Raw genomic sequence first — 115343 nt, forward strand, 5'->3', positions numbered from 1 at the left:
ATCAAGGGGGCTCATCGTCAACTCGTTAAGGCACTCAAAAAAGCCAGCTATGCGCTTGCCAACAATGAAGACGAGGGCGACTTAACGGTGCGACCCTTCATCGGCTTAGGGCGCAGAAATAACAAGCTCAATCGTCTGATAAAGCAGCTATTCGATATCACCGAGCAGGAATTGGTACTTTACACCCCTTATTTTAATTTCCCGACGCCTCTGTTACGCGCTTTGCGCAGACTTTTACGCCAAGGTAAGCAGATCACCATAGTCGTTGGCGATAAAACCGCCAATGATTTCTATATTCCACCCGAGGAGAAGTTTTCCAAGGTCGGGGCGCTGCCATACTTATACGAAACCATTTTGGCTAAATTTTTAAAAACGCAGCAGCGTTATGTAGAGGCCGGCAACCTGAATGTGTACTTGTGGAAGCACGATAATAACTCGTTTCACCTCAAGGGTATTTGTTCGGATAACCGCTATCATCTGCTGAGCGGCCATAACCTTAATCCCAGAGCCTGGGGGCTGGACATCGAAAATGGCATTTTTATCGATGATAAAAAAGGGCAAATCAGCGATGCGGTGGCGCAAGAAAAAGCGGCTATCATGGCGCATTGTACGCGCTTGCAAAGCTACACCGAGCTTGAGCAACTAAGCGATTACCCAGAGCCGGTGCAAAAGATATTGGGGCAGGCCAAACGGGTAAAGGTCGACTTTATTATTAAACGCTTTATTTAAAATAAAAAACCCGCCAATTGGCGGGTTTTTTGTGAACACTAATTATAAATTATAGTGTTTCAACGGCAGTGCGTGGGTCAACATATTCCATGTTGAACGCTTCTGCTACTTCTTTGTAAGTTACCTTACCCTTGATCACGTTCAAGCCTTCCAGGAAATGCTTGTCTTCAAGTAGCGCTTGCTTGTAGCCCTTGTTCGCTAGCTTGATGATGTAAGGCAATGTTGCGTTGTTAAGCGCGAACGTAGAAGTACGTGGCACAGCGCCTGGCATGTTAGCAACACAGTAGTGAACAACGTCATCAACGATGTAGGTAGGCTCATCGTGCGTAGTCGGCTTAGAAGTAGCGATACAACCACCTTGGTCGATTGCGACGTCAACGATAGCGGCACCTGGCTTCATCGCTTTGATGTGCTCGGCAGTCACTAGCTTAGGCGCGGCAGCACCAGGGATAAGTACGCCACCGATAACTAGGTCGGCATCAATAACGTGCTTCTCAAGCGCGTCAGCAGTCGAGTAAACAACTTTAGCCAGTGAACCGAACTGAGCGTTTAGGCTGCGTAGTACGTCGATGTTACGGTCAAGAATGGTTACGTCAGCACCTAGGCCTACAGCCATTTGTGCTGCGTTACGACCAACCATACCACCACCAATAACTACAACCTTCGCAGGCTCAACACCAGGAACGCCACCAAGAAGCATACCAAGACCTTGCTTAGACTTTTCTAGCGCCTGAGCACCGGCTTGGATTGACATACGGCCAGCTACTTCTGACATAGGTGCTAGTAGCGGTAGACCGCCTTTAGCGTCGGTTACTGTTTCGTAAGCGATACAGATAGCGCCACTTTTCACTAGGTCTTCTGTTTGCGGAAGATCCGGTGCTAGGTGCAGGTAAGTGAATAGGATTTGATCTTTACGTAGCATCGCACGCTCAACGGCTTGCGGCTCTTTTACTTTGATGATCATTTCAGCTTGAGCAAAAATCTCAGCTGCAGTTGGCAAGATTTTAGCGCCAACTTCAATATAGTCTTCGTCGGTAAAGCCAATACCTAAGCCCGCGTTGGTTTCAACGATCACTTCGTGACCGTGGTTGATCAGCTCGCGCGCGCTCGCTGGGATCATGCCCACACGGTACTCGTGGTTTTTAATCTCTTTTGGTACACCGATAATCATAAGTAACTATACCTTTTTTGAACGGAAAAATTTTTCACTATTGTACATATGGCCAAATAGTGTGTCTCACTGTTTTGCAATCCGAAGCCAGTGTATTAAACTTTATTAATTCTAAATTCAGTGCAATTAACTATTATCAAATATGCATCAACAACTCGATAGAATCGACCGTAAAATTTTAGTCGAATTACAGCGCGATGGCCGTATTTCTAACGTTGAACTGGCCAAGCGCATTGGCTTGAGTGCGACTCCGTGTTTAGAGCGAGTAAAAAAGCTGGAACGCGAGGGGTATATCCGTGGCTATAAGGCGGTGGTTGACCCCGCCAAACTCGGGCAGGGCTTATTGGTGTATGTTGAGGTGACTATTACCAAGACCTCCCCGGATGTGTTTGACGAATTTAATCAGGCGGTTAAAAAGCACGATGAAATAGTCGAATGTCATTTAGTGTCCGGTAATTTTGATTTCCTGCTGAAGACACGGGTAACGGATATGTCTGAATACCGCCAGGTGCTTGGCGACATACTTTTAAAGTTGCCAAACATCAGCGAGAGCCGGACCTATGTGGTGATGGAGGAGGTGAAAGGCGAAGAGGCCTTGATCATCCGCCCCCAGGTGCCCCAATAGAGGCGTAAAGCCTAGGTTGGATTTGCAATCACTGATTATAAACCCAGTGCATCTTGTGCTTAGAATTGGTAAGGTAAGGGTATTGCGCTGAAGTACCTAGATAAATAATAAGGATAATGGAATATGCGCCTAAATGGTGTACAAAGACTGCTTGAGACGGGCTTAATCATTAGCACCGCCTTTGCCATTTTTATATTATGCGCACTCATCAGTTTCGATCCTGCCGACCCCTCGTGGTCGCAAACCGGCGAATTTGTCGATGTAAAAAACATTACCGGCACCGCAGGGGCCTGGTTAGCCGATATTCTTCTCTTTAGTTTTGGCTGGTTGGCATTTTTAGTGCCCGCCGGCGTACAGTTATTTGGTTATTTTGCCTTTAAACGTCCACACCAGGTGTTACGTCTAGACTATATCACCTTAGCTTTGCGCCTTATTGGCCTGGTATTGTTTGTGCTTAGCGCCACAGCAATCAGTTCGGTTAATTTTGACGATATTTTTTATTTTTCTTCCGGTGGGGTAGTAGGGGATGTAATCGCCGGCGCCATGATGCCCGCCTTTAATTTTACTGGCACCTCCATTCTTTTATTGTGTTTCTTTTTCGCTGGTCTAACCCTGTTAACCGGTATTTCCTGGGTGCAGTTTGTTGACGCCTTGGGCGCCTATGTCATGAAGGCCGTGCTATGGCTTTGGAATTGGTTGCAACGTAAACGTGGCCAGTGGCAAGAGGAATACGATCAAGCCGAATTACAGCCTGCCATTGAAGGCAGTGCATCCGAAGTGGCCATGATTGAAGAGGTTAATGCAGATAAAGAATTAAGCTCGGACTTAGAAGACAAAAATACCGCCAAACAAAAAGCGGCCTCGCTCCTGGATAAGGCGGCGGCCATGTTTGCACCCGAGCCTCAGTCCGAGGCAAAGGAAGAGCCAGCCTTTATTGGCGATTTAGATACCGCACAGCGCGCCTCAGCCGAACAAAAGACCCAAAGCGTTCAGGTTAATAATCAGCCTGGGCGTCAGCATGCCGCGTTAGATGAACTCGATGATATCTTTGCCGATGAAATGGCCTTCAGTGCCATCGATGATGAAGGTTTTGACACCGTCGATGCATTAAACGAATTAGACCGCGAGCAGCCGTTAGCGAAAACTCAGTCGCAGGCGGCGCCAAAGGTCGCACCTCAAGCGCAAACACACACAATAACGAGCGGTGCACCGCGACAGACACATCAGTCGTCAGCCTCCACTCCAGTAAATAACAAGCCACTGTCGGCGAAAGAAAAGTTTGACCAACTGATGGCCGAACAGCCACCCATGGCGCCTTTGCCTTCGCTTGATTTACTTGACCGTCCGGATAAACAAAAGAATCCGATTTCTGAAGAAGAGCTTGAGGCGGTGTCGCGCTTGGTCGAAGCCAAGCTACAGGACTTTGGTGTTCAGGCCGCGGTTGTCGGTGTGTACCCGGGCCCCGTGGTTACCCGCTTTGAATTGGATTTAGCGCCGGGCGTAAAAGTGGCGAAGATTTCCGGCCTTGCCAAAGACCTGGCTCGTTCATTATCCGCGGTCAGTGTTCGCGTGGTTGAGGTGATCCCAGGTAAAACCTATGTTGGTCTGGAATTGCCAAATAAACACCGTGAAGTGGTACGTCTGTCAGAGGTGATTAACGCACCAAAATTCGAACAAAATAAATCACCTTTGACTATGGTGCTGGGTAAGGACATTGCCGGCCAGCCGGTGGTCGCCGATCTGGCTAAAATGCCACACCTGCTTGTGGCCGGTACCACAGGTTCCGGTAAGTCAGTGGGCGTTAATGTGATGATCTTAAGCTTGCTGTATAAGTCGCCGCCAGAAGATGTGCGTCTTATCATGATTGACCCGAAGATGCTTGAGCTGTCGGTGTACGAAGGGATCCCACACCTTCTGTGTGAAGTGGTCACGGATATGAAAGAGGCGGCCAATGCCCTGCGCTGGTGTGTGGGGGAAATGGAGCGCCGCTACAAGCTGATGTCGGCGCTTGGGGTGCGTAACCTTAAGGGTTACAACCAAAAGGTTCTCGATGCCAAAGCGGCAGGGGAACCAATTCTCGACCCGCTGTTCAAAGACACAGATGGCATGGCCGATGGCCCGCAAGAGCTTGATAAGTTGCCAAGTATCGTAGTGGTGATCGATGAATTCGCCGACATGATGATGATTGTTGGTAAAAAGGTGGAAGAGCTGATTGCCCGTATCGCGCAAAAGGCCCGAGCCGCAGGTATCCACCTGGTGCTGGCTACGCAGCGACCCTCGGTTGATGTAATTACCGGCTTGATTAAGGCGAATATCCCAACCCGTATGGCGTTCCAGGTGTCGTCTAAAATCGACTCACGCACCATACTCGACCAGCAAGGAGCTGAACACCTGCTGGGTATGGGTGATATGCTCTATCTGCCGCCGGGCACCAGCGTACCTATTCGTGTGCATGGCGCTTTTGTTGATGACCACGAGGTGCATGCGGTGGTGAACGACTGGAAGGCGCGAGGCAAACCCAATTATGTGGAAGAAATCCTCAATGGTGATGCGGTGGAAGATGTATTATTACCCGGCGAAACGCCAGAGGACGAAGATGGCGAGGCCGATCCGCTTTATGATGAAGCCGTGGCCTTTGTTATCGAAAGTGGTCGCGTATCGGTTTCCAGCGTGCAACGTAAACTACGCGTTGGCTATAACCGCGCCGCACGATTGGTTGAGCAAATGGAAATTTCCGGGCTAGTAAGCCCGCCGGGACATAATGGCTCCCGAGAAGTATTGGTGAAGAATAACGCCAATTAATTGCCTGTAATGGAGGTAGTATGAAACGTATTTTTATGTCCGCTGTGCTTTTTTCCCTGACAGCGACACATGCATTGGCCGATGATGCCAAGGCGCTCAAAGCAAAACTCGCGACACTCAATTCGCTAAGCAGCGAATTCTCGCAGCAGGTTTTTGATCCCGAGGGTGAACTGGTGAGTCAAAGCCAGGGCCAACTGCAATTAGAACAACCACGTAAAATTCGCTGGCAACAACAAACGCCGGATGAAACCTTGTTTGTGTCTAACGGTGTTGACAGCTACTACTATGACCCCTTTGCCGAGCAGGTAACCCTGCTTGATACGACCAAGCTCATCGATAATACGCCATTCATTTTATTGACCACGGACGATGAGCAGCTGTGGCAGAAATTTACCATTACCGCCATAGAGCAGGGATTCGCCGTTAAGCCAGTCAGTAAAGAGCAGGGACAGGTAGAGCAGCTGAGCCTGTATTTTAACGAGCAAGAGCAGATCTCCGCCTTGGAAGTAATTGATCAGTCTGGGCAACGCTCTAAGTTTCAGTTTGAGGATGCTAAAATCAACGGCGACATCGATGATGAACGTTTTGAATTTACCATCCCTGAGCAGGTCTTTATCGATGACCAACGAGAGCCGCGAGGAAGCCAGTTAAGTGGCGAATAGTTTTTCCCTCGACTTTGCCCCCGATGTGCGCCCACTGGCGGCGCGCATGCGGCCAACGTCCCTGCAGCAATACATAGGCCAAAGCCACATTCTTGGCCCCGAGCAACCCCTTTATCGTGCCATTACCTCTGGCCATTGCCACAGCCTGATCTTATGGGGGCCGCCGGGAGTAGGAAAAACCACCTTGGCACATATTATTGCCCATCACTGCGATGCCGAATTTATCACCTTATCGGCGGTGACCGCCGGGGTAAAGGATATACGTGAAGCGGTCGAGCAGGCTCAGCTCAGCTTGCAACAAGGGCGTCGCAGTCTGTTGTTTGTGGACGAAGTACATCGTTTCAATAAATCCCAACAAGATGCCCTGTTGCCTTATGTGGAAAACGGCACCTTTATCTTTATCGGTGCCACGACTGAAAACCCGTCTTTTGCACTCAATAATGCGGTGCTATCCAGAGCTCGGGTATACACCTTAAAAAAACTCAACCTGGATGAGCTAAAGGCCGTGGTCAATCAGGCCCTGACGCAGGATGATGAGCTGAAAAATGCTCATATCAGCATTGCCGATGATTGCCTGGAGCAACTGTGCCAGGGGGCCTCTGGCGATGCGCGCAGCGTACTTAATCTGCTCGAGTTGGCAGCTACCTATGCCATCAGTGCAAAGGATACAGCCGCGACTAAAGGCGTGGTGATCGATCAGCAGGTAATGCAGCAGGTCACACCGCAAATGGTCGCCCGTTATGACAAGGGCGGAGACCATTATTACGATTTAATTTCTGCTTTTCATAAGTCGGTTCGGGGCTCAAGCCCGGACGGGGCTCTTTATTGGTATTGCCGCATTATTACCGCTGGCGGCGATCCCCTGTATGTGGCCAGGCGTTTATTGGCCATTGCCACCGAAGATATTGGCACCGCCGATCCCAAAGCCATGGAGGTGGCCTTGAACGCCTGGGATATTTATCATCGTGTGGGCCCAAGCGAAGGGGAACGCGCTATCGCCCAGGCCACTCTTTATCTTGCCAGCGCGCCAAAAAGTAATGCCGTATATCGTGCCTTTAACGAAGCAAAACGACATGCGATAGCGACCGCCGATCTCGACGTACCTTTGCATTTGCGCAATGCGCCCACAGCCTTGATGAAAGAGCAGGGCTTTGGTGCCGATTACCGCTATGCCCATGATGAGCCAGGCGCTTATGCGGCCGGAGAGAATTTTTTCCCGCCTGAAATTGCGCAAACTCAGTACTATCACCCCAGCGACAGGGGCTTGGAAAAGCGCATTGCCGAAAAACTGCAATACCTCAAGGAACGCGACCAACAGAGTGAGCGTAAACGCTATGGGCGCGATTAATACCTATCTTTTGGTTGCCATAGGCGGTGCGCTTGGCGCCTGTATGCGCTTTGGTATTAATGAATTAGCGCTAAAACTCCTGTCCAAGGGATTCCCTTTTGGCACGCTGACAGTTAATATTCTCGGTTCATTGTTAATGGGCGTTTTATATGGCCTTTTGGATCGTGAAATACTGACCGATCCGCACCGCCTGACCTTGGGCATAGGGTTTTTAGGCGCGCTAACAACATTTTCAACATTTTCGCTCGATACCTTACTGCTTATGCAGCAAGGTCAGTGGCTGAAAGTGGCGTTAAACATCCTGCTCAATGTCGGGGTGTGTATTTTTATGGCTGCAATAGGCCTCATGCTAACAACGCAAAAAGGTTAATAACTCACATGTTAGACTCAAAGTATCTCCGTCAGGACGTAGAGCAAACAGCCGCACGTTTAAAAACGCGTGGTTTCGAATTAGACGTTGCCAAGCTTGCCGAGCTTGAAGAAAAGCGCAAAGCACTACAAGTAAAAACACAAGAACTACAAAGCGAGCGCAACTCCCGTTCCAAGGCCATCGGCCAGGCAAAAGCCAAGGGCGAAGATATTCAACCGCTACTCGATGCCGTTGCGCACCTGGGTGACGAGTTAGAAAACGCGAAAAAAGAACAAGACGATGTTTTAGCAGAGCTAAACGATATCGCGTCAGGCTTACCAAACTTGCCAGCCGAAGAAGTACCAGTAGGTAATGATGAAGCTGACAATGTTGAGGTAAGTAAGTGGGGCGAGCCTAAGTCCTACGATTTTGAAGTGAAAGACCATGTTGACCTTGGTGAAGCACTAGATAAAGGCTTGGATTTCGAAGCAGGTTAAAACTATCAGGCGCACGCTTTACCGTGATGCGCGGCCAAGTTGCCCGTATGCACCGTGCACTTGTGCAATTTATGCTTGATACGCATGCAGATAAAAACGGCTACACCGAGATGTACGTGCCTTATTTGGTAAACAAGGACAGCCTGTTCGGTACCGGTCAGTTGCCTAAGTTTGCCGAAGATCTGTTCCACACCGAAAAACTGGGCGAGCATGATGCAGGTTTTAGCTTAATTCCAACCGCTGAAGTACCGCTTACAAACTGCGCACGCGATGAAATCTTCGATGAAAAGCAGTTACCTGTGCGCATGACGGCACACACACCATGTTTTCGTAGTGAGGCGGGCAGCTATGGCCGTGACACTCGTGGTCTAATTCGTCAGCACCAGTTTGATAAAGTTGAATTGGTACAACTGGTTAAACCGGAAGATTCAATGCAGGCTCTAGAAGAGTTAACCGGCCACGCCGAGCAGATTCTACAGGCTCTTGAGCTGCCGTATCGTAAAGTAGTGCTGTGCACCGGCGACATGGGCTTCGGCGCGGCAAAAACTTATGACCTAGAAGTATGGTTGCCGGCTCAAGACACTTACCGCGAGATCTCATCTTGTTCCAATATGGGTGATTTCCAGGCACGCCGTATGCAAGCACGTTTCCGCCGTGCTGGAGAGAAGAAGCCAGAGCTTCTTCATACCCTAAATGGCTCAGGCCTGGCCGTTGGCCGTACCCTGGTTGCCATCTTGGAAAACTATCAACAAGCCGACGGCTCGGTCGTGGTACCTGAGGTGTTGCGTCCATATATGGGTGGCTTAGACGTTATTCGTGCGCAATAAGCGCTGATACAGAAATAAAAAAAGGTCGCCTAGTGGTGGCCTTTTTTTGTGCTTTGAATTTAAGCCTTAAACTTTTGCGTTTATTTAATTTACCACTATGAAGGTACTTTACTAACTAAGTTGGCGGATTGAGTCTACCCTAGTAAAGGTTGTAACTATCTGTTATCAATAGAAGTAGTGAATATGCAGGGAAACACGTTGGCGCACTATGCCTATTTCCTGGTACAGCATTCACATAATAAAAATATACAACGATTAACAAGGAATTATTATGAAAGTTATCCCATCTACGCTGTTACTGATCCTAAGCACATTCTTACTATCATTTTCTGGCTTGGCAACGCTCTTGGCGACACCGAGCGCCAATGATAGCCGAGGCATGTTCATTATCGCCCTCGGTGCGGCAGGTCTTGTCGTTGGTGCAATGGCTGTTTTTCAGCTTAAGAAACTGAATCGACTCTTGGTTGCACAACAGGCAGCGTAAAAAAGAGAAGGGGGCGTCGAGGTAAGAGCAAGGAATTGTACCTTAAGCCACCAGCGACCTAAGTCGCTAAAATGCCCGCATGGTCTAGAATATTTATTTAGCGACCCAGGCAATGACTCCCCCTAGCAGGGGAGTTTTTTATATTAGAAAGGACTCAATAATGAAATACGCGTTTTACCTGCTGGCCCCCGTGGCCGTGGCCCTCTCTTCATCGGCATTGGCCGAACAGCTTAGCTTTGAACAGGCAAAATCCCGCGCAGATAGCATAGAGGCTTCGATGTCGGAAAATGAAGCCGAGCGCTTAGTTCAGGCACAAGGCAAGCTTGCCTCTTCGGCATTTCCGCATTGTTTACGGCAAACGAGCTCAATTCCCATCAAGTTTACGGTTGTGGTGCAAATTGACGCCTCGGGACAGGTGATCAACTCCTGGCATCAGGGTAGCAGCAAGTTTTCCGAATGTTTTGCAGATGTTATGGCTAGTTCCTTGTCATACACGCCCGACAGCCAGCCATTTTACACCTCGTTTGAATTCGAAAACGTCAATTAATAGCAAAGTAAATCATTGCCTAGCGTGAAATAGATTGACTCACACATCGGCCTGCACTAGCTTCGCTTATTGATAACACACCCATTTTATTTTCGTTTATCGAGTTAGATACCGCTATGTTAAACAACGAGTTTATTGATTTGCTAAAAACCATTATCCGCCAACCCAGTGTGGTGGGGGCTGAGCACTCATTTTTTAGGGTATTACAAAGGGAATTAGAGGAGCGTGGTGCGCATGTAACCTGGTATGAGGGCTTATTGGTAGCCCAGGGAAGTAAGCCTTTTAGTACCATGTTCTCGGCCCATATCGATAGGCATGGCCTGATCTGCACCGGCCCCAATGAGTTTCAATACGCGGCGTTTATTTCTGCCAATCGCACGGATTTATTGAATAATTCGGTATCCGAAGAGCTGATGGCCAAGGTCACCGAGCGTTTTCAAAATGAGCCGGTCTATGCTTACGAGCCATGGTCTGGTGCTTATCGCGGCAGTGGGGTGATCACCAAGGCTTATGTCTGCGAGTATCGCAATAACCTGATCTTCGAAATTGATGGCTTAGAAGGCTTAGTCGCAGGGACCCCTGTGGCCTTTAAAGATAAGCTGAAAATACAAGAGCAGCGTCTCTATGGGCAACTGGACAATGTGCTGTGTGCCGCCGCACTGGTACACATGTTTAGTCTCGGCTTCCAAGGCACAGCTTTTTTTACCGCACAAGAAGAAGCAGGCAAGAGCTGGCGTTATCTGCTCGAATGGTTCCGCCGTTTTGGTGGTTCAACAAACCGGCTGTTTGTGGTCGACACCAGTCCGTTTCCCGATGTCGCCGCGGCCGATAATCAACAAATCGTGCTAAGAAATAAAGATGCCAACGCAGTATTTAACAGCGACGCGACTCAGTTGGTGCAACAGCTATGTGACCAAGAGAACATCAGCTATTTGTTTAAGGACAAGTATGTGGAGGCCGCGAACGCGCAGCTAATTGCTCAGGGTGAAGAGCCAAGATCCATTGGCAGTACTGAATTGGGTCGGATCATCGCCGCATCAAACGGCTTAGTGGACGGCACCACGATACAGATCCCTTCGACCGGTTATCACACCATGGCGGAGTCTGCCTCCGTGGGATCCGTTGACACCTTTTTATCCTTACTCAACGCATTATCAAAGGGGTAGATGGGCTGTGGCAAGCAGAGCCAGCCGATGAGCTCTGCTTGATGTGAGTTAATCCCTGAACTTCATTTCCTGCAATAAATAGGTGCTCATAATGGTGCGATACTCGGCACGGTTACCACTCTCTTCATGCATCTTTTCCATGCTTTTCTTAACCCAGGCGAAGTAAGCTTCTCGGCGCTTTTCATTCTCCGCGACCGACGCCATATTTTCAAACACCCGCACTATGTATAGATCGGGTTCGTCTGCTCTGGGATGAACATTTTTGACAATGGAGTAGCTGCTGATCCAGCCTTGTTCCACCGCAAAATCCGAGCTTTTGCGCCACTCGGACGCTAACCACTTCGCATATTTTAAGCCAGCTCCATCTGCTATCTTGATCCCGGTCACTTCCCAGTAGTTGCCCCCGATGAAGGGAGGTTCGTGATCGTCAGCGTGTACGACTTGAATAGACATCAAACTAAAAACACAAAACAACGCTCCTATTAGTAAGTTCTTATACATAATAAGCCCCTTGTTTCAAGTTGCGAGATTGCAACAGGCCCTATAAAACCTAGTCCTAGTTAGTGAGTCTGTCTATTCCTGCCGTAAAGCTCCACTATAAGGTAAGTCGCATAATCATTACTCGGTACCAATGAAGCCGCCTGTTTGATGCGCCCACAGCTGTGCATAAATGCCGCCGGCGGCGATCAATTCTTGGTGTGTGCCTTGTTCAACAATGTGACCCTTATCCATCACCACCAGGCGATCCATTTGCGCTATGGTCGATAGACGGTGGGCGATGGCAATGACCGTTTTATCCTGCATCAGGGTATCTAAACTGGCTTGAATCGCGGCTTCAACCTCGGAGTCAAGGGCGGAAGTAGCCTCATCGAGTACCAAGATAGGAGCGTCTTTAAGCAGCACGCGGGCTATAGCAATACGTTGGCGCTGACCGCCGGAGAGCTTAACTCCACGCTCGCCCACCTGAGCATCCAGGCCCTTATTGCCCTTGCTGTCTTCAAGTTCTCCGATAAATTCCCAGGCCTTGGCTTGCTTGGCGGCATTGATGATCTGCTCGTCGCTGGCATCGGCCAAGCCATAGCCGATATTTTCGCGTACACTGCGGTGTAACAGGGCGGTGTCCTGCGATACCATGGCGATATGCTGGCGCAGGCTTTCCTGGGTAACGCTGTCGATTGGTTGATTGTCGATGCTGATGGAGCCTTGCTCAACGTCATAAAAGCGTAGTAAGAGGTTAACCAAGGTCGATTTGCCGGCGCCGGAGCGCCCAACCACACCGACTTTCTCGCCAGCGCGAATGTGCAAGTCTAACCCCGCCAGAACGCTGTGCTGTTCATCCTGCTGGGCCTTGCCATAGTTGAAACTGATACCATTAAAGCTAATGGCGCCGGATGTTACCTTGAGCTCTTTGGCATCGGGTTTGTCTTCAATGGCGATGGGCTGAGTGAGGGTACTCATGCCATCGGTAACGGTACCAATATTTTCAAACAGGGCGCTTATTTCCCACATGATCCACTGAGCCATGCCGTTTAGACGCAAGGCTAGGCTTACGGCTATTGCGATGGCGCCGACGCTGATAGCACTTAAAGACCAGAGGTAAATAGACAGCGCCGCCGTAATGGCCACCAAGGTATAGTTGAGCACCTGGACACTGACTTGTAATCCGGTGGCCAAACGCATCTGGCGATAGACGGGGTCTAGGAATAGCTCCATCGATTCCTTGGCGTAGCGCTCCTCGGTCGACGAATGTGAGAAGAGCTTAATTGTGGAAATATTGGTATAGCTGTCAACGATGCGCCCGGTCATTTGCGAGCGTGCCTCGGCCTGCTGCTCGGCAACGCGTTTCAAACGAGGAATAAAATAGCGTTGGATACAGGCGTAGCCTACCAGCCACATCAGCATGGGCGCGATTAGGCGCCAGTCCGCCTGACCAATAAACAGTAGCATAGCGGAAAAATAAACCAGTATGTATACGGCCACATCTAGCAGTTTGATCACGGTTTCCCTTACCGCCAGGGAGGTTTGCATCACCTTGGTGGCTATGCGCCCGGCAAAGTCGTCCTGATAAAAGCTCATGCTTTGGCGCAGCAGGTAGCGGTGCGCCAACCAGCGAATCGACATGGGGTAATTACCAAGTAAGGCCTGATGTAACACGGCAGAATGCACAAAAACCAAAACGGGTAGGATGACCAGGGTCAGTATGCCCATAAACCAGAGCTTAGCACTGTCTTTTGCGAACAATTCTTCGGGGGTGGTCTGATTAAGCCAATCGACCAGCTGGCCCATAAAGCTAAACAGGGAGACTTCAATCACAGCTAACAGCGCAGCACTGGTCGACATAACAGCCAGCGGCCATTCCATTCCTCGGGTGTAATAACGACAAAATGCCAGCAGACCTTTGGGCGGCGCTTGCGTGGTGCGCTCGGGGAAAGGGCGGGTTAGCTTTTCAAAAAATGTAAACATAAGACCATAAACAACTAATTCCGTTAATGGCGCAGTGTAGCGGCTTTAAAAAGAGCTGCCTAGGGTCTGTTGACCTTTGTTGTTCGTTTCTGCAGCAGCTTGTAGTGTATTTATACAAGGCGGCATATGTGTGGTGTACTAATATACATGAACATGTAACAACACAGTAGAAATGCTCTACAAGCGCTGCCCTATGGGTTCATCTAAACGCATCCTGCTCTGTGTTGCTCGTTACTGACATAGAATAACTATGCTGTATAACGAGCGTCGTGATCAGAATGCGTTTGGATTGAGCATAAAGTAAACCGCAAAGATAAACAGACCCCAACCATGACGCGTGGCAATTCGGCAACAGTGTGCGGCTTAGGTTATTAATTACTGATACTTGGAAGATAAGAAAGGCCCCGGTATTGGGGCCTTCGGGCTTATACAGCTAACGCTTGCTGTGCTTTTAGCTTTTCAATCATTTGCTCACGCATCTTGAACTTTTGTAGCTTGCCGGTCACAGTCATTGGATATTCCTCGACAATTTCTATGTACTTGGGAATTTTAAAATAAGCGAGGTGCTCCTTAAGATAATCACTCACCTGCTGCTCGTCGAGGTAATGACCGTCTTTAAGTTTCAGCCACAAACATACTTGCTCACCGAATTTATCATCAGGAATACCGAAGACGGCGGCATCGCTGATGGCGTCATGCAGATAAAGTAACTCTTCAATTTCGCGCGGGTAGATGTTCTCGCCGCCACGGATGATCATGTCCTTAATGCGTCCGACGATGGTGACATAGCCTTGCTCGTCCATAACCCCGAGATCGCCGGAGTGGAGCCAGCCTTGCTCGTCTATCGTGGCCTTGGTTTTCGTGGCATCGCCCCAATAACCCTGCATCACGCAATAACCACGGGCGCATATTTCCCCAGTGGTGCCGATGGCGGCGATATCGCCGCGCTCATCGATGATTTTTACCTCGGTGTGGGCCATGGCGCGACCTACGGTTTCAACCTGTTTCTCGATGGGCGAGTCTATTTCCGTAATATGATTAATGGGGCTGCATTCGGTTTGCCCGTAACCGATCAACACTTGGGTCATGTTAAATTGGCTATGGACCTTACGCATTAATTCCTGCGGGCAAGTGGCGCCGGCCATCACTCCGGTGCGCAGGGTACTGAGATCAAACTGCGCGAACTCGGGTAACTCTAGCTGGGCGATAAACATGGTCGGTACACCATGCAGGGCGGTGCAGCGCTCTTGCTCCACGGTTTGCAAGGTGGTAAGCGGCTCAAACGAAGGGCTCGGATAGATGGCGCAAGCGCCACTGGCAACGCATACCAGGTTGCCCAGCACCATGCCAAAACAGTGGTACAAGGGCACAGGAATGCACAAGCGGTCGGTTTCGCTAAATTGCATGGCGCGCGCAACGAGCAGGGCGTTATTGAGAATGTTGCTATGACTCAGGGTTGCGCCCTTGGGGTTACCCGTTGTTCCAGACGTAAACTGAATATTGATGGCGTCATCCGGGCTTAATCGGCCCGCCAGGTCATGCATTTGCTGATAATGTTGTGCTTGTCCCAAGTTCTGAAGTTTAGAAAAGGGAAGCATGCCGGCGCGCTCTTTTTCACCTATGCTGATGACGCCCGTTAATGACGGCAGCTTAGCAATGGCACCCTGGTGGTGTGAGTCTTGCAATTCCGGCGCCAGTTGATAAAGCATTTCTACGTAATTAGAAGCCTTAAATTGCTGTGCCATTACCAGGAATTTCACTTCAACATTATTGAGAGCAAACTCCAATTCATGGGGCCGGTAAGCGGGGTTTAAACACACCATAATGGCGCCAATTTTGGCGGTCGCCATTTGAATCAGTGACCATTCAATATTATTGGGAGACCAAATACCCACTCTATCGCCGGGCTGCACTCCAAGTGCCAGCAATCCGGTGGCCACCCGCTCTATTTCTTCAAGATAACGGCGATAGGTCCAGCGAATGTTTTGATGCCGTACCACGATGGCCTCATGGTCTGGGAAGGTGTCGACAACGCTCTGTAGATAGTCGCCTATGGTGAGATCACTTAAGCTTACCTCGCTACTACCTTGATACGCACTGCTGGTAAGAGGAAATTGCGGTTTTAAATGCATGGGCATACTTAGCCTCCTTGGCGCAAAATGAATTTATCTCAATCAATTCTTACTAACCAATGAAACATAGATTGTCGACACATTCCATCAAAAAAGACGGTTTAGGCCTTGTTTGCGACTAAAGGTGTAGATGGGTGTCGACAAATAAAAACGGACAGAGCGGGGGGAGGTATATGGAAACTGAGGAAATAGAGGATAAATCAATACGGCGGGAAGCTGGGCCCAGTACAGTTGTGCCTGGGCCGTGTAAGTTCGAGTATTAGAAGAGCAGTATTTTAAAGCCGATCAAGATCAACACCACACCGCCGAGTAATTCTGCTTTACTTTCTAACCAGGTGCCGCTGCGCGCGCCAACGAAGACACCGGCAAAACTGAATATCAAGGTGACGACACCAATAATTGCACAGGCCAGCATGGGGTGCACATCGAGTAGGGTTAAGGTAAAGCCCGCAGCCATGGCATCGATACTGGTGGCAATGGCAAGAATCAATAGTACCTTGTGGGTGATTTGGGCAATGTCCTCTTCAATGCCTTCACTAAGGGCTTCATAAATCATTTTCGCACCGATAAGGAGCAACAGACCGAAGGCTATCCAGTGAGCATAGGCATCCACCCAACCCAACACGCCTTTACCACCGAGGTAACCAATTAACGGCATCAAGCCCTGAAATAAACCAAAATAAACGCCGGCTTTAAGTGCCAACGAGCGGGTTAAGCTGGTGTGTTTTGAGCCAAGCCCGATGGACACTGCAAAGGCGTCCATGCTTAGGGCCACGGCCAATATAAAAACTTCAATCATCTGAAAACTCGTTATTTGTTAGGTCTTAGAATAAGTGACTACACATAAAAAAGGCCGCTTGAAAAAGCGACCCAGTAGCATGTAATTTTTGGCGCTTATTCCTTGGCGTAGGTGCGCTGCATTATATACACATAAGCCGTGATAAATGCTTGTTCTTGGAATTTCTTCAAGCCAGTTTCTTCAAAATCGATAGGAACAGGGTTGCGCTTCAATTGCTCTTTCATGGTGGTGGCATTAAGTACACACACATCTAGGTCGGGAATAAGTTGCAGCGCTGTTTCCATTTTAAAACCAACGGCACCACCGGCGAACTTGCCCTTTTGTGGGCGACCTTTAATGGCAATTGAATCAACGCCATAGTCTTCCATCAGCTTTTTAAAATCGCGGTAAAACTTTTGTACTTGTTCCGTGTCGTCGGCGTCACTGAGTACAAAACGTGTTTGTCGTACGTCGCGAATGTCGAAAACGTCATTGTCTTTTGATAATAAGCACAGCAGCACTTCGCTGCCTTTTATTTCTACACCACAGGTATTCATGTTATATCGCCTTTGTATTCAATGGCATCTAGTATATCAGAGATGGTGTAAAAACAATGGAATAAAATTATTCCCTTAGCCTTGAATTTGTATGCAGGGCACGCGAGAATAGCCGCTTGCGCTCATACTCGGGCGCAACAACATCATCGCAATGCTTGTTGGTATAAGCGTTGATTATGAATTAAATCGATTAAATATAACTTACTACATGTGGCGCGGCGTAGGTGTCACCACTGTAAAAGGATTAAACATGCCTGTAATTACTCTTCCTGACGGTAGTCAGCGTATTTTTGATAACCCAGTCTCAACTTTGGATGTGGCCCTTGATATCGGTCCTGGCCTTGCTAAAGCCACCATCGCCGGTCGTGTAAACGGCGAGCGCGTTGATGCCTGTGACCTAATCACCGAAGATGCGCGTTTAGAAATTATCACCGCCAAAGACGAAGATGGTTTAGAAATTATTCGCCACTCGTGTGCTCACCTTATTGGCCACGCCATTAAGCAGCTTTACCCGGACGCCAAAATGGCCATTGGTCCGACAATCGACAACGGTTTCTATTACGATGTTGATATGGAGCACTCGCTGACCCAAGAAGATCTTGAAGCGCTAGAAAAGCGCATGCATGAGCTTGCCAAAACAAAATACGACGTTGTGAAGAAGGTCGTCAGCTGGCAAGAAGCGCGCGATGCTTTTGCAGCGCGTGGCGAAACCTACAAGATGGAAATCCTTGACGAGAATATCTCTAAAGATGACCGTCCGGGCCTATACCATCACGAAGAGTATGTCGACATGTGTCGCGGTCCACACGTACCAAACATGTCGTTCTGTCAGCACTTCAAACTAATGAAGGTGGCCGGCGCATACTGGCGTGGCGACTCAGACAACAAGATGCTACAGCGTATCTACGGCACCGCCTGGGGCGATAAAAAGCAACTTAAAGGTTACTTGCAGCGCCTTGAAGAAGCGGAAAAGCGTGATCACCGTAAGATAGGTAAAGCCCTTGATTTATGGCACTGGCAAGAAGAAGCGCCTGGCATGGTGTTTTGGCATAACGATGGCTGGAGCATTTACCGCGAACTAGAGGACTTCGTTCGTGAAAAATTACGCGAGTACGATTACGAAGAAGTAAAAGGCCCATTGATGATGGACCGTGTACTGTGGGAAAAGTCGGGCCACTGGGACAAATATGGCGATGCTATGTTTACCACCGAGTCGGAAAAGCGCGAATACGCCATTAAACCGATGAACTGTCCGGGACACGTACAAATTTTTAACCAAGGTTTGAAATCGTACCGCGACCTGCCACTGCGTATGGCCGAGTTTGGTTGTTGTCACCGTAATGAGCCATCGGGTGCCCTGCACGGTTTGATGCGTGTGCGCGGCTTTACCCAGGATGATGCCCATATCTTCTGTACCGAAGAGCAGATCCTCGACGAAGTAGCAGCCTGTATCGACATGGTGTATGACACATACTCCACATTCGGTTTTGAAAAAATCGTGGTTAAATTATCAACTCGTCCAGAGCAACGTATCGGTGAGGATGCGCTTTGGGGTAGAGCCGAGCAAGCGCTTGCCCAAGCACTAACAGATAAGAATATTGAATTTGAATATCTGCCGGGTGAGGGCGCCTTCTACGGACCAAAAATTGAGTTTACGCTTTATGATTGTTTGGAACGTGCATGGCAGTGTGGTACTGTGCAGCTAGACTTTATGTTGCCGGGCCGTTTAGGAGCAACTTATGTTGCTGAAAATAACGACCGTCGCACGCCGGTAATGATCCACCGTGCGATTCTCGGTTCAATCGAGCGCTTTATCGGTATTTTGACCGAAGAATATGCCGGCTTATTCCCAACCTGGTTGGCGCCAAAGCAGGTGGTATTGATGAATATCACCGATAAGCAGGCGGATTATGTGCAAGAAGTTGTACAAAAATTAAATAAACTGGGCATTCGTGCCGCAGCCGACTTGAGAAATGAGAAAATTGGCTTTAAAATTCGCGAACATACTTTAAAACGTATACCTTACTTATTAGTTGTTGGCGACAAAGAAGTTGAACAACAAGAAGTCGCAGTGAGGACACGTACAGGTGAAGACCTGGGCAAGTTTAAAGTCGATGACTTTATTACAAAAATCGCAGATGAAATTAAGAATAGACGCTAGTCTGTGATGGAAAAAGGGTGTGCCAAATACTGACGGTAACACCCTTTTTTGTTTTTAATATTCTTGGAGGAACGTACCATTAGAGGCGGAAAAAAGGGTCAACAAACGACTCAAAAAAATCGTATTAACGAAGACATCACGGCAAAAGAAGTTCGACTAATTGGCTTTGACGGTGAGCAAGCAGGCATTGTGTCTTTAAGTGAAGCGTTGTCATTGGCGGAAGAAGCTGGTGTCGATCTCGTTGAGATCAGCCCTAATGCTGAGCCACCTGTTTGTAAGGTTATGGACTACGGTAAGTTCATTTTCGAGAAAAGCAAGGCACAAAAAGAACAGAAGAAGAAGCAAAAGCAAATCCAGATTAAGGAAGTTAAATTCCGTCCGGGTACTGACATTGGTGACTACCAGGTTAAGCTTCGTAACCTTCGCAAGTTCTTAGAAGCTGGCGATAAAGCGAAAGTAACTATCCGCTTCCGTGGCCGTGAAATGGCCCACCAAGAGATCGGCATCGAGCTTCTAAACCGCATCAAGACGGATTTAGAAGATTTGGCAACCTGCGAGTCTTTCCCTAAGAAAGTCGAAGGTCGTCAAATGATTATGATGCTAGCGCCGGTGGCTAAAAAATAGTATACTGCGCGCCTTAAGATTTAGTGCAGGTTTACAAGCTACTTGAATTGCTTCGGTAATTTATTTAGCACCTGTATCTATCCGGTTGAAAGTAAGGGACTTTTTAAGTCCCTTCACCGGTTTTGGGAGTAAGTTAGGCCACTAAAGTGTCAGCGTAAGCTGGACGCCTGCTTGCTAAATTTAAGCAATATCAATTGGAGTTATTGCAATGGCTTATAAGCTAAAAACACACCGTGGCGCCGCTAAGCGCTTCAAGAAAACTGCTTCTGGCGGTTTTAAGCGTAAACAAGCGCACCTTCGTCACATTCTGACCAAGAAAACCTCTAAGCGTAAGCTTCACCTACGTCCTAAGCTAATGGTTCACAAGAACGACCACGGCTTAGTTTCTCGTATGTTACCATTCGCTTAATAGGGGTATAGAATAATGGCAAGAGTAAAACGCGGTACTATCGCGCGCGCACGTCACAAGAAAGTTTTAAAGCAAGCTAAAGGTTACTACGGTGCACGTTCACGTGTTTACCGCGTAGCTTTCCAAGCGGTTACTAAAGCGGGTCAATACGCTTACCGTGACCGTCGTGCGAAGAAACGTACTTTCCGTCAACTATGGATTGCTCGTATCAACGCTGCAGCTCGTCAAAATGGTTTGTCTTACAGCCGTTTCATCAACGGTCTTAAGAAGACTTCTGTAGAGATCGACCGTAAGATCCTTGCAGACATCGCTGTTTATGACCAAACTGCATTCGCAGCACTAGTTGCTAAGGCTAAAGAAGGCCTAGAAGCTTAATTTGTGCTAGCAGAGAAAGGAGCCGATTGGCTCCTTTTTTATTGCCTGAAATTCCCGTTAACGGGATTTGGTTAAGACCCAGTCCATCCAGCTAATAGGCAAAATTCTTCTCAAAAAGCCGAATAAATAGGTTGGGGTAGTGACATAATACCTTGCCTGTGGTCGTTGCGACTCCAAGGCATGGACCAAGCGCTTATAAACAGCCTCCGGGCCCAAAGTAAAGGGTTGCGGCCCAGTGGCCGATTCCAACCGGCGTTGTTGCGCCAAGTAGTTTTCCCGGTGTGCGCTCGTTTCAATATTTATCCCCGAGGTTAAAAAAGCCTGTAGGGCATTATCGCGAAATTTCGAGGTAATGGGTCCGGGCTCAATCAGCGACACCTGCACGCCGCTGCCTTTAAGCTCCAATCTCAGGGTGTCTGTTAGACCTTCCAAGGCAAACTTACTGGCGTTGTAGGCGCCGCGATAGGGTAAGGTCACCAAGCCCAACACCGACGAGTTTTGAATAATGCGGCCATGGCCTTGTTGGCGCATTATTTTACAGGCCAACTGGGTGAGGTGGTGCCAGCCAAACACATTGGTTTCAAATTGCTTGCGTAGCGCCTCTACGGGTAAGTCTTCTACGGCTCCGGGTTGACCATAGGCGCCATTATTAAAGAGTGCATCGAGTTTACCGCCACTTTGGGCAAGTGCCTCGTTAAAGCCGCTTTCTATGGATTGCGGATCGCTGTAATCAAGCTGAACACAGGTAATGCCCTCGGCGTTGAGTTTACGAACGTCCTCTAAGGCACGACAGCTGGCTATGACCTTATAGCCACGCTTTAGTAATTGTTGCGCGCAGTAATATCCTATGCCGCTGGAGCAGCCGGTGATAAGTATGGTTTTCATGGTTTGATTTTATGCTGTATACATCCTTTGCGAGCAAACTACCATTTCATCGCAGCCCTCGCCAGTGTTTGTTTATCCTTGTTATACTCAAACCCACTTATAAGAATAACAAGAGCTTATTATGCTAACGTCTTTATTACTTAGCGCTGCCCTAAGCCAAGATGCGCACCTACCACCTTTAATTTCTTGGCACGGAGACAGCGAAGTGCTGATGCAAAGTGACGGTCCCTTACAGACCGACTTTGAGCGCTCCGGTGGTGTTGACTCACCAAATTATGAAAACACCATGGCGTATTTGGCACAGCTGGTGAAGGCAAATAGCGCACAGTTCCATACGGTGACTATAGGCAAAAGCGATGCCGGGCGAGATATTCGCATGCTGATTGCCACCGAGCATGGATTGAGCTCCGCCGAGCAGCTTGTTGCGGATAACAAACCCACCTTGCTTATTCAAGCGGGTATACACAGCGGTGAAATCGACGGCAAAGACGCAGGTTTTATGCTGCTTCGCGATATCGCCAAGGGTCATCGCCCGGACATACTAAAAAGTGTCAATCTGCTGTTTATTCCTATTCTCAATGTCGATGGTCATGAACGCCGTAGTGCCTTTAATCGCATAAACCAACGTGGCCCGAACATCATGGGCTTTCGCACCAACGGCCAAAATCTTAATTTAAACCGTGACTACACCAAGCTGGACACTCCGGGTATTCGCGCCATCGCTCATGTTGTTAATACTTATCAGCCGGACCTCTATATTGACGTTCATGTCACCGATGGCGCCGATTATCAGTACGATATTACCTATGGTTATAACCCCAGCTTTGCCAGCAGCACGCCCAAGGTGACGCAGGCTCTGGACAAGTGGGTCGCTCCGGTTATCGATGCCAAGCTGCAAAAGCAGGGGCATATACCAGGGCCTTTGGTGTTTGTGATGGATAAAATGGAATTTTCAAAAGGCCTGGCCGGTTGGGTTGCCGGGCCCAGGTATTCGAATGGCTGGGGGGAGTTGCGTCATCTGCCCACCATTTTGGTTGAGAACCATTCCTTAAAGCCCTACAAACAGCGCGTGCTTGGCACCTATGTGCTGTTGGACGGGGCAATTGAAGCCTTAGCAAGACACGGTGAGCAAATTGATAAGGCGGTTGCGGACTCGATTAACACCAGTTACAAAGAGCTGGTCGTTGCACGAGACTATGCCAGTGAGCCAGACTCTATATCCTTTAAGGGGATCGCCTACGAGCATTATACCAGTGCGGTTACCGGTTCCCGCGAGGTACGCTACCTAGGGGAAGCTCAGGAGTATGAAAGTTTGCCTATTTACTGGCAAAAAGAGGTGAAAACCAAGGTGGCAATTCCCAAGGCCTTTTATATTCCTCGTCAATACGCCGAAACCTTGACGGTGCTGAGCCTTCAAGGGGTTAAATTAGAAGCCGTGAGCGAGCCTCTCACACTCGCATTACGCCAAGCGCAGATAACTAGCTACGAGTTTGCCAAGGCGCCATTTGAAGGGCGCTTTCGCGTAACCCCCGAGCTTGAATACACCCAGGTTAACGTCAGGCTTGATAACAATTGGGTAAAAGTCGACACAGATCAGAAGCTCGGCCTGTTGGCCACCCATATACTGCACCCGGATGCTCCGGATTCCTTATTGCAGTGGGGCTTTTTCCATACCCTTTTTCAGCGTACCGAGTATGTTGAGAATTATGCCTTGGCTCCCTACGCAGCGCAGCTGTTAGCTAGCGATGAGGAAATCAGAGTCAAGTTTGAACAAAAGCTAAAAGATCCTAGTTTTGCTCAGGATGCCGAAGCACGTCGCGCTTGGCTTTACCAGCAAAGCCCGTATTATGATCAGCAATATTTGAATTACCCCGTTTTAATGCAGTACGAAAACGAATAGATAACGAGCTATGACAATTAAAATACTAACGGTGCCGGTGACACCGTTTCAGCAAAATTGCCGTATTCTGGTGTGTGAGAGCACCAAGAAAGCGGCTATCGTGGACCCGGGCGGCGATGCGCAAAAAATCGTAGCCATCTTGAATGAGCATGGACTTAAGCCTGAGGCCATTTGGCTCACCCATGGTCATCTGGATCATGTGGGGGCCGCCGATGAGTTGGCTAAAGCTTACAGCGTAGAGATTATCGGCCCCCATAAAGACGAGCAGTTTTGGTTTGATGCGCTGCCACAGCAGGCACAGATGTTTGGGTTTTCGCCTCGTCCTGCTTTTCTACCGACACAATGGTTGAGCCATGGTGATACCTTAAGTTTAGGTAACCTCAGTTTTGAGGTACGTCATTGCCCCGGACATACCCCAGGCCATGTCATTTTTGTGGAGCACGCACAAAAGCAGGTACTGGTAGGGGATGTGATTTTTAAAGGGTCAATTGGGCGCACCGACTTTCCAAAGGGGGATGCACCCACATTGATTGCATCTATCAAGAGTCAGGTATTGTCTTTGCCGGATGATTTTGTCATCTTAAGTGGTCATGGTGAAAACACCACGGTGGGCCAGGAACGCGCCACTAACCCTTTTATCAGTGGACGTTTTGGCTAACTTGAATCGGTTTCGGCCCTAAAAAAAAAGACGATCCCCGCAGGATTGTGTATAATTTTACCTAATTAAAGAAAGAATAAGAAAAATCAATGTCATTAAATCAAGTTGATCGCCAGATACTGGCGCTATTGCAGCAAGATGCAAGTCTCTCTACTGCAGAAATTGCCGATCAAGTCGGCTTGTCGCAATCGCCTTGTTGGCGCCGTATTGCCCGTTTAGAGCAAGAAGGGTACATCAAGGGGAAGGTGGCTTTACTCGATGAGAAAAAGCTCGGCTTTGATATGCTGGTGTATGCTCACGTGCGTTTATCTAACCACGGCCGCGATCAATTGGCACAGTTTGAAGAGCTCATCATGAGCTATGACGAGGTCACCGAGTGTTATACCATGGCCGGAACCATGGACTTTATGCTGCGTATTATCTCTAAAGGCATAGAGGGGTATGAATTGTTTGTGCGCGACAATTTACTCAGTCTGCCTTATGTACAAGAGGTACACTCCAACGTCACCATGACCTGCGTAAAACGCTCCACTTCTTTACCTCTGTAAGCTTACTTCTTAGGCGATCGTTACGGTCGCCTAACTCTTTGCTGAATTGTTAATTTCTCTTTGTTTTGCTAGAATCTGCACCCCTTTCGCAGCTTGTTTCTAATCGCACCGCAAACGAGGAATGAATGTTTAACTTACTCAGCAAAGCTCCTAGCTCTGCTAAAAACGATATCCTATCGGGATTAACCGTTGCCTTGGCATTGGTACCCGAAGCCGTGGCCTTTGCCTTTGTAGCTCAGGTAGACCCTCTTGTTGGCTTATACGCCGCCTTTATCGTCGGTTTGATCACCTCTCTAATTGGTGGCCGCCCTGGCATGATCTCCGGTGCAACCGGCGCTTTGGCCGTGGTGATGACCTCGTTAGTTATTACCCATGGTGTCGAATATCTGTTTGCGACTGTGCTGCTGATGGGTCTCTTACAGATCCTGGCGGGCGTATTTAAGCTCGGCAAATTTATTCGCATGGTGCCCCATCCGGTCATGCTGGGCTTTGTGAATGGCTTGGCCATTGTAATTTTCCTCGCTCAGCTAGGACAATTTAAGGTCCTGGGTGACGATGGGCAAATGCAGTGGATGCAGGGCGAACTCATGTATACCATGTTAGGCCTAGTGGCTTTAACCATGGCCATCATTCATTTCTTACCGAAACTAACAACGGCCATTCCATCAAGCCTTGCTGCTATCGTGGTGGTCACAGGTTTAGTGCTGGGCTTAGATCTGGAAGCACGCACCGTTATCGACTTTGTTAAAGATATGACCGGCGATAGCGCCGCAACCATAGCCGGTGGCTTCCCCGAGTTCCATATCCCGCAAGTACCATTTAACCTTGAAACCCTGAAGATCATTCTGCCTTACGCTGTGATTTTGGCGGCCATTGGTTTGATCGAGTCGCTTCTGACCTTAACTCTGATCGACGAAATTACCGATACCCGCGGCCATAGTAATAAAGAGTGTGTGGGTCAGGGCGCGGCAAACGTAACCTGCGGTTTCTTCGGTGCCATGGGTGGTTGCGCCATGATAGGTCAATCGATGATCAATATTAATTCCGGTGGTCGTAGCCGTTTATCGGGTATTACCGCGGCATTGTTGCTCCTGGTCTTTATTCTATTTGCCGCCAGCTACATTGAAATGATCCCGCTTGCCGCGCTGGTTGGCGTTATGTTTATGGTGGTTATCGGCACCTTCGAATGGTCAAGCTTCCGTATTATGCGCAAGGTACCCAAATCCGATGCCTTCGTTATCTTCTTAGTGAGTGCGGTAACCGTAGCCACCGATCTGGCCATTGCCGTATGCGTGGGCATTATTGTCTCGGCCCTGGTCTTTGCATGGCAACATGCCAAACACATCTACACGGAAAGTTATGTCGATGAAGAAGGCTCTAAAGTGTACGAATTACATGGCCCCTTGTTCTTTGGTTCGGTGAAAAATTTCTTAGAATTGTTCGATATTAAGGACGATCCAAAAGACGTGATCATTGAGTTTAAACACAGCCGTGTGGCCGACCACAGTGCCATCGAAGCCATCGATACCTTGGCGGATAAATACACTAAGGCCGGTAAAACCTTGCACCTGCGCCATGTCAGCGCCGACTGTAAAGAGCTCTTACACAAAGCCCGTGATCTTGTGGAAATCAACGTAATTGAAGACCCCAAATATCGCGTTGCCTCGGACGAGCTAGGTTAAAACGCATTTCTAACCTAATCATAAGGCCAGCACTCCGCTGGCCTTTTTTATTCAGTTGCAATTAACCAGCCTATACATAGACTTAAAGCAATTCTTCAATAATGGGTACGACTATGAAACGACTAATTTCGGTGTTACTGACTTCCACCTTGGCGATGGGCGTAGCCTTTGGCGTGCAAGCGCAATCCATACCCGATGAGCCCCATTTACAGGTACGCGGCATTGGTGAGGTGTGGGCCACCCCGGATAAGGTGACCATAAATCTCAGCGTTAACGAACAAAGTATGGATGTGCTTGAAGCTAAACGCGCCGCAGACAGTAAACTGGCGAACATGATTATTGCGTTAAAAGAGCAGGGCATTGAAAGCAAGGATATTCATGCCAGCCAACTCAGCATCCACAGTAAAACCCGTTATAACCGTGACACGCAATCCAATGAGTTTGACGGCTATGAAGTAAGCCGTAATGTAAGTGTTATTCTGCGCCAAATCGATAACTATGCATCGGTTTTGCAGTTGTTGGTACAGCAAGGAGCCAATCAGGTAGGGCAATCCCATTTTGGTCTGAGTAATTACGACGAACTGTATAACCAAGCGCAACAGCAAGCCTTTAGTGATGCCAAGCAAAAAGCAAAAACCTATGCAGAGGGCTTTGATACTAAGGTGGGCAAAGTTTACAGCATTAACGTAATGAGCCATGACAGACCGATTCCATATCCGCGTGCGGAAATGAAAATGATGGTCAGTGCGGATGCCGCGCCCGGTGTCGAGCAAGCGTACAATGTTGGCGAGATCAAAGTCACCGCCTCGGTCAATGCGGTATTTTTACTGGATAATTAACCTAGAAAATAAACGCCGTGCGTAACCTCGCCGAAGGCAAAACCGCAAAGAGTTTTCCTTCGGCGCTTTTCTTTTAAATCAATTACCTGTACCTTCTAGCCTGATAATGTACTCAGGAGAGCAGACGTGATTGTTTCCATCTACGCCGCCATTTTAGCGCTGGTCTATTTGCAACTTAGTCTTTACGTGGTCAAAGAGCGCCGTCGTAGCCAACGTTCTATCGGCACCGGCGACAGCGAAGCTCTGCAACGTGCCGTACGCGCTCATGGTAACTTTATCGAGTATGTGCCGCTGGCCTTGCTACTGCTGTTTTTTAATGAGTATCAAGGACTCGCAAGTCACTACTGCCATGCTCTTGGGGTGACCTTAGTATTAGCACGATTAATTCATGCCAGTAATATTTCCCAGTTAGATGAAAATATCAAGGTGAGGGTAGTGAGCATGATGCTGACCTTCGCGGTGATATTAATTACCTCGGTGTCTTTATTGCTCGACGCCACCTTGGGTATTTATCTTTAATCTGAACCTTCGTTATCTTCTTGGCAAAATCAATGCCTTAGTATAAATAGTCGTCTAAAATTGCCCTTAAGCGTGATTCAAAATTACTAGCTCAAGGGCAAATTGATGACAGACATTCTTATTGTTGCCTGTATTTTTCTCATCTCCTCCATAGTGGCCGTTCCCATTGCCACGCGCTTTGGTTTGGGCTCCGTTCTTGGCTATCTGATAGCCGGAATTATCATTGCGCCCTTATTGGCGCTACTCAATATTGATCTGATATCCATTCAGCATGTCGCCGAATTTGGCGTAGTAATGATGCTATTTCTGGTCGGTTTAGAACTGGAGCCAAAAAAACTCTGGTCAATGCGCGCTCAGTTAATCGGTCTTGGGGGTGGGCAGGTGATACTCACGGCCTTGGCTATAATGGGCGCGGCCATGTTTTTGGGGTATTCATGGCAACTAGGCCTTAGTATCGGACTTATCTTAACCTTGTCATCCACAGCCATAGTATTACAGAGCTTGGCCGAGCGCTCAGAGCTTGATACCGAAGGTGGGAAGGCGACGTTTTCGGTATTACTCACCCAGGATATCGCCGTTATCCCTATTTTAGCGGTTTTACCCTTACTGGCCATGACCGATATAAGCGGCGCCGACATGGCTGGTGCACATGCTACGTCCCAACTAAACATACTAAGTGGATTAAATGGCTGGCAAAGCGCGTTAGTCGTGTTGGCTGCAGTGTTAGCCGTGGTAATAGGGGGCGCGTTCCTCACCGGACCCATCTTCAAATTTGTTGCCCAGGCTAGGTTAAGAGAGCTGTTTACCGCAACCGCTTTATTACTCGTAATTGGCATTGCGCTGATGATGACCTTAGTGGGGTTATCACCGGCGCTCGGTACCTTTATTGCGGGTGTGGTTTTAGCCAACTCACCCTATAAGCATGAACTTGAAAGCAACATTGAGCCATTTAAAGGGCTGTTGCTTGGGGTTTTCTTCATTACCGTGGGGGCGGGAATCAACTTTGGCCTATTGGCAGAGCAGTTTACTGTTATTGCACTAACCACGTTAGCTTTGATAGCCGTCAAGGTAGGCGTGCTCTTGGTCTTGGGCAGAATACTTGGCATCAAAGGCGCGGCACTTTGGCTCTTGGCATTGGGATTGGCGCAGGCCGGTGAATTTGGCTTTGTTTTACTGTCGTTTTCCGTTAGTAATCAGGTTATAGCAGCGGCCATGGCGGACCAACTCTTGCTAGTCGTAACCTTGTCCATGCTGATATCGCCTTTGCTTTTTATCCTTTACCAATATGTGATAGCGCCACGTTATGTGGTGGAAGGGAAAAGCCGTGAAGACCAGTTTCCGGAGCAAAGCCATGTTATTATTGCCGGCTCAGGTCGGGTTGGCGGTCTAGTGGATAGGATATTAAAAATCGGCGGGTTTCGTGCCACCGTGATTGACCATAACTATCACCATTTAGAAGCCATGGCCCGAGTCGGCGTGCATTATTTTTATGGTGATGCGACACGACCGGATTTACTTAACAGTGCCGGGATAGACAAAGCCAAGTTATTGGTCATCGCGTTAGACGACAAAGAACAAATCACCACGCTAACACACTATGTACTTCAAAATTACCCGCATGTTCATGTGCTAACTCGGGCGGTTGACCGACATCACGTTTATCAGTTGTGGGCATTGGGGTGCCGTGACATTATCCGCGAAACCTATGACAGCTCACTGCGCATGGGGCGCGCCGCGTATGAAGCGTTAGGAATTAAAAGCGAACAGGCGCAGCAAATCATTTCAAAGTTCGATGCCTATGATAAAAAAATGATGCGGGTCACTGCTGAGGCCTTTGATGCCAGTTTGCCATTTCAGGATAATGATGAGTACGTGAAGTTAGTGAAAGACTATATGCAGCAATACGCGCCGGAATTAAAAGAGTCTGTTGCAAGCATCATCAATACCGAGAAACAATCCAGTACCACCGACAAAGACACTTACGCTGACTCTAGAGACAGGCACTGAAATTAGGCAAAAAAATACCGTGGTAAATTCAGAGCAGGAAAAAGGGCTACGCAAACACATATCTTATTAAGGGGATAATGCTCTTTATTCATTTAAATACCCTATTTAACATAACATAAATTATAGGTGGTTATGGATTTTGCGCATCATGCTCGGTTCCTTCGCCTTCTAAATGTCCAATACTAGACGGTATCGGACATTTTCTTGTTTATTGCCGCTCTTATACTTAGCGCTAGCATTGATCTTAGACAGACGCTGTAAGTGCACGTTAAATTTCAATTAAATTAACGATAAGTGTTTAATCATGCGTTGGTTGTATTGAGCAAATGCGCCTTATCGCATAGTATTATTTAAAACAGCAATAAAAAAGACGCATTATGGAGTTTGTTCGCCCGCTGGAGCCAATTCTGATCATCGACAATGATCAGTCCATGCGCAGTTCTTTAGCCGCGATTCTCACCGACCTAGGTTATGACCAGATCACCGGTAGCGCGGATATTAACGACGCTAAGCCTTTACTCGCACAACTAGACCCTAAGGTTATCTTTGTCGATATCGCCTTACCCGATAGCGACGGCTGCGATATCATCAGCTACCTGTCAGAGCTACACCCGCACTGTAAAATCATTCTTTGTGCCGATCATAACTCCTACGAGAATGTTGAGCACAACTGGGAATTTGGCGCCGAGGAATACATTAGTAAGCCTTTTAATGCCAATAAAGTCGACATGGTAATGAAGCGCTTAGAGCTTAATTAATCCCTTATGCAAGAAAAATTAAAACAACTTACGCTGGGTTTGGCGGATGTCATCTATGGCAAAGAACAACAAATCAAGCTAGCGCTGTGCGCCATGCTTTCTCGCGGTCACTTGTTGCTGGAAGACCTTCCTGGCATGGGTAAGACAACCCTGTCTCATGGTCTGGCGCAAACCCTGGGCATGAGCTATCAACGTATCCAATTTACCAGTGACTTATTGCCCGCGGATATCCTAGGTGCCAGTATTTTTAACACCAAAGAACAAAAGTTTACGTTTCATAAAGGCCCTATTTTCAGTCAAATTGTCTTGGCCGATGAAATTAACCGGGCCGGCCCCAAGACCCAAAGTGCCTTGCTTGAAGCCATGGAAGAAGGCTGCGTCAGCATCGACTCCGAGCGCTACACCTTGCCAGCGCCCTTTTTTGTTATTGCCACTCAGAACCCGCAACATCAATCCGGCACCTTTCCACTACCCGAATCCCAGCTGGACCGGTTTTTTATGCGCATAAGCCTGGGTTTCCCACCGGCAGACGCTGAAAAACTACTTATTAAGGGCCTTGGTCCACAAAGACACAAGATAATCGAGCCCATTATCACCTGTGATGAATTGCAGCATATGCAAAATCAGGTGGATACAGTCAACATCGCTAACACAGTGGTCGACTATATTCTTGCTTTAGTGACCTTAACGCGTCACGACCGGGATATTACCCATCCATTATCACCGCGAGCCAGCATAGCTTTGGCCCAAGGTGCTAAGGCTTGGGCTTTTTTGGAAGGCCGTGACTACGTAATGCCCGAGGATGTACAGGCTGTGTTTGCCAGTATCTGTGAGCATCGTGTAAATCCACACGACAATTACAGCCAGGCCAGTGTCTGCGAGGATATTTTGCGCCGGGTGAAGGTGCCCTTGTAGTATGGCCGCCCTGCTACACAAGGTCTTCGCCCCACTCCATCACCGTCTACAACATTGGCTACTAAGGGATAAACATAAAACGGCGGCCTTGACCTTAAGTCACAACACCGTTTACGTATTGCCCTCAAAGCTTGGCTTTGGTTTTATCCTGGTCGCCGGGCTCAACTTTATCCTCGCCGCCAACTACCAAAATAACCTGGTGCAATTGAGCTCCTATTTAATGCTGGTGTTGGTACTGATGTCCTTGATCCAATCCTACGCCAATATCAAAGGGCTGCAGTTGCAATTTAAAGAAGTGGCCAGCGGTTATGCCAATCAAGGACGAACCTATCGTCTGAGTGTGGCGAACAAGCAGCGTAATAGCTATGCCATTCAATTACAGTGGCGTGGTAGCACGGCCTTGGTGGAAAAGGTCGATAGTAATAGTCAGGATGTTACTATCGGTGGCGAAAAACAGCCTCGGGGTTGTTACCAGGTACCAAGGTTAAAGATATTTTCGACCTATCCCTTTGGCCTTGCAAAAGTATGGAGTTACCTTGAGGCCAATGCCGATTATTACGTTTATCCGGCGCCCCAGCCTCACAACCATGGCCTCAGTAAAGAAGCGATCGTCGAGTCCCCACAACAAACCCGAGGTGCTTTAACTCAGTCCGGCAACGACGAATTTGATGGCCTTAAAGAACATAAACAACTGGCCGATTATCGCCGTATTTCCTGGAAGCACTTCGCCAAGCGAGAGCAGCTGTTAGTCAAAGAATTTATAACCGAGGCGGACAGTGCCTATGTTGTTGATTTTGATAAACTACCTGGTGACGTTGAACATCGCCTAAGCCTGATGGCGTATAGTGTCGAGCAGGCGCAGCTCCAACATATAGCCATCGCCGTTAAGTTGCCCGGCGTTACCTTGGCCTGTGACAACAGCGATGAACATTACCTAAAAGCGCTGCGCGCCCTGGCCGTTTTTAGAAACCGGGGCACACATTATGACTAATTTTGCCAGTAGCGCCTTAAGTTTTATCTATATTGGCATCCTTATGCTGCTAGCGAGCGAGCTTCCGACCATGCTGTTGAGTTTGTTGCTGCTCTTGTGTCTTTGGAACCTCTTGATGGCGAGTAAGGGGCTCACTCGCCCTGCGACGCTGATCACCAATATTCTCGCGGCGGCCTTATTGGCGGTACTCTTTATTACCGTGGACTTAAAACAAAGTGTTTTATTGTTTGTGACCATGTTGCTTCAGGCCAGCATTTTAAAACTACTGCAAGCAGGTAATGCAAAACAGCAACAAACGGTGATCGTACTGACCTTTTTCTCTATTTCAACGGTCTTTTTGTATCAGCAATCACTCTATAGCACCCTACTCGTAGGTCTTTTTTTCATCACATTGACCATAGCGCTGGCGAGTCTTAACGGCTTACCAACCACGCGTTTGGCCACGCGTAAGAGCATTTATTCACTGAGCATCGCAGTTCCCCTGGCGGCCTTGATGTTGGTATTCGTACCAAAAATGCCGGCCTTTTGGCAATTGCCCGGGGCTAATTCCGCTAAAACCGGGCTTAATGAGCGAATCGACCCCTTCGATATTGCCAGCTTGGCAAAATCCGATGAACTGGTATTTCGCGCCGAATTTAACGACACTCAAGCCGCTCCTCCCTATTACTGGCGCGCCATGTTACACACGAGTTTCGATGGCAAAGCCTGGGTTAAGGAGCAAGGTCCGGCACAAGTGCGCCAAGATATCGACTGGCCAGCGTATAGTGGCTCGGCACAAATTTACCTGGAAAAAAGTGCCAACCGCTGGCTTTATACACTCGGTGACGGGGTAAGTCGCGCATCCGAGGTCAGAAACCTCTATGATGGCTTGTTACAACGTAAAGACCCTTCTGCCTCAAGCTTTAAATACCCTTTGCGCTATCGCCCGCAATTACCCGCGACCCTTAGTCGCTACGAATACCAGTTTTACACCCAATTGCCACAGCAAGGTAACCCCCACGCTCGCAGATTGGCGAAGCGCCTCGGAGCCTCAAGCAAGGACGCTGAGGCGTTTGCTTCTGAGCTATATGGCTATTATCGCAACCAGGGCTTTACTTATACGCTGACTCCGACGCCTATCACCGGCAGTGATACGCTGGATATCTTTTTAACCCAGACACAGCGTGGTTTTTGCGGCCATTACGCCAGCGTCAGCGCCTTTATGATGCGCAGCGTGGGAATACCGGCTCGGGTGGTCTCCGGTTATTTGGGTGGAGAAAATGTGGGTGGCAGCAATTACCTGTCCGTCTACCAGTATGATGCCCATGCTTGGGTGGAATATCATGACGGCGCGCGTTGGCAACGCTTTGATGCCACTTCTGTGGTGGCACCCGAGCGCCTCAATGGCTCGCTCTCCCAGGTTGATCAGCTGCAACAGGAATTTCGCGCCAACCTGGAGCTGGGCCTTTTACAACTTAGCAATTTTGAATCATTGAATTGGTTGCGTATTCAATTGGAAAAAATTGATTATACCTGGACTAAATGGGTGCTTGGCTTCAACCAGGAAAAACAAAATAACTTACTAAAGGGTTTACTGGGGAGTCAGTTTGCACAATACAGCATGGCCTTAGTCGTCATTGTCATCGCCCTTGTATTGTTTATTGTATTGATGTTAAGTTCACGCCAACGCAAGGTGCGACTAAGCTTTGGTGCCACACAGCTGGCCAAGTTGTTTAATGCCGCTGACGCCAGCGCCCTATTGTCGCCACAGCAATTGACTCCGGTCGCGCAACTCGCCTACCTGGCCACCCATACACCAAAACTAAAAGCGCAGATGGAGCAAATATCTCGCCTGTATGTTCAGGCCACTTATGAGCAAAAGCCATTGACGAATAAACAGCGTCTGGAGCTCAAAAAACTAGTGAATCAATCTATAAAAATAATAGGTTAAAAAAATGAATTCAGTCATAGTCGGCGTGCTACTCATGCTCCTATTAACCCTGTTTCGGGTTAATGTTATTGTCGCCATGACGGTGGCGGCACTTGCCAGTGGTTTGATCGGCGGCCTCTCCCTCACCGATACGGTAAATGCTTTCAATAATGGCCTTTCAGGTGGTGCAGAAATAGCCTTGAGCTATGCCATGCTCGGTGCCTTTGCCGTGGCCATCGCCAAGTCTGGCCTTACAAATTTACTGGCGGCGCGACTGTTGGCACTAATGGGTAAGGAGCAAACCTCCGAGCGCTATTTATCCTTTGCCATCATGACTATTGTTCTCTTTTGTGCGTTAAGTTCGCAAAACCTGATCCCCGTGCATATCGCCTTTATCCCCATTTTAATTCCGCCCCTGTTGGCAATCTTTAATCGCTTGCAATTAGACCGCCGCGCCATCGCCTGTATCCTCACCTTTGGCCTAGCCACCGCGTATATGGTGCTGCCCTATGGTTTTGGCGGCATTTATCTCTATAACATTTTGCATCTTAACCTGGTTGAAAATGCCCTGGTGATTGATAAAAGCTCGGTGCCAAAGGCCATGATACTTCCGGCCATCGGCATGTTCGTCGGCTTGTTGGTGGCGGTGTTTATTAGTTACCGTCGTAAGCGTGAATACAATCACACCTTAGTAACCGAGGCCGACGTTATTCAGGTAGAGAGCCCGGGCAAAGTAATATTGGTTGGTACACTGGCCATCGTTTTGTCGCTGATAGCCCAGTTTATGAGTCAGTCTATGATCCTCGGTGGTTTGGTTGGGGTCATGGTCTTCACCGTCTTTGGTATTGTTAAATGGCATGAAAACCAAGATGTGTTCTCTAAGGGCGTGGCCATGATGGCAATGATAGGCTTTATTATGATATCCGCTCAGGGCTTTGCCGAAGTGATGAAGGCAACCGGGCACATCGACACCTTGGTCAGCGGTGCCGCGGATATGATAGCCGGGAATAAGCCGTTGGCCGCCCTGCTAATCCTGTTAGTTGGTTTGATGATCACCATGGGCATAGGCAGCTCATTTTCCACCGTGCCCATCATCGCCGCCCTTTTTGTGCCACTGTGTTTGCAACTCGGTTTTTCACCCATGGCCACCGCCGCTTTAGTGGGCACCGCCGGTGCGTTAGGAGATGCAGGCTCCCCCGCTTCCGACTCGACCTTAGGGCCAACATCGGGCCTAAATGTTGATGGCCAGCACGATCATATCTGGGATTCCGTGGTCCCTACCTTTATCCACTTTAATATTCCTTTGGTGATATTTGGCTGGATTGCAGCCATGGTGCTGTAACACCTCTTTGTAAAACCTAAATGTGCCGCCATGCAGCCAAATATCGCTTTTACTTACCTTTTGGCAGTCATGTTCTCACTATTATTCACGATGCTAAGGTTTACATCATCAAGTATAGGTATGATGTGTTCAATATATGTGCCATTATAAAAAAGGGAGCCTCAGCTCCCTATTTCATTAGTCTTGGAATCCGTTGAGCATACGCTCGCAGACCACCGGGGTCGGTCTATGGTTTTCATCAACGGCAACAAAGGTGAAGCTACCACGAATAGCCAGGTGCTTATTGTCTTTGTGCATAGTCTCTAGGAATATTTCCACGTCCACTTTTAAACTGGTGTTACCTACGTGTACGACAGTAGACACCAATTCGGCAAACGTACCAGCCGGGATAGCCTCTTTAAAGTCAACCCGATCTGAGGAGATGGTTACTAAAGGCTTACGGCAAAAACGCGTTGCGGCAATAAAGGCAACCTCGTCCATCCAAGCCAAGGCGTCACCGCCGAACAAGGTGTTATGATGGTTGGTTCGCCCAGGAAACACGGTTTTAGTTACGTGGGTGATTGAGTCTTGTATACGCTGTGCAACAATTGCGTCTTTATCTAGGGTATTAGTCATTCGTGTTAGTTTCGCTCGCTAGAGTATCTATCATCATAAGTTGTGGATCTAACCGGGTGTTAAACCAGTTAAAACGCCAGTCTAAATGCGGGCCTGTTACCCGCCCTGTGGCACCGATTTGGCCGATGCGCTCGCCAGTTTTAATCATTTCACCTTCATCCACCAACACCTTGTGCATATGAATATAGGTAGAACTAATGCCGTGACCATGGTCGATGATCACCGTACCGCCGGAGTAATAAAGGTCCGGGTGTGCGAACACCACGCGCCCAGGTAAAGGCGCATAGATGGGCGTGCCCGTTTTATTAGCGATATCTAAACCGAAGTGTGGGCGCTTAGGCGTACCGTTGAAATAACGTTGGCTGCCATACACTCCCGAAATACGCCCTTGAGCCGGGCGATAAACCGGAGCCATGAATGCCGTTAAATCCGACTCTTTGGCACGGGCTTCACGAACCATGGCGGCATCACTGCTAATTCGCTCTAACACTTCTTTGGGTGGGGCGACATACTTTTGCTCCACCCCTTCTATTTTATCTATCTTGTAGTCGCGCTGGCTCACAGTGAAATCCAGCTGCTGCCATTTGCCCTGCTTATCAAGCCATTTAAGTTGTTGCTGCGCCTCGGCATCGCGACCAATGCCAAACACAAAATAGCCTTCGGCGTTTCGTTTTAGTTCGCGCTCGGCAAACACGACTTTTTGCGCGTTAGGCAATTGCCCGATGAGCATGGCGCCTTGGGTAAGCGAGCCCTTAACCAAAGGCGCAGGTAAGTCACCCCCTTGGGCGGCTAACGAATTACCTAGGCATGCAAGCGTAATAAAACCAGAGCAAATGAGTCGTTTAAGCATAACTGATGGATCCTTTCCCTACCCCTTCATAAGCGGTGACCTTCACTTTCCTGTCGGGATATTGTTGCTTTAATTCTTGCGCCATAAAATCGGCGATGCATTCAACCGTGGTATCACAAGGAAGAATTTCAACACGCTCGGCGCTAATGGCCAACTCAAATTCACCCTGGGTCGAGCGATAACGGCTGCATAGGTCGCCATCTTTAGCCTGGATATGCTGCAGTTGCGAGGCCTCAACCCGATCTTCGGCGCTCAGTAAATAAATATCTTGCCAACGATCGGCCCATTCCTTTTGCAGCCTTGGCATCGCCATACCATCAAGTTCGATACCCAGGGTACTGCGGTGGCCGTGAATAATGCGCTGGCAATTACCGTCGTGCTTTTTCAGGCCGTGAGAATAGTGGTAATAGAAACTATTACTTGGTTCCGGACGCAGATTCAAACCCATGCCGGTCACATTTTCCGGCAATTGCGGGGTGATCAAGGCAATTAGGTGTTCAGTCAAGGCCTGCTCGTCGATGCGTGGCGCGTCTATTTTACTCACCGCCTGCAACGGTGCACTCATGGCTAGATGGGAATTGTCACCAAATTGAGCGTCTAGAATCACCAAGTCGTCATTTTCAACCAGGCGTAAATCAGCCTGCATCGGCACGGCCAAGGTGTGGTCGACACTGTCATCGATAATGCGCTTTATCTGCTTTTTGACCAAACCAAAATCAAGCACCATGGACTCATCATTCAGATCGCCATCCAGGGTCAAATCAACAATCCAACTTTCTCCTACCGGTCCGCGGTCGGGACAAAAATATGAAAAATCGATAACGGTAAGATCGTTGACAAACAAAGTCATAGGCTAGCCTAACAAGCAATTAAGAAGTTTGCCCAAATTATACAGAGGAAAGGTTTAAATTGCTGCCCTTTTGGGGATTTATTGAAAATTCTCGCCCCTGTAACAGCGACACAACGCCAGATTCACATAAATTAAATAAAAAACCTGTAAATATAGACCATTAAATGACTGCTCAGAGTTGTTTAGCGTACAGGTGTACGCTAAAGTAGCTGCAAATTTTCAAATAATAAGTGTGTTATGGAACGTAAGAATAGCTACTCAAAAGAAGACTTGGTGTTGTGTGGTGAAGGTAAAATGTTCGGTGAGAACAACTGCCGCCTTCCTAGCGACAATATGTTAATGATGGACCGCATCGTTTCTATTACCGAAGACGGTGGTGAGCACGGTAAAGGCCAGATTGTAGCCGAGCTGGACATTGATCCATCACTGTGGTTTTTTGACTGTCACTTCAAGGGCGACCCGGTTATGCCTGGTTGTCTTGGTCTTGATGCTATGTGGCAAATCGTGGGCTTTTTCTTAGGTTGGTCAGGTGGTCCTGGTCTGGGTCGTGCACTAGGTGTGGGTGAAGTTAAATTCACCGGTCAGATCTTACCGACGGCTAAGAAAGTGACCTACCGCATCGATATGAAGCGTGTTATTAAACGCAAACTATTCATGGGCATGGCCGATGGTACCGTAGAGGTAGATGGTCGCGTTATCTATGAAGCGAAAGATTTGAAAGTGGGTCTATTCCAAGACACCAGCGCGTTTTAATCAGCACGATTCAAAACGTAAAAACGCCGCTATTTAAGCGGCGTTTCTATTTGTAAATTTAGACTTTAAATTGGGCTCGTTCTTCGATGGCCTCTCGCCACCCGCCAAGCCATTGTGATCGCGGGTCGAGCTGTTGGTAGGGGCAGTTTTCTTTTGAGCGGCCTGCCATGCCTGCTTTATAACCTTGAGAATGGGCGCGTTCTAGACGATCACGTTTTTGTCTCTTCATAGGTAAAGTCCTCACCATTGTAGTTTCGTCATTTGTAGTGTTTTTATCATCTACAAGTAATGGATAATTAATAGAACTGTCACTTTTATTGGCCATACTTAAAATCACATTGGGTTAGTTTGGCTCATTGAACAGTTGTTGACTGCGAAAAAATAAGTGGCCGTACCTCTGTTTCTTCGACCGATTACATGGACTCCGTAATAAAGGCATCGTCTAAAGTGCAAAACCCCGTGTAATTGACGGTAATATTTTTTTGCACAAAACGGACGATACTTACAACTACTGACAGCAAAAGCGACTAATAAGTTCCGCTGTCCCTAAGTTCAATCTGCCGTCTCTTGAGGCAGTTTTCAAGTCTTATTTTTTTATCCAGCTAGATATAATATGTGCACGCTTTTGGTAGAAAACAAAAGTGGCTCGGATCTTCTCGACAATGCGTTTTCGAAGCGCGATCTTATGTTAATTTTTGCATCAACTATGTTTTTTTGGGTTCTTAGATAAAAATTTATCCGGCTGTTTTGCACACAGCGAAAACTCCCGTGTGTTTTTATAGGGCAGCTTCATAAAGCCCGCCACACCTACCCCGTCTATGCTCATGGCATACTGCATAATTTCATTTAAGAGTTGCGTAAAACGGGCCTCTTGGCTGGCATCAAGTAGGCGATAATAATGGTGGATTTTCAGACGTTGCGCTAAAGACTCAAAGATAATACAGCCGGTGTGGTGAATTTTATTGAGCTCAAAAACGCACTGGATGATCTTTTTCGGTAACTGCAACTGTTCGTCCGGGTCTTTGCCATCCTCAAAGTACGAATGCGGCCTTAGCATTTCGGTGGAGGGAATATCGATCACGTCGTAGCTCAGCTCGGGTAACTGCTCAAACACAAAGGCGCCGGTGTCATCTCTCTCCACTTGAATGGTTTGCCTGGCGTCAAATAAACAACACTTAAATAAGCCCTTTTGTTCAATGCCTTGCGCCAATTTAACCGTATTATCGACCGCATCCTGAAACGCTAACTGCAAGGATTCGTCATACAAAATCAGGCTTGACTCGACAAACAGGTTTTCCTGTTTCCAATGAAAACTTAGGCCACCCACCACCGGATATTTAGCCAAACGGCTAATGGCGGCAAGGAAGGCCTTTTCCGTATCACCGGTATCGAATAGAAACTCGCGGTAATAACGCTCCAACTGGGCATCATTCACATCACTTAAACGCTTATCGCTGTCGGCCTGACGCAAAAACTGTTTGCGCGAGCTATAAACCACGGTATCTGGCAAGGTGGTCGCCACCGAGCTCCAAAATGGGATCAGTGACTTGGATGGGGCTCGAAGCTGCACCGGTACATAGGCCCGCGCCATGGACGGCATATTACGGATAAAATAATCTCCGGCCTTGTCCCGCGTGGCCTTGTCCTTACTGAGCATACCGTCTATGACCTTGGCGAACTCCATAGGCAGGCCCAAGGAACTGGCCGGAATAACCTGGGCGCCAAAGCGACAAGACTGAGCGGAAGCAAGGGCATACAGGGTCGAAGCCACGCCCTGCTCATCGAATCGCGGCGATGATTTTGCACCGGACATCTGCTCATCGCCGATAAAGTACACATCGCCCATGCGAGCATTGGTATTGGCCATATCCGCCGACATTAAATCCATCACATTGGCCCCCACGGGATGCCCCTCGGCATCCAGCTGGGCATACACCGAGCTACCCCAATCGACCAAAGACAAGGCGCCGGTGCGCGGATCCCATACCAAATTAGAGGGTTTAATATCGCCATGGACAACGGGAGTTGGGGTAATGCCATTGCGGTGGTTACGCAACACCAATAACAACTGATGTAATTGCAGTGCCAAGGCAAGCAGTTGTTTCGCTGATATTTTCCCCAAGCGCAGGGAAAAATGCTCTAGATCGTGCCCTAAAGACCGGGCCATCATCAAGATCCCCTGTTTTTTAATACGCTCAAAGGCATAAAATTTGGGATCATCGGATGATTGAAACGCGACAGCATATAGGCTTCGTCTTCGAGGCGATCGCGGACCGATTGCGCCAGAGTAATACGGGAGAACTTAAACACCCACTGCTGCGCTTTGTCGTCCACACCGGCAAACACAAAACCGTAAGCACCGGAGCCAATCAATTCAACCTCCTGGTAGCCAAGCATAGTCAATTGCTTAATACAGATGTTAAGCCATTGCTTGTGTTTTTTTGCATCACGGTGTGAAAGCAGATAAATAGACTGCTCTTCATTGATGTAGAAGTTCGTGATCGGCCGCTGCGCCACCGTTACCTCGGTGTTTGAATAAATGCTAACTATCTGCTCAGTTTACGCTTTTTTTCCGCCATTCGAAATAACCGGAAACAAATTCACCCAGCCCGTGCGCTTGTTAAGGCAGGTTCAATACAGTATGCTTTTTGCTCACAATTACACTTATAAATAGAAATGGAGTTCTCATGAAGAAAGTCCTCGTTGGTGCGGCGGTTGTTGCTGCCCTTGGTGTTGGTGTGTATTACCAGCAAACTAATCAAACCAGTGCCGCAATTAACCTCGCCGAATTGGACTATGTGCCAGCAGACACGGTGTTTTTCGCGTCTCAGCTTACCCCCTTCCCCTATGAACAATATGCCAAGTTATTACCCGCGACTGTGCTGAGCGATGAGCAACGCGGTCAGTTCAGTGAAATCACCGAGGCATTGAGACAAGAAGGCGACGCAACGGCGGTATTCATTGCCGAGCTGGTGAGTAAATATGAGCAGGCCATGGCAAGTCAAAGTGCAGATAAGATTTGGGGGTTTGGCAGCGAGCTGCGTTACCTAACCTATGCGGTTGGCCTTATGCCGGTTGCCCGTATCGAGCTGGCCGAGCCACAAACCTTTATCGCTACACTTAAAGAAGCGGCCGATAAAGCGGGCCTGAATTATCAAGAAGAAACTTTGGCTAACACCGCCTACACCCGGTTTATCCTCGAAGCCGAGCAAGGCCAGTCTCTCGAACTCATCACCAGCGTGCAAGGCCAGTGGTTAACCCTGACCTTAAGCAGTGACATGATTACCAGCGACGACGACCTCGCCCTTGCCTTGGCAACTAAAAAGCCCGCAAATTCTTTGGCTGGCACCGGTCGCTTACAAGCCTATGCGAAAAAATACGACTGGGACGGCAGCTCGGTCAATTTTTTCGACAATAAGGCCTTGGTTTCAGCCCTGGTTGCCGAAAAGCCTTCACGCCTGGGTACCATGATAGACACCTTTATAGCCAAAGCCGGTAAGGAAGATGCGCTAGACGCACTGCGCACCCCGGGCTGTAAAAAAGACCTACCCGCCATCGCCACCAAATTCCCGGCCGTGGTATGGGGCACATCGGATTTAGAAGTCACCAACAGCTATGCCAATTTTGATGCCGATGTTATTTTTGAAAGCAGTGATAGCGACCTGCTTGGCACCCTGGCAACCCTGCGCGGTTTTATTCCACAACATGTTACCCAAGCCGATGCAGCCATTTTGAGCCTGGGCTATGGCATTGACGTGTCAAAGGTGGGGTCGCTAACCAACACCTTATGGAGTTCCTTCACCCAAGCCGAGTTTGAATGTGAGCCGTTATTGATGGCCCAAGAGCAAGCCCAGGGGGCCAACACCATGGCCATCGCCATGGCGACAGGCATGTTTGCCGGCGTTAAGGGAGTCAGTGTCACCATAAACGATTTAGAGCTGGATTTAACGAACCCACATGCGCCTGATATCAAAGAGTTTAGCGGCCTGGTAACGCTCAGTGCCGACGACCCTATGACACTGATCAATACCGCCAAATCGCTGGTACCAGAGCTTGCCCAGGTAACAATTCCAAGCGATGGCAGTGCCGTTTCTGTGAGCGAGCTACTGGAAATGGGTATGGAACACGACTTAGACGTGAAATTAGCGGTCAAAGGTAACCACATTACCCTCTATACCGGTGAGCAAGCCCAGCAGCAGGCCGGCGCCTTGCAAAACCAAGCGCTTGAAGCCAATGGCCTGCTTGGTATGACGGTTAATCTTGCACCATTAATGGAAATAGTTGTCGCCGCCAATGAAGCAAGCGGTCAAGAGCTGCCGCCGGAGTTAAAAGCTCTGGCCGAGCAAAATATTTCCGGTTCAATGACCACGGACATCAATGGGCATGGTATACAGCTAAGTTCTAGCTCGCATATTCGCAAGAACTAACGCATAAAAAGAGAACACAAAAAAGGCGGTCATTGACCGCCTTTTTTACGTCGAATATACGTCTTACAAACGAATACCGCCGTCGATTTCTACCACACGTCCGGTGAAGAAATCGTTTTCAAAGATATACTTGGCGGTATGGGCGATTTCCTCGGCTTCACCAAGGCGACCTACCGGCTTCATCTTCACCAGGCGCTCTTTGGCTTCTGGCTTCATGGCATCCGTCATCTTGGTACGAATAACACCTGGGGCAATGGCGCCCACGCGAATACCAAAACGACCCAGCTCTTTAGCCCAGCTGGTCGTCATGGCAACCACGCCGGATTTAGCCGCCGAGTAGTTGGTCTGACCCATGTTACCGGCACGTGCCACGCTACTCATGTTGATGATCACGCCACCCTCGCCGCTTTCAACCATGTGTACCGCAGCTTCACGGCCACATAGGAAAACACCGGTAAGGTTAACGTCAATAACAGACTGGAACTGCGCCAGAGACATCTTATCAACCACCTTGCCTTCTTTGGCCTTGATAAAGAGACCGTCGCGCAGAATACCGGCGTTATTGATAAGGCCATGAATGGCACCAAAGTCTTGAGCGATAGCGGCAAAAGTTGCTTCCACTTCCTGCTCAACACTGACGTTGGCTACATAGGCTTTAATTTTTGCATCCGCATTGGTACTGGCCTGACGTAAATGCGTCACAGCTTCATCCAACAGAGCACTGTCCATATCGATTAGGGCCAACTGGGCGCCTTGCTCGGCGGCCATTTGTGCCATAGCTAAGCCCAGGCCCTGAGCGCCACCGGTGACAACTATGGTTTTATTATTTAAATCCATGCTTATTTCTTCTCAAATAGGGTAAAAATAGCGCTGAAGTCTTTCGCTCCTGCCCCTTGGTTTTGCAACAGGGTGTAGAGGTTTTTGCTAAGCGCACCAAGTGGGGTTACCGAGCCTGAGTTTTGCGCCGCTTCCAGCGCCAAACCTAAGTCTTTGGCCATCAAATCAACCATAAAGCCCGGCTGATACTGGTTGCTTGAAGGCACGGAATCAATCACACCCGGACATGGGTTATACAGCTCTAGCGTCCAGTTACGGCCTGAGCTGTTAAGCATTATCTCAGACAGCACTTTAGGGTCTAAACCGTGGTTGATACCCATTTGCAGCGCTTCACTGGTACCGGCCATCAAGATACTCAACAGCATATTGTTACAAATTTTAGCCACTTGTCCGGCGCCAATGGCACCGGCATGGAAAATATTCTTACCCATATTTTGTAAAATGGGCTCAACCGCGTCGAAATGTTCCTGCGCGCCACCGACGATAAAGGTTAAGGTACCCGCTGCGGCCCCTGCTACGCCACCTGAAACCGGCGCATCGACAAAGGCAATGCCCTTGTCCATTAGCGCTTCGCCAAGGCTCTTGGCACTGGCCGCATCTATGGTTGAGCAGTCGATCACGATTGCATCGTCACCAAGATGGTTAATTAAGCCATCTTCGCCTAAATAAAGTGACTGCACATGCTTGGCCGCTGGCAGCATGCTGATCACAAAGTTAGCACCCTGAGCGACATCATTGGCATTCTTACACGCCGTTGCCCCTTCCTCGGCCAATTGGCTGACCACATGCTGGTTTAAATCAAATACTTGCACTTCGTGGCCGGCGGCAATCAGGTTACGCGCCATTGGCGCGCCCATATTACCCAGGCCGATAAATCCTATTTTAGCCATGCCTTTCTCCTAAGCTAAGCTTGCCAACGGGTGGCTCTCACCCATGGGTGCAAAAAATCGTTCAATTACATCCGCAGGCACACTCTCTAAAGTGGGGTATTGCCACTTGGGTGCCATGTCTTTATCTATCAAGAGTGCACGAACGCCCTCTTGGAATTCCCCCACCTCACAGCAGGTCACCGACATGCCCAGTTCCATTTGGAAACAGGCTTTAAGGGATAAACCCTGAGCGCGTTTAAGCTGTTCGAACACCAGATGCGCGCTAAGCGGGCAACCGTGTTTCAGGGTTTTAATGGCCTTGGCGAGCCATTTATCGTCGGTTTCGATAGCGCTCAGGTAATCCACCTTGGCTGCCAGAGTGTCAAACTCGGCAAGCTTGGTGATAACTGCCTGATGCTTGCGCAAGCCACCTTTTTCCATCGCCTTAGACTCGCTTTCGAATTTCTTCAACAGCTGCGTCAGCTTATCGTGATTAAGGGCTGAAACCTGGCCCCAGCTTTGCTCACACAAGGTGCTTAGCAGCTCGACAAAGCGCTCGCTGTCGATGCTGTGATCCGCCAAACTGGCAAAACGAGCATCATCGGCATTCATTAGCGCCCCGGTTAGACCGAGGAACAAACCCACCTGGTCCGGCGCTTTTTGTAAGAAATAGCTGCCGCCCACGTCCGGGTATAAGCCTATGGTGATTTCCGGCATGGCGAGCTTAGAGCGCTCGGTGACTACACGGTGACTGGCGCCGGCCATCAGACCCATACCGCCGCCCATGATAAATCCGTCACCCCACACGACAATCGGCTTGTCATAACAATGAATGGCATAGTCCAGACGGTATTCTTCGCTAAAGAAGGTCTTACCATAGTCTTTGGGCTCACCCGTGGCCATGGCACGATGCAGGCTAACCACATCGCCGCCGGCACAAAAGGCTTTTTCGCCGGCGCCCTTGATAATAACTAGAGCAACCTCGTCATCGCTTTGCCACTTGGTCAGCTGCTCGTCGAGCAGACGGATCATATTCAGGTTTAAGGCATTGAGTGCTTTGGGCACATTTAAGGTAGCAAGGGCGATTTTTGCGCCATTGCTACACTGAGCCAGCTCAAACACCACCTCTGATTCTGGGTTATTGAGAGGGATCAGTGTATCCATTAGCCGTTCACCCAGTTCGCTTTGCGTTTTTCCAAGAAGGCGTTTACACCTTCTTTTTGGTCTTGGGTGTCGAACAATTTCACAAACAGTTCACGCTCAAGCGGCAGTGCACTGGTGATATCGCCGTGACGACCTTTTTGAATCAGCTCCTTACAGTAGCTAACCGCTACAGGGCTTTGGTCACCCACTTGCTCGGCAAGGGCCATGGCTTTATCAAGGGCACCACCTGTCGCTACCACTTCTTCTACCAGACCGATTTCTTTGGCCTTGTCGGCTTTAATGCGCTCACCACACAAGATCATGCGCTTGGCCCAGCCTTCGCCCACCAGCCATGACAGGTTCTGAGTACCACCGGCACAAGGAAGCAGACCCACCTTGGCTTCCGGCAGTGCCATTTGTGCTTGCTCTTCGGCAATACGGATATCACAGGCTAGGGCCACTTCTAGACCACCGCCCATGGCATAACCATTGATAGCGGCAATCGACACACCGCGGAAATTGCTTAGCGCTTCAAAGGCGGCGCCAAATACTTGTGACATCTGCGCCGCAACGCCCTTGTCACCACTTGCGAATACATTCAAGTCGGCGCCGGCAGAGAAAAACTTCTCACCCTCACCTGTCAGTACCAAGGCGAAGATGTCTTTATCGGCGTTAAGGGCTTCAACCTGCTCTTTAAGGCTGATTAGCGTTTGTTCAGTCCAGGTGTTTGCCGGCGGATTACTCATGGTAAGGACGGCAATGTGCCCTTTTTTTTCTAGTTGAATTTGTGCTGACATAACTTCCTCCTAAAGAATTTCGTTCACTTCATCGGCCAGAATACGTCTAGCAACGATTAAGCGCATGATTTCGTTCGTACCTTCGAGAATTTGGTGAACACGTACATCACGCAGATGACGCTCAAGCGGGTATTCTTTGATGTAACCGTAACCACCGTGGATCTGCAGTGCATCATCACACACCTTCACGCCCACATCGGTCGCAAAACGCTTGGCCATGGCGCAATAGGCTGTTTTTTCGCTATCGCCACTGTCCAGTTTAAACGCCGCCAGGCGAACCATTTGACGTGCTGCCACCAATTCGGTGTTCATATCCGCCAGTTTAAATTGCAATGCCTGGAATGCCGCCAACGGCTTACCGAACTGCTCACGCTCTTTAAGGTAGGCTTTCGCCGTGTTCAAGGCTTGTTGTGCGGTACCGATTGAACAGGTGGCGATATTAATACGACCACCATCCAGGCCCTGCATTGCAAACTTAAAGCCTTCGCCTTCGTTACCTAACAGGTGATCGGCTGGGATACGTACGTTTTCGAAGGTAACCAGGCGAGTCGGCTGTGCGTTCCAGCCCATTTTCTCTTCCGCTTTACCATAGCTGATACCTTCCGCGTCCGCAGGAACCACAAAGGCGCTAATGCCTTTCGGGCCTGCTTCACCGGTACGGGCCATGACCACCAGCACTTCTGTGCTACCGGCGCCAGAGATAAACATTTTCGAACCCGTGATGTAGTAATGGTCACCATCACGTACGGCCTTGGTTTTAAGCGAGGCCGCATCCGAGCCGCTGCCCGGCTCAGTCAAACAATAAGAAGCCAGTTTTTCACCGGTTACCAACTCAGGGCAATAGGTGTCTTTCGCCGTTTGGGTACCGAAACTTGCTACCATCCAGGTCGCCATATTGTGAATGGTCAACATCGCCGTGGTGGCGGTACAGCCTTTGGCCAACTGTTCAAAAATAATGCTTGAGTCTAGTCGAGAAAGGCCTAAACCACCGGCTTCTTCCGGGGTGTAAAGTGAACAAAAGCCAAGCTCACCTGCTTTTTGAATGGTTTCTTTGGGGAAAATATGTTCCTGATCCCACTTTGCTGCAAATGGGGCTAGTTCCTGACTGGCAAAACGTTCGGCCATATCGGCAAAGGCCAGTTGATCTTCGCTAAGATTAAAATCCATAACACACTCTCTTGTACTACATGTTTACGGGCCGCTCCCAGGCGACCCGTAAAGAAATTATTTAAGGTGAATACTCATGTTTGGTCCACTTACCACGTCGTCTTCAAACCAACGCGCGGTAATAGTCTTGGTCTCGGTATAGAAACGGACACCCTGCTTACCATAGGTATGCTGGTCGCCGTAGAACGAGCCTTTCCAACCTGTGAACGAGAAGAATGGCAATGGCACAGGGATTGGTACGTTCACACCAACCTGACCTACTTCGATATGGTGCTGGAACTTACGCGCCGCAGCGCCGCTGGCGGTAAAGATAGAAGTACCGTTACCGTATGGGTTGTCATTGATAAGGGCAATGGCTTCGTCCAGGGTATCTACAAACACACAGCACAATACCGGACCGAAGATTTCTTCGCGGTAAATGGCCATGTCAGGCGTGACATTGGTGAACAGCGTAGGTCCAACCCAGTTACCTTCTTCATAGCCTTCAACGGTGAAGTCAGAGCCATCAAGCAGACAGTCGGCGCCTTCTTGCTTACCTTGGGCAATTAGCGACAGGATACGTTGCTTCGCGGCGATGGTTGTTTGCGGACCATAGGCTGAGTCAGCTTGGTCCCAAGGACCTGGCTTAACAACACTCAGTGCATCTTTAAGCTCATCAACCCAGTCTTTCGCACTGCCAACGAATACGGCTACCGAAATACCCATACAACGTTGACCGGCAGCACCTACCGATGAACCAACCAGGTTATTGATGACGTTTTGCTTGTGAGCATCTGGCATGACGACCATGTGGTTTTTTGCACCCACACAGCATTGCACGCGTTTTAGGTTTGCTGTGCCCTTGTCGTAGATATACTGACCAACACCACAAGAACCTACGAATGAAATAGCACGGATATCTGGGTGCTCTAGTAGCTGATCTACCTGACCCTTGGTGCCGTGAACTACTTGCAGTACGCCCTTAGGTGCACCGGCTTCTTCGAACAGCTCTACTAAGCGCATTGGCGTTAGCGGGTCTTGTTCAGACGGCTTCAATACGAAGGTGTTACCGCATACAATCGCCAGTGGGAACATCCACAATGGGATCATCGCCGGGAAGTTAAAGGGTGTTACACCGGCACACACGCCTAATGGCTGGATAAGTGAATAGGTGTCGATATTACGTGCGACGTTAGACACGGTTTCACCCATCATGTTCGATGGTGCGTTAGCCGCTTGCTCAACCACTTCGATACCACGCCATACATCGCCCTTGGCATCCTCAAAGGTTTTACCAAGCTCATGACAGATGATGGTGGCCAGCTCGTCGTGGTGGTCTTTTAGCAACTGAGCGTAACGCATCATAATGCGCGCACGCTCACTTACCGGTACTTCTTTCCAGGTTTGGAACGCTTCTTTGGCAGAGGCTATGGCTTCACTTACTTCTGCTTCGGTGGCCATAGGCACTTGTGCAAGCACTTCCTGGTTAGCCGGGTTTACTACGTCTAACCACTGAGATGTTTCAGATTGGCGCATTTCGCCGCCGATATATAATGGTACCTTGTGCATAATACAGGTCTCCCCAAATTGACTGCGCGCCCGGAAATTATCGTTATACGGGCGCTGGATAAATTAAAGTGCTTCGACTGCCAAGGCTACGGCTTCGCCGCCACCGATGCATAAAGAAGCAACACCACGGCGTTTGCCCTGGTTACGCAAAGCGTGAATAAGTGTGGTCAGAATACGGGCACCGCTGGCACCGATTGGGTGACCTAGGGCACAGGCGCCGCCGTTAACGTTCACCTTGTCTTTATTCAGACCCATTTCATTAATGGCCAACATGGTCACCATGGCAAAAGCTTCGTTGATTTCCCATAGATCAACGTCATCCGTGCTCCACTCTAGCTTGGCCAGCAGTTTTTCCATGGCGCCCACGGGAGCAATGGTGAATTCCGCAGGCAAACGCGAATGTGTGCTGTGACCGCTGATACGAGCGATAGGCGCAAGACCCAGCTTTTGCGCTTCAGCATAGCTCATTACCACTAGCGCAGAGGCACCATCTGAAATAGACGATGAGTTTGCCGCAGTGATAGTGCCGTCTTTTTTAAATGCTGGACGTAGCGAAGGAATTTTATCTGGGCGGGCATTACCAGGTTGCTCATCGGTATCAACTACCAGGTCGCCTTTGCGCGTGCTGATGGTATGGGCAACAACTTCGTTGCTAAATGCACCGCTGCCGATGGCCTTATTGGCTTTTTCCAATGAAGCGACGGCAAATTCGTCCATTTGTTCGCGGGTAATGTCGTATTGATCCGCCGTGGCCTGGGCAAAACAGCCCATTGCCAGGTTATCGTACGCATCTTCAAGACCGTCCATCATCATATGGTCTTTTACTTCACCGTGACCCATGCGCATACCGCCACGGGCTTTAGGTAACATATAAGGGGCATTAGACATGCTTTCCATGCCGCCAGCCACTACGCTGTTTACGCTGCCGGCCTTAATAAGGTCATGGGCCAACATAACGGCTTTAAGACCAGAGCCACACACCTTATTAATGGTGGTTGCGCCGGTGTGCTTGTCCATACCGGCTTTAATCATTGCCTGGCGCGCCGGTGCCTGACCCAGACCCGCAGGCAGAACACAGCCCATAATGACTTCATCGATCTCACTAGGGTTAATATTCACACTCTCGAGCGCGCCTTTAATAGCAGAGGCACCCAGTTCGGTGGCACTTGCGCCGCTCAAGGCGCCCATAAAACCGCCCATGGCGGTACGCTTCGCACTGACAATTACAATGTCGTTATCGTTTAACTGTGAGCTCATATTCGGGTCTCCATAATCAATTTCACTTGAGCATACATAAAATTTACGTTTACGCCAACGTCAATTAGATAAGTTTAATCTGTCCACTTTTTGAGCTGTAAACTTATCTAGCCGGCCCAACCCTGCTTCTTAAAAACTCCTACACTTTCTCGCAAGGCCAATAACAACCGGCTCTGGCGCCCATATTTGTGATTTTGTACCTCTCCAAAAGAGAGTTGAAATCCAGCTTTACCTTTACGTAAACTTCACTTATATTGGTGTTAATATTTTGTAGTAGATAAGACTAAATAACGATGACTGAGCAAAGCCAAAGCCCCAGCGAGCAACCGGAACAGACTTTCTCCATCAGCGATCTGGCAAAAGAATTCGATATCACCACCCGCAGTATTCGTTTCTACGAAGACCAGGGACTGATCATGCCACGTCGTAACGGCCAAACCCGCATTTACTCAAAACGCGATAAGGTCCGTCTAAAGCTGATCTTACGGGGCAAACGCCTGGGCTTTAGCCTTGCCGAAACCGGCCGTTTGTTCGAGCTTTACGACGCCGACAAATCCAGCGCCAAACAGTTAGTCACTATGTTAGACCTTATCGAAGAGAAAAAAGCACACTTAATACAGCAAATGGACGACATTAAAGTCGTACTAATGGAACTCGTAACGGCCGAAAAACGCTGCCGTGAAACTCTCTCACATTTACAACAGGATTAATCATCATGAGTACTATCTCTCTATATAAAGAGCTTAACTTTGGCTTAGGCGAAACCGCCGACATGATCCGAGCCCACGTTAATAGCTTTGCCAGCGCCGAGATCGCGCCTTTAGCAGAGCAAACCGATGAGCAAAATATGTTTCCTAATGAGCTGTGGACCAAGTTTGGTGATATGGGCCTGTTAGGCATGACGGTTAGCGAAGAGTTCGGTGGCGCCGGTCTGGGTTACCTAGAGCACGTGATTGCCATGGAAGAGATCAGCCGTGCCAGCGCCTCTATCGGCCTAAGCTATGGCGCTCACTCTAACCTGTGTGTAAACCAAATTTTCCGTAATGGTAATGAAGAACAAAAAGCAAAATACCTGCCTAAGCTGATCAGCGGTGAGCACATCGGTGCTTTAGCCATGAGTGAGCCGGGTGCGGGTTCAGACGTGGTTTCTATGCGCTTAAAAGCAGAGAAAAAAGGCGACCACTACATCCTTAACGGCAATAAAATGTGGATCACTAACGGTCCAGACGCCCACACCTATGTGATCTACGCGAAAACCGATTCTAACGCCGGTCCTAAAGGCATCACCGCCTTTATCGTTGAACGTGACACTCCGGGATTCACTCAAGCACAAAAGCTAGACAAACTAGGTATGCGCGGTTCAAACACCTGTGAGCTGGTATTCGAAAACTGTGCGGTTCCAGAAGAAAACATCCTGGGTAACCTAAACGAAGGCGTTAAGGTGCTAATGAGTGGCCTGGATTACGAACGTGTAGTTCTGTCTGGCGGTTCACTGGGCATTATGCAGGCCTGTATGGATGTGGTTGTGCCTTATATCCACGAGCGTAAGCAATTCGACACGCCTATCGGTCAGTTCCAGCTGATCCAGGGTAAGATTGCCGACATGTACACGCAAATGAATGCCGCGCGTTCATACGTGTATACCGTAGCTCGCGCCTGTGACCGTGGTGAAACCACGCGTAAGGATGCCGCTGCGGTTATCCTTTACGCTGCCGAGCTGGCAACCAAGATGGCTCTGGATGCGATTCAAATCCTAGGCGGTAACGGTTATATCAACGAATACCCTACCGGCCGTCTGTTACGCGATGCCAAGTTATATGAAATCGGTGCTGGTACGTCTGAAATTCGTCGTATGTTGATCGGCCGCGAACTGTTCAGCGAAAGCCGCTAAGGTGTTGTATGACCATTCTATCTTCAAGCATAAACCCTAAGGACCCGCAGTTCGCCGTCAATGACGAAGCGATGCGTGCCCTGGTTCAAGACCTGCATGACAAGGCGGCCACCCTGCGCGGTGGCGGCGGCCCTAAATATGTAGAACGTCACCAAAGCCGCGGCAAGTTATTTGTGCGCGACCGTATCGAACACCTGCTCGATGAAGGCTCACCCTTTTTAGAGATTGGCCAATTCGCCGCGTTTGGCGTGTATGAGCAAGACATTCCGTGTGCTGGCGTTGTCGCCGGTATCGGCCGCGTTCAAGGCGTTGAGTGCATGATAGTGGCTAACGACGCCACGGTTAAGGGCGGTACCTACTTCCCACTGACGGTGAAAAAACACTTACGTGCCCAGGAAATTGCCGAGCGCTGTCACCTGCCCTGTATCTACCTGGTGGACTCGGGCGGTGCCAACCTGCCGGAGCAGGACGAGGTATTCCCAGACAAGCAGCACTTCGGTCGCATCTTCTTTAACCAGGCGCGCATGTCGGCCAAAGGCATAGCGCAAATCGCCGTGGTAATGGGTCTGTGTACCGCAGGTGGTGCCTATGTACCGGCCATGGCCGATGAAAGCATTATCGTTAAAGAGCAAGGCACCATCTTCTTGGCCGGTCCACCGCTGGTTAAAGCGGCCACCGGTGAAGAAGTGAGCGCCGAAGACTTGGGCGGTGCGGATGTGCACTGTAAGGTGTCTGGTGTGGCGGATCACTATGCCGATAATGACGAGCATGCGCTGTCTATCGCCCGTCAGTGTATTGCCCGTTTAAACCATGTACGCCCTGTGGCGCCTGTTCTGAATGAGGTGAAAGCGCCCCGTTACGATATTCACGAGCTTTACGGCATCGTCGGTAGCGACCTGAAAAAGAGCTTCGATGTACGCGAAGTGATCGCCCGTATCGTCGACGATTCATCGTTTGATGAATTTAAACGTTACTTTGGTGAGACCCTGGTAACCGGCTTTGCCCATATTTATGGCCATCCGGTTGGTATTGTCGCCAACAATGGCGTGTTATTCAGCGAGTCGGCGCAAAAAGGTGCCCACTTTATCCAGCTGTGTGCCAAGCGTAATATCCCTCTGATTTTCTTACAGAACATCACCGGCTTTATGGTTGGCCAGAAATATGAAGCCGAAGGCATTGCCAAACACGGCGCCAAAATGGTGACCGCGGTTTCTTGTGCCGAAGTGCCTAAGTTTACCGTGTTGATCGGTGGCTCATACGGCGCCGGTAACTACGGTATGTGTGGTCGCGCCTACGACCCTACCATGATGTGGATGTGGCCTAACGCCCGTATCTCGGTCATGGGTGGTGAGCAAGCCGCCGGCGTATTGGCACAGGTGAAACAAGATGGTCTTGCCCGTCAGGGTCAATCCATGAGCGATGAGCAAGTCGCCGAGTTTAAAAAGCCCATCGTTGAGCAGTATGAGCGGCAGGGTCACCCCTACTACGCCAGTGCGCGCCTATGGGATGATGGCATTATCGACCCAGCGGATACCCGCTCTGTTCTCGGTTTAGCCCTTGAAGCGGCTGCCAACGCGCCACAAAAAGACACCGAGTTCGGTGTGTTTAGAATGTAGGAGGCGCTATGTCAGTTACACTCAATATTAGTAAAAGCCGTATCGCCACGCTTACGCTGCAGCGCGTAGAAAAGCACAATGCCTTTGACGATGCGCTAATAAGCGAAATGATCCGCTTAATCGAGCATGCAAGCACACTGGATATTCGTGCCTTGGTGCTTAATAGCGAAGGCAAACACTTCTCAGCGGGTGCCGATCTGAATTGGATGAAATCCATGAAAGACAACTCGTTCGAGGACAACGTCGCCGACTCGCTGGAGCTTGCCAAACTCATGCATGTGCTGCACACCTGCCCGCACCCAACCATTTGTTTGGTGCAAGGCGCGGCCTTTGGTGGGGCCCTGGGTCTAATCGCCAGTTGTGACATTGCCCTTGCCAACCCGACTGCCAAATTCTGTTTGTCAGAGGTAAAACTTGGCCTTATCCCGGCTGTGATCAGCCCGTATGTGATCAAAGCCATCGGCGAGCGTAACGCCAGACGTTACTTCTTAACCGCAGAGGTCTTTAACGCCGACAAAGCGCACGCCATGGGACTAATCCACGAAGTGTGTGAAGACCTGCAAGCGGAATGTGACAAATTCCTCGATATCATTACCGACAACGGTCCCATGGCCGTTAAAGCAGCGAAGAACTTAATTAATGACGTTGCCGGTAAGGACATTGATGCCGACCTGCGCCATTTAACCGCCGAGCGCATTGCCGCCATTCGCGTAAGCGACGAAGGGCAAGCGGGCTTAAACGCGTTTTTCAATAAACAAGCGCCGGCTTGGCAACAACAAGGATAACTCATGCTAAAACGAATTCTTATTACCAACCGAGGTGAAATCGCCTGTCGCGTAATTCGCAGCGCCAAAATGCTGGGCATGCACACCATTGCCGTCTATTCCGACGCCGATGCCAATGCTCAGCACGTACAAATGGCCGACAGCGCCTACCACATAGGCCCGGCACCGAGTAAGTCGTCTTACTTGGATATGGACAAGCTATTTGCCGTGGCCGAACAGGCCGGCGCCGACTGCATTCACCCGGGTTATGGCTTCCTCTCTGAAAATGAGGCCTTTGCCGCCCAGTGCGAGCAAAAAGGCATTACCTTTATTGGTCCTTACGCCAAAAGCATCGAAGCCATGGGTTCAAAAACCCGCGCCAAAGAAATTATGGCTGGCGCCAATGTGCCTTTGGTACCCGGCTATTACGGTGACAACCAAGACCCGACTTTCCTCAGCGATGAGGCCGATAAAATCGGTTATCCTGTACTTATCAAGGCCGCTTATGGCGGTGGTGGTAAGGGCATGCGCGTAGTACGGGATAAAAAAGACTTTATCAGTGCCCTGGAAGGTGCCAAGCGCGAAGCGATCAGCAGCTTTGGTAACGACCTGGTGTTGATTGAGCGTTATGTCGATAATCCGCGTCACGTGGAAGTACAAGTATTTGCCGATAAACACAGCAACTGCGTGTACTTGGGCGACCGCGACTGCTCATTGCAGCGCCGCCACCAAAAAGTGATTGAAGAAGCCCCCGCTCCCGGCCTGAGTGACGCCATGCGTAAAAGCATGGGGGAAGCGGCGGTACGCTGTGCTCAAGCAATCGACTATGTGGGTGCCGGTACGGTTGAGTTCCTGCTGTGTGGCGAGGAATTCTTCTTTATGGAAATGAATACCCGCTTGCAGGTAGAGCACCCGGTTACCGAAATGGTCACGGGCGTGGACCTGGTGCAATGGCAAATCGCCATTGCCGGTGGTGACACCCTGCCTCTGACGCAAGAGCAGGTAACAATCACAGGTCACAGCTTTGAAGCCCGTTTATACGCCGAAGACCCAAGCGAGCAGTTTATGCCTTCAAGCGGACGTCTAACGCATTTACGCTTCCCGGAGCAAAATGCGAACGTGCGTATTGATACCGGCGTTACCTGTGGCGATGAGATTAGCTCCTTCTACGACCCCATGGTTGCCAAGCTGATCGTCAAAGGCGATAACCGAGCGCAGGCGCTGTCATTGCTAGAGCGCTCTTTGCGTCATACCTATGTTGGCGGCGTTAAAGCCAACACCGGCTTCCTCGTGGCCCTGTGCGAGTCGCAGCCGTTGCAAGACGCCACCATGGACACCCATTTTATCGACAATAACTGTGACAACCTGACTCAGGCACCACAGGCCGATGCCCATGCCTTAGCCATGGCTGCTTGGGTGTATTATTGTCACCTGCAAGGTACAAGCAAGGCCTCGGCTGCAACCTCACCTTGGCAGAGCCTATCTGGCTTTAAACTGAATTCAATTAATGAGATCACCGTGCCGCTAGCGGATCATCAGGTCATGCTGCATGTGACATCTACCGGAATTAAAGTCGATATCGATGGCCAAGGCCATAGCTTGAGTGGTGAGTATCAAAGTCACGGCCACTATGTTGCCGTAGTCGACGGTCAGCGCCTAAGCGCCGATGCACAAATCGATGACGAAGCACTGAGCATTATGTATCAAGGTGCTCAGTATGACTTTGCCCTGACCTCTAAGCACTATGTCGGCGCTGAGCAAAGCGGTGGCGATGCCCTTGCTGCGCCTATGAACGGCACGGTGGTAAAACACCTGCTGGATATTGGCTCCGAGGTAAAACAAGGCGATGCCATAGTAGTGATGGAAGCCATGAAGATGGAATATACCCTTAATGCGCCATTTGATGGCGTGCTGAGCAGCTACTGCTATGGCGAGGGCGAATTGGTCAGCCATGGTGCCCTGCTTGCTATCGTTGAGGAGCAAAGCTAATGGCCTTTCCACAACAGGTGCGTGTCGTTGAGGTAGGTGCTCGTGATGGCCTGCAAAACGAGGTCAATGTCAGCCTTGAAGACAAGGTGACCTTGATCAACAGCCTGGCCAAGGCGGGATTAAAGCATATTGAGGGCGGTGCTTTTGTATCGCCTAAATGGGTGCCACAAATGGCCGACTCCAGTGCGGTGTTTGCCGCCATTGAGCGCCATGATGATGTGTTGCTCAGTGCCTTGACGCCAAACTTAAAAGGCGCGGAATTGGCATTGGCAGCCGACGTGGGCGAGTTTGCTATTTTCACCGCGGCCAGCGAGGCCTTTACGCAAAAGAACATCAATTGTTCAATCAGTGAAAGCATTGAACGCTTCCGCCCGGTGGTAGAGCTTGCCAAGGCAAACAACATTAAGGTTCGCGGCTATGTCAGCTGCGTCCTGGGTTGCCCTTACCAGGGCGCGGTTGCGCCTGAGCAAGTGCTTGAAGTGTGTAAACAATTGTTGGCTCTGGGCTGCTATGAGGTAAGTCTCGGCGATACCATAGGCGTGGGTACGGCAAACGAGGTGGAGCAATTGCTTGCCCTGTTGCTTGAGCATCTGGATGCAAGCCAGCTTGCGGTGCATTTTCACGATACCTATGGCCAGGCCATCAGTAACATTTATGCCGCCTTAAAAATGGGCATTAGCACCGTTGACAGTGCGGTAGCAGGCCTGGGTGGCTGCCCTTATGCCAAAGGTGCGTCAGGAAATGTTGCCACCGAAGATGTGGTCTATCTGTTACAAAAACTTGGCATAGACACTGGAATTGATTTAAAAACACTGGCCCAAGCAGGCGCTACAATTTGCAAGGCGCTGAACAAGCAGCCCCAGAGCAAGGTGGCCAATGCCATACTTGCCCAATGTGACCAAGAACAATAAACCTAGGAGTGCTTAGACATGTCCGGATTCGATAAAGTAGTAACAAGTTATGCCGATGCCATGGCAGGACTAAAAGACGGCGATACCATTATCGCCGGTGGCTTTGGGCTGTGCGGCATCCCCGAAGGCCTAATTGCCGAGATTAAGCGCATGGGTACCACAGATCTTACCCTGGTTTCTAACAACTGTGGTGTTGATGATTTCGGTTTAGGCGTGCTGCTTCAAGACAAGCAAATCAAGAAGATTATCGCCTCTTATGTGGGTGAAAACGCCCTTTTCGAAAAGCAACTGCTTGACGGCGAGCTGGAAGTAGAACTGACCCCTCAGGGCACACTGGCAGAGAAAATGCGCGCCGGCGGCGCGGGTATTCCGGCATTTTATACCGCCACCGGCTACGGTACTCCAGTTGCCGAAGGCAAAGAGGTAAAAGAATTTGACGGTCGCCCGTATATTCTTGAAGAGTCCGTTACCGGTGAATTTGCCATCGTTAAAGCGTGGAAAGCAGACCGTTACGGTAACCTGGTATTTCGCCACACGGCGATGAACTTTAACCCTATGGCTGCCACTGCCGGTAAGATCACCGTGGCCGAGGTAGAAGAAATCGTTGAGCCGGGTGAACTGGAGCCAAGTCAAATCCACACCCCAGGCATTTATGTAAACCGCGTAATCAAGGGCAACTTTGAAAAGCGCATCGAACGCGTAACCACACGTAAAGCCTAAGGAGATTCGAGATGTCATTAAATCGTGAACAAATTGCTCAACGTGTTGCCAAAGAATTGGCCGACGGCTATTACGTAAACCTGGGTATTGGTATCCCTACCCTGGTTGCGAACTATGTACCCGAAGGCATTGAAGTCATGCTGCAATCGGAAAACGGCCTGCTGGGTATGGGTCCCTACCCAACCGAGGACGAGCTTGATGCAGACATGATCAATGCGGGTAAAGAAACCGTTACAGCAGCTAAAGGTGCAGCGATTTTTAATAGTGCCGATAGCTTTGCCATGATCCGCGGTGGTCATGTAGACTTGACGGTCTTAGGTGCATTTGAAGTTGATCAGCACGGCAACATTGCCTCGTGGATGATCCCGAAGAAGTTAATCAAAGGTATGGGCGGCGCTATGGACTTGGTAGCCGGCGCGAAGAACATTATTGTTACCATGACCCATGCCAGTAAACACGGCGACTCTAAGTTACTAGAAGAGTGTTCACTGCCACTGACCGGCGTGAATTGTGTGAAAAAAATAGTAACCGACCTGGCCGTGTTAGAAGTCAAAGACGGCGCTTTCCATTTGCTAGAGCGCGCCCCGGGTGTTAGTGTTGATGAAATTATCAGCAAAACAGCGGGTAAACTCATCGTCGAAGGCGATGTGCCAGAAATGAGCTTTGACTAACGGATAGCCTGACAGAGTGTCTTGGGCATACCCGTAAATGTACCGACCTCATTCCCAGTGCTAGTTGGCACTGTGTTACCCAAAACCCCTCGCAAGAGGGGTTTTTTTTCGCCTATTTCCCGGTGTAAATTCACCATTAAACATTTCCTTACATCTTTCTTGCTACAGATTAACGCGTTCAATGTCGCCGTTCCCGATATAGTGGTAAATTGCTGCTCAGGACATCAACTAGATTAATAAGGATCCCTATGAATAAGATGACCCTCAGTGCCCTGAGTGTGGCAGTGATGATCTCCCTCGGTGGCTGCTCCGCCACCAGCGATACACAAACCACGGCGCAGCAACAACAAGTTGCACAAAATGCCGCTAATTATCCGTTTGTCGATATCAAATATGATTCATTTACCCTGGATAACGGCCTTAAGGTTATCGTTCATACCGATCGCAAGGCGCCCATAGTTGCTGTCAACGTTTGGTATGACGTGGGTGCCAAAAATGAAAACGTCGGCAAAACCGGTTTTGCCCATTTGTTTGAACACCTGATGTTTAACGGCACCGAAAACTACGACGACGAGTATTTCGGTCCGTTCGAGCGTGCCGGTGCCACCGAGCAAAACGGTACCACCAACTCAGACAGAACCAACTACTTCCAAAACGTGCCTACCCCAGCAATCGACATGGCACTGTGGATGGAATCTGAGCGTATGGGTCATCTGCTTGGCGCCATCACGCAGGACAAGCTCGATGAGCAACGCGGCGTAGTACAAAACGAAAAGCGCCAGGGCGAAAGCCAACCTTACGGCACCATGTGGGACAACATCTGGAAGAATACCTTCCCCCAAGGTCACCCCTACTCCTGGTCTGTGATCGGCTCAATGGAAGACTTAAACGCGGCGTCGTTAGACGACGTACACCAATGGTTTAAAGACTACTACGGCCCGAACAATGCTGTGTTAGTGCTTGCTGGTGATATCGATGTTGAGACGGCAAAACAAAAAGTAGGTAAGTACTTTGGCGATATTAAGCCGGGTAAACCGGTAGCCAAGCTGCAAAAATGGATTGCCAAACGCGACGAGCAAACTCGTTTAGTAATGCAAGACCGCGTGCCAGCCTCACGTATCCTAAAGGTTTGGAACACGGCGGAAAAAGGCAGTGTCGATGGTGAATACCTGTCGCTGTTAAGCGATGTCATGGCCGGCGGTAAAAACTCTCGTCTGTATCAGCGCCTGGTGTATGACGAGCAACTGGCTTCAAGCGTCTTTGCCTTTAACTATCAGCGCACCCTGGCCGGTCAGCTTATGATCGGTGTCGATGCCCTGGATAAAGACAATATCGACAAAATTGAACGCATTATCGATGAAGAGGTTGCTCGTATAATCGCCGAGGGCCCAACGGCAGAAGAGCTAAGCCGCATTAAGTTTGCCAATGCCGCCGGCTGGGTGAAGAATGTGGAAGGCGTGGGTGGTTTTGGCGGTAAGTCAGACGTATTGGCCTCGGGCGCCGTTTACCACAACAACCCTGCCTATTATAAAGAAGCATTTAGCATTAGCGCCAATGCGACGCCCAGCGACATTCAGATGGTGGCAAACAAGTGGTTGAGCAGCGGTGACTTTGTACTGACCGTGCACCCATTTGCCGAACTGAGCGCCAATGAACAAGGCGTGGATCGCAGCACGGGTGTACCCAGCGCCGGTGACGTCCCTGCCCTGGACCTTCCTGATGTTGACAGCTTTACCCTGAGCAATGGCCTAGAAGTGGTACTGGCTAAACGCAGCGATACCCCGGTGATCAACATTCGTTTAGACTTTGCCGGCGGTACCGCCACCGATGCTAACGACAAGCCTGGTGTTGCCAATTTCGCCGCCAGCATGCTTGATGAAGGTGCCGGCGAGCGCGACGCGTTGCAACTGGCTGCCGAGCTCGAATCTTTAGGTGCGTCCATCTCGGCCAATGCCGGATTGGATAAAACCTCGGTGATGATGTCGGCCATGACCACCAACTGGCAGCCAAGCCTGGCACTGTTTGCCGATGTGCTGCAAAAGCCTCGCTTCGCCGATAGCGACATTGAGCGTGTACGTAAACTGCTGCTTCAAGGTATTAAGCAGGAAAAGGCGAGCCCAAGCTCCAATGCCCTGCGCGTTTTACCGCCGCTGCTATACGGCGAAAACCACCCTTATGGTAAGCCGCTAACCGGCTCAGGCACGGAGCAATCGGTCGCGCAAATCAGTCGTGATGACTTATTAGCCTTTACTTCGACCTGGTTACGTCCGGATCTGGGCCGTTTAGTAGTGGTTGGTGATATCGATAAAGCCGAACTACAAACATCCTTGGAAACGGCTTTGGCAAGCTGGGAAAAACCACAAACAGCGGCACCGAAACTTGATATCGCCGATGTGGCCATTCCTGAAAAAGCACGGGTATTTGTATTGAACAAGCCTGAGTCGCCGCAGTCCTTGATCATCTCTGGCCTATTGGGTCCAAACAGCCAATCATTAAGCGCTCAGGATGAAGTAACCCTGGATATGATGAACACCATCATAGGCGGCAGCTTTACCTCGCGCATGAATATGAACCTGCGTGAAGACAAGGGTTGGTCATATGGCGCGCGCACCATTCTTATGGATACCAATGCACAAAGCCCCTTCTTTGTTTATGCACCGGTGCAAACCGATAAAACCAAAGAGTCTATTCAGGAAATCCTAAAAGAACTCAATGGTTATATCGGCAATAAACCGGCCACCGATGAAGAGCTGGCCAAGGTGGTATCGAATAAAACGGCTAAGCTACCCGGTCGTTATGAGAAGAAGTGGTCACTGCTTAACTCACTGGCGGATGCCTACAGTAAAGACCGTGACGTCACCTATCTGGAAAATTACGCCGAGCTGGTTCGTAAGCCGGATACCAAAACCCTGGCCGCCGAGGCCAAGAAGGTGATTAAGCCTGAGCAACTGACCTGGGTGATCGTCGGTGATGTAGCCAAGATCAAAGAGCAAATCGAAAGTCTAAATCTAGGTGAAGTAACTTACCTGGATTAAGCACTGAGTTTAATCTTTGAAAAATTAAGCCCCTGCGTATGCCGGGGCTTTTTTATGGGTTGTTTATAGAGATTGATGCTCAGAGCAGGCTGTGGGCGAAGAGTGAGTGGTGGAAACGCTTTGCGCTTTGCTCTGAGGCAAACCGGAGCGCAGCGTAGGTTTATCCCTAGCAGCACTTTATAAGGTGATTTAGATTGATTCATATATGCCGTTTTCATTCTCTTTTACAAGTATCATGAAATCGATATATAGAGAGATTACTTCATCTTGTTTGTTGACACCCCAATATGCAGGATAAGCGCCATCACCAAAGCCACTTGTGGATATAACGCAGTCATTCGTGCTTGTCATTGACACTAATTCAGGCTTGCCTGAAATGCACCATCCATTAAAGATTTTTTCTTTCCCTATTCTGTTTAATACCATGAGCTTACTCACATCAAATATAGCTAAATTCCCTGCATCTACGCCATAAACTCCGTTACCACTTGGAGTGTTAGCTGCATGCCATTTTATTGGTTCTTCGCTATCGCTGAATTTGACTCGAATACCAGCAACCCGGTCATGTATTGTGACTGTTTCTACTGGGTACTCCCCTGGCTTTATTTTTCTATGCAGAGGTTCAAAGTCGTAAATGTCATAGCCAAAATCTAAAATACCGACAACCCCGGAACTGATTCGTAGATTTCCGATTCGTTCCAATCTTGCCTCACCTTCATCTAAATGTGGGGTCTTAATATTGCGAACTTTTTGAAAAAGAGTATTTTCATTGAGATCTATATGTTTCGCTCTCTCCATGAAAGGAGCATCTTCGCTGCTCATAGCTAGGATTTCTGCATGCTTATTAACATCGATGACAGAACTCTTAGGTGGGTGAAAGAGTGTAAATATATCAGTTATTTTCCAGCCACTCTCTACATCACGCACAAGTTCATAAACGTGATACTTTGAGAACTTACGTGACTCTTGGTAAATCTCCGTAAATACTTGAGCGATTTCTCCATCAATTTCGCATTCTGTTATTTTTTCTGTTTTAGGATCATAATCAGGTGCTAAGCCAATAGAATTTCTAGATCCTGAACTTCGGCCAGTAATGAAGTGGGTCTCATCAACTTCCGATATTTGATTACCCCAATAATCGAAATCTACATTTTCGCCCATTTTTTTTCGGGCTTTCGACCATTGTTCATGCCAGTGAGAAATAAACGCTTTGACTCTATCTTCAGGAGAATCTACTCGGTCACTGAAACTATTCGTTTTTTTAAAGAAATTAAATATATTTTTCATGCTCGATTTCGAATTCCGGTTTCACTGGTCTTCCCCATCAAAAGTAGACAGGTTATTACGCAAACCGTTGCTCATACTCCAGCGGGCTGAGATAGCCTAACGCAGAGTGACGTCGTTTGCGGTTATAAAATATTTCAATGTATTCAAACATACAGGATTTAACGTGTTGTATCGAGTGGAATTTCTCGGCATAAATCAGCTCAACTTTGAGGCGACTGAAGAAGGATTCCATCACCGCATTATCCCAGCAATTGCTCTTTCGGCTCATGCTTATTATCGCGCCCGATGAACGCACTAAATCCTGATAGGCCACCGCACGGTACTGCACGCCTCTATCTGAGTGAAGCATCAAACCCGGTTTAACCTGCCTGCGGGCCAGTGCCATGTTGAAAGCATCGGAAATCAGCTTAACCGTCATCGACGTGTCTAATGCCCAACCGACAATCGCCCTGGAGAACAGGTCCATCACAGCTGCTAGGTAAAGCCACTGGCCGCGAACACGGATATAGGTGATATCTGATACCCATTTCCTGTTGGCACGCTCTGTGGTGAACCGCTGGGCAAGCACATTCTCTTCTACATTCGAGTTTGAATAGCTGCTGTGACTGTATCGGAACGCCTTGCCGGTTCTGGCCTTGAGAGCCAGTTTTTGCATGATTTTAGCAACAGTATTGAGGCTACATCGAACACCGCTGGCATTTAGTTCATACGTTATCCTGGGCGCGCCGTAGCGAGCCTTAAAAACCTCATACGTCTCTTTCACATGATGGGCCAACTCAGCGTGTTTCTGTGCTTTATAGCTCGGCTTTCGGTTTAAATAACGATAAAAGCCAGAGCGTGAAACCTTCAATGCTCTGCACATCAAGGTGATCCGGAACTGGCCTACATACTGCGCAATCAGCGCGTACTTTACTCCTGGCTTTTCGCAAAGTACGCGGCTGCCTTTTTTAAGAATTCATTTTCCTCTTTCAGGTCGTGCAGCTCACGCTTAAGACGGCGTAACTCCTCGCTTTCATGTTTCGAGTAATCGACGCCTTGAACGGTATTAAATTGCTTGTCGGAAAGACGGTTGAATTGCCTGCGCCAGTTATAGATTTGCTGGGCGCTGATCCCCAGTTCTTCGGCGACGGATTTATTGGTATTACCCTGTAATTCCGCACGGCGCACTGCTTCGCGACGGAATTCTTCGGTATAGGCCTGGGTTCTTTTCTTTTTAGTCATGAGACACCTCTTTTTCTAACTATAGAAGGTGTCTACTTTTTTTGGGTAAGTCCTGAAGCTAACGCCCCACTAAGGAGCGAGTAATAGTTGGCTAAAATGTGTAGCGAAGCGGAACCGAGCCAACGGTTACGAGTCCCGCTTCAGTGGCTTGTTAGCTTTCGCGTAATATTCACTGAAAACTCTTTTACCATTTTTGCTGTTAAAAAAGTAATAGAAAGAAAACAGCGCTAGTAGAAAATAAAATAATACCGACCACCAAACGAAGTCACTATTGTCGGGGATGAGAAAAATTCTGACTAGTATAGACGCCAAGAATAAACTCGATATTGTGATTAAACTAGAACGAGCCCAATTATCACCCCAAATGTGAGTAAGTAGCTTAATATTTTTAAAGCTAACAACAGCCGTTATACCCAAAAGAATAATTAGAGATTCATAACTCCCATTTACAGCATGAATTGCGGCAAAAAAGGGGATATAGAAATAGATAACCAATGATTTTGAATATTGCTCTTTTGCTTTCTTTTTCTTGAAGCCTTCTGGATTGGTGTGTTTTTCAATATCTTCAGTTCCTGCATTCGCTGGACAACCGCAAAATTCACACTTATCCACGTTCGGTTCATTGCCGGCCTGACAAGCCTGACATGTCCATCTATACCCTACCATTTTTCTCCATACTCAAAAGAAAGCTAACGCCCTGTTAATGGGCAAAATTGTGTTGGCTAAAATGTGAAGCGGAGCAAAACCAAGCCAACGCAATTTTGTCCACTTTAAACAGTTTGTTATGTGCAAACTAGTAAAATCTACACTGTGATTTTGGTAACTTTTGCACACTTTCTAATGAATATACAAACTTAGCAACCCGTGATTCGTCGTCGCCAATAGGCGAAAAGCATGTTGTGGTTGATGTTTTTCCTTGAACCCCAACTGTAATTTCATAAGGAAAGCTACTGACACATATTTTTTCCAAGTCACCTGAACCTGAATTGCCCTCCGCAATATCTAATTTTGCGAGTCTGACTAGTTCAGCCTTTTCTGACTTATTTAGACTCAGTGATATTATTATTTTTTCTCTGCCATCAGCACAAAGTGAGCGTTCAAATGTACTTTGAAAAGAGTCAAAATGGTCAGAGCCCACTCTAAATGAAGCGTATTCCGCCTCATTAGTGCTAGCACATGCAGTCAAAGCAATAGCAATGAAAATTAGATATATTCGCACGAAATCCCTTTGCACATAACAGCTTATTAGTGCGAATTCCCGGTTAAGGAAGTTATCCACAGCAGGAGTAACTCTCACTAATAAAGATTTTATTTAATAATAACATTAAGTTATCAGGTGTTTTTCTCACACGCAATCAAGAAAAAGTCATAAAAAACGAGCCTTCACTTATTCGAGCCCTGTCTTGCTATGTAATTATCCCTCTATTACATATTTTATGGCCTCATTCATCACTTATTTTCACTTACGCACTCGATCCCGTTGCTGAGAAGTTTTATTATTGGCGCACAGTAACTAAAGAGCTCCTGCATTATGGCCCACCCACCTTGTTTAAATTGTAATTCTCCCTATGTGTATCAAGATCAAAATCAGCTTATTTGCCCCGAGTGTGGCTATGAGTGGGATCCGGAGCAACTGGCCGAAGAAGAGCTTATCACCGCCAAAGATGCCAACGGCACCGAACTGAATGCCGGCGATAAGGTGACACTGGCCAAAGACCTTAAGGTCAAAGGCAGCTCCATGGTGATGAAAATAGGCACCAAGGCGCAGATACGCAGCATCAAAGACAGCAAAGACCACGAACTGGATTGTAAGGTTGATGGCGTTGGCGAGATGATGATCACCGCCAAATTCGTCAAAAAAGCCTAAGGTACTACCTGATCTACATATAAAAACGCCACTGAGAAAAAGTGGCGTTTTATTTTATATATGCCTTCAATACATAGCGCTTAAGTCGCCTCACATATCTCTAAAGTAATAACCCCTCTCCCGATTTACTACGCTGTTGACCTCATTCCATCAGATACCCGTAAGTAACTTAAAGCAGATCAAAAAAGGAAGCACTTAGGCTTCCTTTTTAAATTACATTTGCTTGGCAAATTAGAATGACAAGTTATCGAGGATCTCGTCATCAACCAGGTTTGCCAAGGTTACCTTCAGCTTAGGCGTACGGGCCATTTCACGCTTAATCGCGAAGTTGGCTTCTTCGTTACGGGCCCAGCTACGGCGTGCAATACCATTGTTTACGTCGAACAACAGCATAGATTTCAAGCGACGCTCGGCACCTTCGCTGCCATCAAGCAGCATACCGAAACCACCATTGGTTACTTCGCCCCAACCTACACCGCCACCATTATGGATAGAGACCCAGGTTGCGCCACGGAAGCTGTCGCCGATCACGTTGTGAATCGCCATATCCGCGGTGAAACGGCTGCCATCATAGATATTTGATGTTTCACGGAACGGTGAGTCGGTGCCGCTCACGTCATGGTGGTCACGACCTAGTACGACCGGACCGATTTCGCCGCGATTAATGGCATCGTTAAAGGCTTTCGCGATTTCCATACGACCTTGGGCGTCGGCATAAAGAATACGCGCCTGTGAACCCACAACCAGCTTGTTTTGCTTGGCGTCTTTGATCCAGGTGATGTTGTCCTGCATCTGTTGCTGAATTTCTTCCGGCGATTCGGCCATGATCTTGTTCAGTACTTCTGCGGCGATGGCATCGGTTTTATCCAGATCGTCTGGGTTACCTGAGGCACATACCCAACGGAATGGACCAAAGCCATAGTCAAAACACATAGGACCAAGAATATCCTGCACGTACGACGGATATTTAAAGTCGATGCCGTTTTCGGCCATCACATCGCCACCGGCGCGCGACGCTTCCAATAAGAAGGCATTACCATAGTCAAAGAAATAGGTACCACGGGCCGTGTGCTTGTTTACCGCATCGGCATGACGTTTCAAGGTCTCTTGTACCTTAACCTTGAATACTTCAGGCTCTTCACGGATCAGTCGGTTTGACTCTTCAAACGAGATATCAACCGGGTAATAACCGCCCGACCATGGGTTGTGCAGTGAGGTTTGGTCTGAACCCAGGTGAACAAAGATGTCTTGCTCGTAGAAGCTTTCCCACACATCTACAATGTTACCCACGTAGGCGATAGACACCACTTCTTCATTAGCTTGCGCCTGACGAACACGTTCAATCAGCGCATCCATGTTGTCGATCAGCTCATCAACCCAACCCTGCTGGTGGCGCTTAATGGCGGCCTTGGCGTTCACTTCGGCACACACGGTAATACAGTTGGCGATGTTACCCGCTTTTGGCTGCGCACCACTCATGCCGCCCAGACCGGCGGTGAGGAAGATCTTACCTTGCGGGCTCTCACCTTTCTCAAGCACCTTACGGAAGGCATTCATCACCGTAATGGTAGTGCCGTGTACAATACCTTGCGGACCGATATACATAAATGAACCTGCGGTCATTTGCCCGTACTGAGTCACACCCAGAGCATTGAACTTCTCCCAGTCATCCGGCTTGGAGTAGTTCGGGATCATCATACCGTTAGTCACCACCACGCGCGGTGCATCTTCTGATGATGGGAACAGTCCCATTGGGTGACCCGAGTAAATGTGCAAGGTTTGGTCTTTTTCCATCTCGCTCAGATACTTCATGGTCAACAGGTACTGAGCCCAGTTTTGGAATACCGCACCGTTACCACCGTAAGTGATCAGCTCCTCGGGGTGCTGTGCAACAGCAGGATCCAGGTTGTTGTCGATCATCAACATAATGGCCGCGGCTTGCTCGCATTTAGCCGGGTAGTCAGAGACCGAGCGTGCCTTCATGTCGTAGTTAGGCTTAAAACGATACATGTAAATACGGCCAAACTGCTTCAGTTCCTCGGCAAATTCAGCGGCAAGCTCCTGGTGCCATTCTTTGGGGAAGTAACGCAAGGCGTTACGCACCGCCAGTTGTTTTTCGTCTGCACTAAGAATGTCTTTACGCTTTGGCGCACGGTTAACACCGGCCGGATATGGCTTAGGCTCAGGTAAAACGCTGGGAATACCTTGTTTAATTTGTTCTTGGAAATTCATTGTAATTAGCCCCCTTAGTTCACGCTAAACGCTTGTGATTTAACTAGTTCAATCATGGCATCGATATCCGGCTTAAGCAGACGGTCTTCTTCAAGCTTGGCCACCTTTTCACGAATAATGGCGAAGTTTTCTTCGATGATTTCAGAGCATTTATTCGGACGACGGAACTCGATAGCTTGTGCCGCATACATCAATTCGATGGCAAAAATCTTTTCCAGGTTACCTAGGATTTGATTCAGTTTTCTGCCCGAGATACTGCCCATAGACACGTGGTCTTCCTGGCCCATAGAGGTAGGCACACTGTCTGCTGAAGGTGGGAAACACAGTGATTTATTCTCTGTTACCAAGGCTGCCGTCGCATACTGAGGGATCATCATGCCCGAGTTAAGGCCACCGGAGGTAGTCAATAAACGCGGCAGACCGTGCAGGCCTTCAAGCATTAAGTAACAACGGCGATCGGCGATGTTGCCAAGCTCGGCGGCGGCTATGGATGCATAGTCCAATACCATGGCCAATGGCTGTCCGTGGAAGCTACCGCCAGAAATCGCTTCTTCTGAGCTGATCACGATTGGGTTATCGGTCACCGAGTTCATCTCGATTTCTACCAGCTCTTTTAGGTGGTTATAGGCATTACGTGATGCACCATGTACCTGCGGGATACAACGCAGTGAGTAAGGGTCTTGCACGCGGTCGCAGTCGGTGTGCGAGGCCATGTTCTGTGAGTCTTTGAAGAAGGCACGCATGCGCTTGGCCACTTCGATGTTCCCCTCAAAAGGACGGGTTGCATGCAACTCTTCCCTAAACGGTGAAGCACTGCCCTGCATGCCCTCAATGCTCATGGCACCGGCTAAATCGGCTAAATCAAGCAGGTAGCGCATCTTGGTCAGCGCGGTGATACCGTGAGACAAAATAAACTGCGTACCATTGATAAGCGCCAGGCCCTCTTTCGCGTGCAGCTCAAGCGGCGCTAAGCCATTGGCTTCAAGCAGTTGTGCCGCTGGTACAGGTTTACCGTCTTGCCAGAATTCACCTTCGCCGATAAGTGGCAGAAATAGATGTGAAAGCGGCGCCAGATCACCTGATGCACCGACCGAGCCCTGCTCTGGTACCACGGGGATAAGATCTAGCTCTAGGAAGGCCAACATGCGTTCAACCACTTCCAGGCGAATACCCGAAAAGCCTTGACTTAGGGCATGTACCTTAGTGATCAGCATCAATTTTGAAATTGATTTGGCGATAGGCTCACCCACACCCACGGCATGGGTGATCAATAGGTTCTTTTGTAAAAGATGGGTTTCTTCTGGTGAGATTTGCGTATCGCACAAAGGACCAAAGCCGGTATTAATACCGTATACGGCCTTATCGGAAGCGGCCATCACATCAACATTCTGGCGACTCTTATTAATTTTATCCAGTGCTTGTTGGCAAAGCTCGGCTTTAATACTGCCATCGGCGATACCATTAACAATGTCAAGATTTAGCTGGTCTACACCATATCTAAACGTCATCTTATTCTCCTAACTCGTTGTCTGTGCGAAGCAATACTGCTTAATACGGCCATGCTAACTTGCCAGAGATGTTTTATAAATACATAATAATCGTAATTCATTCCGGTTTTATCGAACTAAATCTTATAACAAACAGTAAGGAGGTCTGGTGCAAGTTCATGATGTTGATTTACGCTTACTACGCATCTTTGTTGCGATTGTCGAATGTGGCGGATTGGCGGCGGCGGAATCGCGCCTAAACATTGGCCGCTCCACCATTAGTTCACATTTATCGGACTTAGAAGTACGCCTGGGCATTAAGCTCTGTAAACGCGGGCGCAGCGGTTTCGAACTCACCGAGCCCGGACGCATCACCTATCAGGCCTCTTTGGAGCTGTTACAGCAATGCGAGGCCTTTGCCAGCACGGTCGCGACCTCAAAAAATGAATTATCGGGTCGGGTCAGCCTGGCCATCATAGATACCTTGGTCAGCGACCCGCGCTGCGCCGTTGCGCACGTCATCGCCGAACTTAAAGAGCGAGGCAACAACGTTCAGTTCGATATCAATGTGTGTGAGGCGCGCGAGGTGGAAACCTCTGTGGTCAATGGTCGTGCGCTGGTAGGCATAGGCGTAAGCCGCCATCACTTAAGAGGCCTAGACTATTTCCCACTCCATGATGAAACCAACTACCTGTATTGCGCCGAGGGCCATCCTCTGTTTGACTGTGAAACGTCCGCCGTTACCGACCTCTTGCAAGATGCAGAGGTGATCACCAGTAACTATATGCGCGACAGGGAAAGCCGAAATGACGGTTTAAATTATCAAAACAGTGCCATCGCCTATCATGACGAAGGCATCGGCCATTTGATTTTATCCGGGAAGTTTATCGGCTATCTACCCGAACATTATGCCCAGCATTGGGTGGACAAGGGATTGTTTAAGGCCATCCTGCCCGAGGTGTATCGCTATACCATTCCTGTGGTGTTGATCACCTCAAAAAGTAATTCCGCCTCACCGTTAGCACAGGCGCTGATAGACGAAATGAAGCGCTGTCACAATGCCATGACGTAATTAAGCGTATTGCAGATACAAAAAACCCGCCAGGTGGCGGGTTTTTTTTAAGCGTTATGCGGAGATTACCAACCGGTTTTCTCTTTAAGCGCTTTACCGATATCGGCAAGTGAACGTACAGTTTGTACGCCAGCTGCTTCAAGGGCTGCGAACTTCTCGTCAGCAGTACCTTTACCACCGGCAATGATGGCACCAGCGTGGCCCATACGTTTGCCCGGAGGAGCAGTAACACCAGCGATGTAAGATACTACAGGCTTAGTGACGTTTTCTTTGATGTACGCTGCCGCTTCTTCTTCAGCTGTACCGCCGATCTCACCGATCATTACGATAGCTTCAGTTTGCGGATCTTTTTCGAACATCTCTAGTACGTCGATGAAGTTAGTACCAGGAATTGGGTCACCACCGATACCTACACAAGTAGACTGACCGAAGCCAGCGTCAGTAGTTTGCTTAACCGCTTCGTAAGTAAGCGTACCAGAACGAGATACGATACCTACTTTACCAGGCTTGTGGATGTGACCAGGCATGATACCGATCTTAGTTTCACCCGGAGTGATAACACCTGGGCAGTTAGGACCGATCATGCGAACGCCAGTTTGATCAAGCTTAACTTTAACGTCAACCATGTCTAGCGTTGGGATACCTTCAGTGATACAAACGATTAGCTCGATGCCAGCATCGATAGCTTCAAGGATTGCATCTTTACAGAAAGGAGCTGGTACGTAGATAACTGATGCAGTTGCGCCAGTCGCTTCTACCGCTTCACGTACTGTGTTGAATACAGGAAGACCAAGGTGAGTTTGACCGCCTTTACCAGGTGATACACCACCTACCATTTGCGTTCCGTACTCGATTGCTTGCTCAGAGTGGAAAGTACCCTGACCACCAGTGAAACCTTGGCAGATTACCTTAGTGTCTTTATTAATTAGTACAGACATTATTTGCCCTCCGCAGCAGCAACAACTTTTTCAGCAGCGTCTGTTAGAGATTCTGCAGCAATGATGTCTAGACCTGAGTTAGCAAGAACGTCACGACCTAGTTCAGCATTAGTACCTTCAAGACGTACAACTACAGGAACGTTTACGCCAACTTCTTTAACAGCACCGATGATGCCTTCTGCGATCATGTCACAACGTACGATACCGCCGAAGATGTTAACTAGAACAGCTTTAACGTTGTCGTCAGATAGGATGATCTTGAATGCTTCAGCTACACGCTCTTTAGTCGCGCCGCCACCAACGTCTAGGAAGTTAGCTGGCTTGCCGCCGTGTAGGTTTACGATGTCCATAGTGCCCATCGCTAGGCCAGCACCGTTAACCATACAACCTACGTTACCGTCTAGAGCAACATAGTTAAGCTCCCACTGAGCCGCGTGAGCTTCACGCTCGTCTTCTTGCGAAGGATCGTGCATAGCGCGGATCTTAGGCTGACGGTAAAGCGCGTTACCATCTACACCGATTTTGCCGTCTAGACAGTGAAGGTTACCTTCGTCGGTGATTACCAGTGGGTTGATTTCAAGTAGAGCGAAATCGTGGTCGATGAACATGTTGCCAAGACCTAGGAAGATCTTAACGAACTGCTTCATTTGTGTAGGGTTAAGACCCAATTTGAAGCCTAGTTCACGGCCTTGGTAAGCTTGAGGACCTACTAGAGGATCGATCTCAGCTTTGTGAATTAGTTCAGGCGTTTCTTCTGCAACTTGTTCAATTTCAACACCGCCTTCAGTTGACGCCATGAAAACAACTTTGCGTGAAGCGCGGTCGACAACAGCACCAAGGTAGAGTTCGTTAGCAATGTCTGTGCAGCTTTCAACAAGGATCTTAGCAACTGGCTGACCGTTTTCGTCAGTTTGGTAAGTTACTAGGTTTTTACCTAACCAGTTTTGAGCGAAATCTTTGATCTCTTGTTTGCTGTCAGCAAGTTTTACACCGCCCGCTTTACCGCGGCCACCGGCGTGAACCTGACATTTAACAACCCATTTGTCACCACCGATTTTATCAGCGGCTTCAGCAGCTTCTTGAGGCGTGTCACATGCGTAGCCTTCAGAAACTGGTAAACCATATTCGGCAAAAAGTTGTTTTGCCTGATACTCATGCAAATTCATGATGCTTTATCCAATTTTTTGTACTAAAAGAGCTGAATAAATATGCAATTTATTCAACCTCCCAAATTGCGCACCTAGTATAGTTCTCATGGCAATGCTTGAAAACCCTAGTACGACTAAAGGTGGCAAAAAAAAGCTGCGGCAAGAGCCGCAGCTTAATTTTTATGCAAATATGACGCTTATACGTCTAGTAGAAGACGCGTAGGATCTTCTAACATCTCTTTGATGGTTACCAAGAAGCCTACCGACTCTTTACCATCGATTTGACGGTGGTCATACGATAGTGCTAGGTACATCATAGGTAGGATTTCTACCTTACCGTTAACCGCCATTGGACGGTCTTGGATCTTGTGCATGCCTAGAATTGAAGACTGCGGTAAGTTGATGATTGGCGTTGAAAGTAGTGAACCAAATACACCACCGTTAGTGATGGTGAAGTTACCACCCGTCATATCTTCAACAGTTAGCTTACCGTCACGGCCTTTGATCGCCAGGTCTTTGATGCCCTTTTCGATCTCAGCAAGTGATAGCTTGTCACAGTCACGAAGAACTGGCGTCACCAGACCACGCGGAGTCGATACCGCGATGCTGATGTCGAAGTAGTTGTGATAAACAATATCATCACCGTCAATTGACGCATTTACTTCTGGGAAGCGCTTAAGCGCTTCAACTACCGCTTTCACGTAGAAAGACATGAAACCAAGACGCGTACCGTGACGCTTTTCGAATACCTCTTGGTATTGCTTACGAAGATCCATAATAGGCTTCATGTTTACTTCGTTGAAGGTCGTCAACATGGCCGTTGAGTTCTTCGCTTCAAGTAGACGGTTAGCAATGGTCTTACGCAGACGTGTCATCGGAACGCGTTTTTGTGTACGGTTGCCAACAGGCGCAGGAGTCGCAGCTGCAGCAGTTTCTTGCTTAGCAGGCGCGCTCTTAATGAAGGCATCAACGTCTTCTTTGGTTACACGACCGTTCTTACCAGAACCCTTGATTTTTGAAGCATCAAGACCTTTCTCGGCAATTAAACGACGTACAGAAGGAGTTAGCGCGTCAGCAGCACTCTCATCGCTTGATGCGTCGGCTGCAGGTGCCGCCGCAGGCGCAGCGCCAGCAGAAGCACCGGCTTTCATCTTACCGATCACTTGCTCGGCCAGTACCGTCTCGCCTTCGCCATGGATGTGCTCACCCATCACGCCGTCTTCAGGTGCTACCACCTCAAGAACAACCTTGTCAGTTTCGATATCAACCAGGTTTTGGTCGCGGCTTACCGCTTCGCCTGGTTGTACGTGCCATGTAGCGATTGTTGCATCAGCAACAGATTCTGGAAGTACAGGAACTTTAATATCCACTTCTTTACCTTCTTGTGCGCCAGCAGCGGCTGGAGCGGCTTTGTCTTCAGATGGAGCTGGCTCAGAACCAGCGTCAGCGGCATCAGCTTCACCGATAATGGCAATTACCTGCTCGGCAAGCACTGTTGCGCCTTCTTGTTCTTTAATTTCAGTGATCACACCGTCGGCAGGTGCAACTACTTCTAAAACAACCTTGTCGGTTTCGATGTCAACCAGGTTTTGATCGCGACTAACTTTGTCGCCAACACTCACGTGCCATGTTGCGACTGACGCGTCTGCAACTGACTCAGGAAGAACAGGAACCTTGATTTCTGTGGTCATCTCTTATCCCTTATTTTTTAATGGTAAGCGCGTCAGCGACTAACGCTTGTTGTTCTTTAGTATGGACGGCCATATAACCACATGCAGGAGCTGCAGAGGCTTTACGACCTGCGTATGTCAGGTTTGCACCCTCTGGAATTGAATTCCAGAAATGGTGTTGCGAGCAGTACCAAGCACCTTGGTTCTGCGGCTCTTCCTGACACCATACAAAATCTTTCACATGGCTGTAACGCTCAACAATATTCGCCATTTCCTGATGCGGGAATGGGTAAAGTTGTTCAACACGCACGATGGCAACATTATCGAGCTCTTGCTTGCGACGCTCTTGCAGTAGTTCGTAGTAAACCTTACCGCTACAGAACACCACGCGCTCAACTTTCTTCGCATCGAGATCATCGATCTCATCGATCATATTGTGGAATACGCCTTCAGAAAGCTCTTCCAGTGACGAAACCGCCAGCGGGTGACGTAGCAACGATTTTGGCGTCATTACGATCAGCGGACGACGAAGCGGACGTACCGCCTGACGACGAAGCATGGCGTAAACCTGCGCCGGAGTCGAAGGTACACACACCTGCATATTGTGATCCGCACACAGCTGAAGGAAACGTTCAAGACGCGCCGAGCTGTGCTCCGGGCCCTGACCTTCGTAGCCATGTGGTAGCAAACAGGTTAGGCCACACAGACGGCCCCACTTTTGCTCACCCGAGCTTAGGAATTGGTCGAATACAACCTGAGCGCCGTTAGCGAAGTCACCAAACTGTGCTTCCCACATAACCAGTGAGGTTGGCTCTGCCGTGGCATAACCGTATTCAAATGCCAGTACCGCTTCTTCAGAAAGCACCGAGTCGTACACCTCGAAGGCGCCTTGGTTTTCGCTGATATGCTGCAGTGGCAAGTAGGTTGAGGCGTCGGTCTGGTTGTGTACAACCGCGTGACGGTGGAAGAAGGTACCACGACCCGAGTCCTGACCCGTAAGGCGGATGTCCGTGCCCTCTTCTACCATGGTTGCATAGGCAAGCGTTTCCGCCATACCCCAGTCCAGCTTTTTGTCACCGGCAGCCATGGCCTTACGATCGTCGTAAATTTTCTTAACGCGCGATTGTGCCTTATGGTTTTCTGGGTATGAAGCGACCTTGTTACCAAGCTCTTTAAGCTTCTCAACCGGCACGCTGGCATCGTATTGCGTATCCCAATCGTGACCAACGAACTTAGACCACTCAGATGAGTGCTTAGTCTCTGGCTCAATTTCTTCAACCACACAGTGACCATCATCCAAACCGGCACGATAGCTATCGATCAGGTTTTTGATCTCTTGTTCGGTGAACAGGCCTTCAGAAATCAACTGCTGTGCATAGATTTCACGAGGTACCGCGTGCTTTTTGATTTTTTGATACATCAACGGCTGCGTTGCATTTGGCTCGTCGGCTTCGTTGTGACCGTGACGTCGGTAACACACCAAGTCGATAACCACATCGCGCTTAAACTGGTTACGGAAATCAAGGGCGATTTGCGTTACAAAGGCAACCGCTTCCGGGTCGTCTGAGTTAACGTGGAAAATCGGCGCCTGAACCATCTTCGCGATGTCGGTACAGTAGTCTGTTGAACGGGTATCTTCGGCGTTAGAGGTAGTGAAACCAACCTGGTTATTAACCACGATACGTACGCTACCACCTACCTTAAAGGCGTTGGTTTGCGACATATTGAAAGTTTCTTGTACCACACCCTGACCGGCGATAGCCGAGTCACCGTGAATGGTAATTGGCAGTGCTTTTGAACCGCTTTCACAACCTAGACGGTCTAGACGAGCGCGCACCGAACCCATCACAACCGGGTTAACGATTTCAAGGTGCGACGGGTTAAATGCAAGTGCCATATGAACACTGCCGCCAGCGGTTGCGAAATCTGAAGAATAACCCATGTGATATTTCACATCACCCGAGCCTAGCGTGTCATTGTGCTTACCGGCGAATTCGTCGAACAAGGCAGACGGGTTCTTACCCAGTACGTTTACAAGCACGTTTAGACGACCACGGTGGGCCATACCGATAACCGCTTCTTGCTGACCGCTTTCACCGGCACGGTGAATCAGCTCTTTCAGCATAGGTACTAGGGCGTCACCACCTTCAAGAGAGAAACGCTTGGCGCCTGGGAATTTAGCACCCAGGTACTTTTCTAGACCATCGGCAGCAATCAGACCTTTAAGGATACGCTTTTTGGTGGCGCTATCGAATTGCGGGCGAGCCTGCACCGATTCAAGACGTTGTTGTAACCAACGCTTCTCTTCGGTCGATGTGATGTGCATGTATTCAGCACCAATAGAACCACAGTAAGTAGTCTTAAGTGCTTGATATAGATCACCCAGTTTCATCATCTCACCGCCGGCGGCGAATGAACCTACATAAAACTCGGTATCGAAATCTTCTTTGGAAAGGCCGTGGAATTCTAAGTCTAAATCGCGTACGCGTTCACGCTGCCATAGACCCAAGGGGTCAAGGTTCGCATTTTGATGACCACGGAAACGAAAAGCATTGATAAGTTGCAGAACTTTAATCTGTTTCGGGTCGCCCTGACCCCCTTCTGCAATAACTACTTCTCGGTGTTTATTTTTTGCCAGTTCGGCGAATTCGGCTCTAACTTGTGAATGCTTGGTTTCTACATCCACGCCTTCCACTTTTGGAAGTTGTTCGAACACTACACGCCATTCTTCTGGCACTGAAGTCACATCATCAAGATATGCTTCATAAAGCTCCTCAACATAAGCAACGTTGCCGCCGTATAGATGAGAAGACTCTAGCCATGCCTTCATCACACCATCGTGCATTTATAAGCCCTTTTATCTAGCGCAGATTTACATTGTCTAGCCTACTCAGTAATTGAGTAAGTGATCGAAGAATGGCCAGACAGATGTCTAGCCATTCTTTGCGTTATTATGCCCTTAAACAGAACGATTAAGAAGCATTGATTTGATTTGACCAATCGCTTTAGTCGGATTCAAGCCTTTCGGGCACACGTTGACACAGTTCATGATGTTGTGACAACGGAATACGCTAAATGCGTCGTCCAAATCGGCCAAGCGTTCTTCGGTTGCTGTATCACGGCTATCCGCCAAGAAGCGATAAGCGTGTAACAAGCCAGCTGGGCCAATAAATTTGTCTGGGTTCCACCAGAAACTCGGACAAGAAGTAGAACAACACGCACACAAGATACACTCGTATAGGCCGTCAAGCTTGTCACGCTCTTCAATTGATTGAAGGCGCTCGCCTGCTGCCGGCGTGTCATTGATTAGGTACGGCTTCACTTTCTCGTATTGGGTATAGAACTGAGTCATATCAATTACGAGGTCGCGCACTACCGGTAGACCTGGAAGTGGACGAATAACTACCTTACCTTTGCCGTTTTTCTGCAACGCAGAAATAGGCGTGATACAGGCAAGGCCGTTTTTGCCGTTCATGTTAACACCGTCAGAACCACATACACCTTCGCGGCAAGAACGACGGAATGCCAGGCTTGGATCTTGTTCTTTTAACAGAATCAAGGCATCAAGCACCATCATATCGCGGCCTTCTTCCACCTCTAGGGTGTAGTCCTGCATGCGCGGTGCGTTATCCACATCTGGATTGTAACGATAAACAGATAATTCTAAAGTTGCCATCGTCATCTCTCCTAGTAAGTACGAGCTTTAGGTGGGAACGCTTCACGTAGCTTAGGCGCGTAGTTAACGTCACGTTTTGACATCTGCTCTGTCTCAGGGTTGTAGATACTGTGACATAGCCAGTTGTCATCATCACGCTCTGGGAAGTCGAAGCGTGAGTGTGCACCACGGCTCTCGGTACGGAAGTTTGCAGCAACCGCTGTCGAGTAAGCAGTTTCCATCAGGTTATCTAGTTCTAGACATTCAATACGTTGAGTATTGAAGTCGCTTGATTTGTCATCAAGACGGGCGAACTGAAGACGCTCACGGATTTCTTTAAGCTCTTTAAGACCAGTCGCCATAGCATCACCTTCGCGGAATACCGAGAAGTTAAGCTGCATGCACTGTTGTAGGTCTTTCTTAATTTGCACTGGGTCTTCACCTTGACCAGGTTTAGACGTTTCCCAACGATTGAAGCGCGCAAGGGCACCGTCAATGTTGTCAGTTGAAGCTTCACGCTGCGCTTGGTAGTCGTTCAGGTAAGTACCTAGGAAGTTACCCGCGGCACGGCCGAATACTACAAGGTCAAGCAGTGAGTTACCACCTAGACGGTTAGCACCGTGTACAGATACACAGGCAATTTCACCTACCGCGAATAGACCTTCTACCAGCTTTTCGTTACCAGCATCATCAATGTTCAGAACCTGACCATTAACGTTAGTCGGTACACCACCCATCATATAGTGACAGGTTGGGATAACTGGAATTGGCTCTTTTGCAGGATCTACGTGGGCGAATGTTTTCGCCAGGTCACATACGCCAGGAAGACGTAGGTTAAGCGTTTCTTCACCTAAGTGGTCTAGCTTAAGTTTGATGTGAGGACCCCAAGGACCTTCACAGCCACGACCTTCACGGATCTCAGTCATCATTGAACGAGCAACAACGTCACGTGATGCCAAGTCTTTAGCATTTGGCGCATAACGCTCCATGAAACGCTCGCCGTCTTTGTTTAGAAGGTAACCACCTTCACCACGACAACCTTCCGTTACCAGTACACCGGCACCGGCGATACCGGTTGGGTGGAACTGCCACATTTCCATGTCTTGCATTGAAACGCCGGCACGCGTTGCCATACCAACACCGTCACCTGTGTTGATGTGTGCGTTTGTGGTAGAGGCGAAGATTCGACCTGCACCACCTGTTGCAAGCACGACCGCTTTAGACTTGAAGTAAACCACTTCACCGGTTTCGATGTCGATTGCTGTACAACCCATAACGGCACCGTCGTCGTTCTTAACTAGATCTAGTGCATACCACTCAGAATATACGTTGGTTTTGTTCTTAACGTTCTGCTGGTATAGGCAGTGAAGAAGTGCGTGACCTGTACGGTCTGCCGCAGCTGCTGTACGCGCAGCCTGCTCACCACCAAAATTCTTCGACTGACCGCCGAAAGGACGCTGATAAACACGGCCATTTTCAAAACGTGAAAATGGAAGACCCATGTTTTCTAGCTCGGTAATCGCTTCCGGGCCTGTTTTACACATGTATTCGATAGCGTCTTGGTCACCGATGTAATCAGAACCTTTAACGGTATCGTACATGTGCCATTCCCAGTTATCCTCGTGCGAGTTACCTAGCGCTACGGTGATACCACCCTGCGCCGATACCGTGTGAGAACGAGTTGGGAAAACTTTAGAAATAAGAGCACAAGACTTGCCCGATTCGGTGATAGCCAGTGCTGCACGCATACCTGCGCCGCCGGCACCAATTACTACCGCATCAAATTCGCGAACTGAATATTTCACTTAAACACCCCATAGAACGAATAGGCCGATTACTACGTAAGTAAGCGCCATAAGGTTTAGTACGAAGCCAAGAAACGCGCGTAGTTGAGCGTTCTTTACGTAGTCAGTTAGTACCTGCCAAAGGCCGATACGTGCATGCACCATGATGCAAGTCAGTGCCACAAGCGTGAACACTTTCATTGCTAGGTTGCCGAAAAGGCCTGACCATGCTTCATAGGTTAGTGCTGGAGTGCAAAGCAGATAACCAATAATAAAGAGTGCATATGCGCTGATTACTAACGCGGTAGCACGAAGAGATACGAAATCCTGAACGCCATTGCGCTTAAGAGATGCTTGATTTAAGACCATAGCCAAACTCCCGCTAAAACAGCAACAATTACCCACAACACGAAACCAGCTTTTGCAGTCGCGTTAGCTGAGTCTAATTCTTTCCACGGACCCAAATCTTGGATTAAGTGGCGTACACCTGCGATGAAGTGATACGAAAGAACGGTGAGGGTACCCCAGGCGATAAATTTGGCAACAAACCCGGTTAACAGGCTTTTGACAAATTCAAATCCTTCCGGAGAAGATAAAGACTCAGCCCATGCCCAAATCACAAAGGTCAAGGCAAAGAACATTGCTACACCGGTGACGCGGTGAAGAATTGAAGCTTTGGCCGTTGCTGGCATAGAGATGGTCGTTAGATCGAGATTTACAGGTCTTTGCTTTTTCACAGTTACTTGCCCATCTTGCTCACATTGAAAAATAGAGCCATCTACATTGTTTTTATAACCATTTATGCATCACTGCATAAATGCGCTCACAGAAATAAACCGCAGACATGCGAAAAATTCACTTTAGGTGTTCGACTTTAAAGCGAATTTCCACTGATTTGTCATAATCGGTTTACTCAAAGACGTTACGGTATTGAACCTCAGACAGTATATAAGTCTGTAGAGGATATTACAATTCTTGTTTAGTCTCGCAGGTTTGCGAATTAGCCATTGGTATAATATTTAATCTGCGAGGAATATTTATTATACGAATATGCATTAAAATTGACTTTCTACCCCTCTTGTACGTTAGAATGATCGCAATTTGCTTAACATTAGTATCACGCATAACAGCAGCAGCTTGTTATTCTTATTAGGAGATAAATAGATGGCAGATAAGAAAGCCACAGTTCATATCGATGGACACGACCCGATCGAGCTTCCAATTTATGAAGGCACAGCGGGTCAAGACGTTATCGACGTTCGTACCTTGGGCTCTCACGGTTACTTCACTTATGACCCAGGTTTTATGTCGACTGGCTCTTGTGACTCATCTATCACCTACATCGATGGCGCCAAGGGTGTACTACTACACCGCGGTTACCCTATCGACCAGCTAGCAGAAAACTCAAACTACACCGAGCTTTGCTACCTTCTTCTTAACGGCGAACTGCCTACCGCAGAACAGCTTGAGAAATTTTCAAACTCAATCACATTAAGCACCATGGTTCACGAGAAAGTAGCCGCTTTCTTCCAGGGCTTCCGTGTTGATGCTCACCCAATGGCGATGCTATGTGGTGTGGTTGGTGCTATGTCTTCTTTCTACCACCAGGACCTGGATATTGCCGACCCTGCACAGCGTAAGCGCAGCGCAATCCGCTTGGTAGCTAAGTTGCCTACTATCGCGGCCATGGCGTACAAATACACCATTGGTCAGCCTTTCGTTTACCCACGTAACGACTTGAGCTACGCGGAGAACTTCCTACACATGATGTTCTCCGTACCGTCTGAAGAATACAAGGTAAGCCCAGTGCTAGCGAAAGCAATGGATCGTATCTTTATGCTTCACGCCGACCACGAGCAAAATGCGTCGACTTCTACAGTACGTATCGCTGGTTCCTCTGGCGCTAACCCTTATGCATGTATCGCAGCCGGTATCGCGTCACTGTGGGGCCCTGCTCACGGCGGTGCTAACGAGGCTTGCTTGACCATGCTACAAGAAATCGGTTCGGTTGACCGTATCGACGAATACGTTGCTAAAGCCAAAGACAAGAACGACCCGTTCCGTCTAATGGGCTTCGGTCACCGCGTTTACAAGAACTTCGACCCACGCGCTACAGTAATGCGTGAAACCTGTCACGAAGTACTGAAAGAGCTTAACATCGAAGATCCACTACTAGACGTAGCTATGCGCCTAGAGCAAATCGCCCTAGAAGACCCGTACTTTGTTGAGAAGAAGCTATACCCGAACGTAGACTTCTACTCAGGCATCATTCTTAAGGCTATCGGTATTCCTACCAGCATGTTCACCGTTATCTTTGCCATGGCCCGTACCGTAGGTTGGATCTCACACTGGGATGAAATGCTATCTCAGCCTGGTCACAAGATCAGCCGCCCACGTCAGCTATACAAAGGCGCAACTATGCGTGACTACGTAAGCCAGGATAAGCGTTAAGCGCCCTGCTGTAGGCACTAAGTAGTAAACATCTACTTAACTACGATGAAATCGGCTAAAGAATTCTCTTTAGCCGATTTTGTTTTTTGGGGCTTTTGCAAAGTAAAATGAACGAAAGCTGAAAAAACAAAATTCCTATCTTTAAAATCTTTAAAATCAATATGTTATAGAACCAAAAACTAATTATCACCCCGTTTGGTTCATGGTGAAAATGAAGCCTTACTGAATGTTCTTGTAAATATATAAATTTATTTCGTGCCTATCTAAACTCTATATCTTGATCTAATTTCCTGCCTATCTTTTCAGCATCTAATTGAGTTTCATAACGTTTTTTCAGCCTTCAAAAATCTAATGAAAAAACATTAAAAATTCTCCCTTAGATTACTTGCTTGAGCTGATCATTTTTTATACCATCCCTCCACGAATCGTATGGAATGTAAACAACAGGCACTTCCTTACTGATATGAGCTTAAAAGCCGTTTTTACTAATTTTACGCTCAAGCATACAGATATTGTTAGCTAGAAAAAGGCAAATTAAGGGAAACCTTGATACGCAAAACGACCGGCCTAAGGACATTGTCTAAGGCAGCGGAGTTGCCGAGGCGATGATATGTCATCTCCCTCTTCCCGTTTTCATGCACGAACACTTTATTCGCTTTGTTGCGCTGTATCGCTGAGCTATTTTGATGTAGGTAAACATGAAACAATCTTCCAATAAGCTAACAGCATTTCTCCCAGCTCTTAACGATGGGGGCAAAACCATTGCCAAATATCTTCTCCCAAGCGTAATGGCCCTATCCGGTGTTGCTTACTCGGCCTCTTCCCTGGCTTCTACAACCGGTGAGCAAAAAACCCTGGTCCTTATGGTTAACTTCCAGGAAAACCCCGCGGAGCAGCCTATGACCAGCGCAGAAGCCCGTGAACTGATGTTCGGTACCATCAATGATTACTACAAGGCGAATTCATACGGACAGCTTTGGTTTACTGGCGAGGTAGGAGGCCTGGTTACCGTGCCCTTGTCTAATCAGGATTGTAATACCTCTTACATCCTCGAAGAGGAAGCCAAAAAACAAGCTCAGGCTAAAGGTATCGACCTCTCAGGCTATACGCGCTTTGTCTATCTCACCACCGGCGATGGCTGTGCTACTGAGGGCTCTGCAACCACGTCCAGTTTACCTTCGAGAGTAATCATAAATGGTGCCAGAGAACCTAGAGTATTAGCCCATGAGCTGGGACATAACCTAGGGCTGCGCCATGCAAATGCTTTGAACTGCACCGATGGAGTACTTGGCGGCAGTTGTCGTACAATTTCTTATGGCGATAGTTATGACACCATGGGTAATGATGATATGGGCTACTTTAGTACCTTCCAAAAGGAGCGTTTAGGTTGGATGACTTCCTCTGTTGCACCGGAAATTAGTGTGGCCGAGCGCACAGGTACCTACTCCCTCGGCGCCTATGAAGAAAACGATGGCCAACCAATTGCTATTAAAATTCCCCGTGGCCTTGATGCCAACGGCAAACAGCGTTGGTTATATGTCGAGTATCGCCAAGCAATCGCCCACGATGATTTTCTCGCTGACCGCTCTTACAGCTTTTTTCGCGATGATGTTACTGCCGGTATTGTCGTGCGCCAGGCAACCGAGGGAGACGCGTACAGTAGTCAGCTACTGCATATGAAGCCCAATTCTTATTATGAGCAACAAACGGGCTATAAAGACTGGGGAGATCCGGCCCTTCCCGTCGGAGGCACCTTTACAGATCCAGAATCTGGCGCAACCATTAGTTTGATAAGCGCACAAGATGGAAAGGCCGAGGTGAGCGTCACCTTTGGTCAAACAAGCTGTGCGGCGCAGACACCTAGCCTATCTGCTACGCCACTTTCCTCCACTGAAGTCAGTGCCGGAGCTCAAGTTAGCTACAAGGTGAGTGTAACCAATCGAGATTCAAATAGCTGTGGCACTTCCACTATTGACGTGCGAGCGCTCTTGCCACAGGGCTGGTATGCCGACAGTGAGCAGGTATCTCTTGCGCCAGGTGAATCTGTAGACGTTACGCTAAGTGTCACCTCGGCTGTAGATGCCGCAGCCAACACCTATCCGTTAACAATTAATGCAAGCAATAGCGACAAGGTAGCAAGCACACAGGTCGCTTACACTGTTATCAGTTCATCGGGTGAATTGCCGATTACACCTGTACTAAAGGCCAATGACGACCAGGTGGCAATCACCAGCCTAAGCTCAGTTATTGTCGACGTTATGGCCAACGATACGCTGTCAGAGCCTGAAACGGTTAGGCTAGTAACGGTAAGCGGAGCCAGCAAAGGCAGTGTCGAATTATTATCGGATGGAACCGTACGCTACACCCCTGGTAAGCGCTTTAAAAACAGCGATAGCTTCAGCTATACCATTAGTGACGGCATCACCAGCGCAACGGCCAATGTTAGTATTGCACTGCAAAAAGGCGATACAGGTGGGGGAGCCACTAAGCCTGGCCGAGGTAAAAATAAATAAGACAAAAAAAGCCTAGCGAATTTACCGCTAGGCTTTTAAATTGAAACGATTTATCTCCTTAGTTTACATCCCTGCTAGTTATCTATTCCCCCTCTGGACAAATAGGACAGGTTGCAAAAGCAGTATCTTGAACGGGATCACCTGTAACCTTTAACTCGCCCGTTGCGAGCACTGTATCTTTGAAAATTTGACCACTTTCTTCAAAGGCAGTTGGTATATAACTACCATAGTAAGGCTTACATTCATCCTGCTCTAATTCCACCGTACCAAATGGGATAGTCATCTCAGAATCCGCGTATACGTCTCCTTTGTCATCTGTAACAGAGACATTGGCCAAGGTTAGTGGCTGAGCCTCTGTAGTAATATTACAGACTTGCCCAGAAAAACTGACCTTAGCTATGACTCCTGCGTTTGTTTCAACAAAGTTGGACTCACATACTTTCGATACGCTAATCTCACCTGACAAGCTAGGAGGATCACATTCGCTACTCGCAGTATCGGTAACTGTGGATGCGCCAGCTGGTGTGGCCGATGCACTCACCTCTACCATATTGATAAACCCTTCTGGAGAGGTACTCTCAAAAGTTCCACTGTAGTTTGCAGTTTCGCCTTTCGCTAAAGTACCAAGAGCATGTGTTTGACCAGCTTCTAGGTCTGTAACTAGCACATTATACAAGGTGCCCGAACCGTCGTTGGTAACCACACCACTGTACTCATAGACATAACCATCTTCTGCTTCATTTACTTGACCTTGCCCACACTGTTTGGTGATATCTATGCTGCAAAGCTCGAAGTCACGTAACACCCAGTCTTTCAATGTCGCGGTAAACTCACTTGATGAGCGGGTTTCGGCCATAAAACTACTAAAGCAATTATCACCGCCGACCAATTGGGTTAGGTTAATGCCTCCTTCAAAGATGGACTCATAAGGAAACACATTTGGATCCGGGTGGTTTTTAGACTGGTAAGGCCAAGGCGAATTAGTGGGGTCATATGCACCACCCTCGTCATTGGTGATAGCACAAACTAGGTCATCACTTTCAGAACCACAAATAGCAGCGCCTTTATACAATAGCCTTAGGTTTTTGGCGTCACATTCACCCACTGACGGGTTATTGTTTGCCGCCTTGCCACAGGTATCATCCCAGACATCCACTCTGATTTCGGGACTGGCGTTATTAGCCTGTGGAAAGTTGGTGAGTACCAAAACGTCGCCATTGGTATGTTCACCCATAAACGAACCATCTGGATTGGCTTCAATGTGTTTCTTAAAGAACCAGAATCCCATAAAGGCATCACCTTTATTTGAGATCCTGTCGGCACCAAAATAAACAATGGTATCGCCGGCCGCATTGTTATAGGCCGCCGCATAGGCGTTGGTGATCTCATCCTTATCCGGTGAGCTACCCGACTTGTGTCCCCAGTCACTTATATCCTGGATATCTTTACGACCCCCCGTGAATATAGAGTCATCCACGCCACTGGCATTGGGCTCATCATTGACTATGCCGGTGAAAGCATTGGCGTTACCACCGTTATTGAGACCTCCATTGTATAAGGTCTCCCAATCATAAGGAGCGGCCATAGCGTCTTGAACCGCGTTACCCTCCAACTCAAATATTCCGTTATCATGCACTGCATACGCATGTGGGGAACACAAGGAGATCACCGCCCCAATACACAGGGACAGAGCTCCTTGTTTAAGATTTAGCATCTTCATTTGTACACTCCTCTCACATCGTTGACATAAACCCCACTCGCTGCAATACTTTTTTACTAGCCTCAAAAATCAGCTAAAAAGCGAGCAAGTATGTGTCTCACTGTGTTACGAGTGAGGTTGAGTGCCCATAGAAGCATAAAGCAAGCCAGTATCTAATTGGTTGATTTTTAATGATTTAATTTGTGAGGCTTGGATTGAGATAGAGGTAGGTGTTACACTTTTTAAATAATGGCGTGAATACTCATCTATTTTTCATGCACTTGAAGTGCGATCAGGCAAATCCATCAAGTGTTACACTCTGTCCACCTAGCTTAATTGCTGGCCTTTATATTTACCAATCACATGCAATTCTCTACAATATCGGCCATTAATTTCGCGCTAAAAGTGACTTACCGCCCTTATGTTTGATATCGAGGCCATTCGCAGCGACTTCCCTGCCCTTAATCACCACCAACAACAGGGCATAGTCTATCTCGATTCTGCGGCCACCAGTCAAAAGCCCCAATGTGTGATAGACGCCGTTAGTCATTTTTATGAAAATGGCAACGCAAATGTACACCGTGGCGCCCACAGACTCAGTAGTGACGCTACAAAATGCTACGAACAATCCCGCGCTAAGGTCGCCCAATTCATCAATTGCCATGCCAACGAACTGGTGTGGACCAAGGGGGCGACCGAAGCCATCAACCTCGTCGCTTACGGACTCACTCCTCTTGTCGGCAAAGATGAGGTGATCCTCATCAGCGAGCTTGAACATCACGCCAACATAGTGCCCTGGCAACAATTAGCCAAACGCAGTGGCGCTAGCTTACGTGCCATCCCGGTGGACGACGAAGGGATCATAAAGACCGAGCAGGCGCTTGAGCTGATTAAGGAATTAAAACCTAAGGTATTGGCCATCAGTCAGGCTTCCAACGCCCTTGGCAATATCCAGCCGGTAGAAACGCTTATCAAGGCAGCCAAAGCATATGATGCGTTCACCTTGGTCGATGGTGCCCAATCCCTGTTGCACCTGCGCCCCGATGTCAAAGCCTTGGACTGTGATTTTTTCGTGTTTTCCGCCCATAAATGCCTCGGCCCCACGGGTATTGGCGGCCTCTATGGCCGTTACCCATGCCTGGAAGCGCTTGAAGTATTTCAAACCGGCGGCGAAATGGTCACCAAGGTGAGTATTGAGCAAGCAGAATTTAATCCGCCACCGGGCAAATTTGAAACCGGCACCCCCAATATCGCCGGCGTGGTAGGTTTTGGCGCCGCCATCGATTACCTCAACACCCTTGATATGACCGAGATCCGCGAGCATGAAATGCAGTTGTTCGCCTATTTGCAAAAACAACTAGCCCAGTTTAGTCAGGTGCAGATTCTTGGGGATATGAATAGCAACATAGGCACCATCAGTTTTGTGGTCTCAGGGGAGCACCCTTATGATTTAGCCACGCTGATGGATATGGAAGGCATTGCCCTGCGCCATGGCCACCATTGTGCACAACCACTTATGTCGGCGATCGGTGTAAACGGGACGGTACGAGTAAGCCTGGCGTTTTACAACAATCAGGCCGATGTGGATGCCTTTATTGCGGCACTGGCCAATACCCTGGAGATGATAGCCTGATGCTTGCCAGTTTTGATGAGTTAAAAACCAAGTTTATCGCCCTTGGCAGTTGGCAGCAGCGCTACCGCGAGCTTATGCTACTGGGTAAAGAGCTTCCCATGATGGCGAGTGAGTTAAAGGTCGACGACGCCAAGGTTGCCGGGTGTGAGAGTAATGTGTGGATGTATATCGACTTCACCCCGCAAGAAGACCAACTGCTGATCATTGCCGACTCTGACACCCGAATCGTGAAGGGATTATTGGCGGTGATCCTACTTATGTACCGTAACAAGACGCCGGCTCAAGTTGTTGCCATTGACGCCGAGCAGGAATTTGATGAGCTTGGCTTACTAAAACACCTAAGCCCATCACGAGGAAACGGCATTCGTGCCATAGTGCAGCAGATTAACGCCTTCGCACAACAGCACCTTTAAAAAAGTCGCAGACTATTTTGCCTGGCGTGCGCGCTTATCCAAGTATTTGCGCACCGCCTTGGCGGCGGCAAAAAAGCCAAATGTGCCCGTGACCATGGTCGCCGAGCCAAAGCCGGTGGCGCAGTCCATGTTCATGCTTGAGTCTGCCCCTTGTTTGGCCTTACATACCTGACCATGACCATCCGGGTATACCAATTGCTCAGTTGAATAGATACAATCCACGTCGAATTTGCGCTTAGGGTTGGAGCTGAAGTTATATTGCTTGCGCAGGATATAGCGTACCTTTGCCAATAAGGGATCATGGGTGGTCTTGGCAACATCACCAAACTTGATTTCACTTGGGTCAGTCTGCCCGCCGGCGCCACCTGTGGTAATAATAGGCAGCTTGTTGCGCTTACAATGGGCTATCAAGGCCGCCTTTTCTTTTACTGCGTCGATGGCGTCGATCACATAATCAAAGCCTTGAATATGCTCTCGGTAATTATCCAGGGTGATAAAGTCGTCGATAACATTGACTTGGATGGCAGGATTGATCAGCTCGCAGCGCGCCTTCATGGCATCCACTTTGGCCTCACCAACACTGTTACTATGGGCATGAATTTGTCGGTTGGTATTGGTGACACAAATATCGTCTAAGTCGATCAGGGTCAGTTTGCCCACCCCAGTGCGGGCCAGCGCTTCGGCCACCCAGCTACCCACGCCGCCTATACCAATAACGCAAAAATGCGCTTCGCTTAACCATTGTGATTGCTGTTGACCATAAAGGCGGCTAATGCCACCAAACCTAAGTTCGTAATCTTGTGTCATGTGTCTACCACTCTAACTGCCACGGCTGCTCGGCAAATTGACGGGTGAGTTCTGTCATATACTGATTTAACTCCCCTTGGCCTGGTGGCATAGAGAATTGAAAATTCTGATGTTGATATTCAAATTGTAATGCATAGGCATGCAAATACGTGCGATCCGCAGCCAAGCCACCATAAAGCTTATCGCCAATAATGGGTGCCGACAGAGACTTCATGGCCACCCTCAACTGATGGGTTTTACCGCTGTAAGGTTTCAGCACAAAACCACGCACCTTGGGTGCCAAAGAGTAGGAATAAAACCGGGTGATGGCTGGATTTTCCTGGCTTTTTAGTAGCTTGAACGCACCGCGTCGCGCCTTGACCATATCCCCTTTGACCCAGCCCTGCTTTTTCTTTGGCTTATCACTGGCCAGGGCCAGGTAGTATTTATTCACTCGGCGACTGGTAAAAAGCTCGGTAAATTGCGCCGCTGCCTCTGAGCTTGTAGGTAGTAACACCAGACCAGAAGTGACCTTATCAAGACGGTGCACCGGAAATAGCTTCAGCCCGAATTGCTCAGTGGCCAAGGCGACCAAACCTGGGGCCTCATCTTCGCTATGAAAATTCATACCCACAGGCTTGTTGACGACGATAAAGTCGCGCTCTTTGGCAACCAGCTGCAATGAACTCATTGTAAGGCCGCAATCACACGCGCTAAGTCTTCAGGTGTATCCACACCAGCAGAGGGCACCACTTCGGCCTCGGCAATTTTAATGGTGTAACCATGGTATAACACCCGTAACTGCTCCAGCGACTCGAGTTTTTCAATGGGTGACGGCGCCAATTCAATGTATTGCGAGATAAATCCGGCCCGATAGGCGTAAATGCCGATATGACGTTGCATATGGCTAAAGTCCAACTCACATTGTTTTGCCAATAGAGCATCGCGATGATACGGGATAGGCGCGCGCGAGAAATACAGGGCATTATCGCTGGTATTACTCACTACCTTAACGGCATTGGGGTTTAGCGCTTCTTCGGCATCGACAATAGGTGTCGATAAGGTCGCCATGGGCGCATCATTACCATCAAGCAGTCGAGCCACCTGGGAAACATTTTCAGGCGCCAACATCGGCTCATCACCCTGCACGTTAACAACCAAGGTGTCGTCACTGAGGCCAAGCTTTGTAACCACCTCGGCCAGGCGTTCTGTGCCCGATTGATGGTCTTCGCGGGTCATTACCACCTCTGCGCCAAACGCCGAGCAGGCTTGTTCAACGTCAGGATGATCGGTGGCAATATACACGGCCCTGGCTCCCGATGCCTGAGCTCGCTCATAGACATGCTGGATCATCGGCTTACCATGGATTTCGGCCAGCGGCTTGGCCGGCAGCCGAGTTGAAGCATATCGAGCAGGAATAATAACTACGAATTCCACTTCTCTACCTCTTCGCTGCTCAGCTCCCGCGCTTCACTTTCAAGTAAGACGGGGATGTCATCGCGAACCGGATAGGCCAATTTGGCAGCGGTGCTGATCAGTTCTTGATTTTCTTTATCGTAATGCAGCTTGCCCTTGGTAACCGGACAAGCAATGATTTCTAACAACTTGGTATCAAACGCCATGTTAAATGACCCCTTTACGTTTAAGTAGGCTGTGCAATTGTTGCTTCAGTGCCTCATTGGCCTTGGCATCAACGCGTAAATAATAACATTGCCGATGGCCAAAGGCGCGACATTTTACCGCGTCTTTTTCGGTCATATACACCGCGCCCTTGCTAGGCAAATCGGCACTTTGATATTGATGATGATCGCGAAAATGGCGATAGCCGGTAAGCTCAATGCCGAGCTGTACCAAGCTGCGCTCAAAGCGCTGCGGATTGCCTATGGCACTGACGGCCACGCCCGGTGTATAAGGCGGCGTGATACTCCTATCATCGGCAACGCCGAACATACCACTGGGCGCCAGCCGATACGCCGGCTGCTGTTCACCCGCTTGCCCGTTGTAAATAACGAGATCGACGGTTTTTAATCGCCACTGCCCTTCGCGCAGTGGTCCGGCGGGCATCAGCAAGCCATTGCCAAATAGCCGCTGGGCATCGACGATGCACAGTTCAATATCTCGGGCCAAAGCATAATGCTGCAGGCCATCATCGCTGATAATGACATCAATTTGATGTTCGGACATCATTTTCTCGATGCTGGCCCGGCGATCACCACCGATGATCACTGGACACCCGGTGCGTTGCGCCAATAACACGGGCTCGTCGCCCCCTGTTTGCGTGTCGCATTGGCCATCAACCATAAAGGGAGTATAGGGCGGCTGGGCACCGTATCCGCGAGTGATGATCCCTACCCGCTTGCCTTGTTGCTTGAGCAACTCAGCCAAATAAATAGTCATGGGGGTTTTGCCGTTGCCGCCGACGCTGATGTTGCCAACGACTATGACAGGCACCGGGGCGCGATACGCTTTTTTAATCTGCAGACGAAATAACAGCCGATTAAGCGAACTTAACAGCCAAAAGAGTCCGCTAAGGGGCAACATGACGTATGCCAGCCAGTCACCCTTTTGATACCAGGCCCGCTCCAGACGTTTGCCGAAGCCGTTTTCCGTATCCGCCATTAATTCTCGCCCTGCTGCATTTTAGCCAGTGCTGCATAGGTGCCATCTTGAGTAAGTAGCTCCTGATGGGTTCCCTGCTCAATAATACGCCCTTGGTCGAGGACATAAATGCAATCAACCTGCTCTATGGTCGATAAACGGTGGGCGATGATAATGGCCGTTTTATCACGCATTAGCGATTCCAGGGCATTTTGGATCAGCTTTTCGGATTCGGTATCGAGCGCCGATGTCGCTTCATCTAAAATAAGAATTGGCGCATCTTTAACTATGGCTCGGGCAATGGCAATGCGTTGACGCTGACCGCCAGAGAGCATTACCCCGTCTTCTCCGACCAAGGTATTTAACCCCTGTGGCAGATCTTTTACAAACTCCCAGACGTGCGCCTTTTTAGCGACATCAATCAGATCTTCTTCACTGAGTGGGGCGTCGAGGCCATACATGATGTTATTGGCTATGGTGTCATTAAAAAGCACCACCTGCTGCGATACGATGGCAAACTGTTGACGCAGGCTGCGCAGCTTATAATCACACAGTGGGACACCATCGAGGGTAATGGCGTTACTGGGTTCTACATCGTAATATCGCGGCAACAGATTCGACAAGGTCGACTTACCCGATCCCGAGCGTCCCACCAGCGCAATATTGGTCCCCGGTTTTACATCCAGATTCAAATTCTTAATGACCGGCTCAGCATTGCTTGGGTAAGCGAAGGACAAATCCTTAATTTCGATATGGCCCTTGGCTTTGGTAAGCTCCTGCTTGCCATTGTCTTTTTCAATCTCGGTATCGAGTACGGCAAAAATACTTTGCGCCGCGGCAATCCCTCTTTGTAATTCGCTATTGACGTTAGACAACTGCTTTAACGGGCGCAACATCAACATCATAGATGAAATCAAGGTCACAAAGGTGCCTGAGGTGATGCTGTCGATCATGCCTGGCATAGAGATTAAAACTAAGATCACCGCCATAGACGAAGCCGCCAGAATTTGAATAACCGACACGCTTAGGGCCTTAGTGGCATCCATTTTTACCCGTTGTAAACGGTTAAGGTTGTTAACTCGGCCAAATCGTTCGGTTTCAAGTTGTTGGCCGTTAAAGCCATGGATCACCTTGTGGCCGGCAAGCATTTGCTCAGAGCAGCGAGTTACATCGCCCATGGCATTTTGGATATTTTTGGAGATGCGACGAAAACGCTTTGACACAACCGCCACAATCACAGCCACGATGGGGGTGATAACCAAAAAGATAAGACTTAACTTCCAGCTGGCGTTAAACATTACCATTAACAGGAACACCACATAGGCTCCCTCACGCACTAAAACCAGAAGCGCCTTGGTAATGGCCTGCTGTACCTGCTCGGTATCAAAGGTAATTTTAGAAATCAGCTCTCCATTGGAGTGGTTATCATGGAAGGTCACCGGCAAGTTGAGCATGTGCACGAACAAGTCCTGGCGCAGAGCACGTACCACCTGAGAGCCCACATAGGCCAAACAATAGCTGGACAGAAAGTTAAAGGTGCCACGACCGAGCACCAAGGCGATCACCACATAAGGCGCCCAACTTAATACCGTGCTATTGCGATCGGTCAGTCCGTCATCAATAAAGGGCTGCATTAGCCAGACAAAGGTGGCATCCATGGCGGAATAGCCAAGCATACCTATGATGGCGACTATGGCAGCGGACTTATAACTGGTTACGTAGCCTAAAAGGCGCTTATAGGTTTGGGTGGCGCTATGTTGCATAAGACTCTCAAATTCACGCATTAGCGGCTATTGTAGCTTTGCGCGGCAAAAAACAAAACTCAATCGGTGATAAACCAATAGTTTTTCTGCTCTTTTGCTGCCTTTATGACAAGTTTATCCTGATAAAACTCAACCCTTATTCCTCCTTGGGTTTTGGTCTGCCATTGCCTTGCGCCCACCTGTCTATACCTCGCCGTCACCTCCGGATGAGGCATCTGCCAGTTGGTACGTGCACTGCTGGAATGAATAACCTCTGCGGGGTCGAGGGCAGAGATAAAGGCACGACTCGAAGAAGTACGGCTACCATGGTGAGGGCTCACCAGTACATCCACCGTCGGCAACGTCCCTAGCGCGACCAGTTGGCGTTCTTCCTTGACGCTGATATCTCCACTTAATAACACCTTAAATTGACCATCAGAGATCAGCAATACACAGGAATTAGCATTATCATTGCTCCCGGGCCGTTTTGGCCATAAAGGCCTGAGCTCCAGGCCATGCCAATGAATCGTTTGCTGAGCACAACTTAACCGACCCTTGGGATGAAATTGCGCTAAGGTCTGCCCAAAACCCGCAGCACGCCAATGCCCTAACCCACCGGCATGGTCATTATCCCGATGAGAGATAAGGGTTAGCTCGGGACGGAGGTTTTCACTTTGAATAAAGGGCAACAAGGTATTATCGACGATGGAATAGCGACCAAAGTAACTGGCGCCGAGGTCATAGACCAGGGCCTGGCGTCCACGACTGACCACTATGCTCAGGCCATGACCAACATCCAGCACATCCATTTGCCACCTCGGTGCCCAGGCCCGCTCCATCAGTGTAAAGCCACCTATCAATACCAAGGTGTAGATACCTGGCCACCAGGAGCGTACTAGTATCATCACCAACACAGCAATATAGCCTGATAACACAAATAGCACAGGTAGGTGAGCGCTTTGCAGCCAAAATACCTCACTCCATGGCCGCAGATACCCTATGCCTTGTACTGCCAAGGAATCGAAGGCACCTAAACTCGCCATCAGCCAGGGTGCAAATCCGCTAAGTGCTGTAAGTATTAACAGTGGCAGCAAGACAAAGCTAACCAAGGGTACGAACAATAAATTAAAAAGCGCTGCAGAGCTGGAGAAACCGCCAAACACGAACAGACTCAGCGGCGCTAGTCCGATGCATAATCCCACCTGCACCCATAGATAACGCATCAGCCAATGTCGCCCTGTGCTCATTCTGAGGGCGATAAAAATCACCGCCACCGCAAAGAAAGAAAACCACATGCCCACATCTAACAGAGCAAAGGGATTGATAAGCAGTACCAGGGTGAAGGCCAACAACAAACTATGGCCTAACTGGTAACGTAAGCGACTAAAATATAGGGCGACAAAAAGCGCCAACATCAGCCAGGCACGCTGGGCACTGATAGGTAATTCACATAACAAGACAAACAACGCACAGGCACAAAGCGCCAGCACTGCGATAACCGTATTGATGTGCAGTGCCTGGCGCAGTCCCTTATAGAAGCAGGCGCTTAGCACCCAGAACATCAGCTTTATACCGTAAAAACAAAACCCATACAGCAGCGCGATATGCAACCCGGAGATGGCCAGCAAATGGATGGTGCCGGTATCACGAAACAGTTGTCTGTCTTGGTCGGAAATAGCACTTCTGTCGGCGCTAAGTAAGGCTTTATAGACACCATACAGTTGAAAGTCGCGCAGATGCGTATCCAGCCAACGTCGATAGCGCTGGGCTATTGGCGTTGGAGCCTGAGTAATTTTAAGGGCTACGGGCTTTGAGGCGACCAGGTGCGGCCCATGTAAAAAGCCGTAAATGCGGGCATCGCGCACGGAGAAGTTAAGGCGCCATTTTTTTACACGTACCCGAGTCGTTGCTGTGACCCTAGCGCCCAGGGGCACATCTACTTCCGTCGTCAACGGAACGCTAATAATAACCTTCTGATAAAAAGGTACCTTATACTTATCAAGGTGAGTGAGCTTGAGCGTGACAAACTGGCTGCTCGGCAATTCACTCAGTGCCAGTACCTGCCCCTCTAGGTGGCGAACCCGATTATCAATTTCGGGTCCATGCCACTGATAAAACACCTGAAAATAGACTAAGGTATAAAGGAGTGCACAGAGGCAAGCACGGGTCTGGCCGATAAAATAACCAGTTACTGTTCGAATAACTAGCAATATGGCTATTATTGTAAAAAGTACTGGCAGTGACGGGGTGAAAAGTGACAAAATACAGCCGAATGAAAACCCACTGCACAGCGCAATAGATGTACAGGGCCCCATCCAATGGCGAAGAAAACCATTCAACGGTTCTTACCCGATCATAATAAGATCAAGCAGCTTAAATCGCTTCGTATTTTTGGGCGGCTGTTACATGATGCTAATCTCTGGCACCTTAATAGACGTTCGGCACGCGGAGCCTTTTCCGTTGGCTTATTTTTTGCGTTCATTCCAGTTCCCTTTCAAATGATTTTAGCCGCGGCCGTCGCTATTCCCTTGCGCGTTAATTTGCCGCTTTCCATTGCCCTTGTGTGGATCACCAACCCCCTAACCATGCCACCGATTTTCTATTGCTCTTATGTGGTAGGTACGTGGATCCTCGGGCACCCACAGCAAGAGTTTTACTTTGAACCCAGTTGGCAATGGCTCAGTGATAGCCTGACCACCATAGGCCCGGCCTTCTTGCTCGGCTCTGCTGTCTGTGGCGCTTTGGCTGCACTGATAGGGTTTATTTTAGTTGACTATTTATGGTGTCGGGGTGTGAAAAAGGCCTGGGAAGCACGTAAATAGCCTAAGCTCTGAATTTAGAACCAAAAAAAACCCGCTAATTAGCGGGTTTTTTATCACACTTAAAATTATAGAATTTCAAGTAGCTCGATATCGAAGATCAGCGTTGAGTAAGGCGCAATCGCTGCACCGGCACCGCGCTCACCGTAGGCAAGGTCATGCGGGATGTATAAACGCCATTTTGAACCGGCTGGCATCATTTGTAATGCTTCGGTCCAACCTTTGATCACGCCGCCCACTGGGAATTCAGCAGGTTGGCCGCGCTCGTAAGAGCTGTCGAACACGGTGCCGTTTACTAGTGTACCGTGGTAATGCGTACGTACCGTTGACTCAGCAGTCGGCTTTTCACCAGAACCCGCTTCAATTACTTCGAACTGTAGGCCAGACTCGGTAACCGTTACTTCCGCGCGCTTTGCGTTTTCAGCAAGGAAAGCTTCGCCTTCAGCGGCAAGTACTTTCGCTTCTTCTTCACGACGTGCTTGAATTTCAGCATTGATCTTTTCGAAAGCAGCTTGAATTTCAGGGATCTCAACTTGGAAGCTCTCACCAGTGAACGCATCTTTCATGCCTTCGAATACTGAGTTCAGGTTAAGTCCATCAAAAGGGTTGGCTTTAAGTTGCTCGCCCATTTGCAGGCCAATGCCGTAGCTGGCTTTATCTGCATGGGTAGTAAATTTATCAGACATAAAATCGTCCATCTTTTTGAAAATATAAAATTCGGGCACAGGGTACCATACTCAAGACGGTACGTCAGGCTTACGCCTAAAAACGGCCGCTATAGTTATTTGTTTGCCGATATATTGGCCATTCTTTTTGCCACAAAAGGCCATGCCCAGGTAAAGACCAGCAAAGACACTATCAAATAAGCCCACAGCCAATATGGCATATTGATAAACCAGGGCCATAAGATAACCCCACAGCCGATCACGCCCAGGCATCCGACCAAGAGCGCACACAAGGTTGCAAATTGTGTCTCATACTTTACTATCAGGTGCGCAACTAAAGCATTGAACACAGCAAAACTGGCCAACTGAGCGATCAGGTTCAACTGCGCATCGAGCACCATGGTGTTAACCACATCCAAGCCCATGGCGTAGAAGAAGGCTAACGCCAGCCAAAAGAAAATGCGCATTGGTGCTGCCATCATTGGTGCTGCCATTTTGTAAACTCCATTAAGCCTTAGAATCCAAAACACTATAACGAAAAAACCGCCACGTGGGCGGTTTTTAGAATGAGGTGGCGGAGAGATAGGGATTTGAACCCTAGATGGGCTATTAACCCATGCCGGTTTTCAAGACCGGTGCATTCAACCGCTCTGCCATCTCTCCGCAATGGCGCGCATACTAAAGGCTATTACCGTAAAAGTAAAGCGATGTGCCCAGCGTTTACACTGTTATTTAGTAGTATTGCTTGGGGCGCTTGGCTACCAGTGCACAAAGCACACAGCCAATTAAGGCGACCAGTGCAAACAGCAGGCTTTGGATGATCAACTCACCGCGTTGTTGTTTTGTCGCCGGAATAATCAGCAGAGTCAACGCCGGCAGTACACTAAAACACAATACATAGGCGGTGACCTTAAGGGCGCGCAAGAAATCGTAGCGCTTGCTGTAGAGCATCCAGCTGGATACCAATATTACAACACACATGGCGCTCAGAGTAATGTATAAAGGCGCCTTAGTGGCCATCGCCACATACGTGGTCAGCATAGCGCCGACCACACCCCAAAATGACCATAATCCCCAGCGCTCTTTTTCTCTTAAGAATAAGTTACCCATCGACTCTTATCTTCTTATTATTTTGTTGGTTACAATTCTGTACATTTCTTAGCCTAACAAAAAATAACGGTATAAAAAACCACTCAAAGTGATTAATTAAGCAAAAAAAAGAGTATAAATGGGCGAATATTAATCTAAGATGACGACGCCGCTTTTTCGCTCCATCAGCACGGCGTCCTGTGCGAGATTAAATACCAGAAGAAAAGAAATCACCCACCTGGTGGCGGCGTTTTTTCGGACAATCGAGTGTGGGAGTGCCAAGGTATAAGAAGCCAATAATTTCATCCTGCTCGTTCAACCCCAACTCGGCCTTCACTGTCGGCGATTGCGCAAAAGCGCCGGTACGCCAGATACCCGATAAGCCTTGTGCAAATGCCGCCTGTTGCATGGCGAAGGTCGCACAGGATGCACTGGCTATTTGCTCGACGCGCGGCACCTTGTCGTGAGGGGTGTATTTCATGATACTTACAATCACCATGGGAGCTCTATCCACGAGCGTCGCGGCCCGCTCTATGGTGCGCTCACCCATATCTTCGGCGACCGCAGCTTTGACAAAGATGCTGCCAAGTGCATCCCGTTGTTCATCTTCTAAAACAATAAACTGCCAAGGAGCTAGGTTGGCGTGATCCGGCACTCTAAGTGCAGCTTGTTGGATCAGCTCCATCTGCTGTGGCGATGGACCCGGGTAAGATAATTGGCTATCTGATTGGCGATTTAATAACAGCTCGGTTGCATTCATGATGGGCAATTCTTTCTCTTAAGTGCTTTTGCCTAAGGCTACCACAGTCACCCTAGGCTGATAAGAGAACCTAGGGTCTGTTTATCTTTGCGGTTTACTTTATGTTCAATCTAAACGCATTCTGATCGCGACGCGAGCTATGCAGCATAGTACTCTATGTAAATTAGTGAGCAACAAAGAGCAGGAAGCGTTTAGATGAACCCACAGGGCAGCGCTTGTAGTGTATTTCTGCTGTGTTATCGCATGCTCGTGTAGAATAACTACACCACACCTGCTCTGCCTTGTATAAATTCACTACAAACTGCTGCAGAAACAAACAGAAAAGGTCAACAGACCCAAATGACTTATGTACGCCGTCTTCGTGGCACAAGATAGTAATCCAGGCTCACATAACGCCCCCCGCCGACAAAGAACAGCGACAGCAACATAACAAAATAGATAGCGGCAAACTCAATACCATTATTAAGAATAACGATATTGCCGCGCTCATAGAGATAACTGGGACGTCCATGCTCTGCGACCAAAGTTTTGATGACCTCTAATCGCATTTTTGCTGCTGCTGAATTCTCGAGGCTTTCCTTGCCAGCTTCAATGCCAACCCAGTGCAATACCTGCGCTGGACTGGTTTGTGTATCCGTTGGCGTAATGGCAAACCAGCCGTTATCCCAGTGTACCGTTGTGGCCGCCACCACCATGGTGATCATCAAAGGAATAGCAACCAAGCGAGTAAACAACCCAACCAGGAGCAGCCAGCCGCCGGCAAACTCCGCCCAACCCGCCAAAAACGCAAACACATCGGCAAAGGGTAACCCCAAGCCCCAATCGCTGTTACCGAACCAGGCCACAACATTGGGGTCGGCGAGTAGTCGTTGTGTCCAGGGCAAATCACTTTGGCCGAGATTCAATTTAGTAAACCCGGCGATGATCATCACCGGCGCCAAAATTAATCGCATAAGCAAGGGCGCTAAGCCATCAAAGGCCTGCAGAGGCCCTAACGGGGCTTCCTGGTGGGTAGTGGCAACTCGAGTGTGCATGGTACAACCTTTGTAAGTAAACAAGCTGTTAATGATATAGCACAAAGACCCGCATTCCCCTGCTTTTATTACAAAAAATATTAAAGCCATAAAAAATGCCGCACTTAGGCGGCATTAAAATTAACGATTATAAGGGCGGAAAATTAAATCTCCCTGGCCACCATCAAGGCTTCTTTGATGGCGCGTTTGGCGTCGATTTCCGCCGCTAATTTGGCGCCGCCTATTACATGCAGGCCAGCCTTACCTGTGCCCTGCTGTGCCTGCTTTAACTCACCGTCGTTCGCGGTTTGGCCGATACAGCCGATCACGGTATCCACATCCAGTACCTTGGCGGTACCGGCCACGCTGATGTGCAATCCGTCGGCATCGAAACGCTCATAATGGCAATCGGCGATTTGCTCGACGCCATGCATCTTGGCCACCTGACGATGGATCCAGCCGGTGGTCTTACCCAAGCCCGCACCAAAGCGACCACTGCTGCGTTTAAGCATGTAAAGTTGCTTGTCGCTCTTGTGTAACTCAACGGGCTGCTCTATGCCCCATTGCGCCTTGAAGTTGGCAATGCTCTGATGGTGTTCTTCTGTTAAAAACGCCACCATGTCAAAACCAATCCCGCCGGCGCCAAGAATGGCAATGCGTGAGCCAAGCTCGACTTCGCCGCGGATCACCTCATCATAGCTGTAAACGCGTTTCCCATCTTCACAAGGGAAGCTTGCCTGCCGCGGAGACACACCACAGGCAAAGACGATATCGTCGTAGTCATTTTGCATGGACGCATCGTAGGCGGTGTTCATATGTAGCTGTACGCCCTGACGCACCACCTCTTCACTGAAATATTTCAGTGCCAATTGAAAGTCTTCTTTACCTGGGATGCGCATGGCCAGATTAAACTGACCGCCCAAGGTATCGGAGCGCTCAATTAAGGTGACCTGATGGCCACGCTGACGTAAATAGATGCTGGCGGCAAGACCCGCAGGGCCGGCACCGACCACCAGCACATTTTTACTTTTCTCTGCTTTTTCTATCGCTAAATCTAGCTCAAACCCCGCCAAAGGGTTAACCAAACAGGTGGCGCGCTGGCCTTTGAAAACATGGTCTAAGCACCCTTGGTTACAGCCAATACAGATGTTGATCTGCTCACTGCGCTGCTGGGCATACTTGTTAAACAATTCCGGGTCGGCCAACAAGGGGCGTGCCATGGAGATCATGTCCGCTTGCCCGGCGTTTAGAATTTCATTGGCTATCTCCGGGGTGTTAATACGGTTTACCGCGATCACCGGTTTATCGGTCGCCGCTTTTAAACGCTGTGACGCTTCACGAAAGGCGCCTGGGGGGACCATGGAGGCGATGGTGGGTACCCTCGCCTCATGCCAGCCAATGCCGGTATTAAAAATATCGACGCCCGCCTTGGCTAACACCTGGGCTTGCTCGGTCACTTCCTCTGAGCTTGAGCCGTTGGGGATGAGATCCATCACAGACAAACGAAAAACAATAATAAACTCGTCGCTCACCTGTGCGCGCACCGCCTCGACGATTTCCCTGGCAAAACGCATACGGCCTTTGTTATCACCCCCGTATTCATCTTCGCGCTTATTGGTATGGGGAGCCATAAACTCATTGATCAAATAACCCTCGGAGCCCATGATCTCAATGCCATCATACCCGGCTTGTTGCGCCAGACGCGCGCTCTTGGCAAAGTCCTTAATGGTACTTTTAATCATGCCCTTGGTCATGGCCTTGGGTGCATAGGGAGTAATTGGCGACTTGATAGCACTCGGTGCACAGTTAAAGGGATGATAGCCATAACGTCCGGCATGGAGCAGTTGCAGACAGATTTTTCCACCGTGTTTATGCACCGCCTGAGTGTACTTTTTATGCTTAATTACATCGAACAGAGTATTAAAGGACGATGAGATTGGGGTGAGCTTACCGCGAATATTAGGGCTATAGCCGCCGGTGATAATAAGCCCGACGCCGCCTTTGGCACGCTCCTCATAGAAGGCCGCCAGGCGCTTACGGTTATGCCACCCTTCTTCTAAACCTGTGTGCATTGAGCCCATTACCAGGCGATTTCGTATTTGCCCATGCGCTAATTCTAATGCTTGTTCTAGCATGGCTATCCTCTTCTAACTAATCTGGTCATACCTGTTTGAGAGTAGCGATTTTTATCTTAAGCGGCAAGTAGATTCGACAGCACCCATGATCTAAGCAGCGATAACTGTAAACACTTAGTTACTTTTTTCTGTTTAAAATTTTGAAGTCTTTGGGCTAATATGGAAGTCTAAACAAGGTGTAGAGCAGATTTTAATATTAAGGGTCTGATTTTGATTAAAAAAGTAGTAAAAGCCACCTGGGATGGAATTAACTTTTCCCGCCGCCTGGTGGTCAACATCATCTTCATAGTACTGGTTATCCTGGTAATTGCTTCAATTACCAGCGACGACGGCGAGATCATGGTTCCCAAAGGCTCGGTGCTAAACCTAAACCTAAATGGCTACCTGGTCGAACAAAAACGCTATGTAGACCCTCTCGATACCGCCCTCGCCCAATCCATGGGTGCACAAGATGAACCAGCAGAAATCTTGGTTGATGATGTTGTTGATGTGATCAACAAGGCCGCCAAGGACGAGCGAATAGAAGCCATGCTGTTAAATGTGCAAAACCTAGGCGGTGCCCATATCAATAAACTGGCGGCCATAGCTAAAGCCATCGATGCCTTTAAGGCCCAGGGTAAGCCGGTTATTGCCTCAGGCTACTATTACACCCAAAGCCAGTACTACCTTGCCGCCCACGCCGATGAAATTAATCTACACCCTTATGGCGGCGTGTCTATCGAAGGCTTTGGTGTTTATCCGGTGTATTTTAAAGACGCCTTAGACAAGCTTAAGATCACCCAACATGTGTTCCGTGTCGGTACCTTTAAATCAGCGGTGGAGCCGTTGATCCGTAACGATATGTCGCAAGCGGCCAAGGAAGCGAATAAAGAGTGGTTGTCGCACCTATGGCAGCAGTATAAGGACGAAGTTGCGAGCCTACGTGGTTTTGAACAAACAAACTTCGACGAAACCCTGGACGCCTACCTGGCAAAGCTAGAGAAAGTAGACGGCAACGGCGCCGAATATGCGCTTAAATACGGTTGGGTTGATGCCCTGAAAAATAACCAGGAGCTACGTCAACAGCTGATCGACTTGGTAGGCCTTGATGATGAAGGCAACAGCTTCCGTCAAATTGGCTTCAATGATTACCTGGCTACCTTCAAGCTACCCATCGCTGTGGATAATCCTCTCACCGAAAAAGTGGCGGTGATCGTGGCCAAAGGCACCATAGTTGATGGTCATCGTAAAGCCGGTGAAATTGGTGGCGACAGCACCGCTGCCCTACTTCGCGAAGCACGTAACGATGATCGCGTTAAGGCCGTGGTTCTTCGTATCGACTCAGGTGGTGGCAGCATGTTTGCTTCTGAGCTAATTCGCCGTGAAGTCATCGCCCTTAAAGAAGCAGGTAAACCCGTGGTCGCCTCCATGGGCTCGGTAGCCGCCTCTGGTGGTTATTGGATTGCCAGTGCCGCCAACGAGATCTGGGCCGCACCTAGCACCATCACAGGCTCTATCGGCGTGTTCGGTACCATTATGACCTTTGAAAACAGCGCCGCAAAACTAGGTGTTTACTCCGATGGCGTCGGCACTACAGAGCTAAAAGGATCATCTGTGTTACTTGGCCTTAATGATAAATTGGCTCAAGCCATTCAAATGAGTGTTGAAAACGCCTACTCCCGCTTCTTAAAGGTGGTATCCGAGTCTCGTGGCCTGCCAGTTGAAGAGGTGGATAAAATAGCTCAGGGACGCGTATGGATTGCTACGCAGGCACAAGAATTAGGCCTTGTTGACCAACTTGGTGACAAACAGGCAGCCATTAGCGCAGCGGCCAAACTCGCGAGCCTCAAACATTATGATGTGAAGCTGATTGAGCAGCCGCTATCACCACAGGATATCTTCATTCAAAACCTGTTTGGGAATGCTATGGTTCAGTCTCTGGTTGCCAAACAAGCCCCACACAGCGCCAGCGTTGGAGCAGCCATGCAGTTTGATAACTTTGTTGAGCAAATTGAACAGCAAGTCAGCTCCTTAAAAGCCTTTAATGATCCCGAAGGCATCTACGCTCGCTGTCTAGTGTGCGCCGTAACGAATTAATTTTCGTAAATAAATCCTAGCGCCACGTTTAGTCACGGCGCTACAGCATGTATACTTAGCCCGATAGCATCTATCGGGCTTTTTTATGAAACGTAAACGTATTTATATCGCCTATACCGGCGGTACCATAGGCATGAAAAAATCAAGTCAGGGCTTTATCCCCGCCGCTGGCTACCTGACCGAAACGGTAAAAAACAGTGCCGAGTTTAACCGTGATGAAATGCCGCTGTTCGATATCGAAGAATATTGCCCTCTCATCGACTCTTCCGATATGTCGCCGGCCCATTGGCAGATGATAGCCGATGATATTCAGGCCAAATACCATGACTACGATGGCTTCGTGGTGTTGCACGGAACAGACACCATGGCCTACACGGCGTCGGCGCTGTCGTTTATGTTCGAAAACCTGACCAAGCCGGTGATCGTCACGGGCTCTCAGATCCCCCTGTCGCAACTGCGCTCCGATGGCCAGGTTAACCTGTTAAATGCCATGTACTTGGCGGCGAACTACCCCATAGCCGAGGTGAGCCTATTCTTTAACAATCAGCTGTTTCGAGGTAATCGGGCAACCAAGATCCATGCCGATGGTTTTAACGCCTTCGACTCTCCGAACATGGCGCCCCTAGCCAAAGCCGGTATCAATATTCGTCTGATAGAAGGCCAACTCAGCCCCTATATCGACAATGAGCTTCAGGTCTCACGCATTACCCCGCAAGCCATTGCGGTATTGCATCTGTACCCTGGGATCAGCGCCGATGTGGTTGGCTCTATCATTAACGACGATATTAAGGCACTCATTTTATTGAGCTTTGGTGTCGGTAACGCACCGCAAAACCATGAGTTTTTGGAGCTGTTAGCCAATGCCAATGAGCGCGGTATTGTGATTATCAACCTCACCCAGTGCTTACAGGGTCAGGTTAATATGGGTGGTTATGCCACCGGCAATGCGCTGTTGAACGTGGGCGTTATCAGCGGTTTCGATATGACCTTAGAGGCCTGTTTAACCAAGCTGCATTATTTGTTGAGTAAGCAGATTTCAACACAAAGCATTCGCCACCTGATGCAGGACAATCTGCGCGGTGAATTAAGCCGTTAACGGCGAATAAGAAGCGAAACAAAAAGCCCCGCTAATGCGGGGCTTTTTAGTCTTTAATCATTTCGATTAGTCTTGGCTATTAACGAACCTTGGCATCTATCTCAACTAGGTCCGTCAGGTGGCACACCTCACCGCTGTGCGTTTTAATACCGTGCTCCCCAAAGTAGTCGCGTTGCGCCTGCACCAGGTGACCATTGCTCGGCGTGCTTAAGGTCGCCAAATAGTTTTGCGTGGCGCTCGCACAGGGAATGCAAGGCCGGTGCTAACCGCAGCACCACTGATGCAACGCAGAGCTTTCACTTGCGTATCCAAAGTATCGATAAACTCAACGCCTTGGGCAATTTGGTCGAGGTAATCGGCGCGGATAATACAGCCGGCACGCCAGGTTTGCAGGGTTTTAGCCAGATCGACTTTCCACTGATGGGCGCGTGATGCACCTTTGATCAGCGCCAGACCCTGGCGATAACAGAGCAGACTCGCCAGGTGGAAGGCATCTTTTAGCTCGTCCAGGTCGATATCAATGCTTTCTGTTGCCTTAGCGGCATAGGTCATTTCTTTTGCCGCATGGGTGTCACCGGTATTAGTCAGGTGACGCGCTTGTACCGCAGCAACCAAGGAAGGCACGGCAATGCCCAATTCCAAGGCATTTTGCGCCGTCCATAAGCCCGTGCCCTTGGCGCCAACCTTGTTGTCGATTAAATCGACTAAGGCAGTGCCTTCTGTGGTTTCCAGTCTAAGAATATGGCTGGAAATAGCCAGTAGATAGCTGTTGAGTTCGCCTTCTGACCAGGCATCGAAGATTTCGGCGATTTGCTGTGGGGTCTTACCCGCGCCCAGGCGCAATAATTGGTAAACCTCGGCGATTAACTGCATCAGCGCATATTCGATGCCGTTATGTACCATTTTTACAAAATGGCCGCTGGCGGATTGGCCCACACGGGCAAAACAAGACTCGCCATTGTAGCTGGCCGCTACTTTTTCAAAGGAAGACTCGATGCGCTCCCAGCCGCCCTCTGAGCCACTGGCCATCATCGCCGGACCATGGCGAGCACCCTCGGCCCCACCGGAGATACCCATGGTGGCGAATTCAAATTTATTCTGATATTTCAGTTTGCGGGCAATACCGTCTTTGTAATTACTGTTACCGCAGTCGACGATGATGTCATCTTTGCTCACACCCGCATCAACCAGGTCCTGACACACACGATCAACCAGTTCACCGGCAGGCACCAACAAGAGGATGGAGCGTGGCGCTTCTAAACGACGCACCATATCATGAAGATCGGAGACGATATGCAAGCGATCGGCCGTTCCTTGCGATTTGGCGCAGCTTAGTAATTCTTCACCAGCGTCTGGATTTTTATCATAAGCAACGAGCGTGAGCCCTTTTTCGATTAAGTTCAAAGCAAGATTTTTGCCCATCACTCCCAGACCTACTAATGCTACTTGCATCGAGTTTCCTCCTCGGTATAAACGTGTGACTGGTCTAGAACACCCATGGGTGCAACAACATAATAATGTTAGCGTAAGAGCCTAACTCGCTGACAAATATTCACCTGTTAGCGTGTCTGTGCCCGGCGCTTGGATTGACCACCTTTAAAAATTGGGTGTATAACCTGATTACGGCGGGCATTATAGGGAAAACTATGCACCATTCAATCCCCGCCTTGGAATTATATCAAATTAGCCCAATATCATTGCATAAAGGAGTCAGCTGGCGATTATAGCACAATTGACTGCATCTGACACCGGTGTCATACTACCGAAACATAAATAGTAAAAAATAAGTAAAAAGCGGACTCCAAGCTGTAATCAAGCCAGAGTTTGCTACCATGCTATAAAAGCAAATACGCCTACGGGAGACTTTAATGCTTAGACGTACAAAAATCGTGGCCACCCTTGGTCCGGCAACGGACAGAGACAATAATCTAGAAAAAATCATCCGCGCCGGCGCTAATGTGGTGCGCTTAAACTTTTCCCATGGTAAAGCCGCCGACCATCAGCAACGTGCCGATGCGGTACGTGATATTGCCAGTCGCTTAGGTGTTCACGTCGCCATTCTTGCCGATTTACAAGGCCCTAAAATTCGTGTTTCCACCTTTAAGAATGGCAAGGTTACCCTCACCCAGGGCGAAAAATTTATTCTTGATGCGGACTTAGGCCCAGATCAAGGCGATATCAACGGCGTCGGAATCGACTACAAAGAACTACCTCAGGATGTAAAAAGCGACGACCTGCTGTTATTAAACGATGGCCTTATTCAACTAACTGTTGACCATGTTGAAGGCAACAAGGTCCACTGTATCGTCAAAGTCGGTGGCGTGCTGTCGAACAATAAGGGCATTAACCGCCTAGGCGGCGGCTTAACGGCACCGGCCTTTACCGATAAAGACAAAGAAGACCTGATCACCGCCACCGACATTGGCGTTGATTATATCGCCGTGTCATTCCCACGCTCTGGGGAAGATATGCGCTATGTACGCTCTTTGGCCGAAAAAGCGGGCTCTAAGGCGCAATTGCTGGCCAAGATTGAGCGCGCCGAAGCGGTCGAAAGCGTTGAAGCCATCGACGATATCATTCTCGCTTCCGATGCGGTCATGGTGGCCCGTGGTGATCTGGGTGTGGAAATTGGCGATGCCGAGCTGGTGGGTAAACAAAAAACCATCATCAATCGTGCCCGCTCGCTTAATCGTGTAGTGATCACCGCCACGCAAATGATGGAGTCTATGATAGACAATCCCATGCCGACCCGCGCCGAGGTGATGGACGTGGCCAACGCAGTATTGGACGGCACAGATGCGGTCATGCTCTCTGCCGAAACTGCGGCCGGTGACTACCCGGAGCAAACGGTTGCGACCATGGCGCGCGTTTGTTTGGGTGCCGAATCGCAAAAAGAAACACATATTTCCAAACACCGTCTCGATAGCATGTTTGCCGACAACGCCGAAACCATTGCCCTTTCGGCCATGTATGCGGCCAACCACCTAGGCACGGTTAAAGCCATCGTCGCCCTGACCGAGTCCGGTAACACGGCCAAGCTGATGTCGCGTATTTCGTCGGGTCTGCCCATCTATTCGCTATCACGTCACCAGCAAACCCTGGGACAGTCTGCGTTATATCGCGGTGTCTACCCGGTGCACTTTGATTCAAGCCAATATGAGAAGGAAGAGATTGCCAGTCAGGCGCTTGCTCGCTTGGTTGAACTGGGCGATCTGCAGCAAGGTGATACCGTGATCCTCACCCACGGCGACATGATGGAAACCGTTGGTGCCACAAATACCTTGAAAATTGTCACCGTTCAATAAATAGTTAACATAGGTTTTAGCAACACACGCAAAGACTTATGTCTAAACAAAAACGTATAGCAATGATCACTTCCGGGGGCGATGCCCCCGGAATGAACTCCGCCATCCGCGCCATCACTCTCAAAGCGCTCTCGTGCAATTACCAGATAATTGGTTACCACGGAGGTTATAACGGCCTCATTGACGAAAATTACACCGAGCTCGGTGCCCATCAAGTCAACGATATAATTCATCGCGGTGGAACCATTATTAAGTCCGCCCGTTGTCCGGCGATGCACACGGAGTCAGGTATTCTCCAGGCGGCCAACAGTTTACGAAAATGCCATGTTGATGCCCTGATCGTGATCGGCGGAGACGGCAGCTTCAAGGGGGCCGAGGCACTTAGCGCACACTGGTCGGGACAAATTATTGGCATTCCCGGCACCATAGATAACGATATCAATGGCACCGACGCGACCATAGGCTTTTACACGGCCATAGACACCGCGCTCGGCTGCATCGATAAAATTCGCGATACGGCGCAAGCGTTCGAACGAACATTTGTGGTCGAAGTGATGGGACGCGATTGCGGCATTATTGCCATGGAAGCGGGTTTGGCCAGCGGTGCTGAACAGATCATCTGCAAAGAGCTCATTGACGATGAGCAGCAATTTATTGCCCAGTTGAAACAAGATGTCGCGTTATCGCTAGCCCAGGATGCGGCGCACAGCTATGTGCTGGTGATGGCAGAGCATTCGTTAAGTATCAGCGCCCAAGAGCTGGCTGAGCAGCTCAGTGACTTCACTGGAGTCGATAGTCGCAGCGCCATTTTAGGATATGTTCAGCGTGGCGGTGCCCCCGTGGCCGGCGATAGAATACTGGCCACCCAATTGGGAGTCGAGGCGGTTAAGCAAATAGAGCTTGGAAATACCGGCATCATGGTCGGCATTGAAAACGCCCAAGTGACGACCACTGCACTTAGCGACACCTCGGATACCCAGGCCCGCAATGTGAACTTCGTAGCGCGACTCAAAGAATATCGCCTTTGAACTTAGCACAATAAAGGCCGTGTAAACGGCCCCTTTGTTATCCTTCGGCGTATGCCTTGTCGCTTCGCCCATACCAGATTTGGTATTTATCACCTTGGTATTTTAACAAGGTAAATAAATAGCCCGACGTCAGCATGATCAAACCACCAATCAACGCGGCTTCATTCATAACACCCAAGAAGCAAAAAAGGTAGCCACACACATGACTGAGTCGCTCAACATTATGAGCCGAGCGCCGTGTTGGCCTCAATTGCAAAAAATTAAAGACGAACCAAACCCTTAAAAACAAAGGCAGGTTTTTCCAGTTCTCTGAGCTTCTATCTATCATCACTTTCTCCTGATTCAATGTAGCTAAATCGACATTGAGTGCAGCAGCCAGGCACTTTTGAGACTCTAAACTCGCATTGGCACCACTTTCTATCCTTTGCACCGTTCTCACGTTGAGCCCGGACATCTGTGCCAATTGCTCTTGCGATAATTGTCGACTCAAACGTAATTGTTTCAAATTCATTGCCTGCCTCTTACTGCTTATCCATGTCAAAGTGAAGATTGGACGAATATTAACACTGTCAGGTACGAAAGCTTCCCGACATTTACCCGACAGCGACCATTTCACAGCCTTAGCACAACAAAAAAGCGAGCACTCAGGTCTCGCTTTTAATAAGGTCTAAAATTTTGACAAGGCGCTTGCTATTAATTAGCTAACGCCGCCTTCACCTTATCGCGGTAGCTACGACTCACCTTCAGCTCTTGGCCATTGCTCAACACCAAAAGGTATTCACCACTGACCTGAGTCACCAGTTTGCTGATCTGTTTGGAGTTGACGATGGCACTGCGATGAACGCGCACAAATAAGCTGGGGTCGAGCTCGCGCTCCAACTCTTTCATGGTTTTACGCAGGATATGGGTTTGTCCATCACCACAATGAAGACACATATAATCGCCTGCGGCGTCTACCCATTGAATGCTGTTGGTGGGCACGCGGATGATCTCACCCTGCTCTTTCACCGCCAAAGATTCCGGATAACGCTTGGTTTCCAAGCTATCACCACTGGCGAGTTTCTTAAGAATTTCTTCGCAGTTATTACCGGTGATCCCGGCAACGAAACTGGCAAGCTTTTTCTTATGAAGGTTATCTTGTTGTGTTTTTAGATGTGATTGCACTTTTTCCACCGCCTGTTTTAGTCTTTCGTCATCCACAGGTTTGAGCACATAATCGAGCGCATGTACTTCAAAGGCCTGCACGGCATAGCGATCGAAGGCGGTAACGAACACCACTAGGGGTTGCTTCTCGGCGGGCAAGTGCGCAAGCGCATCCGCGACCTCGAAGCCGTTCATTCCTGGCATCTGAATATCCAAAAAGACCAAATCAATCGTTTGCGCCTGGCACAAGGCCACCGCATCGCTGCCTTGGGCACATTGTTCAACCACTTCGATGTTATCGAGTTGGGCCAAACGCACAGCCAGGCCCTTGCGAGCTAACGACTCATCGTCGACGATCAGGGTTTTAATGGTACTCACTCTGTTACTGCCTTCTCATAAGGGATACGAATGTTGACGGTTAAACCGGTCGGCGTATTCCCTGATAATACAAATGAATAATTGTTCTCGTAAAGTGTCTTTAATCTATCCTTGGTGTTGGCGATACCAACACCACCGGCATTAAGCAGCTGCCCGTCTTTAAGCTCGGTACCCGGTCCATTATCGCTGACCTCAAGCAACAACTCCTTGGCAAACACCTGAGCCTTAACGCTGATCACACCCCCTTGGGTCATATGAGCGATGGCATACTTCAACGAGTTTTCAATTAACGGCTGTAGGATAAGGCTTGGCACCAAGGCTTCTCTGGCCTCGTCGCTGATATCCATCTGTACAGCCAAGCGGTCGTCAAATCGCACCCGCTCAATATCTAAATATAGACTCAGGGCGTGCAGCTCTTGCTCTAACGCCACTTTTTTTATGGGGTCGGTGTTGAGTGTGTAGCGCAAAAAGTCACTCAAACGGGACACCATTTTGTTTGCATCCTTGTTTTCCTCAACCAAGATCAGGGTCGATATGGCATTAAGAGTATTAAACAAAAAATGCGGATTTAACTGGTAACGCAGCATTTTTAATTGCGCTTCATGGGCCATGGTATTGGCTTTGAGCGCCTTTTGCCGCTCTCCCTGAAGCAACTGATAGTATTTGATCCCGAAATACAAACCACTCCAACATAAAATGATATAAACCGAATCCAGGCCTTGCTGGAAGTAGTAAAACCATTCGTCGGGTCTATACCCGTGGCGATAAATTTCCCATAGGTTAAACTTTTGTACCACGGACCACAGGGTTCCGGTGATATAGGACACCCCAAACACCACCAGCACCAAAATCCAGGGTTTGGCATTCCACACCCGGCGGTACAAATAGCGCAGCGGCACCGTCATCAGGCACCCGGCATAGGCATTAAGCAAGATCACGAACACGTAAATATCACGCATTTCGAAGACCTTGGAGCCGATGTAATTAACCAGGGCGTAGCCTATCCATCCTGCGATTTGCAAAACCCAGAAAAAACGCTGGCGATTATCGACTAATTGCTGCCAATTCAAAATTCACTAAACTCCCTGCTAACGCCATCAATATCCATGCGCGCTGCATACTTATCTAACATCATTATTAATAAAGCCAACCCAAAAGGCACTGTATTTGGTCTTATCTAACCCTTCCTTCAACGCAAAAACGCCGCACAAGGGGTGCGGCGTTTGCAGGAAAGGCGTCGATTAAATACTCACACGCTTATAGTTGCGGTACTCGGGATGCCAGTAGTTTTTGTCTATGGCCTTAATGATATCCTCATCACTGACCTCCAGCGCCTCACCCTGCTCGATGGCGACTTTGGCAACGGCAAAAGCGATACGTTTAGACAGGGCTTCGATTTGAGTCAAAGGCGGCAACAGGCTGCCCATCCCTGAGTTGGCTAACGGCGAACTCGACGCCAAGGTCTCGCTGGCGGCCATCAGCATTTCATCGCTAATGCGCTTGGCTTTAATGGCAATCACGCCCAAGCCTATGCCCGGGAAGATATAGCTGTTGTTACACTGGGGAATGGTGTAATCCTTACCCTCATGGTTAATGGTACCGAACGGGCTGCCGGTGGCAATAATGGCCTCGCCATTGGTCCAGTTAAGCACATCCTGTGGGTGCGCCTCTACCTGTTTCGATGGGTTAGACAGCGGGAAAATAATCGGCTGAGGATTATTCTCGGCCATGGTACGCACAACCTGCTCGGTAAAGAGGCCAGGCTGACCTGACACCCCGATTAAAATACCCGGCTCGGCGCAGTGCATCACATCCAATAAGGACGGATAATCGCCGCTGTATTTCCACTGTGCCAGATTATCCTGAGACTGCATTAGTGCCTGCTGGAAATCACGCAAGCCTTCCATGCCTTCAGTGAGCAGACCAAAACGGTCAACCATAAAGATTTGACTACGCGCCTGGGCATCGCTAATGCCTTCTGACACCATTTGGCTGATCACCTGCTCGGCAATACCACAGCCTGCAGAGCCAGCGCCAACGAACACTACCTTTTGCTCGCTTAATTTCGTGCCCTTGACGCGACAAGCGGCCAATAAGGTACCTACGGTCACCGCGGCGGTGCCCTGTATATCGTCATTAAAGCTACAGATCTCATCGCGATAGCGTTTTAACAATGGCATGGCATTAGGTTGCGCGAAGTCTTCAAACTGCAACATCACATTCGGCCAGCGGCGTTTAACCGCTTTGATGAAGAGATCAAGAAACTCGTCGTATTCCGCCTGGCTGATACGTGGATGGCGGGCACCCATGTACATGGGGTCGTTCAATAATTTCTCATTATTGGTGCCCACATCCAGCATCACTGGCAATGTATAGGCCGGGCTAATGCCACCACAGGCGGTATACAGGGAAAGTTTACCGATAGGAATACCCATACCCCCAATCCCCTGGTCGCCCAGACCCAAGATACGCTCACCGTCGGTCACTACGATGACCTTGACCTTGCCCTTGGTGGCATTACGGAGAATATCATCGATATTGTGCCTGTCTTCATAGGCAATAAAAAGGCCACGAGAACTGCGGTAAATATCGGAGAACTGCTCACAGGCATCACCCACGGTTGGCGTGTAGATGATAGGCATCATCTCTTCGATATGATCACGCACCAAACGGTAATACAGGGTCTCATTATTATCTTGAATGGCGCGCAGATAGATATGCTTGTTTAGGTTGTCACGAAAGCTCGAATACTGCTGATAACAACGCTCGACTTGCTCTTCGATGGTTTCAAAGCGTGGCGGTAGTAAGCCAGCCAGGTTAAAGCTTTCACGCTCACGCTGGGTAAATGCACTGCCTTTGTTTAATAAAGGCGTTTCTAACAGAGTGGGGCCAGAATAAGGAATATAAAGATAATTTGGATCGCTGGATTGTGTTTGAGATGCGGATGATTTATCAGTCATGATGCCTACTTAGCGCAGAATACAATTGCCTGATATTATTGCCCCTTGGGCTCAAATTGCAAACCCAAATCGGTTAGATTACGTATTCATTCCCAGTTTTTGAGCTTGTTAGCAATTAACCAACAAGCCCATGAATTTATATTAACATTGACGCCCTACTGACCCAGAGCAATGCCTTCACGTCGAGGATCGGCGCTGCCGTAGAGTTTGCCGTCAATCACCTCCACCGCATGTAGGCCTGAGTTTAAGTCGCCGATGCGCACCTCATGGCCACGCAACTCAAATTGCGCCTTAAGCTTTGCCAATTCGGT

Annotated in this window: 99 protein-coding genes, 1 tRNA gene, 3 pseudogenes and 1 riboswitch (2 of these 104 only partly in view); of the genes and pseudogenes, 48 read left to right on the forward strand and 55 right to left on the reverse strand. The window is 48.9% G+C overall.

Annotated features, from left to right (window positions below; all coding sequences use genetic code 11):
- A protein-coding gene (pssA, locus tag C2M36_RS05935; protein ID WP_105254138.1) for a CDP-diacylglycerol--serine O-phosphatidyltransferase crosses the window boundary here: on the forward strand, positions 1-729 show its 3' portion. It extends 597 nt beyond the left edge of the window; the window shows 729 of its 1326 coding nt (coding positions 598-1326); its start codon lies off the left edge, out of view; its stop codon occupies positions 727-729.
- A 49-nt stretch (positions 730-778) separates the two neighbouring features.
- Here pssA and ald read toward each other — a convergent pair whose 3' ends face one another.
- Positions 779-1900: an alanine dehydrogenase gene (gene ald, locus C2M36_RS05940; RefSeq protein ID WP_105254139.1), complete on the reverse strand. Its 1122-nt coding sequence runs from the start codon at positions 1898-1900 to the stop codon at positions 779-781.
- A 142-nt stretch (positions 1901-2042) separates the two neighbouring features.
- On the opposite strand from ald, the gene lrp reads away from it, so the two are divergent.
- The 9 genes and pseudogenes from lrp to C2M36_RS05985 all read left to right on the forward strand — a co-directional run bounded on the left by lrp (position 2043) and on the right by C2M36_RS05985 (position 11207).
- Entirely contained in the window at positions 2043-2525 is a 483-nt protein-coding gene (gene lrp, locus C2M36_RS05945) for a leucine-responsive transcriptional regulator Lrp (protein ID WP_105254140.1), read from the forward strand.
- A gap of 123 nt (positions 2526-2648) precedes the next feature.
- On the forward strand, positions 2649-5327 hold the full coding sequence (locus tag C2M36_RS05950; RefSeq protein ID WP_105254141.1) for a DNA translocase FtsK: 2679 nt from the start codon (positions 2649-2651) through the stop codon (positions 5325-5327).
- Between the two features lie 20 nt (positions 5328-5347).
- Positions 5348-5989, forward strand: a complete 642-nt coding sequence (gene lolA / locus C2M36_RS05955) for an outer membrane lipoprotein chaperone LolA (RefSeq protein ID WP_105254142.1) — start codon at positions 5348-5350, stop codon at positions 5987-5989.
- Positions 5990-6035: 46 nt separating this feature from the next.
- Positions 6036-7337 (forward strand): replication-associated recombination protein A, encoded by a 1302-nt coding sequence (locus C2M36_RS05960; RefSeq protein WP_105254258.1) that lies wholly within the window; start codon positions 6036-6038, stop codon positions 7335-7337.
- The gene (gene crcB, locus C2M36_RS05965; RefSeq protein ID WP_105254143.1) at positions 7324-7707 is read left to right on the forward strand and encodes a fluoride efflux transporter CrcB; all 384 of its coding nucleotides are present in this window, start codon (positions 7324-7326) and stop codon (positions 7705-7707) included. The genes C2M36_RS05960 and crcB overlap by 14 nt, the downstream gene beginning before the upstream one ends.
- An 8-nt stretch (positions 7708-7715) precedes the next feature.
- Positions 7716-9010, forward strand: a pseudogene (gene serS / locus C2M36_RS05970) (serine--tRNA ligase).
- Between the two features lie 271 nt (positions 9011-9281).
- The gene (locus tag C2M36_RS05975) at positions 9282-9494 is read left to right on the forward strand and encodes a hypothetical protein (protein WP_105254144.1); all 213 of its coding nucleotides are present in this window, start codon (positions 9282-9284) and stop codon (positions 9492-9494) included.
- Positions 9495-9654: 160 nt separating this feature from the next.
- A complete protein-coding gene (locus tag C2M36_RS05980) occupies positions 9655-10041 on the forward strand; it encodes a hypothetical protein (protein ID WP_105254145.1) in 387 nt (128 codons plus the stop codon).
- Positions 10042-10157: 116 nt separating this feature from the next.
- Positions 10158-11207, forward strand: a complete 1050-nt coding sequence (locus C2M36_RS05985) for a peptidase M42 (protein ID WP_105254146.1) — start codon at positions 10158-10160, stop codon at positions 11205-11207.
- A gap of 48 nt (positions 11208-11255) precedes the next feature.
- Here C2M36_RS05985 and C2M36_RS05990 read toward each other — a convergent pair whose 3' ends face one another.
- The 5 genes from C2M36_RS05990 to C2M36_RS06010 form a co-directional block, all read right to left on the reverse strand.
- Positions 11256-11708, reverse strand: a complete 453-nt coding sequence (locus C2M36_RS05990; RefSeq protein WP_105254147.1) for a hypothetical protein — start codon at positions 11706-11708, stop codon at positions 11256-11258.
- A 117-nt stretch (positions 11709-11825) separates the two neighbouring features.
- Entirely contained in the window at positions 11826-13670 is a 1845-nt protein-coding gene (locus C2M36_RS05995; RefSeq protein WP_105254148.1) for an ABC transporter ATP-binding protein, read from the reverse strand.
- Between the two features lie 425 nt (positions 13671-14095).
- Positions 14096-15808: an AMP-binding protein gene (locus C2M36_RS06000; protein ID WP_105254149.1), complete on the reverse strand. Its 1713-nt coding sequence runs from the start codon at positions 15806-15808 to the stop codon at positions 14096-14098.
- Between the two features lie 253 nt (positions 15809-16061).
- On the reverse strand, positions 16062-16601 hold the full coding sequence (locus C2M36_RS06005) for a manganese efflux pump MntP (RefSeq protein ID WP_105254150.1): 540 nt from the start codon (positions 16599-16601) through the stop codon (positions 16062-16064).
- A 95-nt stretch (positions 16602-16696) separates the two neighbouring features.
- Positions 16697-17137 (reverse strand): DUF3010 family protein, encoded by a 441-nt coding sequence (locus tag C2M36_RS06010; protein WP_105254151.1) that lies wholly within the window; start codon positions 17135-17137, stop codon positions 16697-16699.
- Between the two features lie 250 nt (positions 17138-17387).
- On the opposite strand from C2M36_RS06010, the gene thrS reads away from it, so the two are divergent.
- The 4 genes from thrS (at position 17388) to rplT (ending at position 20706) form a co-directional block, all read left to right on the forward strand.
- A complete protein-coding gene (gene thrS, locus C2M36_RS06015) occupies positions 17388-19298 on the forward strand; it encodes a threonine--tRNA ligase (RefSeq protein WP_105254152.1) in 1911 nt (636 codons plus the stop codon).
- A 63-nt stretch (positions 19299-19361) separates the two neighbouring features.
- Entirely contained in the window at positions 19362-19922 is a 561-nt protein-coding gene (gene infC, locus C2M36_RS06020) for a translation initiation factor IF-3 (protein WP_105254259.1), read from the forward strand.
- 208 nt (positions 19923-20130) lie between these two features.
- The gene (rpmI, locus tag C2M36_RS06025; RefSeq protein ID WP_022944197.1) at positions 20131-20331 is read left to right on the forward strand and encodes a 50S ribosomal protein L35; all 201 of its coding nucleotides are present in this window, start codon (positions 20131-20133) and stop codon (positions 20329-20331) included.
- Positions 20332-20346: 15 nt separating this feature from the next.
- The gene (gene rplT, locus C2M36_RS06030; protein ID WP_105189760.1) at positions 20347-20706 is read left to right on the forward strand and encodes a 50S ribosomal protein L20; all 360 of its coding nucleotides are present in this window, start codon (positions 20347-20349) and stop codon (positions 20704-20706) included.
- Positions 20707-20763: 57 nt separating this feature from the next.
- On the opposite strand, the gene C2M36_RS06035 is transcribed toward rplT, so the two are convergent.
- Positions 20764-21591: an SDR family oxidoreductase gene (locus C2M36_RS06035; RefSeq protein WP_105254153.1), complete on the reverse strand. Its 828-nt coding sequence runs from the start codon at positions 21589-21591 to the stop codon at positions 20764-20766.
- 121 nt (positions 21592-21712) lie between these two features.
- Here C2M36_RS06035 and C2M36_RS06040 point away from each other — a divergent pair, with 121 nt between their 5' ends.
- From C2M36_RS06040 to C2M36_RS06095, 12 genes are all read left to right on the forward strand, one after another.
- Entirely contained in the window at positions 21713-23491 is a 1779-nt protein-coding gene (locus C2M36_RS06040) for a M14 family metallopeptidase (protein ID WP_105254154.1), read from the forward strand.
- Between the two features lie 16 nt (positions 23492-23507).
- Positions 23508-24149 (forward strand): MBL fold metallo-hydrolase, encoded by a 642-nt coding sequence (locus C2M36_RS06045; RefSeq protein ID WP_105254260.1) that lies wholly within the window; start codon positions 23508-23510, stop codon positions 24147-24149.
- An 89-nt stretch (positions 24150-24238) separates the two neighbouring features.
- Positions 24239-24697, forward strand: a complete 459-nt coding sequence (locus tag C2M36_RS06050) for an Lrp/AsnC family transcriptional regulator (RefSeq protein WP_105254155.1) — start codon at positions 24239-24241, stop codon at positions 24695-24697.
- Positions 24698-24822: 125 nt separating this feature from the next.
- Positions 24823-26379, forward strand: coding sequence for a SulP family inorganic anion transporter (locus tag C2M36_RS06055; RefSeq protein WP_105254156.1), 1557 nt, complete (start codon positions 24823-24825; stop codon positions 26377-26379).
- 113 nt (positions 26380-26492) lie between these two features.
- On the forward strand, positions 26493-27218 hold the full coding sequence (locus tag C2M36_RS06060) for an SIMPL domain-containing protein (RefSeq protein WP_158678860.1): 726 nt from the start codon (positions 26493-26495) through the stop codon (positions 27216-27218).
- Between the two features lie 126 nt (positions 27219-27344).
- Positions 27345-27737, forward strand: coding sequence for an MAPEG family protein (locus C2M36_RS06065; RefSeq protein ID WP_105254158.1), 393 nt, complete (start codon positions 27345-27347; stop codon positions 27735-27737).
- A 105-nt stretch (positions 27738-27842) separates the two neighbouring features.
- Positions 27843-29744 carry a cation:proton antiporter domain-containing protein gene (locus tag C2M36_RS06070; protein ID WP_105254159.1) on the forward strand — a complete coding sequence of 634 codons (1902 nt, stop codon included), beginning with the start codon at positions 27843-27845 and terminating at the stop codon, positions 29742-29744.
- 377 nt (positions 29745-30121) lie between these two features.
- Positions 30122-30502 (forward strand): response regulator, encoded by a 381-nt coding sequence (locus C2M36_RS06075; RefSeq protein ID WP_105189754.1) that lies wholly within the window; start codon positions 30122-30124, stop codon positions 30500-30502.
- Positions 30503-30508: 6 nt separating this feature from the next.
- On the forward strand, positions 30509-31417 hold the full coding sequence (locus C2M36_RS06080; protein ID WP_105254160.1) for an AAA family ATPase: 909 nt from the start codon (positions 30509-30511) through the stop codon (positions 31415-31417).
- Between the two features lies 1 nt (position 31418).
- Positions 31419-32408 carry a DUF58 domain-containing protein gene (locus C2M36_RS06085; protein WP_105254161.1) on the forward strand — a complete coding sequence of 330 codons (990 nt, stop codon included), beginning with the start codon at positions 31419-31421 and terminating at the stop codon, positions 32406-32408.
- Complete coding sequence (locus C2M36_RS06090) at positions 32401-34338, forward strand: transglutaminase family protein (protein WP_105254162.1); 1938 nt, start codon at positions 32401-32403, stop codon at positions 34336-34338. Before C2M36_RS06085 ends, C2M36_RS06090 begins: the two co-directional genes overlap by 8 nt.
- Before the next feature lie 4 nt (positions 34339-34342).
- Positions 34343-35659, forward strand: coding sequence for a Na+/H+ antiporter family protein (locus C2M36_RS06095; protein WP_105254163.1), 1317 nt, complete (start codon positions 34343-34345; stop codon positions 35657-35659).
- Positions 35660-35836: 177 nt separating this feature from the next.
- On the opposite strand, the gene C2M36_RS06100 is transcribed toward C2M36_RS06095, so the two are convergent.
- From C2M36_RS06100 to C2M36_RS06110, 3 genes are read right to left on the reverse strand one after another with little or no spacing between them, the layout of a single operon-like run.
- Positions 35837-36274: an acyl-CoA thioesterase gene (locus tag C2M36_RS06100; RefSeq protein ID WP_105254164.1), complete on the reverse strand. Its 438-nt coding sequence runs from the start codon at positions 36272-36274 to the stop codon at positions 35837-35839.
- Entirely contained in the window at positions 36267-37124 is an 858-nt protein-coding gene (locus C2M36_RS06105) for a M23 family metallopeptidase (RefSeq protein ID WP_105254165.1), read from the reverse strand. Before C2M36_RS06105 ends, C2M36_RS06100 begins: the two co-directional genes overlap by 8 nt.
- Positions 37117-37974 (reverse strand): 6-carboxytetrahydropterin synthase, encoded by an 858-nt coding sequence (locus C2M36_RS06110; protein ID WP_105254166.1) that lies wholly within the window; start codon positions 37972-37974, stop codon positions 37117-37119. Before C2M36_RS06110 ends, C2M36_RS06105 begins: the two co-directional genes overlap by 8 nt.
- A 237-nt stretch (positions 37975-38211) precedes the next feature.
- Between C2M36_RS06110 and fabA the strand changes: the two genes are divergently transcribed.
- Positions 38212-38727, forward strand: a complete 516-nt coding sequence (gene fabA, locus C2M36_RS06115; protein WP_105199010.1) for a bifunctional 3-hydroxydecanoyl-ACP dehydratase/trans-2-decenoyl-ACP isomerase — start codon at positions 38212-38214, stop codon at positions 38725-38727.
- 58 nt (positions 38728-38785) lie between these two features.
- Here fabA and rmf read toward each other — a convergent pair whose 3' ends face one another.
- Both rmf and C2M36_RS06125 read right to left on the reverse strand, forming a co-directional pair.
- Positions 38786-38956: a ribosome modulation factor gene (rmf, locus tag C2M36_RS06120; RefSeq protein WP_105189745.1), complete on the reverse strand. Its 171-nt coding sequence runs from the start codon at positions 38954-38956 to the stop codon at positions 38786-38788.
- Between the two features lie 471 nt (positions 38957-39427).
- Positions 39428-41244 (reverse strand): annotated as a pseudogene (locus C2M36_RS06125) (protein kinase domain-containing protein).
- A gap of 170 nt (positions 41245-41414) precedes the next feature.
- Here C2M36_RS06125 and C2M36_RS06130 point away from each other — a divergent pair.
- On the forward strand, positions 41415-43154 hold the full coding sequence (locus tag C2M36_RS06130; RefSeq protein WP_105254167.1) for a hypothetical protein: 1740 nt from the start codon (positions 41415-41417) through the stop codon (positions 43152-43154).
- Positions 43155-43217: 63 nt separating this feature from the next.
- Here C2M36_RS06130 and C2M36_RS06135 read toward each other — a convergent pair whose 3' ends face one another.
- The 7 genes from C2M36_RS06135 to C2M36_RS06165 all read right to left on the reverse strand — a co-directional run bounded on the left by C2M36_RS06135 (position 43218) and on the right by C2M36_RS06165 (position 50772).
- Positions 43218-43991, reverse strand: coding sequence for an SDR family oxidoreductase (locus C2M36_RS06135; RefSeq protein ID WP_105199013.1), 774 nt, complete (start codon positions 43989-43991; stop codon positions 43218-43220).
- A 2-nt stretch (positions 43992-43993) separates the two neighbouring features.
- On the reverse strand, positions 43994-44881 hold the full coding sequence (gene mmsB, locus C2M36_RS06140) for a 3-hydroxyisobutyrate dehydrogenase (RefSeq protein WP_105254168.1): 888 nt from the start codon (positions 44879-44881) through the stop codon (positions 43994-43996).
- 9 nt (positions 44882-44890) lie between these two features.
- Positions 44891-46024: an enoyl-CoA hydratase/isomerase family protein gene (locus C2M36_RS06145; protein WP_105254169.1), complete on the reverse strand. Its 1134-nt coding sequence runs from the start codon at positions 46022-46024 to the stop codon at positions 44891-44893.
- Positions 46024-46800 carry an enoyl-CoA hydratase gene (locus C2M36_RS06150; RefSeq protein WP_105189739.1) on the reverse strand — a complete coding sequence of 259 codons (777 nt, stop codon included), beginning with the start codon at positions 46798-46800 and terminating at the stop codon, positions 46024-46026. The genes C2M36_RS06145 and C2M36_RS06150 overlap by 1 nt, the downstream gene beginning before the upstream one ends.
- A 9-nt stretch (positions 46801-46809) precedes the next feature.
- Positions 46810-47967, reverse strand: coding sequence for an acyl-CoA dehydrogenase family protein (locus C2M36_RS06155; protein WP_105254170.1), 1158 nt, complete (start codon positions 47965-47967; stop codon positions 46810-46812).
- A gap of 57 nt (positions 47968-48024) precedes the next feature.
- Positions 48025-49515, reverse strand: coding sequence for a CoA-acylating methylmalonate-semialdehyde dehydrogenase (locus tag C2M36_RS06160; protein ID WP_105254171.1), 1491 nt, complete (start codon positions 49513-49515; stop codon positions 48025-48027).
- A gap of 63 nt (positions 49516-49578) precedes the next feature.
- Positions 49579-50772, reverse strand: coding sequence for a thiolase family protein (locus C2M36_RS06165; protein ID WP_105254172.1), 1194 nt, complete (start codon positions 50770-50772; stop codon positions 49579-49581).
- Positions 50773-51065: 293 nt separating this feature from the next.
- On the opposite strand from C2M36_RS06165, the gene C2M36_RS06170 reads away from it, so the two are divergent.
- From C2M36_RS06170 to C2M36_RS06210, 9 genes are all read left to right on the forward strand, one after another.
- Positions 51066-51482, forward strand: coding sequence for a MerR family transcriptional regulator (locus tag C2M36_RS06170; RefSeq protein ID WP_105254173.1), 417 nt, complete (start codon positions 51066-51068; stop codon positions 51480-51482).
- A gap of 5 nt (positions 51483-51487) precedes the next feature.
- A complete protein-coding gene (locus tag C2M36_RS06175) occupies positions 51488-52663 on the forward strand; it encodes an isovaleryl-CoA dehydrogenase (RefSeq protein WP_105254174.1) in 1176 nt (391 codons plus the stop codon).
- A gap of 8 nt (positions 52664-52671) precedes the next feature.
- A complete protein-coding gene (locus tag C2M36_RS06180; RefSeq protein WP_105254175.1) occupies positions 52672-54279 on the forward strand; it encodes a carboxyl transferase domain-containing protein in 1608 nt (535 codons plus the stop codon).
- Positions 54280-54287: 8 nt separating this feature from the next.
- Positions 54288-55064 carry an enoyl-CoA hydratase-related protein gene (locus C2M36_RS06185; protein ID WP_105215900.1) on the forward strand — a complete coding sequence of 259 codons (777 nt, stop codon included), beginning with the start codon at positions 54288-54290 and terminating at the stop codon, positions 55062-55064.
- Positions 55065-55067: 3 nt separating this feature from the next.
- A complete protein-coding gene (locus C2M36_RS06190) occupies positions 55068-57032 on the forward strand; it encodes an acetyl/propionyl/methylcrotonyl-CoA carboxylase subunit alpha (protein WP_105254176.1) in 1965 nt (654 codons plus the stop codon).
- Positions 57032-57943, forward strand: a complete 912-nt coding sequence (locus tag C2M36_RS06195) for a hydroxymethylglutaryl-CoA lyase (RefSeq protein ID WP_105254177.1) — start codon at positions 57032-57034, stop codon at positions 57941-57943. The genes C2M36_RS06190 and C2M36_RS06195 overlap by 1 nt, the downstream gene beginning before the upstream one ends.
- Before the next feature lie 18 nt (positions 57944-57961).
- The gene (locus C2M36_RS06200; protein ID WP_105254178.1) at positions 57962-58663 is read left to right on the forward strand and encodes a CoA transferase subunit A; all 702 of its coding nucleotides are present in this window, start codon (positions 57962-57964) and stop codon (positions 58661-58663) included.
- Between the two features lie 11 nt (positions 58664-58674).
- A complete protein-coding gene (locus C2M36_RS06205) occupies positions 58675-59334 on the forward strand; it encodes a CoA transferase subunit B (protein WP_105199024.1) in 660 nt (219 codons plus the stop codon).
- A gap of 248 nt (positions 59335-59582) precedes the next feature.
- On the forward strand, positions 59583-62369 hold the full coding sequence (locus tag C2M36_RS06210) for a M16 family metallopeptidase (protein ID WP_105254179.1): 2787 nt from the start codon (positions 59583-59585) through the stop codon (positions 62367-62369).
- 189 nt (positions 62370-62558) lie between these two features.
- Here the strand turns inward: C2M36_RS06210 and C2M36_RS06215 are convergent, their stop codons facing one another.
- The 5 genes from C2M36_RS06215 to C2M36_RS16785 form a co-directional block, all read right to left on the reverse strand.
- The gene (locus C2M36_RS06215; protein ID WP_105189727.1) at positions 62559-63656 is read right to left on the reverse strand and encodes a DUF4241 domain-containing protein; all 1098 of its coding nucleotides are present in this window, start codon (positions 63654-63656) and stop codon (positions 62559-62561) included.
- 55 nt (positions 63657-63711) lie between these two features.
- On the reverse strand, positions 63712-64611 hold the full coding sequence (locus tag C2M36_RS06220; protein ID WP_105254180.1) for an IS3 family transposase: 900 nt from the start codon (positions 64609-64611) through the stop codon (positions 63712-63714).
- Positions 64566-64877, reverse strand: coding sequence for a transposase (locus tag C2M36_RS06225; RefSeq protein WP_199883017.1), 312 nt, complete (start codon positions 64875-64877; stop codon positions 64566-64568). Before C2M36_RS06225 ends, C2M36_RS06220 begins: the two co-directional genes overlap by 46 nt.
- Positions 64878-65003: 126 nt before the next feature.
- The gene (locus C2M36_RS06230; RefSeq protein WP_105254181.1) at positions 65004-65543 is read right to left on the reverse strand and encodes a hypothetical protein; all 540 of its coding nucleotides are present in this window, start codon (positions 65541-65543) and stop codon (positions 65004-65006) included.
- Positions 65544-65670: 127 nt separating this feature from the next.
- A complete protein-coding gene (locus C2M36_RS16785) occupies positions 65671-66096 on the reverse strand; it encodes a hypothetical protein (RefSeq protein ID WP_158678861.1) in 426 nt (141 codons plus the stop codon).
- Positions 66097-66408: 312 nt separating this feature from the next.
- Between C2M36_RS16785 and C2M36_RS06235 the strand changes: the two genes are divergently transcribed.
- Positions 66409-66744, forward strand: a complete 336-nt coding sequence (locus C2M36_RS06235) for a zinc ribbon domain-containing protein YjdM (RefSeq protein WP_105254182.1) — start codon at positions 66409-66411, stop codon at positions 66742-66744.
- 231 nt (positions 66745-66975) lie between these two features.
- Here C2M36_RS06235 and C2M36_RS06240 read toward each other — a convergent pair whose 3' ends face one another.
- Together C2M36_RS06240 and hutH are read right to left on the reverse strand one after the other, a co-directional pair.
- A complete protein-coding gene (locus tag C2M36_RS06240) occupies positions 66976-68976 on the reverse strand; it encodes a urocanate hydratase (RefSeq protein WP_105254183.1) in 2001 nt (666 codons plus the stop codon).
- Between the two features lie 14 nt (positions 68977-68990).
- Positions 68991-70484 (reverse strand): histidine ammonia-lyase, encoded by a 1494-nt coding sequence (hutH, locus tag C2M36_RS06245; protein WP_105254184.1) that lies wholly within the window; start codon positions 70482-70484, stop codon positions 68991-68993.
- 148 nt (positions 70485-70632) lie between these two features.
- Between hutH and C2M36_RS06250 the strand changes: the two genes are divergently transcribed.
- Positions 70633-71535: a LysR family transcriptional regulator gene (locus tag C2M36_RS06250; protein ID WP_105254185.1), complete on the forward strand. Its 903-nt coding sequence runs from the start codon at positions 70633-70635 to the stop codon at positions 71533-71535.
- Between the two features lie 65 nt (positions 71536-71600).
- On the opposite strand, the gene sucD is transcribed toward C2M36_RS06250, so the two are convergent.
- From sucD to sdhC, 8 genes are all read right to left on the reverse strand, one after another.
- Positions 71601-72473 carry a succinate--CoA ligase subunit alpha gene (gene sucD / locus C2M36_RS06255; RefSeq protein ID WP_105189713.1) on the reverse strand — a complete coding sequence of 291 codons (873 nt, stop codon included), beginning with the start codon at positions 72471-72473 and terminating at the stop codon, positions 71601-71603.
- A complete protein-coding gene (sucC, locus tag C2M36_RS06260) occupies positions 72473-73639 on the reverse strand; it encodes an ADP-forming succinate--CoA ligase subunit beta (RefSeq protein ID WP_105189712.1) in 1167 nt (388 codons plus the stop codon). The genes sucD and sucC overlap by 1 nt, the downstream gene beginning before the upstream one ends.
- 179 nt (positions 73640-73818) lie before the next feature.
- Positions 73819-75312 carry a 2-oxoglutarate dehydrogenase complex dihydrolipoyllysine-residue succinyltransferase gene (gene odhB, locus C2M36_RS06265; RefSeq protein WP_105254186.1) on the reverse strand — a complete coding sequence of 498 codons (1494 nt, stop codon included), beginning with the start codon at positions 75310-75312 and terminating at the stop codon, positions 73819-73821.
- A gap of 10 nt (positions 75313-75322) precedes the next feature.
- On the reverse strand, positions 75323-78136 hold the full coding sequence (locus C2M36_RS06270; protein ID WP_105254187.1) for a 2-oxoglutarate dehydrogenase E1 component: 2814 nt from the start codon (positions 78134-78136) through the stop codon (positions 75323-75325).
- A gap of 114 nt (positions 78137-78250) precedes the next feature.
- Positions 78251-78967: a succinate dehydrogenase iron-sulfur subunit gene (locus tag C2M36_RS06275; RefSeq protein ID WP_105189709.1), complete on the reverse strand. Its 717-nt coding sequence runs from the start codon at positions 78965-78967 to the stop codon at positions 78251-78253.
- A gap of 11 nt (positions 78968-78978) precedes the next feature.
- Positions 78979-80751 (reverse strand): succinate dehydrogenase flavoprotein subunit, encoded by a 1773-nt coding sequence (gene sdhA, locus C2M36_RS06280; protein WP_105254188.1) that lies wholly within the window; start codon positions 80749-80751, stop codon positions 78979-78981.
- Positions 80752-81099 carry a succinate dehydrogenase, hydrophobic membrane anchor protein gene (sdhD, locus tag C2M36_RS06285; RefSeq protein WP_105189707.1) on the reverse strand — a complete coding sequence of 116 codons (348 nt, stop codon included), beginning with the start codon at positions 81097-81099 and terminating at the stop codon, positions 80752-80754. It abuts the gene before it with no gap.
- Positions 81090-81467: a succinate dehydrogenase, cytochrome b556 subunit gene (gene sdhC, locus C2M36_RS06290; RefSeq protein ID WP_105254189.1), complete on the reverse strand. Its 378-nt coding sequence runs from the start codon at positions 81465-81467 to the stop codon at positions 81090-81092. The genes sdhD and sdhC overlap by 10 nt, the downstream gene beginning before the upstream one ends.
- 427 nt (positions 81468-81894) lie before the next feature.
- Between sdhC and C2M36_RS06295 the strand changes: the two genes are divergently transcribed.
- Together C2M36_RS06295 and C2M36_RS06300 are read left to right on the forward strand one after the other, a co-directional pair.
- Positions 81895-83181 carry a citrate synthase gene (locus tag C2M36_RS06295; protein ID WP_105254190.1) on the forward strand — a complete coding sequence of 429 codons (1287 nt, stop codon included), beginning with the start codon at positions 81895-81897 and terminating at the stop codon, positions 83179-83181.
- A gap of 518 nt (positions 83182-83699) precedes the next feature.
- Positions 83700-83783: riboswitch (cyclic di-GMP riboswitch) on the forward strand.
- A gap of 96 nt (positions 83784-83879) precedes the next feature.
- Positions 83880-85694 (forward strand): Ig-like domain-containing protein, encoded by a 1815-nt coding sequence (locus C2M36_RS06300; protein WP_105254191.1) that lies wholly within the window; start codon positions 83880-83882, stop codon positions 85692-85694.
- Positions 85695-85776: 82 nt separating this feature from the next.
- On the opposite strand, the gene C2M36_RS06305 is transcribed toward C2M36_RS06300, so the two are convergent.
- Positions 85777-87414: a DUF11 domain-containing protein gene (locus C2M36_RS06305; protein WP_105254192.1), complete on the reverse strand. Its 1638-nt coding sequence runs from the start codon at positions 87412-87414 to the stop codon at positions 85777-85779.
- A gap of 400 nt (positions 87415-87814) precedes the next feature.
- Here C2M36_RS06305 and C2M36_RS06310 point away from each other — a divergent pair, with 400 nt between their 5' ends.
- Complete coding sequence (locus C2M36_RS06310) at positions 87815-89026, forward strand: aminotransferase class V-fold PLP-dependent enzyme (protein ID WP_105254193.1); 1212 nt, start codon at positions 87815-87817, stop codon at positions 89024-89026.
- Entirely contained in the window at positions 89026-89439 is a 414-nt protein-coding gene (locus C2M36_RS06315; RefSeq protein WP_105254194.1) for a SufE family protein, read from the forward strand. The genes C2M36_RS06310 and C2M36_RS06315 overlap by 1 nt, the downstream gene beginning before the upstream one ends.
- Positions 89440-89451: 12 nt before the next feature.
- Here the strand turns inward: C2M36_RS06315 and tcdA are convergent, their stop codons facing one another.
- From tcdA to C2M36_RS06350, 7 genes are read right to left on the reverse strand one after another with little or no spacing between them, the layout of a single operon-like run.
- Positions 89452-90246 (reverse strand): tRNA cyclic N6-threonylcarbamoyladenosine(37) synthase TcdA, encoded by a 795-nt coding sequence (gene tcdA, locus C2M36_RS06320; protein ID WP_105254195.1) that lies wholly within the window; start codon positions 90244-90246, stop codon positions 89452-89454.
- Between the two features lie 4 nt (positions 90247-90250).
- Positions 90251-90916: a TIGR01621 family pseudouridine synthase gene (locus C2M36_RS06325; protein WP_105254196.1), complete on the reverse strand. Its 666-nt coding sequence runs from the start codon at positions 90914-90916 to the stop codon at positions 90251-90253.
- Positions 90913-91662, reverse strand: a complete 750-nt coding sequence (kdsB, locus tag C2M36_RS06330) for a 3-deoxy-manno-octulosonate cytidylyltransferase (RefSeq protein WP_105254197.1) — start codon at positions 91660-91662, stop codon at positions 90913-90915. The genes C2M36_RS06325 and kdsB overlap by 4 nt, the downstream gene beginning before the upstream one ends.
- Positions 91650-91847, reverse strand: coding sequence for a Trm112 family protein (locus tag C2M36_RS06335; protein WP_105189700.1), 198 nt, complete (start codon positions 91845-91847; stop codon positions 91650-91652). Before C2M36_RS06335 ends, kdsB begins: the two co-directional genes overlap by 13 nt.
- A gap of 1 nt (position 91848) precedes the next feature.
- On the reverse strand, positions 91849-92844 hold the full coding sequence (lpxK, locus tag C2M36_RS06340) for a tetraacyldisaccharide 4'-kinase (protein WP_105254198.1): 996 nt from the start codon (positions 92842-92844) through the stop codon (positions 91849-91851).
- Positions 92844-94586 carry a lipid A export permease/ATP-binding protein MsbA gene (gene msbA, locus C2M36_RS06345; protein WP_105254261.1) on the reverse strand — a complete coding sequence of 581 codons (1743 nt, stop codon included), beginning with the start codon at positions 94584-94586 and terminating at the stop codon, positions 92844-92846. Before msbA ends, lpxK begins: the two co-directional genes overlap by 1 nt.
- Positions 94587-94645: 59 nt before the next feature.
- Positions 94646-96775, reverse strand: a complete 2130-nt coding sequence (locus C2M36_RS06350; RefSeq protein ID WP_158678862.1) for a DNA internalization-related competence protein ComEC/Rec2 — start codon at positions 96773-96775, stop codon at positions 94646-94648.
- A gap of 108 nt (positions 96776-96883) precedes the next feature.
- Here C2M36_RS06350 and C2M36_RS06355 point away from each other — a divergent pair, with 108 nt between their 5' ends.
- Positions 96884-97387, forward strand: a complete 504-nt coding sequence (locus tag C2M36_RS06355) for a DUF2062 domain-containing protein (RefSeq protein WP_105254200.1) — start codon at positions 96884-96886, stop codon at positions 97385-97387.
- Between the two features lie 65 nt (positions 97388-97452).
- On the opposite strand, the gene C2M36_RS06360 is transcribed toward C2M36_RS06355, so the two are convergent.
- The 7 genes from C2M36_RS06360 to C2M36_RS06390 all read right to left on the reverse strand — a co-directional run bounded on the left by C2M36_RS06360 (position 97453) and on the right by C2M36_RS06390 (position 103046).
- The gene (locus tag C2M36_RS06360; protein ID WP_105190239.1) at positions 97453-98070 is read right to left on the reverse strand and encodes an FKBP-type peptidyl-prolyl cis-trans isomerase; all 618 of its coding nucleotides are present in this window, start codon (positions 98068-98070) and stop codon (positions 97453-97455) included.
- Between the two features lie 95 nt (positions 98071-98165).
- Positions 98166-98543, reverse strand: coding sequence for a hypothetical protein (locus tag C2M36_RS06365; protein ID WP_105254201.1), 378 nt, complete (start codon positions 98541-98543; stop codon positions 98166-98168).
- A gap of 78 nt (positions 98544-98621) precedes the next feature.
- A tRNA-Ser gene (locus tag C2M36_RS06370) sits at positions 98622-98712 on the reverse strand.
- Positions 98713-98781: 69 nt separating this feature from the next.
- A complete protein-coding gene (locus C2M36_RS06375) occupies positions 98782-99159 on the reverse strand; it encodes a hypothetical protein (protein WP_105254202.1) in 378 nt (125 codons plus the stop codon).
- 187 nt (positions 99160-99346) lie between these two features.
- Positions 99347-99898 (reverse strand): NAD(P)H nitroreductase, encoded by a 552-nt coding sequence (locus tag C2M36_RS06380; protein ID WP_105254203.1) that lies wholly within the window; start codon positions 99896-99898, stop codon positions 99347-99349.
- A 344-nt stretch (positions 99899-100242) separates the two neighbouring features.
- Entirely contained in the window at positions 100243-100932 is a 690-nt protein-coding gene (locus C2M36_RS06385; protein WP_105254262.1) for an HvfX family Cu-binding RiPP maturation protein, read from the reverse strand.
- 143 nt (positions 100933-101075) lie between these two features.
- Entirely contained in the window at positions 101076-103046 is a 1971-nt protein-coding gene (locus C2M36_RS06390; protein WP_105254204.1) for an NADPH-dependent 2,4-dienoyl-CoA reductase, read from the reverse strand.
- Between the two features lie 210 nt (positions 103047-103256).
- Between C2M36_RS06390 and sppA the strand changes: the two genes are divergently transcribed.
- Both sppA and ansA read left to right on the forward strand, forming a co-directional pair.
- Positions 103257-105122, forward strand: coding sequence for a signal peptide peptidase SppA (gene sppA, locus C2M36_RS06395; RefSeq protein ID WP_105254205.1), 1866 nt, complete (start codon positions 103257-103259; stop codon positions 105120-105122).
- A gap of 85 nt (positions 105123-105207) precedes the next feature.
- On the forward strand, positions 105208-106218 hold the full coding sequence (gene ansA / locus C2M36_RS06400) for an asparaginase (protein ID WP_105254206.1): 1011 nt from the start codon (positions 105208-105210) through the stop codon (positions 106216-106218).
- A gap of 79 nt (positions 106219-106297) precedes the next feature.
- Here the strand turns inward: ansA and gndA are convergent.
- Positions 106298-107670 (reverse strand): annotated as a pseudogene (gene gndA / locus C2M36_RS06405) (NADP-dependent phosphogluconate dehydrogenase).
- A gap of 416 nt (positions 107671-108086) precedes the next feature.
- On the opposite strand from gndA, the gene pyk reads away from it, so the two are divergent.
- Entirely contained in the window at positions 108087-109523 is a 1437-nt protein-coding gene (pyk, locus tag C2M36_RS06410; RefSeq protein ID WP_105254207.1) for a pyruvate kinase, read from the forward strand.
- 38 nt (positions 109524-109561) lie between these two features.
- Positions 109562-110551, forward strand: a complete 990-nt coding sequence (locus C2M36_RS06415; protein WP_105254208.1) for an ATP-dependent 6-phosphofructokinase — start codon at positions 109562-109564, stop codon at positions 110549-110551.
- Positions 110552-110588: 37 nt separating this feature from the next.
- Here the strand turns inward: C2M36_RS06415 and C2M36_RS06420 are convergent, their stop codons facing one another.
- The 5 genes from C2M36_RS06420 to ggt all read right to left on the reverse strand — a co-directional run.
- Complete coding sequence (locus C2M36_RS06420; RefSeq protein ID WP_105254209.1) at positions 110589-111062, reverse strand: helix-turn-helix domain-containing protein; 474 nt, start codon at positions 111060-111062, stop codon at positions 110589-110591.
- Between the two features lie 182 nt (positions 111063-111244).
- Complete coding sequence (locus C2M36_RS06425) at positions 111245-112072, reverse strand: LytR/AlgR family response regulator transcription factor (protein ID WP_105254210.1); 828 nt, start codon at positions 112070-112072, stop codon at positions 111245-111247.
- The gene (locus tag C2M36_RS06430; RefSeq protein ID WP_105254211.1) at positions 112069-113142 is read right to left on the reverse strand and encodes a sensor histidine kinase; all 1074 of its coding nucleotides are present in this window, start codon (positions 113140-113142) and stop codon (positions 112069-112071) included. Before C2M36_RS06430 ends, C2M36_RS06425 begins: the two co-directional genes overlap by 4 nt.
- 171 nt (positions 113143-113313) lie before the next feature.
- Entirely contained in the window at positions 113314-115032 is a 1719-nt protein-coding gene (locus C2M36_RS06435; RefSeq protein ID WP_105254212.1) for an NAD-dependent malic enzyme, read from the reverse strand.
- Between the two features lie 155 nt (positions 115033-115187).
- Positions 115188-115343: the 3' portion of a gamma-glutamyltransferase gene (gene ggt / locus C2M36_RS06440; RefSeq protein WP_105254263.1), read on the reverse strand. It continues 1608 nt past the right edge of the window; the window shows 156 of its 1764 coding nt (coding positions 1609-1764); its start codon lies beyond the right edge, outside the window; the stop codon is at positions 115188-115190.

This window comes from Pseudoalteromonas sp. T1lg75, assembly GCF_002964705.1.
Taxonomy (GTDB): Bacteria; Pseudomonadota; Gammaproteobacteria; order Enterobacterales; family Alteromonadaceae; genus Pseudoalteromonas.

Bases quoted from the DNA above. Each gene is read 5' to 3' on its own strand.
- C2M36_RS05960 (WP_105254258.1), top strand. From the start codon at position 6,036: ATGCGGCCAACGTCCCTGCAGCAATACATAGGCCAAAGCCACATTCTT.
- fabA (WP_105199010.1), top strand. From the start codon at position 38,212: ATGGAACGTAAGAATAGCTACTCAAAAGAAGACTTGGTGTTGTGTGGT.
- msbA (WP_105254261.1), bottom strand. From the start codon at position 94,586: ATGCAACATAGCGCCACCCAAACCTATAAGCGCCTTTTAGGCTACGTA.
- C2M36_RS06130 (WP_105254167.1), top strand. From the start codon at position 41,415: ATGAAGAAAGTCCTCGTTGGTGCGGCGGTTGTTGCTGCCCTTGGTGTT.
- C2M36_RS05975 (WP_105254144.1), top strand. From the start codon at position 9,282: ATGAAAGTTATCCCATCTACGCTGTTACTGATCCTAAGCACATTCTTA.
- C2M36_RS06185 (WP_105215900.1), top strand. From the start codon at position 54,288: ATGTCAGTTACACTCAATATTAGTAAAAGCCGTATCGCCACGCTTACG.
- C2M36_RS06135 (WP_105199013.1), bottom strand. From the start codon at position 43,991: ATGGATTTAAATAATAAAACCATAGTTGTCACCGGTGGCGCTCAGGGC.
- C2M36_RS06085 (WP_105254161.1), top strand. From the start codon at position 31,419: ATGGCCGCCCTGCTACACAAGGTCTTCGCCCCACTCCATCACCGTCTA.
- C2M36_RS06165 (WP_105254172.1), bottom strand. From the start codon at position 50,772: ATGAGCTCACAGTTAAACGATAACGACATTGTAATTGTCAGTGCGAAG.
- C2M36_RS06060 (WP_158678860.1), top strand. From the start codon at position 26,493: ATGAAACGACTAATTTCGGTGTTACTGACTTCCACCTTGGCGATGGGC.
- C2M36_RS06095 (WP_105254163.1), top strand. From the start codon at position 34,343: ATGAATTCAGTCATAGTCGGCGTGCTACTCATGCTCCTATTAACCCTG.
- C2M36_RS06090 (WP_105254162.1), top strand. From the start codon at position 32,401: ATGACTAATTTTGCCAGTAGCGCCTTAAGTTTTATCTATATTGGCATC.
- C2M36_RS06190 (WP_105254176.1), top strand. From the start codon at position 55,068: ATGCTAAAACGAATTCTTATTACCAACCGAGGTGAAATCGCCTGTCGC.
- C2M36_RS06070 (WP_105254159.1), top strand. From the start codon at position 27,843: ATGACAGACATTCTTATTGTTGCCTGTATTTTTCTCATCTCCTCCATA.
- ansA (WP_105254206.1), top strand. From the start codon at position 105,208: ATGAAACGTAAACGTATTTATATCGCCTATACCGGCGGTACCATAGGC.
- C2M36_RS06075 (WP_105189754.1), top strand. From the start codon at position 30,122: ATGGAGTTTGTTCGCCCGCTGGAGCCAATTCTGATCATCGACAATGAT.
- C2M36_RS06105 (WP_105254165.1), bottom strand. From the start codon at position 37,124: ATGCTTAAACGACTCATTTGCTCTGGTTTTATTACGCTTGCATGCCTA.
- pyk (WP_105254207.1), top strand. From the start codon at position 108,087: ATGCTTAGACGTACAAAAATCGTGGCCACCCTTGGTCCGGCAACGGAC.
- lpxK (WP_105254198.1), bottom strand. From the start codon at position 92,844: ATGGCGGATACGGAAAACGGCTTCGGCAAACGTCTGGAGCGGGCCTGG.
- mmsB (WP_105254168.1), bottom strand. From the start codon at position 44,881: ATGGCTAAAATAGGATTTATCGGCCTGGGTAATATGGGCGCGCCAATG.
- C2M36_RS06375 (WP_105254202.1), bottom strand. From the start codon at position 99,159: ATGGGTAACTTATTCTTAAGAGAAAAAGAGCGCTGGGGATTATGGTCA.
- C2M36_RS06310 (WP_105254193.1), top strand. From the start codon at position 87,815: ATGTTTGATATCGAGGCCATTCGCAGCGACTTCCCTGCCCTTAATCAC.
- C2M36_RS06420 (WP_105254209.1), bottom strand. From the start codon at position 111,062: ATGAATTTGAAACAATTACGTTTGAGTCGACAATTATCGCAAGAGCAA.
- C2M36_RS06295 (WP_105254190.1), top strand. From the start codon at position 81,895: ATGGCAGATAAGAAAGCCACAGTTCATATCGATGGACACGACCCGATC.
- C2M36_RS06240 (WP_105254183.1), bottom strand. From the start codon at position 68,976: ATGAATTTCCAAGAACAAATTAAACAAGGTATTCCCAGCGTTTTACCT.
- C2M36_RS06335 (WP_105189700.1), bottom strand. From the start codon at position 91,847: ATGGCGTTTGATACCAAGTTGTTAGAAATCATTGCTTGTCCGGTTACC.
- crcB (WP_105254143.1), top strand. From the start codon at position 7,324: ATGGGCGCGATTAATACCTATCTTTTGGTTGCCATAGGCGGTGCGCTT.
- C2M36_RS05980 (WP_105254145.1), top strand. From the start codon at position 9,655: ATGAAATACGCGTTTTACCTGCTGGCCCCCGTGGCCGTGGCCCTCTCT.
- C2M36_RS06035 (WP_105254153.1), bottom strand. From the start codon at position 21,591: ATGAAAACCATACTTATCACCGGCTGCTCCAGCGGCATAGGATATTAC.
- C2M36_RS05990 (WP_105254147.1), bottom strand. From the start codon at position 11,708: ATGTATAAGAACTTACTAATAGGAGCGTTGTTTTGTGTTTTTAGTTTG.
- C2M36_RS06270 (WP_105254187.1), bottom strand. From the start codon at position 78,136: ATGCACGATGGTGTGATGAAGGCATGGCTAGAGTCTTCTCATCTATAC.
- rmf (WP_105189745.1), bottom strand. From the start codon at position 38,956: ATGAAGAGACAAAAACGTGATCGTCTAGAACGCGCCCATTCTCAAGGT.
- C2M36_RS06155 (WP_105254170.1), bottom strand. From the start codon at position 47,967: ATGGATTTTAATCTTAGCGAAGATCAACTGGCCTTTGCCGATATGGCC.
- ald (WP_105254139.1), bottom strand. From the start codon at position 1,900: ATGATTATCGGTGTACCAAAAGAGATTAAAAACCACGAGTACCGTGTG.
- sucD (WP_105189713.1), bottom strand. From the start codon at position 72,473: ATGTCTGTACTAATTAATAAAGACACTAAGGTAATCTGCCAAGGTTTC.
- C2M36_RS06040 (WP_105254154.1), top strand. From the start codon at position 21,713: ATGCTAACGTCTTTATTACTTAGCGCTGCCCTAAGCCAAGATGCGCAC.
- lolA (WP_105254142.1), top strand. From the start codon at position 5,348: ATGAAACGTATTTTTATGTCCGCTGTGCTTTTTTCCCTGACAGCGACA.
- C2M36_RS06200 (WP_105254178.1), top strand. From the start codon at position 57,962: ATGTCCGGATTCGATAAAGTAGTAACAAGTTATGCCGATGCCATGGCA.
- C2M36_RS06225 (WP_199883017.1), bottom strand. From the start codon at position 64,877: ATGACTAAAAAGAAAAGAACCCAGGCCTATACCGAAGAATTCCGTCGC.
- C2M36_RS06435 (WP_105254212.1), bottom strand. From the start codon at position 115,032: ATGACTGATAAATCATCCGCATCTCAAACACAATCCAGCGATCCAAAT.
- hutH (WP_105254184.1), bottom strand. From the start codon at position 70,484: ATGACGTTTAGATATGGTGTAGACCAGCTAAATCTTGACATTGTTAAT.
- C2M36_RS06315 (WP_105254194.1), top strand. From the start codon at position 89,026: ATGCTTGCCAGTTTTGATGAGTTAAAAACCAAGTTTATCGCCCTTGGC.
- C2M36_RS06150 (WP_105189739.1), bottom strand. From the start codon at position 46,800: ATGTCAGCACAAATTCAACTAGAAAAAAAAGGGCACATTGCCGTCCTT.
- C2M36_RS06205 (WP_105199024.1), top strand. From the start codon at position 58,675: ATGTCATTAAATCGTGAACAAATTGCTCAACGTGTTGCCAAAGAATTG.
- C2M36_RS05985 (WP_105254146.1), top strand. From the start codon at position 10,158: ATGTTAAACAACGAGTTTATTGATTTGCTAAAAACCATTATCCGCCAA.
- C2M36_RS06380 (WP_105254203.1), bottom strand. From the start codon at position 99,898: ATGAATGCAACCGAGCTGTTATTAAATCGCCAATCAGATAGCCAATTA.
- C2M36_RS06325 (WP_105254196.1), bottom strand. From the start codon at position 90,916: ATGAGTTCATTGCAGCTGGTTGCCAAAGAGCGCGACTTTATCGTCGTC.
- rpmI (WP_022944197.1), top strand. From the start codon at position 20,131: ATGGCTTATAAGCTAAAAACACACCGTGGCGCCGCTAAGCGCTTCAAG.
- C2M36_RS06275 (WP_105189709.1), bottom strand. From the start codon at position 78,967: ATGGCAACTTTAGAATTATCTGTTTATCGTTACAATCCAGATGTGGAT.
- C2M36_RS06385 (WP_105254262.1), bottom strand. From the start codon at position 100,932: ATGCACACTCGAGTTGCCACTACCCACCAGGAAGCCCCGTTAGGGCCT.
- C2M36_RS06000 (WP_105254149.1), bottom strand. From the start codon at position 15,808: ATGCCCATGCATTTAAAACCGCAATTTCCTCTTACCAGCAGTGCGTAT.
- C2M36_RS06210 (WP_105254179.1), top strand. From the start codon at position 59,583: ATGAATAAGATGACCCTCAGTGCCCTGAGTGTGGCAGTGATGATCTCC.
- C2M36_RS05950 (WP_105254141.1), top strand. From the start codon at position 2,649: ATGCGCCTAAATGGTGTACAAAGACTGCTTGAGACGGGCTTAATCATT.
- C2M36_RS06170 (WP_105254173.1), top strand. From the start codon at position 51,066: ATGACTGAGCAAAGCCAAAGCCCCAGCGAGCAACCGGAACAGACTTTC.
- C2M36_RS06175 (WP_105254174.1), top strand. From the start codon at position 51,488: ATGAGTACTATCTCTCTATATAAAGAGCTTAACTTTGGCTTAGGCGAA.
- C2M36_RS06235 (WP_105254182.1), top strand. From the start codon at position 66,409: ATGGCCCACCCACCTTGTTTAAATTGTAATTCTCCCTATGTGTATCAA.
- C2M36_RS05995 (WP_105254148.1), bottom strand. From the start codon at position 13,670: ATGTTTACATTTTTTGAAAAGCTAACCCGCCCTTTCCCCGAGCGCACC.
- lrp (WP_105254140.1), top strand. From the start codon at position 2,043: ATGCATCAACAACTCGATAGAATCGACCGTAAAATTTTAGTCGAATTA.
- C2M36_RS06180 (WP_105254175.1), top strand. From the start codon at position 52,672: ATGACCATTCTATCTTCAAGCATAAACCCTAAGGACCCGCAGTTCGCC.
- sdhD (WP_105189707.1), bottom strand. From the start codon at position 81,099: ATGGTCTTAAATCAAGCATCTCTTAAGCGCAATGGCGTTCAGGATTTC.
- C2M36_RS06110 (WP_105254166.1), bottom strand. From the start codon at position 37,974: ATGACTTTGTTTGTCAACGATCTTACCGTTATCGATTTTTCATATTTT.
- C2M36_RS06050 (WP_105254155.1), top strand. From the start codon at position 24,239: ATGTCATTAAATCAAGTTGATCGCCAGATACTGGCGCTATTGCAGCAA.
- sucC (WP_105189712.1), bottom strand. From the start codon at position 73,639: ATGAATTTGCATGAGTATCAGGCAAAACAACTTTTTGCCGAATATGGT.
- C2M36_RS06355 (WP_105254200.1), top strand. From the start codon at position 96,884: ATGGCGAAGAAAACCATTCAACGGTTCTTACCCGATCATAATAAGATC.
- C2M36_RS06100 (WP_105254164.1), bottom strand. From the start codon at position 36,274: ATGACTAATACCCTAGATAAAGACGCAATTGTTGCACAGCGTATACAA.
- odhB (WP_105254186.1), bottom strand. From the start codon at position 75,312: ATGACCACAGAAATCAAGGTTCCTGTTCTTCCTGAGTCAGTTGCAGAC.
- C2M36_RS06305 (WP_105254192.1), bottom strand. From the start codon at position 87,414: ATGAAGATGCTAAATCTTAAACAAGGAGCTCTGTCCCTGTGTATTGGG.
- C2M36_RS06230 (WP_105254181.1), bottom strand. From the start codon at position 65,543: ATGGTAGGGTATAGATGGACATGTCAGGCTTGTCAGGCCGGCAATGAA.
- tcdA (WP_105254195.1), bottom strand. From the start codon at position 90,246: ATGACACAAGATTACGAACTTAGGTTTGGTGGCATTAGCCGCCTTTAT.
- rplT (WP_105189760.1), top strand. From the start codon at position 20,347: ATGGCAAGAGTAAAACGCGGTACTATCGCGCGCGCACGTCACAAGAAA.
- C2M36_RS06010 (WP_105254151.1), bottom strand. From the start codon at position 17,137: ATGAATACCTGTGGTGTAGAAATAAAAGGCAGCGAAGTGCTGCTGTGC.
- C2M36_RS06390 (WP_105254204.1), bottom strand. From the start codon at position 103,046: ATGCTAGAACAAGCATTAGAATTAGCGCATGGGCAAATACGAAATCGC.
- C2M36_RS06145 (WP_105254169.1), bottom strand. From the start codon at position 46,024: ATGGATACACTGATCCCTCTCAATAACCCAGAATCAGAGGTGGTGTTT.
- C2M36_RS06415 (WP_105254208.1), top strand. From the start codon at position 109,562: ATGTCTAAACAAAAACGTATAGCAATGATCACTTCCGGGGGCGATGCC.
- C2M36_RS06195 (WP_105254177.1), top strand. From the start codon at position 57,032: ATGGCCTTTCCACAACAGGTGCGTGTCGTTGAGGTAGGTGCTCGTGAT.
- C2M36_RS06005 (WP_105254150.1), bottom strand. From the start codon at position 16,601: ATGATTGAAGTTTTTATATTGGCCGTGGCCCTAAGCATGGACGCCTTT.
- C2M36_RS06055 (WP_105254156.1), top strand. From the start codon at position 24,823: ATGTTTAACTTACTCAGCAAAGCTCCTAGCTCTGCTAAAAACGATATC.
- thrS (WP_105254152.1), top strand. From the start codon at position 17,388: ATGCCTGTAATTACTCTTCCTGACGGTAGTCAGCGTATTTTTGATAAC.
- C2M36_RS06160 (WP_105254171.1), bottom strand. From the start codon at position 49,515: ATGCACAAGGTACCATTATATATCGGCGGCGAAATGCGCCAATCTGAA.
- C2M36_RS06360 (WP_105190239.1), bottom strand. From the start codon at position 98,070: ATGTCTGATAAATTTACTACCCATGCAGATAAAGCCAGCTACGGCATT.
- C2M36_RS06215 (WP_105189727.1), bottom strand. From the start codon at position 63,656: ATGAAAAATATATTTAATTTCTTTAAAAAAACGAATAGTTTCAGTGAC.
- C2M36_RS06300 (WP_105254191.1), top strand. From the start codon at position 83,880: ATGAAACAATCTTCCAATAAGCTAACAGCATTTCTCCCAGCTCTTAAC.
- C2M36_RS06080 (WP_105254160.1), top strand. From the start codon at position 30,509: ATGCAAGAAAAATTAAAACAACTTACGCTGGGTTTGGCGGATGTCATC.
- C2M36_RS06365 (WP_105254201.1), bottom strand. From the start codon at position 98,543: ATGGCAGCACCAATGATGGCAGCACCAATGCGCATTTTCTTTTGGCTG.